This window comes from Trichocoleus sp. DQ-A2 (genome assembly GCF_039961915.1).
Classification (GTDB): domain Bacteria; phylum Cyanobacteriota; class Cyanobacteriia; order Cyanobacteriales; family FACHB-T130; genus FACHB-T130.
Genome location: NZ_JAMPKD010000003.1, coordinates 230,685 through 312,640 on the forward strand (window position 1 = coordinate 230,685; position 81,956 = coordinate 312,640).

Below are 81,956 nucleotides of genomic sequence, written 5' to 3' on the forward strand. Positions count from 1 at the left end.
CCAAAAGCAATACAGGTTTTTTACTTCATTAGAGGCTACACAGACGCAACAGGCGTCTTTTTAGAGGATTCCCTAGACTCTAGTGATTGGCGTAACTCAGCCTCATTCTGCACCTCAAGGATTGCCTTACCGATCGGATCAACCGCCTTTAAAACAAGTTGTCCTTTGTTCTTGCCACTCAATTCAATAACTTTTTCACCCAATTCGTCTGCGGTAAACCAGTAAAGCTTGTTGTTACAAAAAATTAAGTATTTACCCAGCAGGGTTGGCTCAAAGTTTTTCTTTCGGAGATACTCAACAACTTTCTTAATCTCCTGCATGGAGAGCTTCTTTCTCAGAGTGGCAATAGTTCTGAGTTCCAAAATTTGATTCAAGCTGTAGAGTACGGTTGGACGATGACCGTTACCACCAAGCTTGGTGGGTTTGACAATACCAGATTTGTCCAGACGGCTTAGCTGCCCTGAACTGAGTTCCGTCAAGTCTAAAGCTTGTTGTCTTGTAAATACTCCTTCCATATCTTGCCACCTGCCTTTCGGCACTAACCTCTGCGTCAGTAATTTAAGACGCAGTTTTCCCTTGTAAGTTCAATATCTCGGTTTTTTATATCTGTAACCATCATATCTGTAATGTGGTTAGCATTATTAGTCTCCTAGTCGGCAATTTAACCGTTACTTTGTTTCGGTTATTGTCAAAACCGAAACAACATAGCTACAATGAAAGCGCCTGGAGTTGCAGCTCTAGGCGCTTTCTTAAAATGCTTGGGGTGTTAACACTTCTTCTGGAAGCCTACCCAAGCATTCTTAAAACGTCAAGGCTTCCAGAAATGGAGAAAATATGATCTTGGTGACTTATGACCTTAATAGTCCCGGACAAAAATACCAAAGGCTCATTCAGGCAATTAAGTCCATAGGACAGTGGTGCAAATGCTTAGAGTCTACTTGGTTGCTGAAAACCAGCCTGACCGCCGAGCAAGTGGCTAGTCGTCTCCGACAGCAGCTTGATAACAATGACCACTTACTGGTTATTGCAGTTAACCCGGATAACATTGGGGGCTGGTTGCCTCAAGAAGCCTGTAACTGGATTAATAGCGATGTGAATCGTTAGCCCGTCAGTAAGCCAGCAGCCCGTAGAGTTAGCCCTTGATTTATCACCAAGGGCTTTCTTGTGTTGGTGTCCTATTCCAACCCTGGCAAAGTTAGCTGGATGGGTTCTGTGTCTTGCTGTTTTGCTTTCGTGCCAAGATATTCAGCAGTATCACCCATCATCTGAGTAGCGGCTTTGGCTTCCGCTTCGGCTTTTGCCTGTTCTGCGCCAATCTCTTCTAATAAGACGGATGCAGGCTCATCATTGGACTCTTGAGGAGTCAGTTCACCCCGAAAGGCACGATGCAGCAGGGTTTGAAATAAATGCTCTGCTTGGCGATCGCCTTCCCGTTGTTGGGCGCGGAGGCGTTCAAATTGCTGGACGATTTGGGCAAATTTTTCTTGAAGAGGGAGGGGCGGAACTGACACAGGTAAATCTTTCACATCTCCTACATTTACCCGTTGAACTGTAGTCCCCATAGAAACCTTTAACAAGTTTTCTTGAGTAGGTGGAGAGTTAAGAAAATGCGTTAAATAAATTGGATTAACTTGGCGTTTATCAGCTCTTAACAGCATCATTCTCTGACCTATTGCATACTTGCGATTATCTGCAATATAAGATGCAACACCAAATGAGCCTTCTCTTGCAAAAACAATATCTCCTTGTTCTGGTTTATTTACATCAGTGAGTTTTTCATACTCTTCTGGTGAAACATAAACTGTATTACCAAACTGAAAAAACCCTGGAACTACATCATTCGTTTTGATTAATGGAATTCCTTCAGGAACATAAGGAGGAGTGTAATGTTTACAGTCAAATATTTTTAAACAGACTTCACTCAAGGTCATCCTTTCAAAGGACGGCTGTTGAGCGCCGAACATCTCCAAGAAGACGGATTGCAGGTAGGTGTCGCCCAGTTGTAGGGCGTAGCGTCGGGTGCGTCGGAGTCTGTCGGCTTTTTGTGCGATCGCAGCAATCCGCTTTTGTTCTACTAGCGACGGCAGAATAACTTTTAGCGATTTAACAGTCTCTTGATTGATACTAGCTTGGTTTGAAATATTTGCTTTTGAAAGTAACTCTTGCCTGCTCATGTCACTAGCAAGGTATTGAACCAGAAACCGAGGTATCACTTTAGTTGTATCAACGCGAAAACGCATCATATTAGACTCATAAACCGTAGGTTCTTCAACCTCACTAACTAATACTGCCTTTCCGACTCCTCCAGGTTTCTTGGAGACGCGATTAATTAAAATATCTCCTCGCAGGACTTCATACTTTTTTTGCTCTTTTTCCGTAATCTGAACTCGTCTAGCTTCACTAAAGTCAGCAGTGAATCCTCGATAAAGGCTTTTGATATCAAGTAACAAAGTACCTGAGCCAATAAATTCTTCAGATTTATAAAGACCGTTAGAAGGTCCAAATGTAATCAAATCTCCGAGTTCATATACATCCATACTGAACACAATCTCTCTATGCTTCTATGTAGCGCATTAACTCCTGCATTTCCTCTTCCATAACATGCTCTAACTTTAGGAACCTCTCCAGCGTCACTGAGGGCGACTCATAATAAGGCTCATCCTGCTCAATCTGACGGTAACGACTCGCTGAAAGGTCGTATTTATTCCCCTTCACCTGCGCCTTCGTCACCCAAAACTGGCGATTCAACTGATTGATTTCCGCTTGCAGGGGTGCCATTTGCTCGTGCAGTTGTGCCAGCCGTTGCCTATCGCCTTCCAAAGCGAGGCGGGTTGGCTCATCATCAGCGGGTGCGATCGCATTCTCAAACGTCAGGCGATTGATTTCCTTGAGCAGTATCAACCGTTCAGCTTTCATCGGTGCAATCTCAGATTTTAACTCACTCAGGCGTTCCGCTCTTTGAGTCGTGAAATCAGGATTAAACCGATTCTTCCAACAGGTGAGAATATCTGGGATATCATTCTCTGCTACAGGTTGCCGCTTATCATCCAGCGAAAACCCATCGTGTTCCATGTCATAGAACCAAATCTTGTCCGTCGTACCGCCACGAGTAAACAGCAGCACCGCCGTCGAAACACCCGCATACGGTTTAAACACCCCAGACGGCATCGACACCACCCCATCCAGGCGATGAGTTTCAATAATCTTCTTGCGAATCTCCTGATGTTGCTTGCTTGAACCAAACAGCACCCCATCCGGCACAATTACCGCACAGCGTCCCCCCATATCCAACACGCGCTCAATCAGGTGCAAAAATAGCAGTTCCGTCTTCTTACACTTCGTTGGCAGGGTGGGGTTAATATCCGATTCATCCATCTTCCCCTTAAACGGAGGATTCATCAGCACCACATCCAAGCTTTTCTCATCCTTGAACGACTTAGACAGGGTATCCATGTAGAAAAAGCGGGGGTGCTTAATTCCGTGCAGCATCAGGTTCATCGAACCAATCCGCAGCATCGTCATGCCAGAATCATTGTCATAGGCAGTAAACGCCTCAGTTTGTAAAAACTCCCGTTCTTCGTCACTGAGTAAATCCCCAATTAACTGCGGTTTCCCCTGCTCATCCGGTTCGCTGTGCTGTTCTAGGATGTACTCATAGGCATTGACCAAAAACCCACAAGTCCCCGCCGCCAAGTCCCCAATTCGTTCCTTCGGTTTGGGGTCAACCATCTGCACCATCATGCGGATAATATGGCGAGGCGTCCGAAACTGTCCGTTACGTCCTGCGGTGTTGAGTTTACTCAGCAGGTACTCGTACAAGTCCCCCTGAACATCCTGATTCTGTCCCGAGATTTTCAGCGCATCAATCAGGTTACAGACTTCTATCAACGTCCCCGGTTTGCTGATTTTAAACTCAGCATTCTGCATATACCGCTCAAAAGAACTCCCTTGAGTTCCCGCCGTCCGCAACCAGGGAAAGACTTCCTCTCGAACGTGCTTCAGCGCCTCGTCTGCTTTAAAGTTAATCCAGTGTGACCAGCGTAATTCTGGCTTAATTTGCGGTTCAAAGGGTTTATTGCGGCGTTTTGCCTGTTTCTCCCGCTGGTTCTCTGCATCATCCAGGCGTTTGAGGAACAGCAGGTAGGAGAATTGTTCAATGGAATCCATCGGGTTGGAGAGTCCCGACGACCATAATCTATCCCAAATTTGGTCAACTTGCGATCGCAGTTCAGGGTCAGTGAGCATTTTTTAGAAGCAAAGAACAGGAAATCTAGTAATTCCGCTAGCTAAGACATCATCAGGATTTATTATCTTATTTTTATGCCGTTCAAGATAATTAATACTTGATTGATACTGTCCTCGAAGACATCCAAATACTATATCTCTTGGATTAGCATCTAACTCAAAGTTGAAAGAAATATTATCTAGGATTAAAATTGATACAGCAAGTAATTTTGCAACATACCATTCAAGATGAATCCATAAATAATTCCCTGATCGCCCAAAACGTCCTGAATGCACGATTCTATTTCTTGTTTGATACAAACGATCTAGTTGGTAATCCAAATTTCGCTTAGAAAGAGTTATCAACTTGTGTAAATCTTCCAATTTTTCCCACTTTTCGTTTATATCGCGATATTGCTTGCATAATAATGGCTCACTCTGCATATCATGATAAGGATCTTCGGATGTGTTTTTCTTACTTCGATCAATAATCCAGCAAATCCAATCACATAAGCCAATAGGATCAAATTCATTGGCTTTGCTGTTATTTTGAGGGGAGTATATTTTTGTCCATTTAATAGCATTCGATGTCGTTCTTATTCGTTGAATTGTAGCATTTACACGCCTGCCTACCGCTCCTAATGCTAACGTGCTAGATACATTTTTTTTAATAGTTAAAATATCTGCTTCATTTGTTCTAAGTCCCATTAGTGATTCTAGAGCTGTCCACAGCAATACATAGGAATTTTCTATAGTTGGTACGCTTAATGCAAGATGATATAAATACAGAGATTCTTCAACTTTTCCTAAAACTTCATCTTCAAAATCTTGGAGCTTTTTGTATTTTTTTAATGATTCTTCCAAGGTATTGATACGCGCTAAGGGAATAATGGGATCTCTATCATCTATAAAATTTAACTGTGACTCTTGGTTAGTGTTTTCATTAAAAAAAGTTACATTTTCCCATATTACTGCATTATCTTTCAAATTTATATCAGCATTTTTTACGTACAGTTTTCTAAAAGCAGTTGTTACTTTATTCCTATAAGCAGAAAAAGCGTCTTTCCCTGAAGCCTTAAAAATATAAGCTGCCCTAGTGTTATCATAATTAGCATCTAGCTGTGCCTTTAACTCAACGTTGAGAGCGTCACTCATTTTTATATAATACTCATAGTTTCTGTCTTGAGCGAATGAGAAAATTTTAGATAACTGTTCAACCAATGTATCAGGACTATCATTTATTAACCCTTTAAAAGAAATTTTTAAGTGAATAAGAGAGTGTTCGCTATGCAAAGCAAATGCTACTAAGATTTTCAAAATGCTATCAATTTTTTGAGACTGAGTATCAAATTTATTACTATATAAATCTATCGCTTTTAATTGTAAAAAAATCAATTCTACGTATTTATTATTTATTGTTGCAATGTACGTCAACGAGATTGATTGCAGTTTTTTTATATCTGTTTCATCTAAATCCTTATTTAAAAAGGGCTGAAAATCATTTTTTATATTTTTAAAATATTTTTCAAGTACAGGATCGTTAATTATTGAAGTTTGAATATTAGTATCCAGACATTCTTCTAATAAAGATTTCAATCTATCTTTAGTTTTGGGTCGTTTTAAGCAAGCTGTTGCAGTATCATATAATTCTTCAAGAAGAATTATTCCATTAGTTATGGGATATCGGTAACTGATAACTTCATAAATATCTACGAGTTGATACAATCGTGTTACCAAATATTTACTTAAACAGGTATGGGATTTATCCCATTCATTAGGTTTTGCTAAAAATTGCATATATAATTCCTTATTTTTTGATTTAATTCTAATTTTATTTATGCTGCTAACTTCTCGGTAAACTCAATCAACTCATCCACCTCTTCTTCACTAAACCACCGCTCAACAGCATCCTCCCCAAATCTATCCAATGGTTCCTCATATAAATCCGCCACCTCCAACCGCCGATTCTTCAAAAACACATTCTGCACCGCCCTTAAAAACCGAATCTGATTTGCATTAAACTGCCGTTGGGCAATAAACTCCTCAAAATTCCGCCTCACCACCTCCTGATAATCCGGCAGCGCCTCAATCTCCATCAACTCCCGCAAAAACGCCAGCAAACTATTCACCTTCAAATTAAACGCCTTGCGAATATTCGATTCCGATAACTGCACGTTTCCCCCACCCAACTCTTGCCGCAGCGTCCTCTCCAACGCCACCAGTTGCAAGTCTGTCACCGCTTCCCCATTGCGAATTGCTGCGATCGTCGGGTGAGTCTCCACAATCTCCAACACCTTCCCCTCAACCCGCTGGCGGTATTCCTCAATATAAACCTGCTCTCCCCCATCGCCCAAGGTAATATAACCACTAACGGCAATGCGATCTGCCAGGTCAATTTCAATAAACGAACTCGGTCGTTCCCGTCGATTCTTCATCTGATCTGCCAAGGAAGCGATCGCACGATTCAACTCCTCTGGTGTCGCAGTCCTCAGCTTAGATGAAAGGCAAAGATTTATCGAGTCCCGACGCTCCAAGTCTTCATAAACAAAATCCGGCAACCGGCTCACATCCTCTACGATAGATTCCAGCGTTCCCGGTTTTGCTTCACCCGTAACGATTTCAACCTTCAACCGTTCCACCTTATTCGTAAACGTCGCCTCAGCCACATCCACCCCCGCCACAAACCGCAGCAAAGGAGCAACCTGAGTGCGGAGAAAATTAATCTTCCTCTGAGTCAAATACCGCCAAAACCCATCCGTCCAAGCCTCCTCAACCTGAGAATAAACCTGCTGGACGCTAAACGCATCGCGAGGAATTTGCCCAATGTGCTGCCGTAAATCTGCGATCGCCTGTTTGCAGTCTGCCGACTCTTGATTATCTAAGTAAAACTCCAGCAGCTTCAACCGGGTGTTAAAAATTTTCACCGTAACGGGCAGATTTTGAGTAACCGTCTCCTCACTGGGGTCTTTGTCAAAGTCATTCTCCCAGAAGTCGATAATCAGAAACTCATCCTTGCGCCCATTGGGAAGCCGATGCAAATACCGACAAGCTTCATGGCTGCGCGTTCCCCGCCCTATCATCTGCTGCATTTTGATTAGAGAGTGAACGGGCTTCATAAACACCAGATTCACCACCTCCGGCACATCCACGCCCGTATCCAGCAAATCCACAGAAATGGCAATGCGAGGCATCTCTTCCTTCTTAAAGCGGTCAATCAAATCATCCGTGCGTTCCATCTCGGAGGTAATCACCTGCACCATATCGGGATACTGGGGATACATCTCCTCAAACACACTTGCCAACCGCAGGGCGTGCTTTTGACTCACCGCAAATACAATCGTCTTGCCGGGATACTGCCCCGATTCATCTTTGTGGCAAACCTCCATAATTTCTTCCCACTGTTTCCGCAACGTATCTTTGTTGCTGACAGTGCGCTCTAATTCCGTCCCCTCGTAATCAATCTCATCCGGGTCTAACCCTTGCTCAATCAAGGTATTGCGGTCTTCTTCCGAAAGGTTTGCCCCCCGAATCCCCTCCCGTTGAAAATGACTCTGAGCTTGATAAAGGCTGTAATCAACCAGATAGCCCTCATTAACCGCATCTCGATAGGGATAATTAAACGTCGGAAGACCATCAGAACAGCGAAAAACCTGGAACGTATTGCGCTCAATAAAATCGGCTGGCGTTGCCGTCAGTCCAATAATCCGCGCATCAAAATATTCCACCACTTCCCGGAACTGGTTGTAAATCGAACGGTGACTCTCATCAAAAATCACCACATCAAAGAAGCCAGGGCTAAACTTTTTGTGGCATTTAACCAGGGTTTGCAGTGTCCCGACATACAACCGCTTGCTGTAATCAACGTTGTAGGTACGGATGCGATCGCGTGGCTCGTTCGGCAAATAAACCTTAAAATTATCATCTAGCGCTTGCCTCACCAACGTATCTCGATCTGCGACAAACAGCACCGTCCGCGCTTGATTCGCTCTCAGGAACAACTCAATCAACGCCATGATGGTGCGCGTTTTCCCCGTCCCCGTCGCCATGACCAGCAGCGCCCGTCGATGTCCCTCATCAAACCGTTCGCTAACCCGCCCAATTGCCTCTTGTTGATAGGTACGGTTTGCGATCGCTAAATTAACGCTCAACTGTTGCAGGGGAATTTTGTTCTGGCGGATGTAGAGCAAATTCTGTAAGTCTCTTAGGGAGAAAAACCCCGCTACCTGCCGCTTGTTTTCGTTCCCCACATCCCAGAAGAACGTCCTATCCCCATTACTCATAAAAGCAAAGGGACGAAAACTCTGGTGCTTCTCAATCTCTGTTACATAATGCCTAACCTGCTGTTCTGCCACCCGTGGATCGCGGCTTTGTCGTTTCGCCTCTACAACAGCAATTACTTCCCCATTCGGCAAATAGAGGCAGTAGTCCGTGACTCCATTCCAAGGTGCTGCATCATACCCATCTACTGGGATTTCAATCCTCACCAGGTTTGGATCTTTCAGGCTCCATCCTACTGTTGCTAACGCCCCGTCAATTAAATCTTTTCGAGTATTCGCTTCGTTGCGAGACATTCAAGCATCCTTTAGAAGTGAATCAGCAGCAAGGGTGAGCGATCGCGCCTGGAGCAGGCGCTACTCTCTTAGTGTTCCCACTGATTACGTCGCAAATCACTGCTAACCATTCTGGCTTCGGAATTGACCAGAAGCCAGGAATGTGAAATTGATTCTCTTTCAAAGTCTTTGTGGAAAGGTAAAAGGCAATTGTTCCTCTCATGTGTCCAACAATTGGACACATCAATCGTATTACTTCTTGAGTGTAAATTTTGTACAAGGTCTAACTGAGATTGAGTTGCTTGCCCAGCCAGTTACGGAAGCTGGAATGATAGAGACAGTAACAGGTTGCTCCACCGATTTGCTGTTGCTGTAAGAATTCAATCCAATTTTCTAGCACTTCCTCTACTTCGTATTCATCCTCATCAATGATTCGGGCGATCGCTTCTGCGGATATCGGTTGTGCTGCCTGTACTAAGATGTTCAGTACCGCTACATCCACTGATGGTAATGGCTCGATGCTTTCACCCGCTAAGTTAACTTGTCGCTTGGCGATCGCGTTTTGCCAGTGGCTTTGATAGTATTCTGTCAAACCGGGATGAAATGGATCGAATTGGAAGGGTTGAGAGTAAAATCCCGTGGCGATCGCTTTGATAATTTGGCTCAGGTACGCGAAATTATTTTCGCTCTCTGGCGCGAGGCGATCGCAGAATTCTTGTTCGCTTATATTGTGGGTGATTAGCCAAGATTTTAGATCCCTTAAAAAGGAGGGAGAATTGCGCTCGCTTGATTCCTCCATTGCAATTCCCTCCTTCATTCTTGTTCCCTCCTTACCAAGGGGGGTTAAGCATTGTCGGATATACGCCTGCACGTCTTCCCGGTTGCGATCGGGGTATTTTTCGAGGGTGAGAATCTGAGACGGTGTTTCGATTAATAAACCAGATTTTTCCCGGATAAAGGGTCTCCGAGCTAGGAGAAAATAGATTTTCTCAGGGAGATATCGGGGAAGGTAGAACAGATTTGAACCAGGGGGTTGACTGCTAGGGTCGATCGCATCTAAACCATCAATGACTGTAATTAGCTTTTGATTGGGTGGGAGAGAATCGCTAATTTTCTGGAGTAACAGAGATAGAAACCAACTCCCCTCCGTGGCATTATCTGGTAGCGCGGTATCTTCACCAAGCGTTGCCATTAATTGCTGGCAGATGGAAGCGAGGAATCGATCGGCGCGATTTTTACCAGCAATTTGGGCCTTGTAATAAGCAACGCCGGGATTTTCAGTGACGTACTTGGCGAGGATGGCACTTTTGCCGCTACCGGGTGCGCCGACAATCGTGAAGTAACCGCGATCGCACTTGTGTAAAAATTCCTCAATGGCGGTAAAGACAAAATGACGACCAACGAAATTAGCGCTTTTTTCGCTAATTGTTTGCTGGAATTCGGCAGCGTAGGAGGGGGTATAGAGCGGGGTTGGCGATCGAGGTGGGTTGTTCATGGTGATGCTATCCCTTCCAACCGGAGGAAATGCACTCGTCCTGAATGTTCACCCGCCACAATTGTCAATCCATCTGGTGCAACACCACAACAGAGTAATGGATTCTCCCCAGTGAAAGTAGCAATTACCTCTCCGGTTTCCAGATTCCAGACTTTGAGAGTATTGTCCCTTGAACCAGAAATCGCCTGCTTGCCATCTGGGGTGACGGCTACCGCAGTTACCGAGTGGCGATGACCGCTCAGGGTGAAGCGTAACTCTCCGGTTTCCAAATTCCAAACTTTGAGAGTATGGCCCCCTGAACCAGAAATCGCCTGCTTGCCATCTGGGGTGACGGCTACCGCATTTACTGAGTGGCGATGACCGCTCAGAGTGAAGCATAACTCTCCGGTTTCCAAATTCCAGACTTTGAGAGTATTGTCCCTTGAACCAGAAATCGCCTGCTTGCCATCTGGGGTGACGGTCACCGCAGTTACCGAGTAGTGATGACCGCTCAGGGTGAAGCGTAACTCTCCAGTTTCCAGATTCCAGACTTTGAGAGTATTGTCCCCCGAACCAGAAATCGCCTGCTTGCCATCTGAGGTGACGGCTACCGCAGTTACCGGGTGCCAATGACCGGTCAGGGTGAAGCGTAACTCTCCAGTTTCCAGATTCCAAACTTTAAGAGTAGTGTCCCTTGAACCAGAAATCGCCTGCTTGCCATCTGGGGTGACGGCTACCGCATTTACCGAGTAGTGATGACCGCTCAGGGTGAAGCGTAACTCTCCAGTTTCCAGATTCCAAACTTTGAGAGTAGTGTCCCTTGAACCAGAAATCGCCTGCTTGCCATCTGAGGTGACGGCTACCGCAGTTACCGGGTGCCAATGACCGGTCAGGGTGAAGCGGAACTCTCCGGTTTCCAGATTCCAGACTTTAAGAGTAGTGTCCCTTGAACCAGAAATCGCCTGCTTGCCATCTGGGGTGACGGTCACCGCATTTACCGAGTGGCGATGACCGGTCAGGGTGAAGCGTAACTCTCCAGTTTCCAGATTCCAGACTTTAAGAGTAGTGTCCCTTGAACCAGAAATCGCCTGCTTGCCATCTGGGGTGACGGCTACCGCATTTATCCAGTCGCGATGACCGCTCAGGGTGCGTAGTAACACCTCGTTAGGATTCGTTAAGCTACCTATCAAGGGACGCAACCAAGGTTTAGATTTGCACTGCTTCGCCTGTTCTACTAACTTCTGAATGAGAGGAGACTGCCTAATATCCTCAATGAGAGGAAGCTGGCTAATATTTTGTAGTTTAGGTTTCTGAGAGTATTTCGATAAAAAATGTCCAATCAAGGGAATGTATTGCCAAAAATATTTATATTCGTGTCGATCTTCCTGAAATGCCACAGCAGGGGATGGTAACAGCCGTCCCAACAATTGCCCCGCTAGTTGCGACTTATCCTCAGCCAAAATATGTCCCGATAGCCGCAGCACCCCTTGAATCCATTTCAGCGCCTTAGTCTTCTCCGGATCGTACTCTGGGTTAGTTGATGCTTCTGGAGTAGAAATCAAATAATAATCCTCAATCAGCGTCTGCACCCCAAACTCAGGATGATTAATCTTTTCTGCCAAGAAATCAAAATCAGCTAGGATTTGGTAATACTTATCTAACTTCCCTGACTTCACCAGATTTTGCGGTAAGCCACCCAGATAAGCACGTTGAAAGGCGGGACTTTTTGCCGCTAATTTGTCAGCAAATTCTCCCATCTCACGCCATCTCCTTTTCTAAGTAATCAACAATGCGTTGATTAACCTGGTGAAATAGCTTCCGCCTTGACTTCAGTTCCCGTTTGCTTTTTAGAAAGTCAAGAAAACTGGCATGATAGATGGTATAGCAGAGTTCTCCCTCAATTCCCTGCATCCTCAAATACTCAACCCACTCATCCAAGACTGATTGCACCTCATATTCATCTTGATCGGCAATTGCAGCAATCATCTCACAAGGAATCGGCGTACCAATCTCCACCAAAATAAACAAAGCGATCGCCTTAATTTCATTCGGTGCCGCATCCATATTCATCCGCACCCAATGAGTTTGATAATAATCCTGAAGACCGTCCGGTAATTGCTTTAAACTCAGATCGTCATAGAAACCGCGCATAATTCCTGGTAAGACATAGCGCAGATACATGAAATTGTTTTCGCTTTTTGCCGCTACCTGTTCGACAAACTCTTCCGGATAAATGTTACGGTCTTGAATCCACTTTTTCAGCCCATCTTTATAGTCTGGATCGCAATTGAGAGACAAGCGAATATACTCTTTAATATCATTATGGCTGCAATCAACATATTCCCTCGCCCTTAAATCCAACTCCTGCACCGGAATACCAGGCGATAGAGTTAATCTTTTTTTCTCTTGGTTATAAGGTCGTCTAGTCAGCAGGAAATAAACCCGCTCTGGCAGCTCCTTCGGTAAATATAAAAGATTCTCTGCGCCCCATTCTTGCTCCACTTCATCCAGCGCATCAACCACAATTACAAGGCGTTCCCCAGAGGGAAGTTTTGGCACGACTTTGGAGACTAAAGTTGGCAGATCCGCATCTCTTGCATCCTGCAACTGGTAACGATTAATCAGTTGTTGGCGAATACTTTTGAGAAACAGTTCCGGTCGATTGCGGCGCTCTGCGAGAATGTTGAAATAGCAGGGAGAATGGTAGTCATAAACGTACTTGGCAGCGATCGCACTTTTCCCCATCCCCGCATCCCCCACCACCGTAAAGTAACCTTTAGGATTTTGTTGAAGGAAGTTTTTAAAGGCCTCAAAAACGAATTTCCGCCCGCAAAATGTCTTAATCTTTTCTGCGATTAGCGGCTCAAACTCTGATGGTAGCTGCTGCTGACGATACCACTCTTTCGGATCGACAATATCCGTTGGTTCAATCTCCAAAACCTTCACAATATTACTCACCGCCAACCTTTCCACCCCATTTGGACATTCTTTTGTACCAAGCAAGCGCTTCACCGTATCAAGCGAAACCTTGGCTTCTTTCGCTAGTTCCTCTTGAGTCAGCTTTGCTTCTTTACACGCCTGTCTAAGTGTTAATTTGCCTTCTGGACTAGATTGAACTTTATCAGATGGAAGCATAGGAGATTTTTAGTTGCGATCGCGGATATTCATTAGATTAGGTTTTTGCACTCTTATTGCCTGTTGGCTACACCCGCGAGAGAATCGATTCCCTGGCTTATAGAGCAAATCCTTTCCCATAAGAATCAACACTTATTGGAAAAGGGCTTTAGTCAGTTTAATCGGCTTGCTTAATTAGCCTAAAAATTAATTCAAGGACAGACAGTGCGGCTTATCAGAAAGAGTGCAATATGTCAGGTATAACTGATTTTTAATTTTACTGTCTAGGGCAGATAGGTTTTCACGCCTTGCCCTATTTGCCCCAAAATTTAGGGCAAATAATCAATACAAACTAAATCTATCTGCCCTGGAAGTCACTTTTTATTCCCAGTAGGATATCTGTATCGAGTTCCAACAATCAAATCTTCGAGGGGATTAACAAATGAATTTCAACTTATTCAGAAAATTTCTACTCAATTATCAGCCAAGTTTTAAAGACGATTATAGCGATATCAAAGAAGAGATTATACGAGAATTGTTGCGAGAAGTTCGTCAAAGTTATAACCTTGCTCTTGCCGTAACTGCTGCATCTGCCCTAATCACTTTATTAGGTGTTGGATTGCTTTACTTAGACAAAGTACCAGAAGCCTCCATTACCACGGGCGCAGGAGTTCTCGCAAGTCTTCGCAGCGTTCAATTTGCAAAAGATGCAAAAGAGGAACTTCGTCAAATGCTCACTAAGCTCCCACAATAAAACTTACTCTGCGGCTTAGGCAATAGCATAGCTGCATCACAGGTGTGGTTGTAGTGCGTGGTGCAGGTGCATAGTTAAGAATTCCATCACGCTCTAGCCCTCCCCTGCCTTTGGAGAAACTTCGCTCTTGCTACCAAAAGCTTCCAACTGAAAGCGCTTATTCTAGCAGGGAGTCAAACCGTAAACAGCTTCCTGATTTGCAATTAGAGTGTAGTCAAACTGAACTACGTTAACAACACGTCACTCGCGATCGCTTATCAAAGTCGCTTCTGTCTTTTTGCCATCGTCGCAAACGGCAACAAACAATGCGGACATTCACCGTGTACCCACAACGCAGGAACCGGGAACGGTGTTTCACAGTTAGTGCATTTCGCTAACAAACGCAACTGATGGCGATCGCATCCCCATCGCTCCTTAAACTGCCACTCAAGCCGATGATAGGGGTTCTCCCCATAACAAGCTGCACACAACAGAATGGGTCTTGGCTTCATCGTTACGCCTTTGGGCGGCAGCATTGCGGCGAGTCTGGTTGCATCCACTCGAATTACCTTTCCCAATGCTTCCAATTCTTTATGGGAGGGAAACGGGTTGAAATATAGTTTTTCCCATCTTCCCAAAGTTCCACCAAGCTCGGTTAGTTTTCCCAATGAATAGGCGGAAGGAAGACTATTAGCCTTGAACCGCCGCAAGCGTCCTAAATAATGACTAATGCTCTCGCCTTCATAAGGCTCAACATAGCCTAATCTTGGTAAGTTATCATCCCTTTCCTGCATTTGAGTCGTGTCAAATAAAGTTTCAGGACTGCTAGATAGCAACAGAGTAATCACTCGCTGTCATTTCTTGGTTGAAGGGGAACATATTTCATACCATAGCGATTGGCAATTTTCCCCAAAATTCCTTCATCAACCTTGAGAAAACCCTTTTTGAGCGAGTGTAAAACTGCCTTGGTCAAAATTTTGACTAACACTCCTATACGAGCTTCTGTACTGAGCGATAGGATTTCAAACATCGTTCCTTCCGTTAAACGAGATGCTTCCGGTAGGGCAAGGATATCAAACTCAATAGTTTGTAAGGTTTTTCTAAAGTCTTCGTAGTCGAGTCGTTCAAAGGCGAACAGCGTTGGAAAACAACTCAGTAAGTCGAAGCTATGCAATTTGCTGTCTAGTTCTTGTCCTCCAACTAAAATAATAGGAACCCTAGACTCATCAAAAAGTTGCTTGAGATCGAGCAGGGCTTCCCGTTGAAGATTTTCGGCATTGTCAACGATAACAAGTTCAATGCCAAATAGTTCAAGGCTACCTGCCAATCTAGGACGCAAATCTTCCCGCTTACCGTTTGCGGCTGCATGATTAATGTCTTTGAGGATTTGCGTAAATAATCGTTTGGAACTGGATTCTGACCACGCTTTGACATAAGAAACTCGTTTGCGATCTTCTTGTCGATAGTGGATTGATGCACGGCTTTTGCCAACATCTCTCGGCCCAATAACACGCCCACATTGTTTAAGGAACCGCAGTTCATCCAACCATCTCACGTAGTCTGAAGCACGATCGGTCGGGATAAAAGCCGTTCTGAATAGCTCCTCTATTTGAGCAACCTTGGCAAGTTGAGCGGTCAAATCTAACTGAGGAGCCAGAACTTCAACAGGTGTCTGAGTTACAAGTTGCGATCGCGCCATAGTCACCAGATCCTTTTCGATTTGCTTTGACGATTAGAAATTACCAGCCGATGCCTATCCTGCTGTTGAGCATCAGATGTAGAAGGCAAGGTTTCTTCAGGTTGTGGTTCTGGTTGTTGAGGCTTTATTTGTTCCCTGGAAATCCGCTCAGGTAAAATTTCAAGCGGCTCATCTTTCTTTGAAGAGGTTGAAGCTCTACGCTGACGTAACTTGACGACATTTGAGTCTTTCTTTGAGGATCGTCGTAACTGTTTCTGTTCAGCTCGCTGTTTGTCCTTCTTATCCTGTTTACGCTCCTCAACAAGTTTCTTTCGTTTGCCTAGCGCTAGCAGAGCATCATAATTTGAATGTTCCTTACGAGCTTTACTTCGCTCTTTATTGAGCCTTTTTAACTCATCCAAACTCAAATCCTGAGTATCCAGGTTTATGGCATGAGCATATCCCAGAAAATCTCCCAGCTTCTCATCCGTTTCGTTGCTGTAGACACACAACGTCAGAATATTGTCAGGATCGTATCGCAATGTGACGTATTTGCCGCTAAGTTGCCTTAGTGATTCTCCTCGATAGGTCAGATTCTCAAATTGGACAGAGCCATGAGCTTGAACAACTCGCTGAGCCTCTTGCATTAGACAAATATCTAGTTCTCGCTCGTCTGGTGGTTCAGGCAATTTTCCACCCATTCCCTTAAACCATCTCTCAAACCTTGTATCGCGAGGGTCTTTAGGATATGGCTGGTAGTTATAGTCATCGCAGAAGAACTGAGCTAGGATTTTATCCAAATCGTGAATGGTCAAGCAGGCTTCCTTTTCTGCCTGCTCTGGGCGCTCCTGAACATTTGAACCTGTATAACCGGGAAGTCCCTTAAGAACCTGAGTATTGATGGTTTTGAAAACTCGTTCTACAATTCCGCCTTGAGGTGGGCGATCGCGCAGTTCGCACTGGAAACCTAGCTTCTTTCCAATAGCTTTTAGGTGCTTTGAGCGAAAATCCTTCCCTCCGTCAGTGAAAAAATATTGGAGTGAAGAGCCACATATTTGCCAAGGTTTTTCCAGCTCGTATGCCGAGGGATAGTGCTTGGGTAAGATGGCATGTCTTAAAGCCAGAGCTACTTCATCAGAACCCGGTTGTTTTCTCCATAAGTGATAACCAATAACACAGCTTGAGAACGTATCTATGACAGTGGTTATCCAGGGTCGATCAGGTAATAACACGCCATCACTACCGACAATCCGAATATCCAACTTTGTATGATCGCATTGGACAATTTGGTTGCTAAACTCAGCCTTTAAGAGGTGCCCAGTTCTTGTCTCAACTGCCAACCAAGAGCCGGAACCCGGATTGCGAACGCGCTTTTTCCGGTTTTGATGCTCGATTAATGGTTGCAAAACTCGATAGATAGTGGCTGGATGGGGATAGTCACACTCTTCAAGCCCAAGCTCGACGATTGCGTGTCGCTTCACTTCACGAACGACTTCTGCTGGAGATAGTGGGTGTTTATCTTTAAGACTCTTTTCATAAGTTGACTTCACAAATTCTTCCCAATAGTCACTGATGCGATGCTTCCCCTTATCTGAGCGCTGCACTCCTGTTGTCTCTGGTAGCTCATCTCTGATGTATTGCTTGAGGAGGCGCTCTACCTGCCGAGTAGAAATATTTAGGGTATTTGCGATCGCCTGCTTCCTTTGAGACTTAAGCGTGCGATTCGGGGACTGGGCAAGCCATTGAATGAGATTAAATTTAAGTTTGTGTTTATCAGCAGTTTCTCGAAGAATTTGTGAGGGATCGACTTCAAAATTACTCTCACCGAGGTAAAGAGTGTCTAAATCTTGTGCCAATTCTTCTATCAGTTCAGATGGGTCGTCTAGCATGAGGGGAAGATCATCCATTCTGAGGAATAGTAAAAATGTACCATCCCTTCTGAAGAATAGCTAGACAATGCGACACTCAATTTGCGATGTCGCTAAATTTAAAAAACGACAATTAATTTGCGAGACAAGATTTCCGACATGGAGTGTGCGAAATCGACAAAGTTGCTGCTTTTGGAATTAAAAAGCCTAAAAAGTTTTCGGGGAAAGGCTTTCACTGGTTTGTAGCAGCTATGCCGTTATTCAAAAATTGCGACATTTAATTTGCGAACGTACAATTGACTAATTATTTGTCATCGTTGCCAAATTAGTGTCGTCTTGTCAAATTATTTGACGTTTTGACAAAATAATTGTTGTCCAATGTTTGTGACATACAACATTCTGTACTTTGTTTGTACGATCGCAGCGCTCCTTTCAACCCACCTTAATAAATTCCTTTCTGTACATCTACTTTCAACCCACCCCTAGTTGGGATGGTCGTTGAAACGAAAACGTTGTCGCTGCTGCCCACGAAGTACCCGCTCTTTCAACCCACCCCTAGTTGGGATGGTCGTTGAAACCGCTCATCTTCGCAAGCAGTACCCTGGCGAATACAGACTTTCAACCCACCCCTAGTTGGGATGGTCGTTGAAACTCACCAACACGTAAGCTAGATCGCTCCCGTCCGCAAGTGTCTTTCAACCCACCCCTAGTTGGGATGGTCGTTGAAACTTTGGCTTCAGGGGGTGCGCTCGGTTCTTTCTTAACTTTCAACCCACCCCTAGTTGGGATGGTCGTTGAAACCTCCAGTCATTGAGGCAGCGCAAGCCCATAATTTCTTTCAACCCACCCCTAGTTGGGATGGTCGTTGAAACAAATACATTGACGGCTATTTTGATGGGGCAATAGAACTTTCAACCCACCCCTAGTTGGGATGGTCGTTGAAACTTCTGCCAGCAGACGAACCCACCAAGCCCCCATTGACCTTTCAACCCACCCCTAGTTGGGATGGTCGTTGAAACAGCGATCGCTACAACAGTTACCTGGAGGAGCTTTTAGAGGCGACTTTCGTAACCCTCTAAAATTTTCGCTTTATCTGTCCTGTATCTACAGGAGCAACCATCCCACAGAAATACTGGAATCAATATTCCATAAGGGATTCACAGTTTTCGTAAACCTCCCAGGAATTTTGCCCCCGCTTAGGTTCACGAAAAATAAAAAATTAGGGTGGATTCCCCCTTGCTCGGAGGTGATTCAGTAGCTATCACTGTAGTAAACCCACATCCTTGTTGCTGGGGGCGCACCTACCCCATAAGATTGAAGTATCAATGAACCTCAACTTACAGGTTAATCATTTCTACAGCCGGAACTATAGATATCAGCATCGGGGTGGACAGCTACCAGGGTCAGAAAGCACAACTGTCTTCCAACAGTCAAACTAACCCATACTTTTCACAGTTCAGAGGTTCCAAGGAACATCAGAGGTTCCAAGGAACATGACCTGTGGCGCTATTGATTATTTTATTCTATTGTCAAGGTACTGAGTCTAAATTAGGTTTCAAGATTTACGACGATTGCGATAAGCAGAAATTGCTACTTCTTTAGCTTTTTCTTGGGGACTTGCTCGGATGGGTTGTTGTCCTTCCTCAACAACCATACCTAATTTGCTGGCTTGGGCTTTGATATCGTTTATTAATCTTCCATAGCTCCACTGATGAACTTGAATTCGATAGCGCTTGAGGTATTTTTTTCTGTTTTCAATAAGCTCCGGAAATTTCTGCTCTGCTTGCGCTTGAATCTTACTCTCAAAAGACTCACGTATATCGCCTAGCTTTGGTAACACAATACTACCTGCATCAGAGGTTTGAGCAAACGTGACAATAGCTTTGGCTATTAAACGATCTATGTGTTCGCCTAATTGAGAATCTCCGAATTGATTGGAGCTTCCATCTCTTTGAGCTTTGTGGCGTTGATGAGATTCCTTTTGTTTACGCTTGTGTCGTTTGTTTAACAGCTCGTAATTATCTCCGAGTAATTGTTTGAAACTACGATAAGTAATTACTTTGTCTTTTTTTCCATCAAAAACTGCTATTGTTGTAGGTTTATGTCGTTCTAATGCCACACCTATAAGAATATGAGGTTGACCTTGATAGGGGGGTTGGCTGGGACGGGGAAAGGGGTTGTTAAGTCGAGCTAGGGTTGATTGTTCGTGGCGGATAAAAGCTTGCTGGTTGTCATTGAGTTCGCCTTTTTCCTCCATTTTGGTAAGGGTTTTGGCAATACCTTCCGCTTTTTCTTTGCAAACTTGCTCTGTGCCTTCAGCCGTCCAGAAACGGGTGTCTACGGTGCAGTAGAGGATGAGTTGATGAATTTTCCAAGGATCGTCTTTATTTGTATTTGTGCCTCCTTGCCAAGCAATCCTTCCTGAGCGCAGAGTAAAAAGACTACTAGAGTATTCATTCTTACTGCCTTTTCTGATTTTTTGATCTTCGTAAAAGCGTTCAAACCATTTAAGCTGGCGTTGGTCACAGTAGATTTGAAACGTATGTTTGCCTAAGCCATTAAATTTAACACTAAGGCGACCTTTATCGTTTTTTCTCCAAGTCAAATCTTCGCTAGTTTCATAACCGACTGGAAAGGGTATTAGCTTTGGTTCAGTTAGCAGTTTATTTTGCCAGGATTTAGCTTCTGACTCATCTGTGGGAGCAGTGGTAGATGCGATCGCTAATGTCTCTAGCCAGCTTTCCCCTGTTAAATCTCGACCTTTGGGTAGGCGACTTTCTAATTGCCGTTTTATTCGTTCAATCTGAATTTCAGTTTTGCGACGGCGTTTAGCAAATTCTTCTAAGTTTTCTTCAGATTTTTCAGGAACTTCATTACTATTTTTGAATAAGTAGCAGACGACGCAGCGAGTAAGGAGGTCGTCTGCGTCGTTGTATACTTTCCAAAGTTTGGTATAAATACTACCCTCTTCAGAGGATAGGGAGTTGAGGAGTTCGGCAGCATTGGTGAGAATTACCTCAACAGAAGTGTTACTTTCTGCGGTTAATTCTTCATCGCTTTTGAGCATTCCTAACCAACTAATTTTCCTACTCAGTTTTTGTGCTAGGCGTTGCTGAAGTTTAAACCAGGATTTATAGATGTATTCAACGACGGCAATTGCACTTGTATAGAACCGTGCAGGTTGATTAGTGAATCGAGGGTCAGCTTTGAGGGGTTGGCACAATTGTTTGACTATTCCAGCCGGAAGACTGCCCTTTTTTCGCCAAGTTTCAAACTTAGGATGTTGAGCCATTTGCGCCAGTAATTCGTTAATTAAGGGCGTGTTCAGGTCTGCCATCAATTTCCAGAGATGATGGCGAGTTGATTCGCTTGCAACCAAACGGCACTGAACGGTTATATGGCTCATACTCTTTGAACATTAGTGTTCAATAGGCACACAAATGTATTATAACTGACCTCGGTAAAATCAGAGGTATGTCAGAAAGATTTTTTAGCAGTAAGGAAGCGGCTGAGATTACAGGCTGTAGTTTGCGCCAGTTGCAGTATTGGAGGGAAAGGGGAGTTGTTGTACCTCCGATTAGTGCCACTGGAACAGGACGGAGTATTTACTACTCTCGTTCTGAGTTGGCTGAGTTGGCAGTGATGGAATACTGGTTATCGGTAGGATTAAGTTTTGAGGTGGCAGCTAGGGCATTGCAGGCTTTGAAACATAAAGCACCGGATTTTTCCGCTCCAGGGGTGCCGAAGCGGTTTATGTTGGTCTGGAATAGAAAGGAGAAGGATTTTCGGTTGGAGGAGTTTGAAAGGGAAGAGGCGATTTCATCTATAGATAATGGTCAACCTGTAATTCCGGTATGGTTGGACGAGATTCATCAGCAATTGGCGGTTAGGTTGAAGAGTTGAGCGCGATCGCGTTTATTGCGATAAAGCATCGCGTCACATAACATTTTGAGGAAAAGCAAATATTATCTATGGGCAAACTGACATTGCCACAACTTGAGCGTCACCTTTTTGCCGCTGCGGATATCCTGCGGGGGAAGATGGATGCTTCGGATTTCAAGGAGTACATCTTTGGGATGCTGTTCCTCAAACGCGCTTCGGATGTGTTCGAGCAGCGCTACGAGCAGATTGTGCAGGATAATCTGAAACGGGGACGCACACCGGAAGAGGCGAAGCAGAGGGCAGAAAACCCCATCAGTTACCGAGAGGCGTTTTTTGTACCAGAGAAGGCGCGGTGGGGGTATATTCGCGATGAGCTGCATCAAAATGTCGCGGATGGGCTGAATAAGGCTTTGGGCGCACTTGGAGATAGTAACCAAGCTCTGGCGGGTGTATTGACTCACATTGATTTCAATCGTCAGGCGGGGAGAAGTCGCATTCCTGATGTGAAGCTGCGGGAACTGATTAAGCACTTCAGCAGGTATCGGCTGCAAAATGAGGATTTTGTCTTTCCTGACTTGTTGGGGGCAGCTTATGAGTACTTGATTGCGGAATTTGCCGATTCTGCGGGGAAGAAGGGAGGCGAGTTTTATACGCCGCGTGAGGTGGTGCAGTTGATGGTGCGGCTGTTGAAACCCCAGGAGGGGATGTCGGTTTATGACCCTTGCTGTGGTTCTGGGGGAATGCTGATTCAGTCGAAGCAGTATGTGGAAGAGTGCGGCAGGAATGCCAGAAATCTGGCGCTGTACGGTCAGGATAATAATGGCGGGGTGTGGGCAATTTGCAAGATTAATATGCTCTTGCATGGGATTCGGGATGCGGATATTCACAATGACGATACGCTGTTCAATCCCTTGCATACTGAAGGCGGGGAATTGATGCGCTTTGACCGGGTAATTAGTAATCCGCCTTTTTCCCAAAACTATACCCTTGAAGGTATGCAGTTTACTGGGCGGTTTACGCATGGGTGGTGTCCAGAAACGGGGAAGAAGGCAGATTTGATGTTTGCCCAGCATATGCTGTCTGTTCTCAAGAGAGATGGGATGATGGCGACGGTAATGCCGCATGGGGTGCTGTTTCGTGGCGGTGAGGAAAAGAAGATTCGGGAGAGTTTTATTGAAAATGACCATCTGGAAGCGGTGATTGGGTTGCCGCCGAATTTGTTTTATGGGACGGGGATTCCTGCCTGTATTTTGGTGATGCGATCTGCTGCAAGCAGCGGCGCTTCGCTATCGCACGGGGCGAAACCTGTGGAACGTCAGGGTAAGGTGTTGTTTATTAATGCCGATGCTGAGTATTATGCGGGTCGCGCTCAGAATTATCTGCGACCGGAGCATATTGAAAAGATAGCTTTTGTGTTTGAACGGTTTGAGTCTTTCGCTGGTTATTCGGCAGTGGTGAGTAAGGAGAAATTGGCAGAGAATGATTACAACTGCAATATCCGCCGCTATGCCGATAATGCGCCGCCACCGGAACCCCAGGATGTGAGGGCGCATTTGTTGGGAGGGATTCCTAAAGCTGAGGTGGAGGCAAAAAGTCCTTTGTTAGAGGCGCATGGGTTTGACCCGACTAGGATTTTAGTGGAGCGCAATTAAGATGAACAGTTTAACCCTCAACATACCTTCTGTTCTCAAACTTACCGATGAGCAGTTTGAACAATTGGCTGCTGCGAATCGCGATTTGCGCTTGGAATTGACGGCTAAAGGGGAGTTAATTATTATGCCGCCTACAGGAGGAGAAACAGGCGATCGCAATTTTGAGTTAGACGGACAGCTTTGGTATTGGAACCGTCAAACTCGTTTGGGGAAAGCCTTTGATTCTTCTACGGGCTTTCGATTGCCCAAGGGGGGGACTCGTTCTCCAGATGTAGCGTGGGTATCAATGGATCGATGGGAAGCGTTAACGCCTGCCCAACGCAAGAAATTCCTGCCTTTGTGTCCCGATTTTGCCGTAGAACTGGTTTCGGAAACCGATGATGTGGAAGAAACGCGGTCAAAAATGCAGGAGTACGTTAATAATGGGCTGCGGTTGGGGTGGCTGATTAATCCCAGAACTCGGCAGGTAGAAATTTATCGCCCGAATCAAGCGGTTGAAGTTTTACAGTCTCCTACGACGTTATCAGGTGAGGATGTTTTACCTGGATTTGTATTAGATTTGCAACCTATTTTTGGATAGGCGGAATTCATATGAGTGCTTTAACTCTACAATTACCCCCAGTCCTCAAACTGACTGATGAGCAGTTTGAACAATTAGCTGCGGCTAACCAAGACTTGCAGCTAGAACTCACGACTAAGGGAGAATTAATTATTATGCCGCCCACGGGGGGAGAAACGGGAAACCGGAATTTTGAGGTTTACATTGACTTGGGTATTTGGAATCGTCAAACCCGTCTGGGAAAAGCCTTTGATTCTTCTACAGGGTTTCGGTTGCCTAAGGGTGGTACTCGTTCTCCTGATGCGTCTTGGGTGAGGATGGAACGATGGAATGCTCTTAGTGAGGAGCAACGCAAGAAATTCCTACCTTTGTGTCCCGATTTTGCTGTAGAACTGGTTTCGGAAACGGATGATGTGGAAGAAACCCGGTTAAAAATGCAGGAGTATGTCGATAATGGGCTACGGTTGGGTTGGTTGATTAATCCCAGAACTCGGCAAGTAGAAATTTATCGCCCTAATCGAGAAGTTGAGGTTTTACAATCTCCTTCGACTTTATCAGGTGAAGAGGTTTTACCTGGATTTGTATTAGATTTACAGCCTATTTTTGAATAGATGGATTATTTGGATTTTATCTCTGCAATTAGCGAGAGAGGGCAGATAAAAACCTTTGTCGAATCTGACACCGGAGTTCAAGCGACTGAAGCGAAGCTCTACGGCGTCTTTTCGGCTTGGTGGCAGTTGCACGCGCCAGGGTTGGGGGAGTTGCCGAAGACGAAGAAGGTGATGGAACTGAGGGCGGAGTTTTTGAGTTCGTTTGTCGATAGCCTCCAACCTGTGGGTTTACTTGACCGCTTTAAGGTTGCGGGTGTGGTGGCGAGTTGGTGGGATGAGGTGAAGTATGAACTCAGAACGCTATCGGAATCGGATTTTGGCGGGTTGGTGGATAGTTGGGTGGATACGATTCGGGATGCTCTAGAGCAGGATGATGAGACGCAGAAGAATCAGACGAAATTCGACCCGCTCAATCATAAGCTGGTGGTGCGGTTGTTGCCGGACTATCTGGAGGAAATTGCTGAGGCTGAGGCGAGAATTGCTGAGTTAGAGCAGCAAAAGGAAGCGTTTGAACGGGGGGAAGAGGCGGAGGCGGAAGAAGGAGAAGCAACAGAGGAGGAGTCGGAGGCGGTTAATTTTGCTAAGGAGTTGGAGACAAGGCTCAAGACTCTGAAAGCTTCGATTAAGGAGCCGAAGAAGGAAATTAAGGATTTAAGGAAGAATTCGCCGTTGTTGAATGCGGCTAAAATCGCAGAACTTGAGGCGATGGTTGAGCCGATGGAAGCGGAAATTGCCGAGATTGAGAAACAACTGGAACCCTATAAGGAAATTAAAAAGCAACTGGCTCAAGCGAAGGGGATACTGAGGACGCTCAAGAATGAATTGGTGAAGCGTTTGGAGGCTAAACGTGCGGCGTTGACGGATGAGGAGTGTCAGGGGTTGGTGTTGGCGATTTTCAAGGATGGCTTAACGGCTGAACTGGAGCGATATGTCTCGGCTCACCGTCAGCAGGTTATTGTGGCGGTTGAGAATTGGTGGGATAAGTATCGGGTGACGTTGCAGGATATTGAAGCTCAACGGGATGCGGCGCGTCAGCAGTTAAGTGAATTTCTGAGTGGGTTGGGTTATGCGTGAAACTCTGGTTAAGACTGAGGAGTTTAAGGATTCGCCTGTTGGGAGAATTCCGAAGGATTGGGAGGTTTCTTCGCTAGCATCTCTCACTCAATACATAACTTACGGATTTACCAACCCAATGCCGACCACCAAAGATGGTCCGTGGATGATAACAGCTTTCGACATAGCTGATGGAAAGATTTGCTATGGACAAGCTCGACACACATCAGAAAAAGCCTATAAAAATGACCTGACTCAGAAAAGTAAGCCAAATTTAGGCGACATTTTAATAACAAAGGATGGAACGCTAGGCAGAATTGCTGTTGTTGATCGGACTAGCATATGCATAAATCAATCTGTTGCCTGCTTGCGTCCACTCCTGGACACAGATGTTAGATTCCTCGTTCATTACCTACGCTCTGATATAGGACAAGAGCGTATGCTGGCTGATGCCGGAGGGTCAACGATTAAGCATATCTACATCACGAAACTGGCACAGATGGAAGTGCCTGTTCCGCCGAGGGAAGAAAGAACTAGAATTTCTGACATCCTCGATACGATAGATGAAGCGATCGCACGTACCTCCTCCCTCATCGCCAAGCTCAAGCAGATGAAGGCTGGACTGCTGCACGACTTGCTCACACGGGGGTTAGATGAGAATGGGGAATTGAGGGATGCGATCGCGCACCCCAAACAGTTCAAAGACTCCCCACTGGGGCGAATTCCAAAAAATTGGGAAGTTTGCCAACTTCGTGATTTTTACACCGTTCCTGCACGAAATGGGCTTTACAAACCTGCTAAGTTTTACGGTCGCGGCGTTTTAATGATTCATATGCCTCAGATGTTCAGAGGCTTCACAATTGATGTATCTGATGCTGCTCGCGTAGATGTTAATCCTAGTGAATTAGAGCGTTTTAGTTTAGCAGTAGAGGATTTAGTTTTTGCTCGTCGGTCTTTAAATTTAGAGGGAGCCGGACGCTGTTCATTAGTACCTGCGCTTTCTGAACCAACTACCTTTGAATCATCAATCATTCGTGTCAGGCTATTGACAGATAAATTACGCCCTATTTTTGCAAATTACTTTCTCAACAGTGAAACAGGTTTTAGACTTCGATTGCCTTTAATTAGGCAAGTTGCTGTATCGGGAGTTTCTAGTGAAGATATCGCTAGTATTCCTGTACCCTGTCCTCCGCCTGAAGAACAAGATGCAATTATAAAAATCATTGATACCCACGACACCCGCATCCGCACAGAAGAAGCCTATCACGATAAGCTCAAACTCCAGAAACAAGGACTGATGCACGACTTATTAACCGGAAAAGTACGTGTCAAAAATGCTTGAATTTAAGCAAGGCAACTTATTGGAAGAAGATGCTGAAGCCCTAGTAAATGCCGTCAATTGCATCGGTGTTATGGGTAAGGGTATTGCCTTGCAGTTTAAACAGGCATTTCCTGAAAACTTCCAGCAATATAAAAAGGCTTGCGATACCAAGGAAGTGCAGCCTGGGCGAATGTTTACCGTTCCTACTGGGAAGTTATTCAATCCCAAATACATTATCAACTTTCCCACCAAACGCCACTGGAGAGACAAGTCAAAAGTCGAAGATGTTCAAACTGGACTGAAGGCACTTGTGGCAGAAGTTCAGCAATTAGATATTACTTCTATTGCTATCCCTGCTTTAGGGTGCGGTAACGGTGGGTTAGATTGGTTAGAAGTTAAGCCCCTGATTGGAATCAGCGTTTGTTGAACACCCAGAGGTAAAGGTAGTTGTTTTCGAGCCTTCTCTCTGGCATCTACACAGAAAAAGCTTACCTCAACAGGCTCAAGCTCCAGAAAAAAGAACAAAGGACTAATGCTGCATGATTTATTGACTAAAACAGGACGAGTTAACTCTGTAAATAATTAAATTGATATGACTTTAATAGCTACTTTAACGATAAGCAATCTTCCTGTCCTTATTGGAGATGCATTGTTATCAGGTGAGGAATCAGGGCAAAATATAACTATTCCAACAATTGGTAATATTTCTGATGTTTTTCCTGAAGGGTCTGGTTATACTATCACAGGATTAAGACAAAAAATTAACATAATAGATGACAATTTAGCCATCGGATGGGCTGGCAGCTATATAGCAGCAAAGACAATTATATCAGAATTAAAAAGGCAATCAAATAGCCAAAAATTTACAAGGGAATCCATTCATCAATTTTTTAGGGAAATCTATAGAAGCCCTAGTGAATGGGGAGCAAACCAAGGAGTTGCTTTTCTAGGATACATCGCCGACTCGGAGGGCATAGAACATTTTGAATATTCTTTTAATGATTGTCTTATTTATCAAACAAATTCTTCTAGATACGGAGATGTAAAAATCTGCGGTAGTGGGACTTCCGATATGGAAGAATTGCTGAAAAAGATTTCTAGACCATCTTTGGGGTCTGGGAAAATACAAACCGACTTTGATGATGTTGTTATTGAATGCCTTACTATCTGTGGATGGCTTTTTAGTTGTGAAATGTCAATATCTGAAAATTTGTTTTACTTTTACGGTGGAGCTTACGAGATTGCTACTCTTGTAGAAGGAAGATTTCAAAAAATTAACGATATTACATATTTAGCTTGGATAATTGAGGATATTGATAATGCTCCTAAACTAAATTTAGTTAATCAAGGATTTAAACTTGCCTATATAGATGATTTATTGTGCATTCATACTATTAATTTTGATTGTGTGACAGATGAAAACAATATTTATGATTTATTTCTAGCAACCAATATAAAAAGATATTTTATATTACCTATTTATAAAGACATAAGCGAAAGCCAGCTAAATAAAATCCTAGTGCAAAGAAGTCTTCCTCAATTGACTTCTGAATTTAACTGTAACTACTTATTTCCGGAAATCATATCTTCAGGAAAACCATTTTTCGCGTGTAAACCTTTGCGTTCTAATAAATTAAGTCTGAATCCTATCGAATTTATTGATAGAGATGACCAATTGTTCTTAGCCATAGAGCATTCTTACCTTGAGTATTTAAGAAACACCTTCAATGACTCAACAAACTCCAGAATATATCTACGCTGAAAAGCCAACCATCGACCAACTTACTAGCATGGGTTGGCAGTACATCGAAGGCAGTTGGGACAACCCCCAAGTTACCGATCGCGAGAATTTCAAGCAAGTCCTAATTAGCGATCGCCTAAAAGCCGCCATCAAGCGCATCAACCTCGACGACAACGGCAATCCTTGGCTCGATGATACCCAAGTAAACGCTGCCGTGAGTCAGCTAGAACGTCTGGGCACACAAAGGCTGATGGAAGCCAATCAAGCCGCTACAGAATTACTCCTCAAAGGCACCACCGTTCTGGGGCAAGACGGCAAACAGCACACCGTCCACTTCATCGACTTCGAGCATCCTGAAAATAACGACTTCCTAGCCATCAATCAATACCGAGTAGACCCCCCTTGGGCAACAGGCAACCGAGGGTTTATCGTCCCGGACATCGTGCTACTCGTCAACGGCATCCCCCTCGTCGTCATCGAGTGCAAAAGCCCTAAACTCGATAACCCCATCACCGAAGCCATACGCGATTTGTTGCAATATTCCAATCAACGGGGAAGCAGCCAACCGGAAGGTGCAGAAAAGCTATTTCACTACAACCAGTTAATGATAGCTGCCTCTAGAGGAAGGGCGGCAGCAGGAACCATCGGAGCGAACTACGAGCATTATGTCGAGTGGAAAGACACCACTTCCCGCCCCAAAGCCGAAATTACCGCAGAACTCGGCGTTACCGAACTCAACTCCCGCCAAATGCTCATCGCCGGGATGCTGCACCCTGCCAACCTCCTCGACATCCTGCGAAACTTCACCCTGTTCAAAACTAGGGGCGGACGCACGATTAAACTCGTCCCCCGTTACCAACAATATCGGGCAGTCCACGAAGCCATCGGGCGACTCCTGCACAACCCAACCCGCACCCAACACGGCAGCGACGACCAACGCGGTGGTATCATCTGGCATACCCAAGGCTCCGGCAAAAGCCTGACAATGGTGTACTTGATACGGAAAATCCGCACCATCCCTGCCTTGCGCCGCTTCAAGATAATTGTCGTTACTGACCGCACCGACTTAGAAAAGCAACTCTCCGATACAGCCGTCCTGACAGGCGAACCCTTACAGAGAGCAAAAAAGGTCAAAAAGCTAGAAGACTACCTCAAACAACCCGGTGCTGGCTTAGTCTTCGGGATGATTCAAAAATTCAAAGGCGGCGAAGATTCCGAGGAAGAAGAACAAATTGAGCCAATCAAGAAAAACCTCAATCCTTCCGAAGATATCCTAGTCCTAATTGACGAAGCTCACCGTTCCCACGCCAGCACCCTCCACGCCAACCTCCTAGAAGCCTTACCCAACTGCGTCCGCATCGGCTTCACTGGCACCCCCATCGAAACCAGCGCCAGAACAAACACCCGGCGCATCTTTGGTTCCTTCATCGACCAGTACAACATCCGCCAATCCCAAGCAGACGGCGTTACCTTGCCCATCCTTTACGAAGGCTTAGAAGCCAGAGGTGCCGTCACCTCTGGCGATGACCTCGACCAACTGTTTGAAATCATCTTTCAGGATAAAACCCCAGAAGAACGGGCGGAAATTAAAGCCAAATACGCCACCAAAACCCAAGTCTCGGAAGCACGGGAACTCATTAAAGCCAAAGCCCGGAATATGCTGCGCCACTATATCGAGCGTATCCTACCCGGAGGCTTCAAGGCTCAAGTCGTCGCCTCAACCCGTCTCGCCGCCGTGCGCTACCAAGAGGCATTTGTCGAAGCGCAACAAGCACTGGTGCAACAACTCCAATCTCGCACCGCCATCTTAGCCAGTCTAAACCCCGAAACCTTAGAATCCCTGGATGCAGAAACTCGCTTTCTCGCCTTAGCCTTCCCCCACCTAGACACCATCCGCCGCTTGGAATTTGCCACCGTCATCTCCTCCGACAAAGACGACGACCCAAGCTGGAAAAAGTGGACGGATAAGAGTCAACAAGAAACCCATATCGAGCGATTCAAAAAGCCATTAGACCAAGCTAGTTTAGCGATTTTAACGGTTAAAAGTATGCTCCTGACTGGCTTTGATGCCCCACTGGAGCAAGTTTTATATTTAGACCGGGGCATGAAAGAATATGAATTGCTGCAAGCCATTGCCCGTGTCAACCGCGTCTATGACGATACCAAAAAATACGGGCTAGTCGTCGATTACTACGGCGTTGATATCGCGGCTGCCCTCTCGGTTTACGACAATGTGGATGTCGAAAATGCTTGGTTTGATATTCGCCAAGAATTGCCCAAACTGCGCGACAAACACCAGCGAGTCATTGCCTTATTCACCCAAAACGGCTGCACAATTGATGACGTAGAAAGCTGTGTAGACTTACTCCGAGACGAACGCCTGCGAGTCGAATTCAACGACACCTTCAAAGACTTCCTCGACACCCTCGACACTATCCTCCCCCGCCCAGAAGCCTTGCCCTATGTCAAAGATGCCAAGAAACTCGGTTTAATTAAAAAATCCGTTGCTGACCTTTACCGGGATGAAAAACTCAACCTTGTCAGTGCCAAAGAGAAAGTCCGGGCATTAATTGACCAATACATTGAATCCCAAGGAATTGACCCGAAAGTGCCGCCAATTGATATCCTGTCCTTGGACTTCAAAACCCACGTCCAGCGCCATCGCTCAATTAAAGCACAAGCGGCAGAAATGGAATTCGCTGCCCGTCACCACATCAGCATCCACTATGATGAAGACCCCGTTTATTACAAAAACCTGAGCGAAAGACTGACAGAAATCCTGGAATCTCTTGCCGACAATTGGGACGAAAAAGTTGAGGCGTTACGCCAGTATATCGAACAAATCCAAGCAGGTCGCCCCACCAATGAAACGGGACTCGACCCGAAAACTCAGCTTCCTTTCCTCAACATCTTGGGCGAACATTCACAGATAGAACTGCCCAAACTCGCCCAAGCCACTGTAGAAATTGTCGATCGCATCCGCCAAGAAGTGCGGCGGGTGAATTGGGCAAGTCCCATTGTCCAAGAAGACTTGAGACGCTGGATAGCCGATTACTTGGATACTAACGATTTAGTGGACTACGACCAACTCGAAGAAGTGGCGGATAAACTGGTGCAACTAGCACGTAAGAATCGTGATAGTTTGATGGCATGACCACCATCACCTTTGGCGACCTCAGTTTTGAACTGCGCCACAGTGCCAAACGTCGCACCATCGGCATCACCGTCGAACGGGACGGTCAATTAATCCTGGCATCTCCTCCAGAAGTGCCGATGGAAACGCTGGAGAAGGTAGTTCGTGACAAACGCCTCTGGATTTACAGCAAACTCCTCAAAAAAGAATCCCTCAATCCCCCCACTACTGTCAAAGAATACGTTTCAGGAGAAGGGTTTTATTACCTGGGACGCAGCTATCGCCTCAAGCTGGTAGATGGTGTGAACCGACAGCCACCGCTGAGATTGTACCAAAGCCGCTTTGAATTGCAGCGCGACGCACAGGCACGGGGGAGAGAAGAGTTTATTCGATGGTATTGCGATCGCCTTCGCCCGATTTTAGATACACAGATTGCTGCTTCTGTCAAGCGTGTTGGGGCTTCTCCCCGCTCGGTGCAGGTACGCGAGTTAGGCTACCGTTGGGGTTCCTGCGGACACAAGGGAGACTTGTATTTTCATTGGCGAGTGGCGATGCTGCCGCGAACGATGATTGAGTATATGGTGGTTCACGAGTTGGTGCATCTGATTGAACCGCATCATACCAATGCGTTTTGGGATAGGGTGGAGCGGGTTGTGAGTGATTGGTGCGATCGTAAGCAGTGGTTAGCCCAGAATGGGGCAAGTTATGACCTTTAGGGATGGGTGAAAAGCCCTGAGTCGGTTTGTAGACACACTGATTGGTTCTGGCTGCTCTAAGGATCTGACTTTCTTCCGACTTTTCTCTGACTTTTTCCGACTGCCAAGGCGTATGCCGACAGTTAGATTGGTTTCATGCAACGAGATGAGGGTTTCAGATGCAAGGGTCTTTTGCCCGTTGCTCAACAATTGAAAAATTTACAAACCCTTACAAAAGTAACTCACTTTTTCTCACCGACAGTGGGAGCGGGAGTGGGGTATTCGTTGGTTAGACCAATATTGAAAATATTTCAACATGAGCAAACAATCCAATAAAGGGGTGGCAGATGCTGTAAAACGCGGCTATGCTGGATTCTTGCCACACAAGCTCGGTCTATTTCCCCATTTTCACCAGTTAAAAGATATTAGTTGACGAAAGAATTGACGTGCCATGAAGAAATCAATAATCCAGTTTCTCAAGTTTCTGTTCGTAGGTTTTGTCCTCAGTGTTAGTTTAATATTTGTAGTTCCTAGCATTGCTGAAACCTTTGTTGACACAGCCTATATCCGCCCACGGACGCTTGTATTTGCTAAAGGTAATTTTTGGGTATATGCTCACAACAATTTTGATCAGTCTGAGCAAACTATGATTAGATTATCAGCAAGCAAGTTGCATGAGCAGCTAAATAATGCAACACAGAGGTCAAAACTTATAGATTGTGCTTTAGTGAGAACTGTCAGATCTAAACCCAATAAACAAACTGTGGACAATCAACTAAAGCAAGTGTTTGTTAATGCTGCAAGTGGAAATCGTCCTATAAAGACGACCGTTGCCTATATGTGGTCTGGAACAGATCCAAGGCACAAAGATGCTGTTGGTTGGGCTCCAATTGGTAATGCTGGTCAATTTCCAGAAAAGGGAGACCTTCTGAGAGTTGCTTTCAACAGAGACTATTTAGGCGATGGGTCTAGCTATTGGCTAAGAAGTGACGTTGACTATTGGGCCGCTACCTTAGTACATGAAATCTTTCACAATTTAGGGTACGATCATCCGACAGGTAGAGGAGACTTCATAACGGAGTTGGATTTGTGCGTGAATTTTAATGGAAATATTCCTCAGCGTCTTGGGTTAAATGGCCCAGAAGACGACATAGATAGCAGATATTTCCTCATGAAAAAATAGATCATCTATCATTCATTTTACGCGGTCTAACAACGTAGTGGAGCAGGAGCACGGAGCCTTTGCACTTTGCTAATGGCTATTCCTCGCTGCTCACTTTTATGGTTAATTAAGAAAAATACTTCGCTAAAAAAGCTTTCTGATAGGCACTCATCCCCTTAAAAGGCAACCGACAGCGATCACATCTCGGATGATAAACGGATGTCATCGCTCATTCATTCCCTCCCAACTTCTCCGGCAACGCTTGCCACGCCTCGATCTGCTGCTGTAACTGCTGAAAGCGATCGCACCTCGGACGATGAGGAAAAGCGATCGCACATACTGCACTCAACGCTCCTGCTGCTTATCAGATGGCGGGGGCTGTTTTTGTATCTGTTCCTGATGCTCTCTAACAGCTTTTTCTAGAAGGAATGCTGCCAAGCTGCTAATAGAGCGACGTTCTTGATTTGCCCAGTCTTCAAGTAGATCATAGATTCCATCTGCTAAATAGGTGGCTAAGCGTTTGGTCATCGGAAAAGTTTCTCGTCTAAGCCGATCATCATTAACTGTGCTGTATCTAGCCCATTATGTCGAGTTCAGCCTATACACAGCATTTATATGTGCTGTATAAGTGCTAAATTTGAAAAAAAGCCGAAAGCCAGCGGTTAAGTTTGCGAGGCTCTCCGCTGGCTCCTGGCTCCCCAATACAAGGAGACTCTAACAATGGTAAAACCAAGCTATCGAACTGATAACCTCTGTATCTATCAGAAAGGCTATCAGCAAGCCTTAGAAGATTTTGCGATTCCTCACCTCCTCACCCGCCTGAAAACCTACTCCGATGCCGACTTCGATGCCGCGTGGATGAACCTAACTCAACCCGAACTCGAAAGCCTAGCCGCCATCCTCATCCGAGAATTAAGCGCCAACCTCAAAGGAAAAGCGATCGCTGGCTACTTAAACGCCATCCGTCACGGCAGCACCGACATACTCCCCAGCTTAGTTCACCAAGTATTCCCACCCCTATCCATTGACCTGCCAGCCAACTTCCCCAACGTTCAAACCCCTCGCTACTTGTACGGCAACAAACTCCGGTGGATTCCTGATGGCGACAAGACAGACTGGGGAGTTGCGATCGGCAGATTCTATAGCTTTGCTCCTCATCTGTGTGCTTGGACGTGGTGCTACCTGATCTGGCTCGATAAACTCTCCCCCAGTTCGCCTTGGACAGTTGCCGATATCGCCTGGGAAAACGACCTCGAACCTGTGGAGGACGCCGCATGAAACCCCGTCCCCTCACCGAACGAGAGCAAACCCTAATCGACCTCTACGGCTACTGTCAACTTGGGATGACCCCGCAGCAGTTCTACGCTAAATGGCAAGTGAATCATGAAGCGATCGCTTTCATCTGCTCTCGTTCCATGTCTACCGTTCGACGCTGGTTTAGAAGGGGTAAAAACTACCGCTGTCCGCAACCTGCCGATTTACGCCATCTGGCTTTGATGGACTTCCTATTGGAGCATTAGCAGGATATTCCCAGACAACTCTTAAACGCGCTGTGCTGTCCTAAGCACAATCCTTAAGAATCCCATCACCCAATGTAAATACTCATTTGAAATTCTCTCGCTAGCCATCCTATGAGTAGGGTGGCTTTAGTTGTTTAGAGCGAGCTACAAACATTGAGAACAATCAAAGCGAACCAGAGCAAAGCCAATAACCGCAGGGCTTCAGGACGGCGTATCGCCCAAAAAATTGAAGTTATCCGCGCTGCACTCAAACGACGCGGCTACCGCAATCATTTTTGAACCAGGACTGGAACAGCAAGACTTATCTACACCAAGGAATAGTTTTAATCCTTCTCAAAGACGCGATCGCTTTTCCGAGAAATGATGGAATTTACTGTAAAACAGGCTTCTGATACTTTGCCATCTCAGCAAACGTCATAAAACACCGCTGACAATGCCCGTCCACCCACAAAGCAGGTATTTTAAACCTTGCCCCACAGTTGGGACATTCTGAAAGTAAACTTAGCTGGTGGCGATCGCTGAGGCGTGAGTGATTGTCTACGCACCTAATTTCAGGCATCGTTTTCCGGTTCGCTCTTAACCTCAATACCGTAATTAACAAAGAGACCAGAAACAGAGATTTCCAAAGCTGCCACTAGCTTGACGACATTTTTTAATGAAGGGTTACGCTCTCCGCTTTCTATACCTGAGATGTAGTTACGATGAAGTCCTGACCTTTCAGCCAGTTCTTCTTGGGATAAATCTAGTTCTCGCCTTCGCCGCCTAATCGCTTTGCCAAAGCGGTACTCAATAGTGTTGTTGTTTTGTGTCACAAAACAATACTGAACGAGTACCGTAGCTAAATCCATCTATTATCAGTGAGTTTTTGCACACTATAAGTGTTATAAGGGGAAGTAGTACAGCCTCAGACAAGCAAGTTCCTATGTCTAACGTAGCTACTCAGGCTCCACTCTTCGCTTTACCAGAGGTTTTGCCAAAACACATTCCCCAACTCAAATGCCAATTGGGTGAATAGGTTTACTGGCATCAAGTTCTCAACCGAGATTTTGGTCTTATCATCGGTGTCCTCTAGACGCACGAAGCCAGTTGTCTTGCCACCAGACGACACTATCTAGTCTGGCTGGATGAGAACAGCCCTTCCTACCACATCACTAATTTCGGCTTTGCCTTTTAAAACAATATCCCGCCTTTCAGTCAACTAGAACTAGAAGCAATAAGGGGTTACTATGCCTGACGATCCTCAAGCTCAAAAACGGCAACAATTGCTAGAACTACACAACCAGATGTTTATATCTCCTAGTGAGTTCAGCTTTCGATGGGGTTTGGGTTATCAAGAACTAGCGCAAATCTGTCAAATCTCTAAATCCACCACTTATCACTGGTTAGCCGGACAAGCCAGCCGTAGAGAAACTGGTAAACCCTATCAGCGCATTATGGCTGTAACCGATATGCTACTGGAGAATAGCGATCTAGTTTTCCCATTAATAGAACAATGGCAAGCAATGAGAAAAGAACCTTAGCTAACTAAGTTTTGCAATTTGACAAAACTTTTTAGCAGAGAGTTGACCTCCATAAAAATTTGGTACTACAGTGCAAGTAATTTAATAAATATGCTCTTAGTTCAATGAACCGGATTCCCAAGTATTACGACAATCAATCTCTTCCTCCAATTGAGATTTGCGATAATACCATATTGATTTGCGACTTAGAGATAGTAAGCAGAGATGCAGTAAGCTACCTGCAAAGATTACCAGAAGCAGAATACGAACAAGCTTGTATTCGAGCGTTTGAGGTGGGTATATTTTGCCTAGAAAGAACCCAAACCAGCCAAGATACCGAATTTGTCAAAAGGCAGATTGAGTTATTAATGGCTGAAGTCAATCGCGCTGTCACTGCTATTCCGAAAGCTGTTCAAAAAGAATTAGTTAGTAAAATTGGTACGGCTGAAGGTCAAGTATTAGCGCCAATCAATGCTCAAATTAATCTAGCATCAACTGTCCTCACATCGCGATTGAATGATGTCAAAACCTTGCTGTCTAATGATATAGACCCTACTAAAGAATCTTCTGTTTTGGGCAGCACTCTCAAAAATCTTAAAACCTTCTTAGACCCCAAACGCAGTGACTCAATTCAAGGCGTATTCACAACCACCCTCAAAAGCGTCACTGCTGAAAATGGCACTTTAGCTAAAGTTATCAAAACTGTCGTTAGTGAATCAATCAAACCTCTGACTACCGAAGTAGACAAACTGACTCAACAATTTCGCGAACGAGAAGTAGCCGAATCAGTTCTTCAACAGACAATCGCTAAAGGTACTACCTATGAGGAGTCTGTAGTAGCTGAACTGCAAAACTGGTCAAAATTTAGTAATGCTGAAGTTTATTATGTCGGTAATGATAAAGAATCTGGCGATATTGTCATTAAACTGACTCCCAACTCGCTGATTCCTACACCAATCTCGATTGTGATTGAAGTCAGAGACAGGGAATCGCAGCGTTGGGGCAGACAAAGAATCGCTCGACAACTAACTCAAGCAATGGCTCAACGTCAAACCAACGCTGCTATTTTCTTGAGCCGTTCTCGCGATGGTTTGGCTCAAGAGATTGGCAATTGGGCGGTAGGCGAATGCGAATACGGTCAATGGGTAGCAACTAGCCACGAAATGCTAACTGTCGCCATTCAGTTTTTGATTATTCGCCAACAATTAGCGAGTCAACAAAATTATTCGTCTCAACTGGATTGCGGTGCTATAGAGGCGCAGATACAGCGAATTGAAACGGCATTAGACTGTATTACCAAAATTAATACTTACCTAACTAATTTACGGACTAACGCTGACGCAATTCAGACGCAAGCCAAAGCACTCAAAGCTGAAATCCGTAGCGCCCTCGAATCAATCCAAGAAGCTATTCGTGTTGTCTCTGATGAAGGTAAGTGAGCTAAATTAGTTTTCTACAAAAATTATGCAGTTATGGTAAATCATCACAGACTGTTTCTTTTACCCTTTTGCATTTTTCCCATTTCTGCAAAAGTTGTAAAACAACGCTGACACCATCCATCTGCCCACAAAGCCGGAATTTTAAACCTTGCCCCACAGTTGGGACATTCTGAAAGTAAACTTAGCTGGTGGCGATCGCATCCCTGTGTTGTCTTAAACTGCCACTCAATCTTGTGACAAGGGGACTCACCATAACACGCCCCACACAAACGAATTGGTTCGTGCTTCATCCCCACCCCTTCAGGCGGTAACATCTCCCACAAGAGATCCGCATCCACCTGAACCACCTTCGCCAACGCTTCCAACTCCCTGCGCGATGGAAACGGATTGAGATAGAATTTTTCCCATCGTGCTACAACAGCACCGATTCCTGCCTCTTTCCCTAACCTTGAAGTAGATAAATTATTTTCCCGTCGAAAACGCCCTAGAAAATGACTTAAACTCTCGCCTTCTAGTGGTGCGATCGCAAACAACCAAGGTTGAATCTGATCCATCACTTATATTCCTGTGCTACCTGTTGCAAAGTTGCCTGATCGATCTTCATCAATCCCTTCTCTAAAGCTCTAATTCCCGCTTCCCGCAAAATCATATCCATCAACCCGATATAACCACCCGTTGCTTCGCCTAAAATCTTCAACATTTGCTTAGTACCCAGATTTGACGGTACAGGTAAACGCAATACATCTTGTTCCCAAATCTCTACAGTTTCTTGAAACTCATTCCCCTGCAACTTGCCAAAACGATAAGAAGCACGGAAACGGTTATGAACCTGTTCATCACGCTTAATCACGGTATCAAGGCGATCTGTTCCTACCAAAACCACAGAAATACCCAAATTATCAAAAATATCCCGCACATCAGCGAAAGTCTTGGGCTTTAACCGATCCGCCTCATCAATAATCAACATTTCTACACCGCAGCGTTTAAGAACCTGTAGCGTCCGACTACGAATTTCTCCCACCGTTCCCTTAACCATTTTGTATTTCAGATGCTCAATAATCACCCGAAATAATTCGCCTGAAGTACATTCTTGTGGAGGTTGAATATACACTACAGGCACAATCGGCGGTTTTCCTACTTCTTGAATTGGTCTGTGCCTTAATCTATAAGAATCACAAGCTACAGTTTTTCCTGTCCGCGACTCCCCGACAACTCTACAAGATTGACGCGCTCGCCTTTTCCCTTCTAACCAATCATGGAGTTTGCTAACTTGCTCCAACTCCACAACGCTTTTGCCTCTTAATCGTTCAATTTCCGCTTGTAATTTGGCATCTAGCGACTTAATTTCTCCTAATTGTTCGGCGACAGATTGAGCTTTATTTTCTGCCATGATTACCACCCATAATCCTCTTTTAACTGGTCATAATTCAATACCCTTGGTTTCTTTTTCGGTACTGGCGTATCTTCAATCTCTGGTTCTGGTTCAACCTCAACAGGCTTGGATTTCAAGACAGCAGATTGTAATTGTTTTTGTTCTTCCTTCTGTCGTTCCTTCTTGGTCTTTTTCTTGGCAACAAAAATATCTCTGTCTCTTACTTCCTCCAAAATCGAATGATTACTGATGGTTTTCCCTTTTTCCCGAATCTTCTGATTACTTGTCTTAACTTCTTCCAACGATATTTGTTCTGTCTCCAATCCAGTGGCATACGCCCTAGCCAAAAATATTTCTTTATCTTTTTGCCGTTGATAAACCAGCACACTGGTAATATCTCTAGGGTCATAGCGCAAAACCACCCGTTCCCCCGCATATCCCGCTAACTTCTCTCCTTGATACATCAAATTCTCAAAGCGGATATAACCCTCTCGGTAAATTGAGCGATTGGTCTGCTTCATCAAACAAATATCTAAATCTCGCTCACCAATTAAATCTGGCGTTGCTAACAAACCTGCTTCCCAACGCTGATAGCGCGTCTGATCTCCCATGCGCTTATCTATCCGTTGGTTATAGCTATCTACGATGTAGCGGACAATTAACTTTTCCAATTCCCGCAGAGTTAAACAAGCTTCCTTTTCCGCTTGTTCTGGACGTTGCTGTACATTTGATCCAACATATCCAGGTAATCCTGCAAATAACTCTGTATTCAGAGTCCCAAACGGACGCTCAACCACACCACCTTCACTAGGGCGAGCGCGTAGAATACAACTAAAACCTAACTGTACGCTAATTTGCTTTAAGTGTTCCGAGCGAAAATCTTTGCCGCCATCTGTAAATAAGTATTCTGGTTTGCCATACGTTCCCCACTGACAATGCAACCTATACTCAGCCCCATAGTTTTTGGGTAATATCGCATGACGCAACGCCAACGCTACTACTTGAGGACTTGGCGCATCAAACCCCACGCGAATGCCCAGAATGCAGCGTGAGTAAGTATCAATTACAGTTGTCAACCAAGGACGACCTATAATTTCTCCCTCTATATCAACCACCAGCGCATCGACCCAAGTATGGTCACACTGCCACACATGGTTGCTGTACTCCACTGAAATATCCTCACCTGTGCGGGTTTTAACCGATAACTGTGAACCTCGCCACCCTGGACTACGAACCCCTTTCTTTTGCTCTTGCGCTTCAATCAAGGGCTGTAATACTCGATAAACCGTGCGGTAATTCGGATAATCCTCTTCTCCTAATTCCTTAGCTCTAACTTCAACCCTTAAAGCAACCTGCTTGCGGGACATCCGCTTACCACCCTTATTCCCCTCACGGTAGGTTTTGATAATAAAGTCTTGCCACTCTTGAGAAATGCGATGCTTGCCTTTATCTGCCCTCTCTGTGCCAGTTAAGGCTAGTAAACCTTCTGCTTGCCACTTTTCTACCAATCGCTGCACCGTTCTTACTGATTTGCCAAGTTTCTTGGCAGCTTCTTTGAGTCGTTGCCCGTAAGTTTGGCGATCGCACGGTTCCAGCAAACTCTCAATAATGTCTAGCTTCAGTTTCGCCTCATGCGAGAGTTCGGTCACAATTGCAGAGGCATCATGGTTATCTGCCGTCATCTTTCAACAATACTGTTTAATTGCAACATAGTACAATTATACTGATGGCGACAAACAATCTGTCAAAGATGATAAAAATCCTCATTTCCGAACTTGGACAACTAATTTGGCAATTTCCAGAGATTAGACACTTAATTTGTCAATAGACTCCAAATGAGGGTAAAGATAGTAAAATAGCCTGTAACCCTTGTATAGTGATGGTTACAGGCTTTGATTTAACTACGACAAATAATTTGTCAAGATGACATTTAATTAGTCAATCGACAGCAAGGTAATTAATCTAAAGTCTACTAAAACTCTACTAAGAATGAGTAGCTATATGGAGATTTTGGTCTTCTTAGCTGTAGGAAGCTCTACAGTTCGATGGTTTAATTGCAGATTGATAAATTGCACATCGCCTGTCACCTTAGTATCTGCGATCGCTTACAGGCAAATCCTTATCCGTCTTAGAGCGTTAACCAACTAAAAACCTGCTCAACCGTCAGTTTTAACCCAATCCCACTAAGAATAGGTAACTCAGCCGTTCCCCTTAGCAATTGTACTCGCTGCTCCGGAAACACAACTAAAATACTCTCCTCTTCTGGATCGATTAACCACCCTAACTCTGTACCATGCTGGGAGCAGTGGAGCAATTTCCCTAATACTTTCGTTTGACTCTGATCGGGGGATAAGATTTCAATTGACCAATCGGGATAAATCTCGAAGTGATTGGCAATCCTTCCAGAAGGACGAAGCGGAATTCTTTCCCACCGAAACACCACAACATCTGGAACAATCGAGTCTCCCCCAAACGTACAGCGTAGTTCTGGGAATGCAATCGCAATTTTCTGCGGTTCGGCGACTGCGTTAACAACCGCGCAAAATTTAAACTGCAATCGGCTATGCTCACCTTGAGGCATGGGTTTTTGAATAACCTCTCCGTCAATAAACTCAGATGCGGGTTTAGTTTCTGGGAGTTTTAAGAACTCATCGAGAGTTAAGGGCTGCGTGACTATACTCATCTTCTCACTCAGTAGATCGCCATTCCGCTTCTCAGCGGGTTAGGAGGGATCGTGCCTGTAATAGTTTCTTGAATTCTCGCACTTCCTCCGCCATGAACTGTTCTAACTTCAGTAACCTTTGCATCGATCGTCACCTATGGCGACTCATAAAACGGCTTATCTTGCTCAATCTGACGGTAACGGCTCGCTCTTTACTTGCGCCTTTGTCACCCAAAACTAACGACTCAATTGATTGATTTCCGCTTACAACACTTGCAGCCTGAGTCTTTTAGCCTCTTTCTTGGCTCAATTTTCCTGAAACGCCTATTGAGCCTAAATTTTTTCACGAGGGTTGGGATGGGGTTTCAGAGGTCTCTACAAGCCTTGAGCGGCTCCCTTCCATCGTTAATCCGGAACCAGTTTTAACTTTCCGCCTTAGTCCCTGTCAAGTTATTGTTCGCTTTGTTAAGTATTTGGTAACTCTTGTTGCAACTTGTGCGATCGCGATTTTGGTATTACCAGATAAGTTATCGTGGAAAACTAAAGGAATAATTAAATAAGAGGCCGTGTGCCGTACCCATCTGCTCCCACCACCCACATAACACCCGTTCCTAGCCAATTCGGCACTCAGAACAGCTATCCGCTTATAGGAGGTTTTATGACTCCCACAATGCTGCGTCAGCTTTGGGCTTTAATTGAAACGACTCAGGCCAATATGTTATTGAAGCTAGACGATGCCAGCCTAGTACAGTGGCTGCTGAAGCAACTGAAACAACAGCGATCGCTCAATTCCGACGAAACAAATATTATGACTGACTATCTGCACTCAAAGCTATCCCTGATCCGGGATCTCGCTCAAGAGCGTCAGTCTGTCTGGCAAGAAACCCATTAACAGTAGAGACGCGATGTAAATCGCGTCTCTACTTTCTAAAGTGCCAATTGTTAGAAGCCAAAAGCTACCTGGGTGCCAAGGGACGCTTTGGGAAAGACTGCGGCTCTGGTGGGGGTGCGGCAGGTGTATTAACTTGTGAAGAATTCGCAAGCGTTGCCGACACGAGGGCATAGCCCAAATAAGCCGGTAAACTTATCGCCATCACAGCAGCGATCGCTGCCGCCCAGGTACGCCGCGTCAAGACAGGCCCGTAATGGCTGCGATAGGGGTCATAAGCGAGAGATTCTGATGGAATCATGTCCCTCATGGCAGTCGGTCGCTTGAACCGCACCCGCCGGTCATCCATTTTTTCTAATAAAATCCAGCCGGATTGTGCCTCTTCTTCACACAGCTTTTGAAAAACCGTTGGATTGCGAAATAAATCGCCTTTAGCTCGCACAATTTTAAATTCCCAGCCCATCAGTCGCGGATCTTTGAACGTTTGGGCAGAGGAACCATTAGAAGGCAGCTCTGCGGGTGCCAGGTCTTGTTTAGATTCATAACGAGTCAAAGTTTCTTCCTCTTCCTCATATTGCTGACCTGCACTCACCTGCTGCCAGCGCATCCATCCGCTTACCATGACTGCCTCCAGACCAAAACTTCCAACCAACAGGCTCCATACAATCACTTCGACCATATTTTGATAGCTATCAGCTTTGTGAATGGCGAATGGCAATTGACAATTAGCTATTCGCCATTCACGAATGACCAATAACCACTGACTACTGACTACTGACTGCTAAGGGTAAATAACCTTCAACCAGGCAATCTGAGCCGACAGCTCGCCAACGGACGCGCTCTAGCGTGAGTGCATCTGTCATGCTTGCAAACCCCAAATCCCCAACAGGAGAAGGAGCCAACCTGCCGCCGACAATTTTGGGAGCAATGAAGGCCAGAATTTTTTGCACTGTCCCTTCTGCGATCGCACTTGCTGCTAACGTGCCGCCACATTCCCACAGCACGCCCGATAATCCACGCTCATATAAGTACGCCATTGCCTTCGTCGGTGTCAGTGGAGTCAGCTCCACTACCATCACACCCTTTTTCAGCAGCATCTGCTGAAAATCCGGATTAGCTCCCACCTCTGTTAAGACTAAAGTGGGAGCCTCCGCTGTCTCCCACACATGAGCCTCTACGGGCAAATCCAGCGTGCGACTCATAACGACGCGCAAGGGATTGTGTGCCTCTGTCTGATGGCTGGTCAAGTGGGGATTATCCAGACGCACCGTATTGCCGCCCACGATCACCGCATCACACGCCACCCGCATTCGATGTACCTCATTGCGGGCATCAGGGCTGGTGATCCAGGCACTGTGTCCGGTCGTTGTAGCAATTTTGCCATCCAAAGTCATGGCGTATTTTAAAATGCCGAACGGACGCCGGTAGAGAATTCGATGGATAAAAGCCTCATTCAGCTGCCGACAGGCGTCTTCTTCCACGCCCACCACAACTTCGATTCCTGCTGCTCGTAACCGCTCAATCCCGCCTCCCGACACGCGCGGATCGGGGTCTACCATGCCCACCACCACCTTGCTCACCCCTGCGGCTACCAACGCTTCCGAACAGGGAGGCGTCCGTCCGTAGTGGTTACAAGGTTCCAGATTGACATAAATTGTGGCTCCTTTGGCTCGTTCACCGGCGTCTCGCAGCGCAAAGACTTCTGCATGGGGATGACCGGCACCGGGATGAAACCCTTCCCCCACAATCTGCCCATCCTGGACAATGACAGAACCCACTAGGGGATTGGGCGCGGTTTGTCCTAAGGCGCGACGGGCTAGTTCTATACACCGCTGCATCATCGCGCGGTCGAAGGAGGTAAAAGGGGACTCCTGTTGGGGTGCATCCGATTGGGTGTTTGCGGAAAAGTTGTCCATGAGTTTGCTGCTGTCCTGGCTACACCTGAGTGTAATAGCCAGCCTACTTTAGCAGCAGCAGGCTTAGGGAGGGATGCTAGGTGGATTATCCCTGCAAAAAAAGAGGATCGCGTGTTTACCTGTGAAGAGCGGAATATTAGGAGATCGTATGAGCCGATAAGCACCGTTTCATGGTGCTTCACTTTGAGGAATTCATCCGTCGGGGAACCAATCACTAAGTTTGCGATTACCCGCCTTCAAAAGTTATATTGATCTTCACCCCGATTTTCACCCCTATAGTTAGGCGATCGCTACATATCCCTATAAATAGGTCTAATATATTTTGATGGCTAAATCCCATGACAACTTATGTTGCACCTGTTAATGTAAATAAACGTATCAAAAAGTTCGGATTCGTAACGTCCTATGAACTGCTGCCCCGCCGCCTCAGATTTGCAACCACCTCAGCCCTACCGGGGTCAAGCCGCTGCCCCTCATTTACAAAAACTGACCGTGTTTTGCGACTTTGACGGCCCACTTGTGGACGTTTCCCACCGCTATTACAGTACCTATCAGCTAGGACTCGCTGATACTCAGGAGATATATCAGGAGCAAGGAGAAATCCTGCATCTTCAGGTATTGACTAAAGAGCAGTTCTGGCAAATGAAGCAAGATCGTGTCCCAGATGTGGAAATTGCAATGCGATCGGGCTTACAGGGTGAGCAAATTAATGTATTTTTGCAGCGTGTCGTCAGCATCGTCAATCAACCAGCGCTGTTACAGAAAGACAAAATGCAGCCAGGAGTGAACTGGGCGCTTGCATTGCTACATTCTCAGGGCATCAAGCTGGTGTTAGTGACATTACGATGTCAATCCCAAGCTCTGCAAATCTTGCAGAATCACGGTTTGGCTCGTTTGTTTAGTGGCATTTACGGGACTCAAGACAGCCATGCCGCCTATCAAAACTACGCTGAAGTGAAAACGCAACTTCTCACCACAGCGATCGCAGAACATTGTTCGCCTTGGCAAACTGCCGATGATTGTTGGATGGTCGGGGATACGGAAGCAGACATTTTAGCAGGACAAGCGCTTTCGATTCCCACCATCGCGCTGACTTGTGGCATTCGTAGCCCCCAAAGGTTGCGACAGTTCCAACCAACCCGCATTCATAGCGATTTACTTTCTGTTGCTCATTACCTGCTGGGAGTGAGTCATCACTCATTGGTCAATCGTCAATAGTCCTCATTCAATACTCAGAAGACTGAGTATTGACGATTGGCTAGAAACTACTTAGAAGACTGCCCTAACAGGTTCATCTGCTGCCACCAGCGATTTAGAGGATAGTAAACAACGGGTGCCCAAAGGCTGCTCAGGATGGCACTGGAGAGGGCAATGCGCTGGTGATATGTCCAAATTGCTCCCAGATCGCGATCGCCCTGGAGCGTGAACTGAAGGGCACTCACCGTCTCCCCCACAACCGCCATCCCAAAAACAATTAACGCCACCGAAATAAAATCTTCCTCAATATACCGCTGCTTTTGAATCCGAGCGGTCAAAATTCCTACCAATGCTAAGCTCAGGGTATGACTGGGATCGGGGGATGTCATCCCATCTTGGATCAGTCCCAACACTAACCCAGCGATCGCACCCTGCAAAACGGTTCGCTTCAAACTCCAAGCAACCACCCAAATTAACAACCAGTTGGGGCCAATTCCCAACAATTCCATTCCCGGTAGGCGCAGTGGCAAGACCAATAAGCACAACAGGACAGAACCAATGGTTACTGCCCAGTTAACCATTTGACGAGGCCAAGGTGACAAGTCAGATACATTGATCATGGGTCATGGGTCATGGGTCATCCGTGATTAGTCCTTAGTCCATCGTCTGTGGTTAATGACTAATCACTATTTACTATTGCTATGTCCTAATGACAGCTAACCGCTCATTCCTCATTTCGGGTACACAACCACCCATTCCAAGGAACTCATCGGTGCTGTCAACTCAATCACAGCTTCAGGAGCTGGAGTTTTGTCCAAATTTACAGATTCTATTCGCCCTATCGGCAACCCTGACGGAAAAAGTTTACTGACAGATGATGTTGCCACGACATCGCCCCGACGGACATCAGGAACTTTATCAAAAAACTGCATCACTGCTCGGTTAGAACCTTGTCCTCGAAGATAGCCCATATAACGGCTGCGGCTAATCGCAACCCCTACCCGGCTGCTGGGATCGCTGACCAGTAAGACCCGGCTGCTATGGGGAGTCACGTTGGTTACGCGACCGACCAAGCCACCCGTACCCATCACGATGAAATCTGCTTTGATACCGTCTTGACTTCCTCGACCGAGGGTTATCTGTTGCCACCAATGATCGGCGCTACGTCCCACAATCGGAGCGACTATCCCTGGCTGTTTTTTCTGTTTAACATAACCCAACAGCTCTTGTAACTTCTGATTTTGGCTTTCGAGTTCAACTAACCGCTCCTGTAATTCCAGAACGCGGGCATTCTCGATGCGCTCTTGTGACGTGGGTTCCCCTTGAAAAGGACGGGTGAGCAACTGGTAAGTCTCATAAAGAGCAGCTCCCTGAGTCTCCCGGATCGCCCAGGCACTTCCAATCGTTAGCCCAGCCAATATAACTTGTATTCCGTGCCGAACCCACCAGCGACGCAGTGTAAACATTTAGGTATCAGCGATTCGTCTTGAGTCCTTTAGTTTTTAGTCCTTGTCCCTAGTCCCTAGCCTTAGCCTTTAGTTCATCGTCTACTGCCGATGACTAATGACTAATGACTAACGACTAATGACTGCTACATCTGGCGCGATCGCCCGCTGAACACCCGCTCTAGCTGTTTGAAATTCTCCAACACCCGCCCGGTTCCTAGCACCACGCACGAGAGCGGATCTGCCGCTACGTGGGTGACAATGCCAGTTTCGTGGCTGATGAGCGTGTCCAGCCCCTTTAACAAAGCACCGCCGCCAGCCAGCATGATGCCCCGGTCGATAATATCGGCTGCGAGTTCGGGAGGCGTGCGCTCTAAGGTTCGCTTCACCGCATCCACAATTACTGAAAGCGGTTCAGACATACTTTCCCGAATTTCCGGTCCCTTGATGGTGACAGTGCGCGGCAAGCCAGAGAGCAGGTGCAAGCCCCGCACTTCCATGATGGCTTCTTCATCAAAACTGGTGGGGTAGGCAGAACCAATCTGAATCTTGATTTCTTCAGAGGTGCGTTCCCCAATCACCAAGTTATGGACTTTTTTCATGTACTGCATGATGGCTTCTGAAAGCTCATCCCCAGCCACGCGAACCGATTCACTTAAAACCGTTCCTTGTAAAGAAAGCACGGCAACTTCTGTGGTGCCGCCACCAATATCAATGATCATGTTGCCCGTAGGCTCAGCCACTGGTAGTCCAGCGCCAATGGCAGCAGCGACCGGCTCATCTATCAAGTACACATCCCTGGCACCTGCCTGAGATGCTGCTTCCATAACGGCTCGTCGTTCTACGCCAGTGACACCCGAAGGAATGCCAATGACAACACGAGGTGAAACTAAGGCTCTTCCCTCATGTACTCGCTGAATAAAATGCTTAAGCATTAGCTCAGCGACATCGAAATCTGCAATGACACCATCGCGCAGGGGGCGCAGGGCCACCACATTGCCGGGAGTTCTTCCCAACATTTTTTTTGCATCTTCGCCCACGGCTAGCGGGGTTTTTGTGTCCATATCCATAGCAACCACAGAGGGTTCTTGGAGAACAATGCCTTTGCCGGACACATAAACCAGGGTGTTAGCAGTGCCCAGGTCGATACCCATGTCCCGGGATAAGGAAAAGCGACTGAAAAGACCCACTCGTTTCTACGCCCCCAAAATGAAATGCTGTTGTGTGAGATGGAATTCTAACGGAAATGGAACCGAGGTGGATTCTATTACGTTTTCTATCCAGAGTCTAGTCAGGTAGACGAATTTATCCAGTGAAAACGCCTCAAGGCCATTTCCAAGCATCATTCTGGTAGTTGAAGAGCAAATCAGGATAAAGTTGACTTGAGCCTACTATCTAAATTCGTTAAAGTATATTCACTGTAGTTCAGTACATTTGTACTAATCAATTTTATGAGCCTGAATGTTGTGAACTTGGTAGGTCGTGTGGGTACAGAGCCTGATGTCAAGTATTTCGAGTCAGGTAAGATTAAGTGCAATCTGACGCTGGCAGTAGATCGTCGAACTCGCAATAGCGACCAGCCTGACTGGTTTAACCTGGAACTGTGGGGGAAAACAGCGGAAGTCGCTGCGAACTACGTGAGAAAGGGTAGTTTGATAGGGGTACAAGGCTCCTTGAAAATAGAGACTTGGAGCGATAATAAGGCATCTAACCGATCTAAACCTGTTATTAAGGTGGATCGCCTAGATTTACTCGGTTCTAAACAGGATACAGACCCCAGTGCGGTGAATGGCTATAACGACACCGAATTTTAATTCGTTGCTAGTTGTTAGCTGTTAACGACAAGCCATCAGTCCCCAGAAAACTGATGGCTAATGATTGTATTTGGGCGGGAAAGACGAAGAATCCCCAAATCTTTAACGACAGTCTACCTCTTGGTGATTTGCACCGAGCCGCTGCTAGACGAGTTCAGATCGCCAAAGCCAGGGATATTCGTAATCAGGTTTTTGCCGTCCATCGTGACGCTACCCGATACGTCCGCAGTCCGATAAGAGCCAACATAGCGAGAGTGCGACATACCGCCCATCCACTGATAGTGAGAACTGCTGTGACCCCGGAATGTCTCGCCTGTTCCCGTCCAATTTAGCGCTACGTCAACCGTTTTGGCAGTCGTTGAGTCGGGATTCTCTGACGAATATTCGTCAACTTTGAAGGTACTTTTCAAACTAGCTGAGCTGAGCTGGTTATTGGCGGTGAAGGTGACATTTGGAGCGTAACCGTAACCATAGGAATACTTGCCGGTACACCAATTCGAGTTCCAATAAGAGACGTTGGCTCCCTTCTCCGAAGTCGGTGCTCCTGGTGCGCTACGGCTGACGTTATCGGCAGCCCAAACACTGACACCGCTTGAGCTACAGTCGTCAGATTGGTAAAAAGAGGCGGAAGCGTTTTGCCCTTTGACCTGGAATTTCTCTGTAGTGGCAGCCATTGCTGGAAGGCTAAAGCTCAAAATAGTTAATAAAGCGCCAGAAATTGCCCGTTTCATCGGTTTGTCTCTTTCCTATTGCTATTTACGTAATCTTGCTAACTCTTCAGAACTGATTGGAGCTAATTAGGTTCCCAGCTAAGCAATTTTCCCAAGTTGTGCAAGAAGTTATCAGTTGATCTCATAACGGAATCAGTTGCCGTGCAGCGTCCGGCAGCAGTGGCGCTGCGATCGCTTCGTTCTTGGCATCAGCGGACTGCGAGTATCCGGCACAGCCGGTGAAAACAAAAATTAAGGGAAATAAAACCAAAAATTGGTTGAATTTATTCGTCAGTTAATGGGTTTCGTCTTTTTACGAGCCAAAATAGGCAATACACACAGGAGAGTTAAAAAACTGAGCGCTAGTAGCAAGGGCAAGCGATCGCCTCCCTGCAAAGCTTGCTCACCCGTAACTCCCACCCAAGCGTAAGCCAGCGTCCCTGGAATAATGCCGATAAACGTGCCAACTGAATAAGGCACCCAGCTGATAGGCGTGAGTCCCAACAAGAAATTAACCACCGTGAAGGGGGAGATTGGTGCAAAGCGGATCGCCAGCACAAAAGCCAGAGGCTGACGGGTCACGGCTTGATTAGACCTCCTGCATGAATCAGGAGGCATGTGCCAGTTCGTAGTTCAGCAAGCCAGCAATTAGGTTTAAGCGCAAACCAAATCTCTGCCTGCGATTGCGATAACGTCCTGAAAAAATGCGAAAAATCTTGAAGCGGCGAATCACATGCTCGACTCGTACTCGCAATCGCGCTAGCGCCCGATTATGCTGCTTTTGTTCAACAGGTAACGGTTGCTTACGGCGCTTCTTAGTTGGTATGCAAGCTCCCACATGACGCGCAAGCAAATCCTTGATAACCTCGGTCAGCTAAACATAATTGGGACGATACGAACGGCAAACGGCTACGCTTGAGCAATTTGAAGTCATGTGTTTTGCCAGTATCTACTGCTGTACAAATCACTTGCCCACTATCAAACTCCACTAACACTTGAGCTTTCAGTGTATGGCACTATTGAAGAGCCACTGTAGTAGCGTTTCTGGTTTTTTTTGGACGTTCAATCTCAATTTCTCCCACATCAACAACCAGCACTTTCCACTCCCAAGCAGGCTGATATAGTTGACGTTGACTGGGCAGACGGAACTTGCCGCACTTGATCAACAAGTCTTCAACGCCTGCGAACAATTCGCCCTACGGTCGTCTCGTGCAATCCCCAACTCACTCCCATGTGAAATTGACTGCGATACTCTCTCCAATATTCCAATGCCACTCTTCTATTGGTCTTCAACGCTGAGCTTGGGTTGTCCCCCTCGTCGTCCTTGGCGCTCCAGATGCGGGCGTAATACTTCAACTATTTCAGCAAAGGTTTCACGACTAACGCCGCATAAGCGCTTGAACTCACCTTCTGAAAGCGATTGTAGCTCCGTATACGGCATACCAACTCCCCAGTGTCTTGATGCTGATCTACTCCCTTATTGTGCAATCTCGATTATGAACTGGCACACTACTTGACCATTCATGCAGGAGGTCTATTGAACCGCATCAACGCTTGATGTTGACCAAATCGGCGTTCCGCCCAGTCGCGCAGCAGGTAGCGAGACGCCAAAAATGCGCCAATTGCCCCCAGCGTTGCGCCGATGACCGACCAAAGGCTTCCCCAGACGAAACCGAAAACCGCACCAGCCGCAACAGGAAACATAATTCCAGGGATGCCGATGGCGCTAGACAGGGCAAAAACCAGGATAAACAGGCAGACTGCCCAGCTACCGAATCTTTCCAACTGACTAACCAGGAAAGATTTATCCAACAAAAGTTTCAATGGGCTAAAGATACAGAGCATGATGCCGATCGAGAGTGCGATCGCTAGCCACAAGGGGGGACTTTTGAGCGTTCTGACCCACTGGCTGTAACGTTTCGGCATCGGGGAAGCACTTTGGTTGATCTTATTTCTCATCCGATAGAATCCAGGCAAAATTTTATTTTCCGAACAAACTTTGCCTTGACTGAGAAGAGGCAGAATCCTCCTTTTTTTGCTAGTTTCAAATCAGGGCACCCCCACAGCTAGAACCACATCCAGCCGTGCAACCATAGCAGTAAGATGCAGTTTGTATTTCTTCAATAATGTCTAAGCTGCCAGCTTCCAAAATCTTGGCAACTGTCAGCTTTTCACCATTGCGGGTTTTCGCAGGTAAATTTTCCATCTGGTTAAAGTCGCAATCATAGACATTTCCCAGATAGTCAATTGAAAGTTCATCCCGACACATTAAATGTTCAAGGGTGCTGCCATTGAAATTTGACTCTAGGAAGTGTAAATAAGGCTTGATTAATTTTCTGTGTTCTAAATGAAACTTGGTTCGCCCAATTGGTAAATTTGTAATCGTGAACAAGCTGTTAAAAACAATGTCGAAATGCTCTTTTAGATAAGCCTTGTAATCTTGTTCCAGATTTACCTGATTGGGGGTTAAAGAAAAATTTTCTGTAGCTGGAACTGGAGGGTTGTATACCAGATCGAGGATTAAGTTAGGGTCAAGACCATACCCTTGCTGGTTCAAACATTGCAGTGCCTGAATTGAGTCGTTATAGACCCCAGAACCGCGCATTTTATCAACATTGTCTTCCAAATAGCATGGCAAGGAAGCAACAATTCTCGTTTGGTGTTTGGCACAGTATTCTGGAAGAGTCTCAAACCCTTTTTCAAAATAGATGGTGAGGTTAGACCGCACAATTACTTGTTTAGCTGCATCCCGTGCCGCCTCTACCAGGGGTTTAAAACCATAGTTCATTTCCGGGGCACCCCCTGTCAAGTCAACAATCTTGATTTGGGGAAATCTATAGATTAGTTCAATCAGCTGATTACAAACTTCTGGGGTCAGTTCTTCAGTTCGTTTTGGCCCTGCTTCTACATGGCAGTGAGTACAGGCAAGGTTGCAGCGCTTCCCCAAATTGATTTGTAAAACGCTAATTTTACTTTTAGTTAAAGGGACACCAATTTTTTCTTTAAAAGGTGTTACGTTTGAACGAGTTGATTCGAGATTAATCATGAGATAGCCCTAAACAGGGAAAGATGGTTATCGAAGAGCGCGTTGGTAATAACAATGTCAACACTGTCATCTGCCAAAATTCCCTGCCTAAACAGTTGTTTGCCTCATTTTGTAAAACACAAAGAAGGCATAAATGGCACGCGAAAAATTAGGTGCCGTAACGGTGGCAGACAATTTATGGAGAACCTATCTAATAAATTAGTACGCGGACAACTCAATGTTGGATTGAGCAAGCCTAATTGCCGCTAATCTCCTAAAAGGAAGTGACAAAAACACTGTTTTATGTTAATAAATTTTTAAGTACAACTTTAAGCACTGCTGCTGTCGCAGTAGATGCTAGCATAAGTGCCAGGATTTTTTTGTTCTGATTTTTTCTGAAATACAGCGATACTCTGATAACTCATCGTCCTATCCTAATCATTGGCTGTAGCTCAGTACATTGACCCTCGGCAAGATGCGTCGGCTGTTGCCGAACTTGCCCAAAAGATAGAGGGATGTAACCTGCATACTCTCGTGTGACTAAAATTACAGGGGTCAGGGATTAAGCTTAGATATTATTAAATCTTGGCAAGCTGAGTATCAGTTGAGAACAATCTTAGAAGTGGTATATAGCGGTTCTGACGCTTAGTGCAATGTACACACTCGTAACCCACCCCCAACGCCTCGACCTCCACGGGAGGGGAATATTGAACCCAGCCCCGGTCACGGGGCTGGGCTGGGGTCTTTCAAGGGTAGGTTTTTAAAAAGCGAGGTGTCGTTATAACCTCAGCTGAGTCGCTGCTTTTTCCTTGCGTTCGCTGTAGCGATCCGTCAGGTAGTCTACTTTATCTCGCAGTAGTAGCGTAAATTTGTAAAGTTCTTCCATTACGTCGATAACCCGATCGCGATAAGCGGAATCCTTCATCGTTCCGTCTTCGTTAAACTCGTTGTACGCTTTAGCAACGGAAGACTGATTGGGGATGGTAAACATCCGCATCCAGCGTCCCAAGATTCGCATAGTATTGACGGCATTAAACGACTGAGAACCACCGCTGACCTGCATGACTGCCAAAGTTCTACCTTGAGTCGGTCTTACTGCCCCTAAAGTTAGAGGAATCCAGTCGATTTGGTTTTTCAGAATGCCAGTAATATTCCCATGCATCTCTGGGCTAGACCAAACTTGTCCCTCAGACCACAAGCTTAAATTCCGCAATTCTTGAACCTTCGGATGGTCAGCCTCTACGCTACCGTGAATCGGCAATTCACGCGGGTCAAAGAATTTGGTTTCTGCACCAAAACCTTCGATGATTCTGGCGGCTTCTTCTGCTAATAAACGGCTGTAAGAACGCTCTCTTAAAGAGCCATACAAGAATAAAATTCTGGGTGGATGCTCGAAAGTTGTCATGAGAAGGATAACTTTTGCTCAAGAACCTGCTGAATTGGTTGCTCTATCGGTGTTTGGTTTGTCATTGAAACCTTATCCAACAGGTGTCGCTTCTTCCTTTAGCGATTCGATGAGTTTAGTCACCCGTTCTTTTATCTGATCGCGCACTCTGGGGAAAATTTCAGGCTGTTCAGCCGGATCGTCAAGCTGCCAATCCTCAAATACTTCCCGACGTACCCAATCTGTCGGCAGATTAACTCCACAACCGCACAGGGAAATTACCACATCAAAGTCTTCAGCCTTGAAGTCGCTAAGGGGTTTCGAGTGTTGATTGGTAATGTCAATGCCGATTTCTTTCATGGTAGCGATCGCTTCCGGTCTAACCTGAGAAGCTTCTAATCCAGAGCTAATCACTTCAATTTCTCCCTTACCCAGTGTTTTTGCAAAGCCTTCTGCCATTTGGGAACGGGCAGAATTTTTCTTGCAAACAAACATCACTCGTTTCATCAGGTTTTCTCCCTTACTTAATGTCCCGAAATCCGTTGGAAAGTTGGCTGTAAATCAACACGGCTAATTGCGCCCCTAAGATGGGTGCAACCCAATAAACCCAGTGGTGCTGCCAAATGCCGCCCACTAAAGCGGGGCCGAGCGATCGCACTGGATTCATACTCGCTCCGGTAATTGGCCCCATAAACGCCGCCTCTAGCCCCACCGTCAAGCCAATCGCTAACCCCGCAAAGCCAATCGGGGCGCGGCGATCGAGACCGGAACCAAAAATCACAAACATTAAAATAAAGGTGAGAACCGTTTCCAGCACCAGGGATTGCAGCCAATTCCCTTCTAGCGGCACCGTCGCACCCAGATTGCCAACGCGCCCTAAAGCCATCCAGAGTAAAGCTGAGGCGGCAATTGCTCCTAAAGACTGCGCCAAGATGTAGGGCAATACTTGGCGTTTCGGGAAAAAGCCGCTTGTCCAGAAAGCCAGCGTTACCGCCGGGTTAAAGTGAGCGCCGCTAATGTGTCCCAAGGCGTAAATTAAAGCGGCAACAACTGCGCCAAACACAAAGCTGATGCCGAGATGAGTCACCGCGCCATCGCTAATTTGGTTTACCATCACGGCACCCGTACCGGCAAACACCAGGATGAATGTACCCACTCCCTCAGCGATCGCTTGTTGCTTGCACGATTGGAAAACTGAGTTACAACGCGCCATCCGCGACACTGATTTCACGACCATCCCCAGCACCAAAGAATTTTCTGCAACTTATATTTCAAAAAAAATTGATGCATTAAGCATATTTCAAAAAAAATTGATGTGTCAAGCCTAGTCTTTACAGGGAAGCGCTGATAAGAGCGGGCTGAAGCGACTGTACTCTGCCAAATACTGCTCCAAAACAACAAATTGAGGCAGATTGAGGCTGTAGTAAATCCAGCGTCCTTCTTGTCGGGAGCAAACTAAAGCGGCTTCTTTGAGAGTTTTTAGGTGAAAGGAAAGTTTAGACTGAGTGACCCCCAACTGTTCGCAGAGTTCGCAGACGCAGCGCTCTTGTTCGCGGAGCAGCTCTAACACTTGAATCCGTAGGGGGTCAGACAGGGCATGAAAGCCAGAAGAAACGGAAGGAGGTGCGATCGCAGGTAGTTTAGCCATCAAGTTTTATTGAAGAATCTCTTCAGCTATCCTATCCAAGCACCCAACAAATTCGTCACTTAACAGCAACCGCCGCCCGTATAGTACCAGGTTGAATCAGTAATCAGGATGTCTTTTGGCATCAATGCACCAAGCTTTCCTGCTGTCTTATCGCACACTGCGGCTGGTAAACCCCGCGGGAGGATATGCCCGTTCGAGTCATCAAAAAACTCTTCGGTGCCGGTGTAAATCGCCGTTTTGCCAGTAAAAATACAAGCACCATCTTCAGGAATTGCCACTTTAAAAGAAACAGAATCCAAACTTTCTAATAGCAATGGTTCCTGCAACCCGTAGCTAGCGCAATCCAGCAGTCGGTAAGGACGCCGCGCTCGAATTTCTATCTGCCCAAATCCAGCATCAATAAGATGCTGAGTATATTGCTCGTAAGTTAAAGCACCTGACAGACACATTGCCCGTAACCGTTCATCCTGCCGCAGATGTGGTGGGATGGGACGAGTGGCGATCGGGTCGCTCATCAGTAGACGACCCCCTGGTTTTAACACCCGGAAGGCTTCTCGAAGCGCCCGATGCAGGTCAGCGGGTTCAAAGATATTAAATAGACAATTCTGCGCCACCACATCTACAGAGGCGTCTGGCACTGGGAGGGAGAAGGCATCGCCTTCCCGAATCTCCACAAAACTGGGGTCAAACCAGGAATTTTCTTGGGCAGCGATCGCTAAGTTCCGAGTCGCTGCCTCGCGCATCGCCGCCACTGGATCGACGGCAATCACCCCACCCGGACGGCGAGAAAAATAAGCAAATTGCAGCGCTTCCAAACCACCGCCAACGCCGACATATAGCACCGTCGGGTCATTAGCGAGTTCAGCGGCATGGACGGTAGTACCGCAACCGTAGTTCATCTCCTGCATCTGAGGCGAAATTTTTAGTCCTGGCAGTTGCAGGGGACTGCTTTGGACACAACAAAGTCCGACTTGTGGCGTCTGCGCTACTTCACTATAAAACTCAGCAGCAGTTTCGAGATAGCTCACTCAAATATTCTCCTAGATTGGCGTTGCGACTTTTTAGCAAATTGCTAAAAATACTCTGATTCCAATCTATAAGGCTATCAAATCCCTAATAAATGAGCATTGCCTGAAAAAGGGCTCTCCCCAGCGCTACCAACTTTTCCCCTGGTCTGCTAAGGCGAAGTTAACATAGAGCCATAGGAATTTATACTGTGCTGGGCTCAAAAGTGGAAACTGGTTCGCAAGAAAAGTGTTTGGAGCAAGATCGGCGTTGCGTCATCGTTTGCCAGTACCGTTCCTGTTTGGTAAATGGAAGCGCAGAGGTACTTGCCGCTTTTGAGAGTGCTGATATTCCCGGAGTCATGGTGACGGGGAGCGGTTGCCAGGGACAGTGCAGCTGTGGTCCTACAGTGCGAATTGTCCCGGAAGAAACTTGGTACTGCCGAGTTCAACCCAGCGATGTCCAGACGATCGTTGAACAACATTTACAAAAAGGGGAACCAATAGAAGCAAAGCTGAATCCCAGAATTCACATGAGAATCAGTTTTTGAAGTGATTTTCACTCCGATAACTGCCGCCGTGTCAAGTTTTCTCAGATGTAGGTTGGTTACTTGCTTAAATCAAGCAGTTTTTGTGGCAGTTTAACGACACGGCGATCGCGCATCCCTGTGATGTAGATCAAAAGCCGCTCGTTGTATTTCTAGGCTTTAATAGTTCAGTAGAACGCTGTATAAGGCTCATCAATATGCCTACTTATACCGGAATTTCCAGTGAAGCTTTTAGACATCCCCTCGACCGACAAGCCGAGCAAGCCTTACGCAGCGTGCCTGGATTTGATATGGTTGCCCGTAAATTTGTGGAATTTGCCTCTGAGCGTCCCCAGTTTGTCTACCACATGGGCAATAGCATTCAGGTCGGGCCGCGTCAGTATGCTAGCATCTATGGCATTTTCCGGGAATGCTTGCGCGATCTGGACGTTTACCCAGAACCAACGCTTTTCGTTTCCCAAGCGCCTTGGGTTAATGCCAGCGCCCTCGGACAAGAACGCCCTTATGTGATCCTGAACTCTGGACTTTTAGACCTGCTCAACGAAGCGGAACTTCGGGCAGTCATTGCACATGAATTAGGACATATTAAATGCGGTCACACGACCTTACGTCAGATGGCGGTTTGGGCTTTGCAAGCCGTCAACTTTATCGGGAATGCGACCTTTGGCTTCAGCACTTTGGTCAGTACCGGCTTGGTTTTGGCGTTTATTGAATGGAGCCGTAAAGCGGAATTATCAGCAGATCGAGCCGCTTTCCTGGTGACAGACGACCTGAATCCGGTGATGCACTTAATGATGAAATTTGCTGGTGGCAGCGCCCGTTATGCCAATGAAGTAAATTTAGATGAATTTATTCGTCAATCGCAAAAATATCAGGAATTGGACGAAGACGGGTTGAATCAAGTCTACAAGTTCTTACTTTACAATAACTTTACTCAAGGTTGGTTTACGACCCATCCCTTTACGGTCGATCGCCTTCACCACTTGCAGGAGTGGGCAAACTCAGAGGAATATCGTCACATTCGCCGGGGCAATTACCAACGTTCCTCTGCACAGGGCGCGGTGAATGTCCCATCAGAAACAGCCGTTAATGAGGTGGATGCGCTACAGCGTCAAATTGAGGAATTGCAAGAACAAATTAACCGTCTCCGGTCTGAATCAGAAGATCCTTAGCGGTTAAGAGCAAGTTCCCCAAGCGTATGTATTTTCAAGGATTGCTATGGGCAGTCAAGTCAAGTACTATACACTGCAATTAGCATTGACGCTGGGTGCCATCTACTTTCGCTCTTCACACTCTAAGGAAGGACTCAATAGTCCTAATTAATGGAATGGTCAGGGACATTCTATCAGATGGATATCAGGCCGAGTTTCGTGTCATTTCCAACCAGTCAGATCGAGATATGATCTATCGTTTTTTGGTGGACATTGTTCAGCAATGGCCCCCAGAAGCCGTTCTGCAAGAATTTAAGCAGTTATTTATTTATTACAGTCCTAACGCTGTTAATACCAACGCGATCAAAGCGCTTTCAGACATTATCTTTGCAAATGATGAAGAAGAATTTAAAAACACTCTAAAGCGCTCTTGTTATATCCTCATCAATAATTGGGAAACGACGCGAAGCTATAAAGCAATTAAAGAATTAGTTTTAGTATTTAGCGATTTAAATATTAGCAAGTCAACCTTGTCTCCAAGTTTAAGTAAGTTGAGACTTTGGCTTGTAAATTTTATTAAAAGCCAAGACTATCAAGATTTAAAGATATTTGCTGCTAGATACGAAGAACATGAAGCAACCCATTGGAGCCATCGTTATACTTCTTATCTGTTAGTTCCTCAATATGCGAATCTCTCAAACCCCGTCGAACAGCGGGAAGCTGCCAGAGCATTGTCGCAAGAACTGAAAGATCGCTTTAAGTTTGAGCTAGCAATGTATACCACGCGATCGCAGTCGGCGATGCCTAGAGAAATTTTGCCTAAAAACCCGACTGGTTTAGGGGATGAGGTACTGCGTCTGATCAAGACGATTGTTGCGAAACGGGGGCCATTTAGCTATACAAATCTGGCAAATATTTTTCTCCAACAAACTCAAGGACTTCTCTACAAAAACTTTAAGCATAGTCTACAAAAGTATTTAATTTTTTCTGTGGAAAACAGAAAATTTGTAGAGGTCTTGAAAACAAAATTAGAAGAAAAGCTAGATGTTGTATATGAAAATCATCATGAAGAACCGCTAGATGATGCCCTGTTGTTAAGAACCTGTAATCGGGTGATCGAATATTTAACGACTGAAAATCATCGGGAACCTTCGCCTCTATTTATTTTATTGATGTCGCAAGGGCATCCTTTGACTTTAGTAATCGTACTGCTGAAAATTTTATTAATTTGTAAAAATGTTCGCACCCATTTAGAAACTTGCATTGCTGAACTAATCAAATACTATATGCACTATCCGGAAGAGGATTGCAAGTGGGTAGTGAATTTCTTTGAAATATTTCATATAACCTTTGCTATCTATGGTGAAAACGTTCAGTACAATTTGATCAAGATGAACGGAAATGGCACGAAGAAGCTGCCTAACGGGACGGCAGAGATGTATCGGGTTTTTTCTCAACTGAAGTTAGATAGCGATATAAAAGCTGCAACTTCTGCGATCGCAGAGGCGATGTCAGATCAAGTTGCAGAGGATTAGGTTTCTGGCTACCCGTTGAAAGCGGGACAGGGGAACCCCACCCTTAATCCCTCCCCGGTTTTCGGTGAGGGGAACCTGGATTGAGGGGGAATAAAGTTGTCATAGCTGTGTAGTTGATAGCCCTTTTAGCGATCCTTCAGCTCGCTCAAAGTTGCCAATCCAGCAGCGGCGGCTTCCGCTAAAATACTCACCAAGCGGAATAGGGCGACGACGCTGAGGAGAATGGCGGCAGAAAAATGTTGACCGAATAGAGCGATCGCTGTCGCTTCAAATACCCCGATTCCCCCAGGTGCGCCGGGAACAATCAAACCCAACAGCCATGACAAACTAAACCCACTCAGCAGCATCGGGATTTGATTGGGATTCACTGGTGTCAGCGCTAGCATGGCAAACAAAAACCCCGCGCCGCGCAGTAACAAAAAGCCAATTTCTCCCAACAAAGGAAATAGAGGATAGCGCTCAAGTCGAAAAGAAGCTTCTGCCGCTTCTGTGGGGGGTTGAGAAGCTGAAGCAGAGATAGCATTTTCTTCTCCCCCGCGCCCCTGCGCCCCTGCACCTCTTGCTTTCTTTCCCTTAAATTTACTTGCCAACTGCATCAGCGGGTTCAAAATTCGGGGATGAACGCCCAGCAAAACCACACCCAGACCAAGAATTTGTAAGGTTCTCGTCTGGGTATTCTGAGGGACACCGGCCCAACCCAACTGGCTACCTGCTAAGGCAACTAATAAAGCGGCAGCCGCCATCAGCAGGGGTTCGAGTAACACGCTGAGAGTCGCGGCACCGAAAGAACCCCCGTGGGATGTCACCGCCACGATGCGCCCGTAGTAGTGCCAGACATTCCCTGGTAAATACTTGGCAAGGTTGGTTTTCAGGTAAACTTGGAGCGCCCATCGAGGCTGAACGGGTTGCCGGAACGATTGCAAAATCCAACTCCAGACGAATCCAGACCAAGTATGAGCCAGTAAAGTAATCAAAAAGGCGATCGCTAGATTTGTCCATCCCGCACCAGTCATTCGGATGGCTGCGACTTCCCGCCAATTGTCTTTGAGAGCTTTTGCCAAAAAAAATAGCGTCCCGCCGAGAATCACCCAGCGCAAGTACGGCTTCAGGGATGACCAAATTTTTTTCATGACCTTTCACACTGGGTAGCGAGTTGAGGCAAATACCTCATCCTAGAGTATGAGAATACCAAAGTGAGAACGGTAGCGAGTCTGTAACTTTTGCCAGAGGGAGCGATCGCTCTTCTGTTTCTACACTTTGCAGACATTCGCGAACAATTTCCCAGCCAAGCTTGGCACATCTGGGATACGGATAACGATCCGCTACCTGATGGTGAGGCAAGTTTGATGTGAGCGATCGCGTTTGAGGCAGCGATGCCCAGACCCATCTGATGCTGAAAGATTGAGAAAAATCAGCCAAGTTCTAGGCTGAGCGATGTTTTTAGCTGGCATGGTCGCGAACCAACCAATATCACCGTAGTTTTGCTTATTTTTTGGGAATCTCTCTACGGTTAGAGAGAGGTTGCTTTTAGTTGCAACCAGAATGTGACCTGCGCTAGAGGTAGGAACACTGTAGCTTTTGTATTGTTTATGACAGTTCGTAAAAATCTTGGGAGTAGTGTGTGAAACACTTAACTGCTTTCTTTAAAAAACTACGGTTACGTCAAATATTGACCGTTTTTTTGGCAGGCGCGTTGCTAATTGTTACCAGCGCTTGTAACAATGGCGATTCTTTAGGGGCACGTCCACAAAATCCCCCCGTGCAAATGGGAGGGAACAACAATCCCCACAGCAATGGTGGAGATGGCTACACGAATTACAAAATGTCTACCGATCCTAACGTCAGCAAAACAGCGAATCCACGAGATCGCGCTGACTTGCAGATCCTGTCCAATCAGTTAATTGCTACCAGCGATTCTGAAATCCTCTACCCGGGTGCTGAGACACCAGCAGGTCGAGCAGCAAAGGAAAAAGAATTGCCCATAAAAACTTCAGAGGATTTTGAAGTCTCTGGAGCTGGAGGTCGTCAACCTATAATCAATCGCAGCGATCCTAATGCCAAGATATTAGAAAGTATCGGTGAAGAGTTCAAAGAGGCTTCCAGCTTCATCAAAGATAAATCAGATGAAGCCGGTCAGAGACCTGAAATGCAAAGCAACCCTGCTTTGCACAAATAAGCAAATAATTGAGATTTTCGATTGGCAGTCAATCGAAAATCTCGGATTGCAATGCTAACCAAAACAACCATTGACTCGTACAGAAAAAGGAGTTTTTTTGATGAACAGCGTAATTAATTGGTTGAAAAAAATCAACTTGGGCAAAATCCTGACCGTGTTTTTGTCCGCCACGATCATTTTTGTTACCACCGCTTGTAATGGTGGGGCACAAGCGAAGACCGCCGACCAAATTAGGGAGGACGTTCCTACAGGTGCCTTAACCAATGAGTATAAAGGTGGGATGAACGACTATAGCGATACCGATCCCAGAAGAGACACCTCAGGCGTAGCAGCTAAGGCAAAAGGCCTAATTGACAATGCTGAGCGCCACGTAATTGACGAGACCGATGACGTAGGTACAAACACCAAGCGGATTCTGGATAAGAAGGGCGAAAACGCTAAACAGTTCGGTGAGAATGTCAAGCAAAATACCGACGCAATTGGCGACAAAGCGCAAAAATCGGCTAGTGATTTCGCTAAGGGAACAAAGCAGGGAATTGAAAATCTCAAGGGCAATACTCAGGATGCAACCAAAGACCTGGGTAAAGGAACGCAGCAGGCAGCTGACAATGTCCAGGAAAATAGTAAATATGCAGGCAGAAATGTAATTGAGAGTGCTAAGCGGGCAGCAGACAAGGCTGCTGATGCGATTGATTAGCAGCGTCTGGAATTAAATAAACACCAGACTCAATCAATGATTCTAGGGGCGGGATAATCCTGCCCCTATTTGCTTTGATTCTAGGGGCGGGATAATCCTGCCCCTATTTGCTTTTGTATCCCTATAGCGGTTCTAACTTGAGTGCTATATCACTCGGAACCTCACCCCCAGCCCCTCTCCGTTCACGGAGAGGGGAGAATATTGAACCCCTCTAGTTGAAGTGAAGGGAAGGTCGAGGGGCAAGGGTGGGGTTAAACCGTACTGCATCGAATAGAGAATTGTGATAGTACCCTGTCAGGGTTTCTCCGGGAGAATCCTTTCGGACAAACCGGATCAAAAATACATAACCTCAGCCTGACTGAAGATATAGCCGAGTAGAACACACACTCTCGGCGATTGAAATGAAAAAATTTCTAACCGTTGTGCTGTCTCCAACTGAGGTGGCGAAGCAGCTGGCATCTGACTGTCCTGGCTATAGCGCAGCAACCCATGAAAGTATTGCTCTGTGGCTGGTGGGAGAGGAAGGAGAGCGTTTTGAAACGTTTAACGCAACTCAGAGGGTAATTGCCTTGCAAGCGATGGATTATCGCTATCGCATTTTACGGCAACGCTACTTAGGCGTGGCACCAGAGCGTGCTTATTGCAACTTGACGACTCGGCTGGGGAGTTTAGTATTGCTGAAGAATAAAATTCGGACTTGGGTGGCGCTATCGCGCGATCGCTCGGCAACGGTTGTCGATGTGTTGCAAGAAGTCATTCAGGAATTATTGCATCGCGATCGCTACATTCAACAGCAAATTGCCTGGATTAGCAAATGTACTTCAGACGCTCGCTTAGGCAACTCTCTACTGATGAGCAGCATCGAAGAATACTGTCTCAGACCAATTTGCAACCAGCCACTTTTAGTTTATAGATTTTTTAACTATCTACGTCGTTCCCGGCGGGGAGGGATGACTCATATCCCCGATGGTGAACTGGTGCGACTGATTTCTGAGGAAGTGGTGTCCCACGAGACAAACAATCCGGTTAGTTTCCTCGATATCCACGCAGTTGCCGAGTATCAAGAGAATCAAGCAATTGAAGAACAAATGTTTCTGCGGACAACCGTAAAGCAGGAGTTTTACAACTATTTAGCCGAAAATGTCAGTCGAGAAGCAGCGGTTTGGCTGGAACTTTACCTCGCTGGCAATTCTCAACAAGCGATCGCTCGCGCCTTGAATTTGCGGACTAGGGAAGTCTATCGTCTGCGGGAAAAAGTCAGTTACCATGCAATTCGCATTTTTGCTCGAAAAACAAAGCCGGAGCTAGTCGCAAGCTGGCTAAAACCCGCCGCAGCAGGTAGAACGTCTGAGCAAGTTGTGGCGATAGGAATGGAAAAGTAGCCGAGTGAAGTTTGGGGAAAAGCGGGAATTTCTTGAAGATGTCACTCGCTTTGTTTAAAGTTATCCTTATCGTTTTTAGCCGTTCAATCAGCTCCCCCGAACTTGCCTCAATTGACTTTGATCGGCATCCTGGTTTACGCGAGGCAAGGATGAGGAATTTCAGAGTCGCTTTGCATTTGCACAATTGAGTGAAATAACGATGGGTACGGCATCGAGATACTGGCTTTTGATGAGAATTGATAGTTTCGGCAAGTGTCGAATTGAAGAAGTTGAGTCGGCAAAAGCCTTTTTCTTGACTCAATTTCCCGACCTCTCTGACCGAGAGGATATGCCAGACCGGGAAATTCAACGCCAACTCATGCAGTGGTTCCAGAACGATGACACTCGCCGTCAGATGGCTGAGGTGTGTCTGCGCTGCTTTATCTCTCATCAAATTCAAGAATTTTGCTTAGAACTAGAGCAGAAGTTTGGCAAAAACCATGACTTCAGCAGTATGGATCTGTTGCCGTTGGTACTCGATAGCACTTTGCGTTCTCCACGTCAGGAAATGGATGAAAGCCGGATAAACTATCCATCTGTAACCGCTCGAATTTTGCAAACCTTTGACCCGGATAAGAGTAAATTATCGACTTGGACGGTCAGGATGGTAAAGAGCGATCGCTTCCTCAAACGATTCTTACTCGAACACGGAATTGAGCAAGTGACTGACTGGATGATTCTGAGTTACATGAACCCCGGACGATTACAGCGAGTTTTATTAGAGTTTGACCGGACACCAGCAGAAATCAACCAAGCACTTCAGCTACTTGATAGCTACCATCAAATTTATCGCACCCAACTTTTGCAGCACCGCAAGGCTGGAGAGAAAAGCCGATATCCAGATCCAACCGCCTTACAATTGCGTCAAATGGCTGAACAATTATCAGCTACTCGGACAATATCTCCCGAACAAATCTTAAGAGAATTGCAAGAACTCGCGCAGTTACTTAGAGCCGAACGCCTCCGAAATCGCAAAAGCTTACCGTTAGATAATCCAGGAAATCCTGCGGAAAGAAATAGAGCATCCAGTGAGGAGGATTCTAATGAGCAATCAGAGTTCTTAGCAGGTTATCAACAGCAATTTAATACCTGTTTAGCTCAGTCCGTCAAGCAGGTCATTCAAGCTCGCTTTATCTATTTGCAATCTAAGAAAACGCAGAAAGCACAAAACTTCCTCAAAGCACTTCATTTATTTCACTGTCAGGGAGTCCCCATGAAAGAAATAGCTCCCCAACTCGGCTTAAAAGACCAGCCTCAAGTAAGCCGCCTGCTGGAACTCAAAAACTTACGCAGCGATATCGGACGCCGAACCTTATTGTGCTTGAGAGCTTGCGTTTTAAAGTTAGCTCAATGTTATGTTAATCCCGTGCAGCTCCAAGATTTGGAGTCAAAAGTCCAATTCATTTTAGATAAAGAGATTTCTACAGAGATTGAGAAGGCGAAAAAAGAATCTCACATAGGACACAATCGAGTGATGAACAGTCAACTAGCTGCAACGATTTGTAACCATCTTAATAGCCAGAAAGAAGAACGAGCATGAATTACTTAACAGATTTGACAGATGATTGGGTCGAATTTGAAGAATTGGCAGAAACAATTCCTTTAGAATCGGAGCAGCTTGACCAAGCTGTAGAATTGAGTAACCAAGTAGGGAAAGAAGACCGAAAATGGCAAATTTATCTTCAAGCTTTAAGTTTATTGAGTTTTGAGGAATGGCTCCGGAAACGAGAACCGGAAATTTCTCTAAATAGAGAACACTCTTCAGTTTTGCAACCTCAGTATGTTAATGCAATTGACGCCGTTTTTAATTTGAGAGTTGGCGAATTTAAAGTTTGTTTAATCCCTACTATTACCTTAACCGATAAAGAAGTCACTATCCCTAGAGCTGTAGTAGATTTACCAGAGTTTACAGCTCATTTTTATGTAGTTATTGGTATTGAGGAAGACTTAGAAATTTCAGCAATTAGAGGTTTTTTGCGTCATGAACAACTGATTAATTATCAACCGCAATTACAATCGGAAGTGGATTGGAATTATCAGATTCCGATTGCTTGGTTTAATCGCGAACCTAATGAACTATTGCTTTATTTGCAATGTTTAATTCCATCAGCAATTCCTTTACCTGAAATCCCAACGAATCGTCAGGCTACCTTAGCTCGAATGCAGTCAACCCTATTAACATTATTACCCCAACTGCGTAACCGTCCTTTGTGGCAAATCTTGACGTGGGAGCAGGGAACAGCAGTCCTAACGACGCCGGATTTACTTAATTGGCTCTACCAGCCGCTAACTGAGAATACAGCAACCGTTACCAACCATCTATCAGAGTTGCTGCAAATCTTGACTCAGCAAGCAGTAAATGTCAGGAACTGGTTACGCAACCAAGTGGATGAAGTAATGCAAGAATTGTCCTGGGAAGCCTTACCAGCACCGTCTCCTTTGCGCGGAACTGAGCCACTAAGAGAGTTGCCAGCATCATTCTCCCTTCGCAGAAACGAACAAAACCCATCTCAAGAATTAGATGAAATTTTGATAGAAATTAGTCGCAATAATCAGTTAGAGATTCCAGCCAATACGGGTCGTGCTTACCGAGACTTAACCCTAGGAAACCGGGTGCGGCTGTATGCTGTTACCTGGTCTTTCCCGGATGATGATGGCTGGACGTTATTGCTGATATTGAAGGCGATTTCTGGAAATGAACCTGACGATGAGATGACGTTGCGAGTAAGCGATCGCGTGGAAGTTTTGGCAGAAGATACACTGCACTTAGATGGGGACGAGGACTATATTTTTACTCAAGTGGCGGGGACTTATCAAGATAAATTTCTCGCAACCATTACCTCGGAAACTGGGGAATTCCAAACTTTGCCGCCGTTTGAATTTATTTTATAGCTCCTCGAAAATAATCAGAGGCAGGACAACTCCGACCTCCGCAAAATCCAAAATCCAAATTAAATGATGGATAGAATAGTTTTTAAACTTAGGGTTAAGCAAGTTGGCACTGTTTGCGACTTTGAGTTGTCTTGGGGCAAAGGAAAAATACTCTCTGTAGAGCTGAATTATCCCCTCTCGCTGACCAGGAGTTACGAACAGTGGCAAAGCGCCTATCTCAACTACTATAGGCGGCTGCGAGGGCACAAGGTCATCAGCGGTAAAGGCACTCTCCCAGTTGATCGACATCGTGAACTGGTGAATGCAGAGGTTCAGCTAGGGGAAGAATTTCAACACTGGTTGCTCACTCCTGAATTAGTTAGTATTCGCCGCGAGATTGTCAAGGCGGCTCATAAACCGGAACATCATACGGTTGAGGTGTTCCTGACTTGCACTCCTCTAGAACTGGCGCGATTACCGTGGGAAATTTGGGAAATTGGGACGGATTTGGGTGCTACTCAACAAATACGCATTGCTCGCACTCCCGCCAATATTCTGAATGAACCCGTTCGTCCGATTCGCCGTAAAGCTAGGGTTTTAGCGATTTTAGGGGATGACACTGGCTTGAATTTGGAAGCTGATCGAGAAGCACTGCGATCGCTTGATCGTGTTGCAGATATCCAGTTGATTGGTTGGAAACGGAACCAGGGGAAAGCTGAACTGAATATCCCTAAGAGTATAGAGGCTCGATTTTTTGATGCTGATGCACTGAAAATGGAGATCCAGAAAGCGATCGCATCTGAGCCAGGTTGGGATATCTTATTTTTTGCCGGACACAGTAATGAAACTGTTCTGACGGGTGGAGAATTAGGCATTGCACCACACACCTCAATCTCGATTCGGGAAATTGAAGAGTCACTGAAACAGGCGAAAAAACGGGGGCTTCAGTTTGCAATTTTCAACTCGTGTAGTGGTATGAATATTGCCGAATCCTTGATTAACTTGGGATTGAGCCAGGTAGCAGTAATGCGGGAACCGATTCACAATCAGGTAGCACAAGAATTTTTGGTGCAGTTTCTCGCCAGTTTGACTCAATACAAGGATGTTCATTCAGCTTTGCTGGAGGCAAGTTTATTTCTTAAACAACAGGAAAAGCATCTTTCCTACCCTTCTGCTTACCTGGTTCCCTCCCTATTTCGGCATCCAGAAGCCGAGCTGTTTTGCATTAAACCTTTTGGTTTTTTTGACACACTAAACCGCTGGTTGCCAACGAAAAAAGAAGCCTGTTGGCTAGGTGCTATCCTGTTTTTAAGTTTATTACCGCCCGTACAAAACTTATTATTAGAACCGCGCATTTTACTTCAAGCCTTCTATCGCAAAGTCACCTTACAAGTGCCAGCCAAAGGAAGTTCACCCGTGCGACTTATCCAAATTGATGACGAATCTTTAAAGGCTGATGCGGATAAAATTAAACAAATTTACCCTATCGATTATCGTTATGTAGCATTACTGTTGAATCGGGTTTCTGAATTAGAAGCTAAAACCGTCGGCATTGATTATATCTTAGATGATAAAAAACAACCGAATAACAGTTTAAAACTTAAGCAATCGGTACAGAATATTGTTAATAAAAATACTTGGTTGGTATTTGGTTCTGGAGAGGGAGAATCCACTCCTAGGTCAGGCGTAAGCAAGGATATTGCCAACCTTAATTGGAGTTTGGAAGGGGATATCATGTTCTTCCCTTGGTATGTTGAACTTTTGCCAGCAGAACCCAAAAGTTCACAGATGTATCCTTTTGCTTATCTCTTAGCTATAGCGTATGTGTTGAATCAAGAATTACCGCCGAATTTACCGCAACCCAATTTGCAGGCTCGAACGAATTTTAATTTATCAGTGATTAACTATTTAAATCTGATAAGCCAATCCAACCAGAAAATAGCTTTTTTACAAGAAATCCGCCTTCATTCACTTACCCGCTTTTCTCAAAATTTTATTCAAGCGTGGTTCCATCCAATTATTGACTTTTCCATTCCCCCCGAATCTGCCTACGAACGCATTTCTGCCTGTAAGTTACTAGGAGATTGCCTAGGAAAAGGAAAAGTACCAGACACCTTTAAGAATGAAGTGGTGTTGATTACTCCAGGTGGATATAAAGGAGCCGGGTTAGAAGGAGAAAATGAAGATAATTATGCGATTCCTTTAGCTGTCGGTTTCTGGCGCGGTTGGGAGGAGGAAAATTTTCCTGGCGGTGAAGCTCATGCTTATATGCTTCATCATTTATTAACGCGGCGATTGGTGATACCTATCCCCGATTTATGGATGATTTTACTTTCAGGATTGCTGGGGAAAAGCGTAACGCTGATGTTGCAGGATAATCTTCATCAACGGCAACGCTGGGTAATAAAGTTAGGAACGGCTACAACCATTTATATCATCGCCTCCTTGCAAATCTATATATCGGCGGCGATGTTATTACCTTGGTTTTTACCAACAGTTTTGTTTTGGAATTATATTCGTTTAGCATTCAGGGAAAAGTCTCATGTTTAACTTAAAAAAACTCCAATCCATTTTGTTAATATCTGCCTTGATTACAACTTCTTCCTCAGTGCCTCTACAAGCGGCAATCAGACAACAACCGCATCCCGTCCTAACAGAAAGCAATGAGACATATCTAGCTTTATCGTGGGGTGATATCTGGAAGAAATTACGTCGTAAAAGGAAAGGAGGGGGCGGGAGAGGAGGAGCGATTTGCGCGATCGCTCCCGCTAAACTGGTAGACGCAGATTCGCTGTATTCAAAACAAGGGGAAATCCTTGAGATTTGGAGCGATCGCCCTCTGTTTCTCTGGAATATCCCAGGTGGAACGGTAACGCGAATTGAGCTATCTCGTCAGGGGGATAAAGAGGCATTCTGGAACCGACCAATTAAAGGAGAGACAAGGGCGGTTTATGATGGGGAACCATTGCAACCTGGACAGTCTTATGTATGGAAGTTGTCTGCTTCAGAGCCGTACCCAATTGAAACCAGCGTCATGTTTCAAGTGATGGAACCGGAAACACGCGATCGCATTTCAGCCGAATTGATTTCAATAGCACTCGTACAGCAGCTTAAAGACCCATCACCAGAGGCTTTGGCAATGGAGAAAGTCTACTATTTTGCCGAACGCGAACTCTGGTCAGATGCGCTGCGGGAACTCTATTCGGTGCCAAATCCCTCAGCGGAATTAAGGAATGCGATCGCGCTTCTTCAAGCTCATGATTTCTGTGCAGAAGATGAGCCAAACGTTTCTGCATCTCAATAGGCTACGGCTTGGGTTTTTACATAAGTACCCCTTGCCCAAGGATATTATATGTAAGCGGACAATATCTTAAACGCTGCGATCGCACTCCTACAGCTATGGAATTAAAAAGATTTTTCTTGCTTGCGTCTAGCACAGTTCTACTGACTGGGTTGCAGACTTGTTGGCTGAATTTTCCGGTGACATTTAGTGGATCTGCGGTGATGGCGCAGACGGTTGAGGAGAGGAAGGCGCAAGCAGATAAACTTTATCAGCAAGGTAATCAGCAGTATAAGACTAGCCAATTTCAGGAAGCATTACAGTCTTTTCAAGAAGCGCTCTTAATTTATCGGGAACTAAAAGATACCAAAGGCGAAGCATTAACCGTGAACTACATCGGGTTAATTTATCGCAGTCTCAGCCAATATCCAGAAGCCCTGAAATTTTATCGGCAAGGTTTAGAGATTTTCAGAAAACTCGGCGATCGCTGGAACGAAGGAACTGCACTTAACAACATTGGCTCAGTTTATAGAAGCTCAGATCAATATGCTCAAGCACGAGATTTCTTTCAGCAAGCCTTATCTATTCGTCGAAAAGTTCAGGATCGCGAAGGCGAAGGGGTAACTCTTAGTAACCTTGGAACGATTTATCATGGTTTGGGTCAATATTCTCAAGCATTGGAATTATACGAGCAAGCCTTAGTTATTCGTAGAGAAGTTGGTGATTTTCAAGGTGAAGTAGTAACCCTCCTTAGCTTGGGAGTTATCTATTATGATTTAGGTCAATATAATCAAGCACTGGAAACTTATCAGCAAGCTTTGAATGTAAGCAGAAAAATTAATAACAAAAATGGAGAAGCTCTTGTTCTGAATTCAATGGGAACAGTTTATATGAGCCAGGGTGACTATTCCAAAGCATTAAATTTGTATCAGCAAGCTTTAATTATTGCTAGAAAAATTGGCGTGACTGGTCTGGAAGCAGCGCTACTCAACAATATTGCCGAATTTTATAGATATCAAGGTCAATATTCGCAAGCATTAGATTTTTATCAGCAATCTCTAGTTATATATAGGAAAATTGGCAACTTTGGTGGTGAAGAAACAGCTATTAACAACATGGGTAAAACTTATGATAATCAAGGTGATTATTCCCAAGCGTTGAAACTTTTTCAACAAGCTTTAACTATTTCCAGGAAAATAGAGAATTATCCAGGTGAAGGACGAATTCTGAGAAATATGGGTAGTAACCTCTATCAATCTGGGAAGCTAGCGGAAGCTACAAAAACCCTAACTGCTGGAATTAAGGCTTTAGAGTCTCTACGGTCAGGATTGAGTGATAGCAATAAAGTATCAATTTTTGAAACCCAGGCTAGTATCTACCGTCTACTCCAACAAGTTTTTATTGCCCAAAATAACATTAATGATGCTTTAGAAATTGCTGAACGAGGGCGTGCAAGAGCATTTGTGGAGCTATTGGTAAAGAGATTATCTTCAGAAACTAGAGGTAACGTTACTTCCCCACCACCACCAAATATTGCCCAAATTACACAAATTGCCAAAGCTCAAAATGCGACTCTCGTTCAATATTCAATTATTGATGATGACTTTAAAAGTCAAAATAAATCGCAAGTCAAGCAAACAGACCTTTACATTTGGGTGATTAAACCTACAGGCGAAGTAACCTTCCGCAAAGTTGACCTAAAACCATTGCAGCAAAAAAATACCTCTTTAAAAGACCTTGTTAGCTCTAGCCGTGACTCAATCGGAGTAGACGATCGCAGTATTTTTAAAGCAGAAGTTGTAAATCCAGGTAATCAAGAAAACTCAGCCAAAAGCTTACAGCAACTTCATCAACTATTAATTTCGCCCATCGCCGACCTTCTGCCCACCGACCAAAATCAGCGTGTAATTTTTGTCCCGCAAGGTGAATTATTTGTAGTTCCCTTCGCCGCACTGCAAGATAAAGATGGCAAATACTTAATTGAAAAACATACAATTTTGTCCGCACCTTCAATTCAGGTACTAGAACTAACACGCGCCTCACGGGAAAAGGTGAAGCAAGCATCCGCCAAAGATGCCATCATCATAGGAAATCCCACCATGCCCAGCGTAGCGCCTAAAATTGGAGAAAAGCCGCAACAGCTAGCTTCCTTACCAGGAGCAAAACGAGAAGCCGAAGAGATTGCTCCTTTATTGAACACCAACGCCCTTACTGGCAATGCAGCCACCAAAACTGCTGTTTTATCACGAATATCTCAAGCTAGAATTGTGCATCTGGCAACCCACGGCTTATTTGATGATTTCCAGGGATTGCAAAGCGCGATCGCACTCGCACCCACTAGCAGCGATCGCGGTCTACTCACTGCCGAAGAAATCCTTAATCTGAAACTAAATGCAGATTTAGTTGTCCTGAGTGCTTGCAACACCGGACGCGGGCGCATCACGGGTGATGGGGTAATTGGACTATCCCGCTCTTTGTTTATCGCCGGTACTCCCAGCGTTGTTGTCTCCCTGTGGGCTGTCCCCGATGCTCCCACGGCTGAATTAATGACCGAGTTTTATACTAATCTTTACCAAAAGAAACTTGATAAAGCCCAATCCTTGCGCCAAGCAATGCTCAAGATGATGGAAACACACCGCGATAATCCTAGAGCTTGGGCAGCTTTTACCTTAATTGGTGAAGCTGAGTAGGAGCATCGGTTGAGTAATCAGAATTTACGTGTAGGGAGAAGCATATCCTTTCCAAAGGGTATACTTCGCCCCTACTTAAATATTCCCGAATAGGATACTAGGAGGAATTAGTAATGTCCCGTATTTCTCGCCGTCATTTCTTACAATTCGCTGGCTCAACTATAACTACTTTGGGATTGAGCCAGTTAGATATTATCAACAAAGGAAATCGCTACGCTCAAGTTCTGGCGCAAAATACCTCCCGCAAGCTTGCTCTTTTAGTGGGAATTAATGATTATCCAGCCAACGATCGCTTTCTTGGAAATCTGGAAGGATGCGTTACTGATGTTGCTTTGCAAGAAGAACTCTTGGTTCATCGTTTTGGTTTTAATCCCAGTGATATTGTCAAGTTGACAAGCAATCAAGCTCCCGCTCAACAGCTGACGCGCAACAATATTCTGACAGCGTTTGAAGAACACTTAATTAAACAAGCTAAACCGGGAGATGTGGTTGTTTTCCATTTTTCCGGTCACGGTTCTCGATTGCGCGACCCAAATCCTATCCAAGGTTGTGCTAATCAGGCATTCAATGATGAATTTAATAGCACTTTAGTCGTTGCCGATGAGGGGCAAAAAGATTTGGCACCAGACATCATGGGGCGCACTTTGTTTCTTTTGATGTCGGCTTTAAACACAGAAAATGTCACAGTCGTACTAGATAGTTGTCACTCTGGCGGCGGTACTCGTGGTAACTTTCGAGTGCGTTCTGTACCCGGCGATAAACTCAATCCCAGTCCTGAAGAAATCGCTTATCAAAAAGGCTGGATGGAACGGCTGCAACTGTCCGAATCCGAACTGGCTCGTCGGCGCTGTGCAGGTGTTGCAAAAGGGGTTGTTTTTGCCTCTGCTCAACGAGAAGAAGAAGCTTTAGATGCTGAATTCGATGGCTTTTCTGCTGGTGCGTTTACTTACCTGATGACGCAGTATCTCTGGCAAAAAACCGATACGGTGGGAAGCGCGATCGCTCAAATCACTACTAGCATAAATTCACTTTCTAGTCAAGTTCCTTTAGCAGATGGCGACCCCAAAAAACCAGTTTATTTCATCAACAAACAACTCCCTCCGACTGATGCCGTAATTACCAAAGTAGAAGGCGATAAGGCAACTTTGTGGTTGGGAGGAGTAGACTCTGAAAGTCTAGAAGCTTTCCAACCCGGTGCTACATTCGCAATTGTCGATGACAAAGGGCAAACATCGGGAAAATTGCAATTAATCTCTCCTCGTAGCGGCTTAAGGGGAGAAGCGAAACTGGTAGACAAAGCAACTAATACATCTCTAAAACCAGGGACGCTGCTGCAAGAAGCAAGTCGGGTTGTGCCAGCAGATTTGAAGTTAAGCATTGGTCTCGATCCGTCTTTAGCAGGAGAGACGAACGCGGCTAAACAGGAACTCTCCGCGATTAATCGCATTGCAGCGGCGCCTGCACAATCTGGAAATGTCCCCTATCCGGGAGGGGTGCAGTACATCTTCAGTCGGATGACGGCAGATTATCAGCAAAAACTGCAAAAGCAAGGGGCAAATCTTCCAGCCGTCGGCAGTATTGGTTTATTTACCGAAGGACTGGAACTGGTGCCGAAATCCTTTGGCGAACCAGGGGAATCGGTAACGGCAGCGGTGGAGCGTCTGGCAGCTAAACTCAAATCTCTGTTAGCAGTTCGGATTATTAAAAAGACTTTGAATGCCGATTCTTCGCAGCTTTCTGTAGAAGTTTCGATGAACTTGGTAGAACAACCCAATCAAACCCTTGCTAGAACTTCCAGTCGAGGTAGAAACACTCGTCAGGAGTTGGAACAAGCTTATGCTAATAAGTTACCAGTGAATAAACTATTTCAGTTTCGAGTTACCAATCACGAGTCTAGCGACCTCTATCTGACAACTCTACTGATTGACTCGACTGGGGGATTAGTGGTGGTGTTTCCCTATCAGTGGCCTGCGTCAAATGAGACGATGAAATTACGACCCAATCAAACGCAACTGATTGGCGACCCGCAACAACTGAAATTGAGAGCGATCGCAACCGGAACAGGAGAAGCGCTGGTAATTGTCAGCCGTTCACCCCTAGAAAGAGCTGTCAAGACATTAGCATCTCTAGCCGCTGAACTAAATCAAGATAGAGGAGCGTTGGAGTTAAAAGAGCCAGTTGAGGTGATGGGCGATTTACTTGATGATTTGAGTAGCGATCGCGGTGGAATCGCTGTAGAAGCCATACCCATGAACACTTCAGAGATGGCTACTTTGTCAATCGCCTTTCAGGTAAGCGATTAGCGACTCACGGATTTAGAAGGAAAGAAAAAAGCATCTGAAACCGCTGTTGAGCAATTTCATCCTCAACTGAGGCAAGGAAATTGTCAAAATATTTACGAACAGCGCACTCTTCGGAATCTTTGGGAAGAAGTTGAGTGAATTTTTACATAACCTCCCAAGATGGGAGATATATATAAGCAGTTCGCTAACCCACTGCTAGAGAATTCTGCTATGAATTATCATCTGCGTTGCCTTAGCGTTGTTACTGCAACCTTGCTCATCTCGTTGAGTTGTCCGTTACAAGTGGTAGGGCTTACTTGGGGAAGCAATACGGTTTTGGCGCAGGCGCAGACAACAGAACAACGCGATGATGAGGCGTTACGGCTGTATCAATTAGGTATTCAGCAGTTAAATAAAGGACAGTTTCGAGAGGCGTTAGAGACGTTTGAGCAGATTTTAATCACTTTTAAAGCAATTGGCGATCGCCAGGGAGAAGGGACAATCCTCCACAATATTGGGTTCGCTTACGCCAACTTGGGACAGTACCCACAAGCGTTGGCGTATTTTCAACAAGCTTTAGCAATTGCTCAAGAAATGAGTGACAAGGTAACAGAAGGTAAGACGCTCAACGGTATTGGGCAAGTTTACAACTCCCTGGGACAGTATTCACAAGCATTGGAGTCTTATCAAAAAGCCTTAGCGATTACTAAAAAAATTGGTGACAAGACAACAGAAGGTATGACGCTCACCAACATGGGGGTAGTTTATGACAACCTAGGACAGTACCCACAAGCCTTGGAGTCTTATCAGCAAGCCTTAGCGATTATCCAAGAAATTGATAACAAGGTAGTAGTGTATGACAACCTGAGCCAGTACCCACAAGCATTGGAGTCTTATCAACAAGCCTTAGCGATTGTCCAAGAAATTGGTAACAAAGTAACGCAAGGGATAATCCTCAACAATATGGGAGTGGTTTATGGTCGCCTAGGACAGGACTCTCAAGCCTTGGAGTCTTATCAACAAGGCTTAGCAATTGCCCAAGAAATTGGTAACAAGGTGGGAGAAGGGACAACCCTCCACAATATTGGAGAAGTTTACCGCCACCAGGGACAATACCCGCAAGCGTTGAAGTATTTTCAACAAGCTTTAGCCATTCGCACTGAAATTGGTAATCAGGCACAAGAAGGGACAACGCTCAACAATATGGGGGTCGTTAACCACAACCAGGGACAGTACCCACAAGCATTGAAGTATTTTCAACAAGCTTTAGCAATTGCTCAAGAAATGAGTGACAAGGCAGCAGAAGGGATGGCACTCCACAATATTGGGGCAGCTTATGACAAGCGGGGACAGTACCCGCAAGCGTTGAAGTATTTTCAACAAGCTTTAGCCATTCGCACTGAAATTGGTGATAAAGCCGGGGAAAGTGCGACGCTCAACAATATTGGGGGAGTGTACAATACTCAAGGTAAATATGCTCAAGCCGAAACCACTTTATTCGCAGCTATTGAGATTCTGGAATCTCTACGAGCGCGACAATTAAGAGATGACCAAAAAATCTCTTTTTTTGAACAACAATCTGGTTCCTATAGCTTTCTGCAACAAGCCTTGGTTGCTCAAAATAAATTTGACAAAGCACTCTTAATTGCCGAGCGCAGTCGCGGTCGTGCTTTGGTAGAGTTATTAGATTCTAAATTAGCAGAAAACCCTAGCAATCTACCCGATATAAAACCTCCAACAATTCAAGAACTTAAGCAAGTTGCTTCTGAACAAAACGCAACACTCGTTCAGTATTCGATTGTTGATGAAGCCTTCAAAATAAAAGATAATAGAGAATGGCAACAAAAACTCTACATTTGGATAATTAAACCTACGGGTAAAATTGCTTTTAAAAAAGTAGACCTTAAATCTCTGAATCAATCCTTATCAGTTCTCGTTACCAACAGTCGTGATGATATCGGTGTTAGAGGTCGCAACATCTTTGATGTAACTGTTATTAATCCCCAAGGCGAAAACTCGACCAAAAATTTACAACAACTTCATAAACTACTCATTGCACCCATTGCAGACTTGCTCCCAAAAGACCCTAATGCGCGTGTCATCTTCATCCCGCAAAAATCGTTGTTTCTCGTCCCCTTCGCCGCACTACAAGACGAGCAAGGCAAATACTTAATTGAAAAACATACCATTCTCACTGCGCCTTCAATCCAAGTCTTAGATTTAACCCGCAAGCAAAAAGGAATTGTAGAGACGCGAAATTGCACTTCGTGCCGCTTCGCTAACGCGTCTCTACAGGATGTATTAATTGTTGGCAATCCTACCATGCCTAAAATTAAAATTGGGAAATTGGAGGCAAACTTAGAGCCTCTGCCTGGTGCAGAAAAAGAAGCAATTCAAATTGCTAAATTATTCAATACCAAAGCACTTACAGGTAGCAATGCCACCAAAACTGCGGTGATGCAACTCATGCAGAAAGCTCGCATCATCCATCTGGCTACCCACGGCTTACTTCATGATTTTAAAGGATTCGGTGTACCGGGAGCGATCGCGCTTGCTCCTTCTGGTACACCTGACGACGTAGTTGATGGTTTACTTACCGCAGGCGAAATCTTCGACATGAAACTAAGCGCCGATTTAGTGGTTCTCAGCGCTTGCGATACGGGACGCGGAGACATTACAGGCGATGGTGTGGTTGGCTTATCTCGGTCTTTAATTTCTGCGGGAGTACCCAGCGTCATGGTCTCGCTGTGGGCAGTTAATGATAATTCTACAGCCTTTTTGATGACCGAATTTTATCGCAATTTACAACAAAATCCTGACAAAGCGGTTTCCCTCCGTCAAGCAATGCTGACAGCAATGAAACAATATCCCAATCCTAAACAATGGGCGGCTTTCACCCTTATCGGAGAGTCCGAGTAACACTGCAAAACATTCGACTTTAGACAAATCTGTGCAATATCCAAACCAAGAAAGTCTTAATTATTATCCAGTAGCTGAAACTCTCTGCCCTCTTTTGCATAACTTCTCCTCGCTGGGATATATATACAAGCAGTTCATTAACGTATAGGGAACATTGTCTATAAATTGTCATTCGTCCAATAAACGTGACTCAAAGGGTATGAGGGTAGTAGCAACGTCAAATACGTAACAAATAACAAAAGATAAAATATTAGGTAAGCAAATGGATAGTCAAATCTTAGGAGCGCACTACCAAATCCACCAGGAATTAGGAAAGAAAGCTGGTCGAAGGACACTTTTGTGTAGCGAACAAGCGACTGGAGAATTAGTGGTTGTCAAGTTACTAACTTTTAACAGTGATTTTGAGTGGGATGACCTCAAACTGTTTGAGCGGGAAGCAGAAGCTTTAAAAAACTTGTCACATCCAGCTATTCCTCGTTACTTAGACTATTTTGAGATAAAGGCTTCCGAGCTAAAAGGATTCGCTCTCGTTCAAAGTTATATTCCTGCACAATCTTTGTCACACCATGTGAAAGCAGGTCGGATTTTGACTGAGATAGAAGTTAAAGAAATCGCTAACGCTATCTTAAAAATTTTGATTTACCTACACCGTCAAAATCCGCCATTGATTCACCGAGATATTAAACCCAGTAATATTTTATTGGGCGATAGGTCTGGTAATAGTGTTGGCAAAGTTTATCTGGTAGATTTTGGCTCAGTGCAAACTGTCGCCGCCCAAGAAGGCGCAACTCGCACAGTAGTGGGAACTTATGGATATATGCCTCCAGAGCAATTTGGTGGGCGTACAGTTCCGGCTTCAGATTTATACAGTTTAGGTGCGACGTTAATTTATTTATTAACAGGTATCCATCCGACAGATTTACCACAGAAAGATTTTCGCATTCAATTCGAGCAAAAAACGAATCTTAGTCTGACTTTTAGTAACTGGTTGCGGCGGATGTGCGAGCCAAACTTAGAAAAGCGTTTTGATTCGGCATACCAAGCTCTACAAGATTTGAATCAAAATCCCAATCTTGTAGCTATCAATCGACCACTTATCAGGAGAATTCAACTTAGAAAAAGTAGCGAATTTATAGAAATTTTTATGCCGCCAGAACACTTAGATTTTTTTGAAGTTTTGGGAACGTTTATTTTTATTTCATTTGCTATAGGAATTGGAACCCTGTTCTTGTACGCTTTGTTTGATGAATTCAATATGACTTATCTGCTACCTATAATATTTTTATTAGTGTACTTATATTTCCTTTCATCGTATTTTATTAGTAAAACACTTTATATAAACCAGGAAAAAGTTATTTTTACTAAAGAGGTGTTTGGATTTTTGAAATTTCATTTAGCTCCAGAATCACCGCGAGAGGAAATTGTCAAATTGGTTTATTTCTCCGAATACGTTGACCAACGTGAAAATTCTCACGGTAATAGATATTCAGTAACTGTGGGCGCACAATTGGAAATTTGGGCTGGGATTTATAAGTATAAATTTCCTGGTGCTAGCATAAATTTACCCAAAGAAGAAGTGCAATGGCTGGCAAAAGAATTAAGCACTTGGTTGGATTTGCCGATTTTATATGCAGATAAGCAAGTTTAAAAAAAATAAATTAGGGCGAACAGGTATTCAATACAATTAAATAATCCCTAGAACTATCGCTAAGTAAATATTCTGTTTGTTTCAATCGAAATTAGAAAAGTTTAAGGAGTAATATTGCTTATGCTAGTGAATAAGATATTAGACGAGCGCTATCAAATTCAGCAGGAGTTAAGCAAAAAAAACGGACGAAAAACCCTTTTAGCGCATGATTTGCATACGTCAGAATTAGTAGTTATTAAATTACTATCATTAAGTAGTGATTTTGAATGGGATGACCTTAAATTATTTGAGCGAGAAGCGGAAACTCTAAAAAGACTCAATCATCCCTCGATTCCTCGTTATTTAAATTACTTCGATGTAAATTTACAAAACCTAAAAGGATTTGCTTTAGTACAAACCTATATTCCTGCAAAAACTCTAGAGCAATATTTACAAGCAGGTCGAACTTTCACTGAAGAAGAAGTAAAAGAAATAGCTCTATCTATTTTAGAAATTTTGATTTACTTGCACGAACAAAACCCACCTGTCATTCATCGCGATATCAAGCCAAGTAATATTTTATTAACCGATAGGTCTGGTAATAGTGTTGGTAACGTTTATTTAGTCGATTTTGGCTCTGTGCAAACTATTTCTGACAGCAAAGGTGGAACAATGACTATAGTAGGAACCTATGGCTATATGCCACCCGAACAATTTGGCGGACGCACTGTTGCTAGTTCTGATCTTTATGGTTTAGGTGCTACTTTAATTTATTTAGTAACCGGAACCCATCCCGCAGATTTACCACAAAAGGATTTTCGCATTCAATTTAGGCAAAAAGCTAATCTTACCCCAAGCTTTACCAACTGGTTGCAGCAGATGACGGAACCAAGGTTGGAAGAGCGTCTGGATTCTGCAAAGCTAGCGCTACAATCGCTTAATGAACCACGGTTAAATCTCATTTGTAAGGGTGTTAAAAAGCCATTCGGAAGTAAAATTAAATTAACCAAAAACATACATAGTATAGAAATTTTTATCCCTCCATCTGGCTTTTTTGACTTAATCAAAGCTGGGGCTAGTATGTTTTTTCTTACTCCAATTATTTGGGGTTTAACCTGGTTTTTAACTTTTCAGTTTTTTTCTCTTGGTTTGGTAACTATATTGTTCCTACTCTTCTTCTGGCTACCATTAATGTTTCTAAGTTTATGGATATTAATTTTTTGGGTATGTTTCCCATATTCACTTATCGACTCTTTATTGGGTAAACGACGATTGCGTATAGAATCAGAGCTGATTTACTTCACCCATGAGTTGTTAGGATTTGAGTTTGAGTCTTTTCTCGCAATCAAAAATATTACTAAATTAATTTATAATCCAGGCGAATTTATTAATAAAGACAGAGAGCAATATCCAGATACTTTAGAAATTTGGGGTGAAAACCAAAAAATAGAAATTAGTAGCAGTATCAAATCAAATGTAGAAAAAGAATGGATAGCCCATGAATTAAGTGAGTGGTTAAATGTACCAATTACACAAAATTAGCTGAGTTTTCGAGTTGAAGAAATTTCAAATATACAACGGTTATTAAACTTAAATAAATACTGCAAAGCTTTTCTAATTTACTATAGGACAAGGTATAAGTGCTTAAGCAAAATTAATTACATATTCGGTTCCGACTTTTTTTAGCACATTTTTGACATACTTTACTAAACTTTTCCAGTCCCGATAAGCCTCTATCTCTATCCATTCATATTTCATAAACTTCCATAAGATTTCAATTAAGTT

Annotated in this window: 69 protein-coding genes, 3 pseudogenes and 1 CRISPR repeat array; of the genes and pseudogenes, 35 read left to right on the forward strand and 37 right to left on the reverse strand. The window is 45.0% G+C overall.

Annotation, left to right across the window (positions count from 1 at the left end):
- Nucleotides 1-35: 35 nt before the first annotated feature.
- Nucleotides 36-515: a MerR family transcriptional regulator gene (locus NC997_RS03850; protein WP_206753369.1), complete on the reverse strand. Its 480-nt coding sequence runs from the start codon at nucleotides 513-515 to the stop codon at nucleotides 36-38.
- A 319-nt stretch (nucleotides 516-834) separates the two neighbouring features.
- Between NC997_RS03850 and NC997_RS03855 the strand changes: the two genes are divergently transcribed.
- A complete protein-coding gene (locus NC997_RS03855) occupies nucleotides 835-1,104 on the forward strand; it encodes a hypothetical protein (protein WP_190528987.1) in 270 nt (89 codons plus the stop codon).
- A 71-nt stretch (nucleotides 1,105-1,175) separates the two neighbouring features.
- Here NC997_RS03855 and NC997_RS03860 read toward each other — a convergent pair whose 3' ends face one another.
- From NC997_RS03860 to NC997_RS03890, 7 genes are all read right to left on the reverse strand, one after another.
- Complete coding sequence (locus tag NC997_RS03860) at nucleotides 1,176-2,537, reverse strand: restriction endonuclease subunit S (protein WP_190528989.1); 1,362 nt, start codon at nucleotides 2,535-2,537, stop codon at nucleotides 1,176-1,178.
- A 16-nt stretch (nucleotides 2,538-2,553) separates the two neighbouring features.
- Nucleotides 2,554-4,245: a class I SAM-dependent DNA methyltransferase gene (locus tag NC997_RS03865; RefSeq protein WP_190528990.1), complete on the reverse strand. Its 1,692-nt coding sequence runs from the start codon at nucleotides 4,243-4,245 to the stop codon at nucleotides 2,554-2,556.
- A 3-nt stretch (nucleotides 4,246-4,248) separates the two neighbouring features.
- The gene (locus tag NC997_RS03870) at nucleotides 4,249-6,021 is read right to left on the reverse strand and encodes a hypothetical protein (protein ID WP_190528992.1); all 1,773 of its coding nucleotides are present in this window, start codon (nucleotides 6,019-6,021) and stop codon (nucleotides 4,249-4,251) included.
- Nucleotides 6,022-6,059: 38 nt separating this feature from the next.
- Nucleotides 6,060-8,795: a DEAD/DEAH box helicase family protein gene (locus NC997_RS03875; RefSeq protein ID WP_190528994.1), complete on the reverse strand. Its 2,736-nt coding sequence runs from the start codon at nucleotides 8,793-8,795 to the stop codon at nucleotides 6,060-6,062.
- A 262-nt stretch (nucleotides 8,796-9,057) separates the two neighbouring features.
- On the reverse strand, nucleotides 9,058-10,269 hold the full coding sequence (locus NC997_RS03880) for an ATP-binding protein (protein ID WP_190528996.1): 1,212 nt from the start codon (nucleotides 10,267-10,269) through the stop codon (nucleotides 9,058-9,060).
- Complete coding sequence (locus NC997_RS03885) at nucleotides 10,266-12,005, reverse strand: WD40 repeat domain-containing protein (RefSeq protein WP_190528997.1); 1,740 nt, start codon at nucleotides 12,003-12,005, stop codon at nucleotides 10,266-10,268. The genes NC997_RS03880 and NC997_RS03885 overlap by 4 nt, the downstream gene beginning before the upstream one ends.
- 1 nt (nucleotide 12,006) lies before the next feature.
- Nucleotides 12,007-13,383, reverse strand: coding sequence for an NACHT domain-containing protein (locus tag NC997_RS03890; protein ID WP_190528999.1), 1,377 nt, complete (start codon nucleotides 13,381-13,383; stop codon nucleotides 12,007-12,009).
- 421 nt (nucleotides 13,384-13,804) lie between these two features.
- Between NC997_RS03890 and NC997_RS03895 the strand changes: the two genes are divergently transcribed.
- Nucleotides 13,805-14,116: a hypothetical protein gene (locus tag NC997_RS03895; protein ID WP_190529001.1), complete on the forward strand. Its 312-nt coding sequence runs from the start codon at nucleotides 13,805-13,807 to the stop codon at nucleotides 14,114-14,116.
- 257 nt (nucleotides 14,117-14,373) lie between these two features.
- On the opposite strand, the gene NC997_RS03900 is transcribed toward NC997_RS03895, so the two are convergent.
- The 4 genes from NC997_RS03900 to cas12k form a co-directional block, all read right to left on the reverse strand.
- A complete protein-coding gene (locus NC997_RS03900; RefSeq protein WP_190529099.1) occupies nucleotides 14,374-14,889 on the reverse strand; it encodes a TniQ family protein in 516 nt (171 codons plus the stop codon).
- A gap of 50 nt (nucleotides 14,890-14,939) precedes the next feature.
- Nucleotides 14,940-15,794, reverse strand: coding sequence for an ATP-binding protein (locus NC997_RS03905; RefSeq protein WP_190529003.1), 855 nt, complete (start codon nucleotides 15,792-15,794; stop codon nucleotides 14,940-14,942).
- Between the two features lie 2 nt (nucleotides 15,795-15,796).
- A complete protein-coding gene (locus tag NC997_RS03910; protein WP_348257760.1) occupies nucleotides 15,797-17,680 on the reverse strand; it encodes a transposase in 1,884 nt (627 codons plus the stop codon).
- A 429-nt stretch (nucleotides 17,681-18,109) separates the two neighbouring features.
- Nucleotides 18,110-18,660: a CRISPR direct-repeat array (repeat unit 37 nt; unit sequence CTTTCAACCCACCCCTAGTTGGGATGGTCGTTGAAAC).
- 536 nt (nucleotides 18,661-19,196) lie between these two features.
- On the reverse strand, nucleotides 19,197-21,047 hold the full coding sequence (gene cas12k, locus NC997_RS03915; protein WP_190529007.1) for a type V CRISPR-associated protein Cas12k: 1,851 nt from the start codon (nucleotides 21,045-21,047) through the stop codon (nucleotides 19,197-19,199).
- Nucleotides 21,048-21,115: 68 nt separating this feature from the next.
- Here cas12k and NC997_RS03920 point away from each other — a divergent pair, with 68 nt between their 5' ends.
- The 11 genes and pseudogenes from NC997_RS03920 (at nucleotide 21,116) to NC997_RS03970 (ending at nucleotide 33,471) form a co-directional block, all read left to right on the forward strand.
- Nucleotides 21,116-21,544, forward strand: a complete 429-nt coding sequence (locus NC997_RS03920) for a MerR family transcriptional regulator (RefSeq protein WP_190529009.1) — start codon at nucleotides 21,116-21,118, stop codon at nucleotides 21,542-21,544.
- A 68-nt stretch (nucleotides 21,545-21,612) separates the two neighbouring features.
- The gene (locus NC997_RS03925) at nucleotides 21,613-23,175 is read left to right on the forward strand and encodes a class I SAM-dependent DNA methyltransferase (protein ID WP_190415920.1); all 1,563 of its coding nucleotides are present in this window, start codon (nucleotides 21,613-21,615) and stop codon (nucleotides 23,173-23,175) included.
- Nucleotide 23,176: 1 nt separating this feature from the next.
- Nucleotides 23,177-23,755, forward strand: a complete 579-nt coding sequence (locus NC997_RS03930; RefSeq protein ID WP_190415921.1) for a Uma2 family endonuclease — start codon at nucleotides 23,177-23,179, stop codon at nucleotides 23,753-23,755.
- 11 nt (nucleotides 23,756-23,766) lie between these two features.
- Complete coding sequence (locus tag NC997_RS03935; RefSeq protein WP_190415922.1) at nucleotides 23,767-24,345, forward strand: Uma2 family endonuclease; 579 nt, start codon at nucleotides 23,767-23,769, stop codon at nucleotides 24,343-24,345.
- Nucleotides 24,346-25,419 carry a hypothetical protein gene (locus NC997_RS03940; RefSeq protein ID WP_190529011.1) on the forward strand — a complete coding sequence of 358 codons (1,074 nt, stop codon included), beginning with the start codon at nucleotides 24,346-24,348 and terminating at the stop codon, nucleotides 25,417-25,419.
- A complete protein-coding gene (locus NC997_RS03945) occupies nucleotides 25,412-26,740 on the forward strand; it encodes a restriction endonuclease subunit S (RefSeq protein ID WP_190529013.1) in 1,329 nt (442 codons plus the stop codon). Before NC997_RS03940 ends, NC997_RS03945 begins: the two co-directional genes overlap by 8 nt.
- Nucleotides 26,733-27,183: pseudogene (locus tag NC997_RS03950) on the forward strand (macro domain-containing protein); the annotation flags it as partial. The gene NC997_RS03945 and the pseudogene NC997_RS03950, both read left to right, overlap by 8 nt.
- 128 nt (nucleotides 27,184-27,311) lie before the next feature.
- Entirely contained in the window at nucleotides 27,312-28,481 is a 1,170-nt protein-coding gene (locus NC997_RS03955) for a hypothetical protein (RefSeq protein ID WP_190529015.1), read from the forward strand.
- The gene (locus tag NC997_RS03960) at nucleotides 28,447-31,614 is read left to right on the forward strand and encodes an HsdR family type I site-specific deoxyribonuclease (protein WP_190529017.1); all 3,168 of its coding nucleotides are present in this window, start codon (nucleotides 28,447-28,449) and stop codon (nucleotides 31,612-31,614) included. Before NC997_RS03955 ends, NC997_RS03960 begins: the two co-directional genes overlap by 35 nt.
- On the forward strand, nucleotides 31,611-32,309 hold the full coding sequence (locus NC997_RS03965; RefSeq protein ID WP_190529020.1) for a SprT family zinc-dependent metalloprotease: 699 nt from the start codon (nucleotides 31,611-31,613) through the stop codon (nucleotides 32,307-32,309). The genes NC997_RS03960 and NC997_RS03965 overlap by 4 nt, the downstream gene beginning before the upstream one ends.
- Nucleotides 32,310-32,739: 430 nt before the next feature.
- A complete protein-coding gene (locus NC997_RS03970; protein ID WP_190529022.1) occupies nucleotides 32,740-33,471 on the forward strand; it encodes a hypothetical protein in 732 nt (243 codons plus the stop codon).
- Nucleotides 33,472-33,795: 324 nt separating this feature from the next.
- Here the strand turns inward: NC997_RS03970 and NC997_RS03975 are convergent, their stop codons facing one another.
- Entirely contained in the window at nucleotides 33,796-33,978 is a 183-nt protein-coding gene (locus tag NC997_RS03975; protein ID WP_190529024.1) for a hypothetical protein, read from the reverse strand.
- A gap of 192 nt (nucleotides 33,979-34,170) precedes the next feature.
- On the opposite strand from NC997_RS03975, the gene NC997_RS03980 reads away from it, so the two are divergent.
- Both NC997_RS03980 and NC997_RS03985 read left to right on the forward strand, forming a co-directional pair.
- Nucleotides 34,171-34,728, forward strand: coding sequence for a hypothetical protein (locus tag NC997_RS03980; RefSeq protein ID WP_190529026.1), 558 nt, complete (start codon nucleotides 34,171-34,173; stop codon nucleotides 34,726-34,728).
- Entirely contained in the window at nucleotides 34,725-34,970 is a 246-nt protein-coding gene (locus tag NC997_RS03985) for a helix-turn-helix domain-containing protein (RefSeq protein ID WP_190529028.1), read from the forward strand. Before NC997_RS03980 ends, NC997_RS03985 begins: the two co-directional genes overlap by 4 nt.
- Nucleotides 34,971-35,521: 551 nt before the next feature.
- Here NC997_RS03985 and NC997_RS03990 read toward each other — a convergent pair.
- Nucleotides 35,522-35,818 (reverse strand): helix-turn-helix transcriptional regulator, encoded by a 297-nt coding sequence (locus NC997_RS03990; RefSeq protein WP_190529030.1) that lies wholly within the window; start codon nucleotides 35,816-35,818, stop codon nucleotides 35,522-35,524.
- Nucleotides 35,819-36,196: 378 nt separating this feature from the next.
- Between NC997_RS03990 and NC997_RS03995 the strand changes: the two genes are divergently transcribed.
- Both NC997_RS03995 and NC997_RS04000 read left to right on the forward strand, forming a co-directional pair.
- On the forward strand, nucleotides 36,197-36,490 hold the full coding sequence (locus NC997_RS03995; RefSeq protein WP_190529032.1) for a helix-turn-helix domain-containing protein: 294 nt from the start codon (nucleotides 36,197-36,199) through the stop codon (nucleotides 36,488-36,490).
- Between the two features lie 104 nt (nucleotides 36,491-36,594).
- Nucleotides 36,595-37,908: a hypothetical protein gene (locus NC997_RS04000; RefSeq protein ID WP_190529034.1), complete on the forward strand. Its 1,314-nt coding sequence runs from the start codon at nucleotides 36,595-36,597 to the stop codon at nucleotides 37,906-37,908.
- A 44-nt stretch (nucleotides 37,909-37,952) separates the two neighbouring features.
- Here NC997_RS04000 and NC997_RS04005 read toward each other — a convergent pair whose 3' ends face one another.
- From NC997_RS04005 to NC997_RS04020, 4 genes are all read right to left on the reverse strand, one after another.
- On the reverse strand, nucleotides 37,953-38,462 hold the full coding sequence (locus tag NC997_RS04005; protein WP_190529036.1) for a TniQ family protein: 510 nt from the start codon (nucleotides 38,460-38,462) through the stop codon (nucleotides 37,953-37,955).
- A complete protein-coding gene (locus tag NC997_RS04010) occupies nucleotides 38,462-39,298 on the reverse strand; it encodes a TniB family NTP-binding protein (RefSeq protein WP_190529038.1) in 837 nt (278 codons plus the stop codon). Before NC997_RS04010 ends, NC997_RS04005 begins: the two co-directional genes overlap by 1 nt.
- Before the next feature lie 2 nt (nucleotides 39,299-39,300).
- Entirely contained in the window at nucleotides 39,301-40,962 is a 1,662-nt protein-coding gene (locus NC997_RS04015; protein ID WP_190529040.1) for a Mu transposase C-terminal domain-containing protein, read from the reverse strand.
- Between the two features lie 446 nt (nucleotides 40,963-41,408).
- A complete protein-coding gene (locus NC997_RS04020) occupies nucleotides 41,409-41,963 on the reverse strand; it encodes a Uma2 family endonuclease (RefSeq protein WP_190529042.1) in 555 nt (184 codons plus the stop codon).
- 637 nt (nucleotides 41,964-42,600) lie between these two features.
- Between NC997_RS04020 and NC997_RS04025 the strand changes: the two genes are divergently transcribed.
- A complete protein-coding gene (locus NC997_RS04025; RefSeq protein WP_190415034.1) occupies nucleotides 42,601-42,834 on the forward strand; it encodes a hypothetical protein in 234 nt (77 codons plus the stop codon).
- Nucleotides 42,835-42,898: 64 nt separating this feature from the next.
- Here the strand turns inward: NC997_RS04025 and NC997_RS04030 are convergent, their stop codons facing one another.
- Together NC997_RS04030 and ribD are read right to left on the reverse strand one after the other, a co-directional pair.
- On the reverse strand, nucleotides 42,899-43,549 hold the full coding sequence (locus NC997_RS04030; RefSeq protein WP_242037712.1) for a hypothetical protein: 651 nt from the start codon (nucleotides 43,547-43,549) through the stop codon (nucleotides 42,899-42,901).
- Between the two features lie 46 nt (nucleotides 43,550-43,595).
- Nucleotides 43,596-44,672 (reverse strand): bifunctional diaminohydroxyphosphoribosylaminopyrimidine deaminase/5-amino-6-(5-phosphoribosylamino)uracil reductase RibD, encoded by a 1,077-nt coding sequence (gene ribD, locus NC997_RS04035; protein ID WP_347276151.1) that lies wholly within the window; start codon nucleotides 44,670-44,672, stop codon nucleotides 43,596-43,598.
- A 480-nt stretch (nucleotides 44,673-45,152) separates the two neighbouring features.
- Between ribD and NC997_RS04040 the strand changes: the two genes are divergently transcribed.
- Entirely contained in the window at nucleotides 45,153-45,965 is an 813-nt protein-coding gene (locus NC997_RS04040; RefSeq protein ID WP_190414889.1) for an HAD family hydrolase, read from the forward strand.
- A 47-nt stretch (nucleotides 45,966-46,012) separates the two neighbouring features.
- Here NC997_RS04040 and mreD read toward each other — a convergent pair whose 3' ends face one another.
- The 3 genes from mreD to NC997_RS04055 form a co-directional block, all read right to left on the reverse strand.
- The gene (mreD, locus tag NC997_RS04045; protein ID WP_190529045.1) at nucleotides 46,013-46,564 is read right to left on the reverse strand and encodes a rod shape-determining protein MreD; all 552 of its coding nucleotides are present in this window, start codon (nucleotides 46,562-46,564) and stop codon (nucleotides 46,013-46,015) included.
- Nucleotides 46,565-46,675: 111 nt separating this feature from the next.
- Nucleotides 46,676-47,410, reverse strand: coding sequence for a rod shape-determining protein MreC (mreC, locus tag NC997_RS04050; protein WP_190414887.1), 735 nt, complete (start codon nucleotides 47,408-47,410; stop codon nucleotides 46,676-46,678).
- A 125-nt stretch (nucleotides 47,411-47,535) separates the two neighbouring features.
- On the reverse strand, nucleotides 47,536-48,543 hold the full coding sequence (locus NC997_RS04055) for a rod shape-determining protein (protein ID WP_190414886.1): 1,008 nt from the start codon (nucleotides 48,541-48,543) through the stop codon (nucleotides 47,536-47,538).
- 297 nt (nucleotides 48,544-48,840) lie between these two features.
- Here NC997_RS04055 and NC997_RS04060 point away from each other — a divergent pair, with 297 nt between their 5' ends.
- A complete protein-coding gene (locus NC997_RS04060) occupies nucleotides 48,841-49,203 on the forward strand; it encodes a single-stranded DNA-binding protein (protein WP_190414885.1) in 363 nt (120 codons plus the stop codon).
- 113 nt (nucleotides 49,204-49,316) lie between these two features.
- Here NC997_RS04060 and NC997_RS04065 read toward each other — a convergent pair whose 3' ends face one another.
- The 11 genes and pseudogenes from NC997_RS04065 to arsM form a co-directional block, all read right to left on the reverse strand.
- Nucleotides 49,317-49,934, reverse strand: a complete 618-nt coding sequence (locus NC997_RS04065; RefSeq protein ID WP_190529046.1) for a hypothetical protein — start codon at nucleotides 49,932-49,934, stop codon at nucleotides 49,317-49,319.
- Between the two features lie 121 nt (nucleotides 49,935-50,055).
- Nucleotides 50,056-50,184: a hypothetical protein gene (locus NC997_RS04070; protein WP_277878437.1), complete on the reverse strand. Its 129-nt coding sequence runs from the start codon at nucleotides 50,182-50,184 to the stop codon at nucleotides 50,056-50,058.
- Nucleotides 50,185-50,204: 20 nt separating this feature from the next.
- Nucleotides 50,205-50,531: a VTT domain-containing protein gene (locus NC997_RS04075; RefSeq protein WP_190529048.1), complete on the reverse strand. Its 327-nt coding sequence runs from the start codon at nucleotides 50,529-50,531 to the stop codon at nucleotides 50,205-50,207.
- Nucleotides 50,521-51,354 (reverse strand): annotated as a pseudogene (locus NC997_RS04080) (IS5 family transposase). The gene NC997_RS04075 and the pseudogene NC997_RS04080 overlap by 11 nt, the downstream one beginning before the upstream one ends.
- 80 nt (nucleotides 51,355-51,434) lie before the next feature.
- Entirely contained in the window at nucleotides 51,435-51,872 is a 438-nt protein-coding gene (locus NC997_RS04085; RefSeq protein WP_242031448.1) for a VTT domain-containing protein, read from the reverse strand.
- 85 nt (nucleotides 51,873-51,957) lie between these two features.
- A complete protein-coding gene (arsS, locus tag NC997_RS04090; protein ID WP_190529050.1) occupies nucleotides 51,958-52,959 on the reverse strand; it encodes an arsenosugar biosynthesis radical SAM (seleno)protein ArsS in 1,002 nt (333 codons plus the stop codon).
- A 757-nt stretch (nucleotides 52,960-53,716) separates the two neighbouring features.
- Nucleotides 53,717-54,343 carry an arsenical resistance protein ArsH gene (gene arsH, locus NC997_RS04095; protein ID WP_190414881.1) on the reverse strand — a complete coding sequence of 209 codons (627 nt, stop codon included), beginning with the start codon at nucleotides 54,341-54,343 and terminating at the stop codon, nucleotides 53,717-53,719.
- 72 nt (nucleotides 54,344-54,415) lie between these two features.
- Nucleotides 54,416-54,829, reverse strand: coding sequence for an arsenate reductase, glutathione/glutaredoxin type (arsC, locus tag NC997_RS04100; protein ID WP_190529052.1), 414 nt, complete (start codon nucleotides 54,827-54,829; stop codon nucleotides 54,416-54,418).
- Between the two features lie 13 nt (nucleotides 54,830-54,842).
- Nucleotides 54,843-55,559 carry an MIP/aquaporin family protein gene (locus NC997_RS04105; RefSeq protein WP_242031449.1) on the reverse strand — a complete coding sequence of 239 codons (717 nt, stop codon included), beginning with the start codon at nucleotides 55,557-55,559 and terminating at the stop codon, nucleotides 54,843-54,845.
- A gap of 87 nt (nucleotides 55,560-55,646) precedes the next feature.
- Nucleotides 55,647-55,970 (reverse strand): metalloregulator ArsR/SmtB family transcription factor, encoded by a 324-nt coding sequence (locus tag NC997_RS04110; RefSeq protein WP_190414878.1) that lies wholly within the window; start codon nucleotides 55,968-55,970, stop codon nucleotides 55,647-55,649.
- Nucleotides 55,971-56,029: 59 nt separating this feature from the next.
- Nucleotides 56,030-56,998 carry an arsenosugar biosynthesis arsenite methyltransferase ArsM gene (gene arsM / locus NC997_RS04115; protein ID WP_190529054.1) on the reverse strand — a complete coding sequence of 323 codons (969 nt, stop codon included), beginning with the start codon at nucleotides 56,996-56,998 and terminating at the stop codon, nucleotides 56,030-56,032.
- 191 nt (nucleotides 56,999-57,189) lie between these two features.
- Between arsM and NC997_RS04120 the strand changes: the two genes are divergently transcribed.
- From NC997_RS04120 to NC997_RS04130, 3 genes are all read left to right on the forward strand, one after another.
- Nucleotides 57,190-57,525, forward strand: coding sequence for a (2Fe-2S) ferredoxin domain-containing protein (locus NC997_RS04120; RefSeq protein WP_242031454.1), 336 nt, complete (start codon nucleotides 57,190-57,192; stop codon nucleotides 57,523-57,525).
- 194 nt (nucleotides 57,526-57,719) lie between these two features.
- Nucleotides 57,720-58,694, forward strand: coding sequence for a M48 family metallopeptidase (locus NC997_RS04125; protein ID WP_190529107.1), 975 nt, complete (start codon nucleotides 57,720-57,722; stop codon nucleotides 58,692-58,694).
- A gap of 227 nt (nucleotides 58,695-58,921) precedes the next feature.
- On the forward strand, nucleotides 58,922-60,208 hold the full coding sequence (locus NC997_RS04130) for a hypothetical protein (RefSeq protein WP_242031450.1): 1,287 nt from the start codon (nucleotides 58,922-58,924) through the stop codon (nucleotides 60,206-60,208).
- 125 nt (nucleotides 60,209-60,333) lie between these two features.
- On the opposite strand, the gene NC997_RS04135 is transcribed toward NC997_RS04130, so the two are convergent.
- Nucleotides 60,334-61,338 carry a lysylphosphatidylglycerol synthase domain-containing protein gene (locus NC997_RS04135; protein ID WP_190430269.1) on the reverse strand — a complete coding sequence of 335 codons (1,005 nt, stop codon included), beginning with the start codon at nucleotides 61,336-61,338 and terminating at the stop codon, nucleotides 60,334-60,336.
- A 37-nt stretch (nucleotides 61,339-61,375) separates the two neighbouring features.
- Entirely contained in the window at nucleotides 61,376-61,627 is a 252-nt protein-coding gene (locus NC997_RS04140; RefSeq protein WP_190414874.1) for a hypothetical protein, read from the reverse strand.
- Nucleotides 61,628-61,829: 202 nt separating this feature from the next.
- Here NC997_RS04140 and NC997_RS04145 point away from each other — a divergent pair, with 202 nt between their 5' ends.
- The 12 genes from NC997_RS04145 (at nucleotide 61,830) to NC997_RS04200 (ending at nucleotide 81,713) form a co-directional block, all read left to right on the forward strand.
- Nucleotides 61,830-62,384 carry a DUF6658 family protein gene (locus NC997_RS04145; RefSeq protein ID WP_190414873.1) on the forward strand — a complete coding sequence of 185 codons (555 nt, stop codon included), beginning with the start codon at nucleotides 61,830-61,832 and terminating at the stop codon, nucleotides 62,382-62,384.
- A 100-nt stretch (nucleotides 62,385-62,484) separates the two neighbouring features.
- Complete coding sequence (locus tag NC997_RS04150) at nucleotides 62,485-63,081, forward strand: DUF6658 family protein (protein ID WP_190414872.1); 597 nt, start codon at nucleotides 62,485-62,487, stop codon at nucleotides 63,079-63,081.
- A 401-nt stretch (nucleotides 63,082-63,482) separates the two neighbouring features.
- Nucleotides 63,483-64,463, forward strand: a complete 981-nt coding sequence (locus NC997_RS04155) for a HetZ-related protein 2 (protein ID WP_190529058.1) — start codon at nucleotides 63,483-63,485, stop codon at nucleotides 64,461-64,463.
- Between the two features lie 199 nt (nucleotides 64,464-64,662).
- The gene (locus NC997_RS04160) at nucleotides 64,663-66,042 is read left to right on the forward strand and encodes a hypothetical protein (RefSeq protein ID WP_348257761.1); all 1,380 of its coding nucleotides are present in this window, start codon (nucleotides 64,663-64,665) and stop codon (nucleotides 66,040-66,042) included.
- Nucleotides 66,039-67,394 (forward strand): DUF1822 family protein, encoded by a 1,356-nt coding sequence (locus NC997_RS04165; RefSeq protein ID WP_190529062.1) that lies wholly within the window; start codon nucleotides 66,039-66,041, stop codon nucleotides 67,392-67,394. The genes NC997_RS04160 and NC997_RS04165 overlap by 4 nt, the downstream gene beginning before the upstream one ends.
- A gap of 63 nt (nucleotides 67,395-67,457) precedes the next feature.
- Nucleotides 67,458-69,923 carry a CHASE2 domain-containing protein gene (locus NC997_RS04170; RefSeq protein ID WP_199306257.1) on the forward strand — a complete coding sequence of 822 codons (2,466 nt, stop codon included), beginning with the start codon at nucleotides 67,458-67,460 and terminating at the stop codon, nucleotides 69,921-69,923.
- Nucleotides 69,916-70,677, forward strand: coding sequence for a DUF928 domain-containing protein (locus NC997_RS04175; RefSeq protein WP_190529064.1), 762 nt, complete (start codon nucleotides 69,916-69,918; stop codon nucleotides 70,675-70,677). Before NC997_RS04170 ends, NC997_RS04175 begins: the two co-directional genes overlap by 8 nt.
- A gap of 95 nt (nucleotides 70,678-70,772) precedes the next feature.
- A complete protein-coding gene (locus tag NC997_RS04180) occupies nucleotides 70,773-73,343 on the forward strand; it encodes a CHAT domain-containing protein (RefSeq protein ID WP_190529066.1) in 2,571 nt (856 codons plus the stop codon).
- 113 nt (nucleotides 73,344-73,456) lie between these two features.
- On the forward strand, nucleotides 73,457-75,646 hold the full coding sequence (locus NC997_RS04185; protein WP_190529068.1) for a caspase family protein: 2,190 nt from the start codon (nucleotides 73,457-73,459) through the stop codon (nucleotides 75,644-75,646).
- 210 nt (nucleotides 75,647-75,856) lie between these two features.
- Entirely contained in the window at nucleotides 75,857-78,544 is a 2,688-nt protein-coding gene (locus tag NC997_RS04190; RefSeq protein WP_190529071.1) for a tetratricopeptide repeat protein, read from the forward strand.
- Between the two features lie 262 nt (nucleotides 78,545-78,806).
- Nucleotides 78,807-80,192, forward strand: coding sequence for a serine/threonine-protein kinase (locus NC997_RS04195; protein WP_190529073.1), 1,386 nt, complete (start codon nucleotides 78,807-78,809; stop codon nucleotides 80,190-80,192).
- Between the two features lie 120 nt (nucleotides 80,193-80,312).
- Nucleotides 80,313-81,713 (forward strand): serine/threonine-protein kinase, encoded by a 1,401-nt coding sequence (locus tag NC997_RS04200; protein ID WP_190529075.1) that lies wholly within the window; start codon nucleotides 80,313-80,315, stop codon nucleotides 81,711-81,713.
- A gap of 102 nt (nucleotides 81,714-81,815) precedes the next feature.
- Here NC997_RS04200 and NC997_RS04205 read toward each other — a convergent pair.
- Nucleotides 81,816-81,956 (reverse strand): annotated as a pseudogene (locus tag NC997_RS04205) (IS630 family transposase); the annotation flags it as partial.

Excerpts from the sequence above, each read along its gene's own strand:
- NC997_RS03850 (WP_206753369.1), bottom strand. The coding sequence starts at position 515 with ATGGAAGGAGTATTTACAAGACAACAAGCTTTAGACTTGACGGAACTC.
- NC997_RS03855 (WP_190528987.1), top strand. The coding sequence starts at position 835 with ATGATCTTGGTGACTTATGACCTTAATAGTCCCGGACAAAAATACCAA.
- NC997_RS03860 (WP_190528989.1), bottom strand. The coding sequence starts at position 2,537 with ATGGATGTATATGAACTCGGAGATTTGATTACATTTGGACCTTCTAAC.
- NC997_RS03865 (WP_190528990.1), bottom strand. The coding sequence starts at position 4,245 with ATGCTCACTGACCCTGAACTGCGATCGCAAGTTGACCAAATTTGGGAT.
- NC997_RS03870 (WP_190528992.1), bottom strand. The coding sequence starts at position 6,021 with ATGCAATTTTTAGCAAAACCTAATGAATGGGATAAATCCCATACCTGT.
- NC997_RS03875 (WP_190528994.1), bottom strand. The coding sequence starts at position 8,795 with ATGTCTCGCAACGAAGCGAATACTCGAAAAGATTTAATTGACGGGGCG.
- NC997_RS03880 (WP_190528996.1), bottom strand. The coding sequence starts at position 10,269 with ATGAACAACCCACCTCGATCGCCAACCCCGCTCTATACCCCCTCCTAC.
- NC997_RS03885 (WP_190528997.1), bottom strand. The coding sequence starts at position 12,005 with ATGGGAGAATTTGCTGACAAATTAGCGGCAAAAAGTCCCGCCTTTCAA.
- NC997_RS03890 (WP_190528999.1), bottom strand. The coding sequence starts at position 13,383 with ATGCTTCCATCTGATAAAGTTCAATCTAGTCCAGAAGGCAAATTAACA.
- NC997_RS03895 (WP_190529001.1), top strand. The coding sequence starts at position 13,805 with ATGAATTTCAACTTATTCAGAAAATTTCTACTCAATTATCAGCCAAGT.
- NC997_RS03900 (WP_190529099.1), bottom strand. The coding sequence starts at position 14,889 with ATGCAGGAAAGGGATGATAACTTACCAAGATTAGGCTATGTTGAGCCT.
- NC997_RS03905 (WP_190529003.1), bottom strand. The coding sequence starts at position 15,794 with ATGGCGCGATCGCAACTTGTAACTCAGACACCTGTTGAAGTTCTGGCT.
- NC997_RS03910 (WP_348257760.1), bottom strand. The coding sequence starts at position 17,680 with ATGGATGATCTTCCCCTCATGCTAGACGACCCATCTGAACTGATAGAA.
- cas12k (WP_190529007.1), bottom strand. The coding sequence starts at position 21,047 with ATGAGCCATATAACCGTTCAGTGCCGTTTGGTTGCAAGCGAATCAACT.
- NC997_RS03920 (WP_190529009.1), top strand. The coding sequence starts at position 21,116 with ATGTCAGAAAGATTTTTTAGCAGTAAGGAAGCGGCTGAGATTACAGGC.
- NC997_RS03925 (WP_190415920.1), top strand. The coding sequence starts at position 21,613 with ATGGGCAAACTGACATTGCCACAACTTGAGCGTCACCTTTTTGCCGCT.
- NC997_RS03930 (WP_190415921.1), top strand. The coding sequence starts at position 23,177 with ATGAACAGTTTAACCCTCAACATACCTTCTGTTCTCAAACTTACCGAT.
- NC997_RS03935 (WP_190415922.1), top strand. The coding sequence starts at position 23,767 with ATGAGTGCTTTAACTCTACAATTACCCCCAGTCCTCAAACTGACTGAT.
- NC997_RS03940 (WP_190529011.1), top strand. The coding sequence starts at position 24,346 with ATGGATTATTTGGATTTTATCTCTGCAATTAGCGAGAGAGGGCAGATA.
- NC997_RS03945 (WP_190529013.1), top strand. The coding sequence starts at position 25,412 with ATGCGTGAAACTCTGGTTAAGACTGAGGAGTTTAAGGATTCGCCTGTT.
- NC997_RS03955 (WP_190529015.1), top strand. The coding sequence starts at position 27,312 with ATGACTTTAATAGCTACTTTAACGATAAGCAATCTTCCTGTCCTTATT.
- NC997_RS03960 (WP_190529017.1), top strand. The coding sequence starts at position 28,447 with ATGACTCAACAAACTCCAGAATATATCTACGCTGAAAAGCCAACCATC.
- NC997_RS03965 (WP_190529020.1), top strand. The coding sequence starts at position 31,611 with ATGACCACCATCACCTTTGGCGACCTCAGTTTTGAACTGCGCCACAGT.
- NC997_RS03970 (WP_190529022.1), top strand. The coding sequence starts at position 32,740 with ATGAAGAAATCAATAATCCAGTTTCTCAAGTTTCTGTTCGTAGGTTTT.
- NC997_RS03975 (WP_190529024.1), bottom strand. The coding sequence starts at position 33,978 with ATGACCAAACGCTTAGCCACCTATTTAGCAGATGGAATCTATGATCTA.
- NC997_RS03980 (WP_190529026.1), top strand. The coding sequence starts at position 34,171 with ATGGTAAAACCAAGCTATCGAACTGATAACCTCTGTATCTATCAGAAA.
- NC997_RS03985 (WP_190529028.1), top strand. The coding sequence starts at position 34,725 with ATGAAACCCCGTCCCCTCACCGAACGAGAGCAAACCCTAATCGACCTC.
- NC997_RS03990 (WP_190529030.1), bottom strand. The coding sequence starts at position 35,818 with ATGGATTTAGCTACGGTACTCGTTCAGTATTGTTTTGTGACACAAAAC.
- NC997_RS03995 (WP_190529032.1), top strand. The coding sequence starts at position 36,197 with ATGCCTGACGATCCTCAAGCTCAAAAACGGCAACAATTGCTAGAACTA.
- NC997_RS04000 (WP_190529034.1), top strand. The coding sequence starts at position 36,595 with ATGAACCGGATTCCCAAGTATTACGACAATCAATCTCTTCCTCCAATT.
- NC997_RS04005 (WP_190529036.1), bottom strand. The coding sequence starts at position 38,462 with ATGGATCAGATTCAACCTTGGTTGTTTGCGATCGCACCACTAGAAGGC.
- NC997_RS04010 (WP_190529038.1), bottom strand. The coding sequence starts at position 39,298 with ATGGCAGAAAATAAAGCTCAATCTGTCGCCGAACAATTAGGAGAAATT.
- NC997_RS04015 (WP_190529040.1), bottom strand. The coding sequence starts at position 40,962 with ATGACGGCAGATAACCATGATGCCTCTGCAATTGTGACCGAACTCTCG.
- NC997_RS04020 (WP_190529042.1), bottom strand. The coding sequence starts at position 41,963 with ATGAGTATAGTCACGCAGCCCTTAACTCTCGATGAGTTCTTAAAACTC.
- NC997_RS04025 (WP_190415034.1), top strand. The coding sequence starts at position 42,601 with ATGACTCCCACAATGCTGCGTCAGCTTTGGGCTTTAATTGAAACGACT.
- ribD (WP_347276151.1), bottom strand. The coding sequence starts at position 44,672 with ATGATGCAGCGGTGTATAGAACTAGCCCGTCGCGCCTTAGGACAAACC.
- NC997_RS04040 (WP_190414889.1), top strand. The coding sequence starts at position 45,153 with ATGAACTGCTGCCCCGCCGCCTCAGATTTGCAACCACCTCAGCCCTAC.
- mreD (WP_190529045.1), bottom strand. The coding sequence starts at position 46,564 with ATGATCAATGTATCTGACTTGTCACCTTGGCCTCGTCAAATGGTTAAC.
- mreC (WP_190414887.1), bottom strand. The coding sequence starts at position 47,410 with ATGTTTACACTGCGTCGCTGGTGGGTTCGGCACGGAATACAAGTTATA.
- NC997_RS04055 (WP_190414886.1), bottom strand. The coding sequence starts at position 48,543 with ATGGGTATCGACCTGGGCACTGCTAACACCCTGGTTTATGTGTCCGGC.
- NC997_RS04060 (WP_190414885.1), top strand. The coding sequence starts at position 48,841 with ATGAGCCTGAATGTTGTGAACTTGGTAGGTCGTGTGGGTACAGAGCCT.
- NC997_RS04065 (WP_190529046.1), bottom strand. The coding sequence starts at position 49,934 with ATGAAACGGGCAATTTCTGGCGCTTTATTAACTATTTTGAGCTTTAGC.
- NC997_RS04075 (WP_190529048.1), bottom strand. The coding sequence starts at position 50,531 with ATGCCTCCTGATTCATGCAGGAGGTCTAATCAAGCCGTGACCCGTCAG.
- NC997_RS04085 (WP_242031448.1), bottom strand. The coding sequence starts at position 51,872 with ATGAGAAATAAGATCAACCAAAGTGCTTCCCCGATGCCGAAACGTTAC.
- arsS (WP_190529050.1), bottom strand. The coding sequence starts at position 52,959 with ATGATTAATCTCGAATCAACTCGTTCAAACGTAACACCTTTTAAAGAA.
- arsH (WP_190414881.1), bottom strand. The coding sequence starts at position 54,343 with ATGACAACTTTCGAGCATCCACCCAGAATTTTATTCTTGTATGGCTCT.
- arsC (WP_190529052.1), bottom strand. The coding sequence starts at position 54,829 with ATGAAACGAGTGATGTTTGTTTGCAAGAAAAATTCTGCCCGTTCCCAA.
- NC997_RS04105 (WP_242031449.1), bottom strand. The coding sequence starts at position 55,559 with ATGGTCGTGAAATCAGTGTCGCGGATGGCGCGTTGTAACTCAGTTTTC.
- NC997_RS04110 (WP_190414878.1), bottom strand. The coding sequence starts at position 55,970 with ATGGCTAAACTACCTGCGATCGCACCTCCTTCCGTTTCTTCTGGCTTT.
- NC997_RS04125 (WP_190529107.1), top strand. The coding sequence starts at position 57,720 with ATGCCTACTTATACCGGAATTTCCAGTGAAGCTTTTAGACATCCCCTC.
- NC997_RS04130 (WP_242031450.1), top strand. The coding sequence starts at position 58,922 with ATGATCTATCGTTTTTTGGTGGACATTGTTCAGCAATGGCCCCCAGAA.
- NC997_RS04135 (WP_190430269.1), bottom strand. The coding sequence starts at position 61,338 with ATGAAAAAAATTTGGTCATCCCTGAAGCCGTACTTGCGCTGGGTGATT.
- NC997_RS04150 (WP_190414872.1), top strand. The coding sequence starts at position 62,485 with ATGAACAGCGTAATTAATTGGTTGAAAAAAATCAACTTGGGCAAAATC.
- NC997_RS04155 (WP_190529058.1), top strand. The coding sequence starts at position 63,483 with ATGAAAAAATTTCTAACCGTTGTGCTGTCTCCAACTGAGGTGGCGAAG.
- NC997_RS04160 (WP_348257761.1), top strand. The coding sequence starts at position 64,663 with ATGGGTACGGCATCGAGATACTGGCTTTTGATGAGAATTGATAGTTTC.
- NC997_RS04165 (WP_190529062.1), top strand. The coding sequence starts at position 66,039 with ATGAATTACTTAACAGATTTGACAGATGATTGGGTCGAATTTGAAGAA.
- NC997_RS04170 (WP_199306257.1), top strand. The coding sequence starts at position 67,458 with ATGATGGATAGAATAGTTTTTAAACTTAGGGTTAAGCAAGTTGGCACT.
- NC997_RS04175 (WP_190529064.1), top strand. The coding sequence starts at position 69,916 with ATGTTTAACTTAAAAAAACTCCAATCCATTTTGTTAATATCTGCCTTG.
- NC997_RS04180 (WP_190529066.1), top strand. The coding sequence starts at position 70,773 with ATGGAATTAAAAAGATTTTTCTTGCTTGCGTCTAGCACAGTTCTACTG.
- NC997_RS04185 (WP_190529068.1), top strand. The coding sequence starts at position 73,457 with ATGTCCCGTATTTCTCGCCGTCATTTCTTACAATTCGCTGGCTCAACT.
- NC997_RS04190 (WP_190529071.1), top strand. The coding sequence starts at position 75,857 with ATGAATTATCATCTGCGTTGCCTTAGCGTTGTTACTGCAACCTTGCTC.
- NC997_RS04195 (WP_190529073.1), top strand. The coding sequence starts at position 78,807 with ATGGATAGTCAAATCTTAGGAGCGCACTACCAAATCCACCAGGAATTA.
- NC997_RS04200 (WP_190529075.1), top strand. The coding sequence starts at position 80,313 with ATGCTAGTGAATAAGATATTAGACGAGCGCTATCAAATTCAGCAGGAG.